Source organism: Anaerotaenia torta (assembly GCF_050433395.1).
Lineage (GTDB): Bacteria > Bacillota > Clostridia > Lachnospirales > Lachnospiraceae > Mobilitalea > Mobilitalea torta.
Map to the genome: position 1 here is coordinate 241,636 of NZ_JBNPXH010000005.1, position 105,285 is coordinate 346,920.

The 105,285-nt window shown below is 46.6% G+C and carries 86 protein-coding genes, 1 other RNA gene and 1 pseudogene (1 of these 88 only partly in view); 21 read left to right on the top strand and 67 right to left on the bottom strand.

The features are described 5' to 3' along the window. Positions 1-75, top strand: partial view of a methyl-accepting chemotaxis protein gene (locus HNQ56_RS10450; protein WP_429145419.1) — the 3' end only. It extends 1,395 nt beyond the left edge of the window; 75 of the gene's 1,470 nt are visible here — the last part of the coding sequence; its start codon lies off the left edge, out of view; its stop codon occupies positions 73-75. 101 nt (positions 76-176) lie between these two features. On the opposite strand, the gene rpsI is transcribed toward HNQ56_RS10450, so the two are convergent. From rpsI to HNQ56_RS10475, 5 genes are all read right to left on the bottom strand, one after another. Further along, positions 177-569, bottom strand: a complete 393-nt coding sequence (gene rpsI, locus HNQ56_RS10455; RefSeq protein WP_429145422.1) for a 30S ribosomal protein S9 — start codon at positions 567-569, stop codon at positions 177-179. Between the two features lie 27 nt (positions 570-596). After that, on the bottom strand, positions 597-1,031 hold the full coding sequence (gene rplM, locus HNQ56_RS10460; RefSeq protein WP_429145425.1) for a 50S ribosomal protein L13: 435 nt from the start codon (positions 1,029-1,031) through the stop codon (positions 597-599). 614 nt (positions 1,032-1,645) lie between these two features. Next, on the bottom strand, positions 1,646-4,369 hold the full coding sequence (locus HNQ56_RS10465) for a hypothetical protein (protein ID WP_429145426.1): 2,724 nt from the start codon (positions 4,367-4,369) through the stop codon (positions 1,646-1,648). 444 nt (positions 4,370-4,813) lie between these two features. Beyond that, positions 4,814-6,319 (bottom strand): threonine synthase, encoded by a 1,506-nt coding sequence (gene thrC / locus HNQ56_RS10470; RefSeq protein ID WP_429145429.1) that lies wholly within the window; start codon positions 6,317-6,319, stop codon positions 4,814-4,816. Between the two features lie 81 nt (positions 6,320-6,400). Further along, positions 6,401-7,438, bottom strand: a complete 1,038-nt coding sequence (locus HNQ56_RS10475) for a cell wall hydrolase (RefSeq protein ID WP_429145432.1) — start codon at positions 7,436-7,438, stop codon at positions 6,401-6,403. 445 nt (positions 7,439-7,883) lie between these two features. On the opposite strand from HNQ56_RS10475, the gene HNQ56_RS10480 reads away from it, so the two are divergent. Continuing rightward, positions 7,884-8,810, top strand: coding sequence for an AP2/ERF family transcription factor (locus tag HNQ56_RS10480; protein WP_429145435.1), 927 nt, complete (start codon positions 7,884-7,886; stop codon positions 8,808-8,810). Here the strand turns inward: HNQ56_RS10480 and HNQ56_RS10485 are convergent. After that, entirely contained in the window at positions 8,805-9,920 is a 1,116-nt protein-coding gene (locus HNQ56_RS10485) for a sensor histidine kinase (RefSeq protein ID WP_429145437.1), read from the bottom strand. The genes HNQ56_RS10480 and HNQ56_RS10485 overlap by 6 nt on opposite strands. After that, on the bottom strand, positions 9,910-10,611 hold the full coding sequence (locus tag HNQ56_RS10490; RefSeq protein ID WP_429145439.1) for a response regulator transcription factor: 702 nt from the start codon (positions 10,609-10,611) through the stop codon (positions 9,910-9,912). Before HNQ56_RS10490 ends, HNQ56_RS10485 begins: the two co-directional genes overlap by 11 nt. 134 nt (positions 10,612-10,745) lie before the next feature. Here HNQ56_RS10490 and rnpB point away from each other — a divergent pair. After that, an RNA gene (gene rnpB / locus HNQ56_RS10495) (RNase P RNA component class A) lies at positions 10,746-11,148 on the top strand. On the opposite strand, the gene HNQ56_RS10500 is transcribed toward rnpB, so the two are convergent. The 21 genes from HNQ56_RS10500 to HNQ56_RS10600 form a co-directional block, all read right to left on the bottom strand. Then, positions 11,142-12,818 (bottom strand): uridine kinase family protein, encoded by a 1,677-nt coding sequence (locus tag HNQ56_RS10500; protein ID WP_429145442.1) that lies wholly within the window; start codon positions 12,816-12,818, stop codon positions 11,142-11,144. The two genes, rnpB and HNQ56_RS10500, sit on opposite strands and share 7 nt — an antisense overlap. Before the next feature lie 92 nt (positions 12,819-12,910). Beyond that, the gene (locus HNQ56_RS10505) at positions 12,911-13,747 is read right to left on the bottom strand and encodes a tRNA (adenine(22)-N(1))-methyltransferase (RefSeq protein WP_429145445.1); all 837 of its coding nucleotides are present in this window, start codon (positions 13,745-13,747) and stop codon (positions 12,911-12,913) included. A gap of 75 nt (positions 13,748-13,822) precedes the next feature. Then, the gene (gene rpoD / locus HNQ56_RS10510; protein ID WP_429145448.1) at positions 13,823-14,917 is read right to left on the bottom strand and encodes an RNA polymerase sigma factor RpoD; all 1,095 of its coding nucleotides are present in this window, start codon (positions 14,915-14,917) and stop codon (positions 13,823-13,825) included. A 168-nt stretch (positions 14,918-15,085) separates the two neighbouring features. Further along, complete coding sequence (gene dnaG, locus HNQ56_RS10515; protein ID WP_429145451.1) at positions 15,086-16,867, bottom strand: DNA primase; 1,782 nt, start codon at positions 16,865-16,867, stop codon at positions 15,086-15,088. Between the two features lie 81 nt (positions 16,868-16,948). Next, positions 16,949-17,989, bottom strand: a complete 1,041-nt coding sequence (locus tag HNQ56_RS10520; protein ID WP_429145454.1) for a deoxyguanosinetriphosphate triphosphohydrolase — start codon at positions 17,987-17,989, stop codon at positions 16,949-16,951. 344 nt (positions 17,990-18,333) lie between these two features. Beyond that, positions 18,334-18,477, bottom strand: a complete 144-nt coding sequence (locus HNQ56_RS10525) for a FeoB-associated Cys-rich membrane protein (protein ID WP_429145456.1) — start codon at positions 18,475-18,477, stop codon at positions 18,334-18,336. A gap of 41 nt (positions 18,478-18,518) precedes the next feature. Next, on the bottom strand, positions 18,519-20,612 hold the full coding sequence (gene feoB / locus HNQ56_RS10530; protein WP_429145459.1) for a ferrous iron transport protein B: 2,094 nt from the start codon (positions 20,610-20,612) through the stop codon (positions 18,519-18,521). Next, entirely contained in the window at positions 20,609-20,836 is a 228-nt protein-coding gene (locus HNQ56_RS10535) for a FeoA family protein (RefSeq protein ID WP_429145462.1), read from the bottom strand. The genes feoB and HNQ56_RS10535 overlap by 4 nt, the downstream gene beginning before the upstream one ends. Positions 20,837-21,430: 594 nt before the next feature. Beyond that, a complete protein-coding gene (locus HNQ56_RS10540) occupies positions 21,431-22,060 on the bottom strand; it encodes an epoxyqueuosine reductase QueH (protein WP_429145465.1) in 630 nt (209 codons plus the stop codon). Beyond that, complete coding sequence (locus HNQ56_RS10545) at positions 22,060-22,452, bottom strand: response regulator (RefSeq protein ID WP_429145468.1); 393 nt, start codon at positions 22,450-22,452, stop codon at positions 22,060-22,062. Before HNQ56_RS10545 ends, HNQ56_RS10540 begins: the two co-directional genes overlap by 1 nt. A 26-nt stretch (positions 22,453-22,478) precedes the next feature. Further along, the gene (gene hisC / locus HNQ56_RS10550) at positions 22,479-23,570 is read right to left on the bottom strand and encodes a histidinol-phosphate transaminase (protein WP_429145648.1); all 1,092 of its coding nucleotides are present in this window, start codon (positions 23,568-23,570) and stop codon (positions 22,479-22,481) included. Beyond that, complete coding sequence (locus HNQ56_RS10555; protein ID WP_429145471.1) at positions 23,570-24,757, bottom strand: pyridoxal phosphate-dependent aminotransferase; 1,188 nt, start codon at positions 24,755-24,757, stop codon at positions 23,570-23,572. The genes hisC and HNQ56_RS10555 overlap by 1 nt, the downstream gene beginning before the upstream one ends. Positions 24,758-24,836: 79 nt before the next feature. After that, positions 24,837-25,457: a cytidylate kinase-like family protein gene (locus tag HNQ56_RS10560; protein WP_429145473.1), complete on the bottom strand. Its 621-nt coding sequence runs from the start codon at positions 25,455-25,457 to the stop codon at positions 24,837-24,839. 95 nt (positions 25,458-25,552) lie between these two features. Continuing rightward, entirely contained in the window at positions 25,553-26,326 is a 774-nt protein-coding gene (locus tag HNQ56_RS10565) for an ABC transporter ATP-binding protein (protein ID WP_429145475.1), read from the bottom strand. A 78-nt stretch (positions 26,327-26,404) separates the two neighbouring features. Further along, positions 26,405-27,163, bottom strand: coding sequence for an ABC transporter ATP-binding protein (locus HNQ56_RS10570; RefSeq protein WP_429145478.1), 759 nt, complete (start codon positions 27,161-27,163; stop codon positions 26,405-26,407). A gap of 33 nt (positions 27,164-27,196) precedes the next feature. After that, positions 27,197-28,225: a branched-chain amino acid ABC transporter permease gene (locus tag HNQ56_RS10575; protein WP_429145481.1), complete on the bottom strand. Its 1,029-nt coding sequence runs from the start codon at positions 28,223-28,225 to the stop codon at positions 27,197-27,199. 45 nt (positions 28,226-28,270) lie between these two features. Beyond that, positions 28,271-29,158: a branched-chain amino acid ABC transporter permease gene (locus HNQ56_RS10580; protein ID WP_429145484.1), complete on the bottom strand. Its 888-nt coding sequence runs from the start codon at positions 29,156-29,158 to the stop codon at positions 28,271-28,273. Between the two features lie 192 nt (positions 29,159-29,350). After that, the gene (locus HNQ56_RS10585) at positions 29,351-30,481 is read right to left on the bottom strand and encodes an ABC transporter substrate-binding protein (RefSeq protein WP_429145487.1); all 1,131 of its coding nucleotides are present in this window, start codon (positions 30,479-30,481) and stop codon (positions 29,351-29,353) included. A gap of 344 nt (positions 30,482-30,825) precedes the next feature. Further along, positions 30,826-31,158, bottom strand: coding sequence for a hypothetical protein (locus HNQ56_RS10590; protein ID WP_429145490.1), 333 nt, complete (start codon positions 31,156-31,158; stop codon positions 30,826-30,828). 62 nt (positions 31,159-31,220) lie between these two features. Then, on the bottom strand, positions 31,221-32,657 hold the full coding sequence (clpX, locus tag HNQ56_RS10595; protein WP_429145492.1) for an ATP-dependent Clp protease ATP-binding subunit ClpX: 1,437 nt from the start codon (positions 32,655-32,657) through the stop codon (positions 31,221-31,223). Between the two features lie 289 nt (positions 32,658-32,946). Further along, positions 32,947-34,761, bottom strand: coding sequence for a S1C family serine protease (locus HNQ56_RS10600; protein WP_429145493.1), 1,815 nt, complete (start codon positions 34,759-34,761; stop codon positions 32,947-32,949). 241 nt (positions 34,762-35,002) lie between these two features. Here HNQ56_RS10600 and HNQ56_RS10605 point away from each other — a divergent pair, with 241 nt between their 5' ends. Further along, positions 35,003-36,433, top strand: a complete 1,431-nt coding sequence (locus tag HNQ56_RS10605; protein ID WP_429145496.1) for an undecaprenyl-phosphate glucose phosphotransferase — start codon at positions 35,003-35,005, stop codon at positions 36,431-36,433. Between the two features lie 42 nt (positions 36,434-36,475). Further along, complete coding sequence (locus tag HNQ56_RS10610; RefSeq protein WP_429145499.1) at positions 36,476-37,501, top strand: LCP family protein; 1,026 nt, start codon at positions 36,476-36,478, stop codon at positions 37,499-37,501. Positions 37,502-37,514: 13 nt separating this feature from the next. Here the strand turns inward: HNQ56_RS10610 and HNQ56_RS10615 are convergent, their stop codons facing one another. The 12 genes from HNQ56_RS10615 to HNQ56_RS10670 all read right to left on the bottom strand — a co-directional run bounded on the left by HNQ56_RS10615 (position 37,515) and on the right by HNQ56_RS10670 (position 50,800). Continuing rightward, entirely contained in the window at positions 37,515-38,657 is a 1,143-nt protein-coding gene (locus tag HNQ56_RS10615) for a CDP-glycerol glycerophosphotransferase family protein (protein WP_429145501.1), read from the bottom strand. A gap of 61 nt (positions 38,658-38,718) precedes the next feature. Then, positions 38,719-39,933: a CDP-glycerol glycerophosphotransferase family protein gene (locus HNQ56_RS10620; RefSeq protein ID WP_429145504.1), complete on the bottom strand. Its 1,215-nt coding sequence runs from the start codon at positions 39,931-39,933 to the stop codon at positions 38,719-38,721. A gap of 66 nt (positions 39,934-39,999) precedes the next feature. Beyond that, entirely contained in the window at positions 40,000-40,398 is a 399-nt protein-coding gene (gene tagD, locus HNQ56_RS10625) for a glycerol-3-phosphate cytidylyltransferase (protein ID WP_429145507.1), read from the bottom strand. Positions 40,399-40,463: 65 nt separating this feature from the next. After that, on the bottom strand, positions 40,464-41,246 hold the full coding sequence (locus HNQ56_RS10630) for an ABC transporter ATP-binding protein (RefSeq protein ID WP_429145509.1): 783 nt from the start codon (positions 41,244-41,246) through the stop codon (positions 40,464-40,466). Between the two features lie 9 nt (positions 41,247-41,255). Then, complete coding sequence (locus HNQ56_RS10635) at positions 41,256-42,032, bottom strand: ABC transporter permease (protein WP_429145512.1); 777 nt, start codon at positions 42,030-42,032, stop codon at positions 41,256-41,258. A 73-nt stretch (positions 42,033-42,105) separates the two neighbouring features. Further along, entirely contained in the window at positions 42,106-44,529 is a 2,424-nt protein-coding gene (locus tag HNQ56_RS10640) for a bifunctional glycosyltransferase/CDP-glycerol:glycerophosphate glycerophosphotransferase (RefSeq protein ID WP_429145515.1), read from the bottom strand. A gap of 307 nt (positions 44,530-44,836) precedes the next feature. Next, complete coding sequence (gene leuA, locus HNQ56_RS10645; protein WP_429145518.1) at positions 44,837-46,504, bottom strand: 2-isopropylmalate synthase; 1,668 nt, start codon at positions 46,502-46,504, stop codon at positions 44,837-44,839. Between the two features lie 355 nt (positions 46,505-46,859). Beyond that, on the bottom strand, positions 46,860-47,135 hold the full coding sequence (locus HNQ56_RS10650) for an HPr family phosphocarrier protein (RefSeq protein WP_429145521.1): 276 nt from the start codon (positions 47,133-47,135) through the stop codon (positions 46,860-46,862). A gap of 51 nt (positions 47,136-47,186) precedes the next feature. Beyond that, positions 47,187-48,416: a CdaR family protein gene (locus HNQ56_RS10655; protein ID WP_429145524.1), complete on the bottom strand. Its 1,230-nt coding sequence runs from the start codon at positions 48,414-48,416 to the stop codon at positions 47,187-47,189. Then, on the bottom strand, positions 48,397-49,263 hold the full coding sequence (cdaA, locus tag HNQ56_RS10660) for a diadenylate cyclase CdaA (protein WP_429145651.1): 867 nt from the start codon (positions 49,261-49,263) through the stop codon (positions 48,397-48,399). The genes HNQ56_RS10655 and cdaA overlap by 20 nt, the downstream gene beginning before the upstream one ends. Before the next feature lie 32 nt (positions 49,264-49,295). Then, positions 49,296-50,363, bottom strand: coding sequence for a hypothetical protein (locus HNQ56_RS10665; RefSeq protein WP_429145526.1), 1,068 nt, complete (start codon positions 50,361-50,363; stop codon positions 49,296-49,298). Between the two features lie 38 nt (positions 50,364-50,401). Then, positions 50,402-50,800 carry a hypothetical protein gene (locus HNQ56_RS10670; protein WP_429145529.1) on the bottom strand — a complete coding sequence of 133 codons (399 nt, stop codon included), beginning with the start codon at positions 50,798-50,800 and terminating at the stop codon, positions 50,402-50,404. 629 nt (positions 50,801-51,429) lie between these two features. Here HNQ56_RS10670 and HNQ56_RS10675 point away from each other — a divergent pair. The 4 genes and pseudogenes from HNQ56_RS10675 to HNQ56_RS10690 all read left to right on the top strand — a co-directional run. Further along, positions 51,430-52,584, top strand: coding sequence for a MarR family transcriptional regulator (locus tag HNQ56_RS10675; RefSeq protein WP_429145531.1), 1,155 nt, complete (start codon positions 51,430-51,432; stop codon positions 52,582-52,584). After that, positions 52,584-53,120 carry a hypothetical protein gene (locus tag HNQ56_RS10680; RefSeq protein ID WP_429145533.1) on the top strand — a complete coding sequence of 179 codons (537 nt, stop codon included), beginning with the start codon at positions 52,584-52,586 and terminating at the stop codon, positions 53,118-53,120. Before HNQ56_RS10675 ends, HNQ56_RS10680 begins: the two co-directional genes overlap by 1 nt. Before the next feature lie 242 nt (positions 53,121-53,362). Beyond that, the gene (locus HNQ56_RS10685) at positions 53,363-54,781 is read left to right on the top strand and encodes a site-specific integrase (RefSeq protein WP_429145536.1); all 1,419 of its coding nucleotides are present in this window, start codon (positions 53,363-53,365) and stop codon (positions 54,779-54,781) included. A 166-nt stretch (positions 54,782-54,947) separates the two neighbouring features. After that, positions 54,948-55,155: pseudogene (locus tag HNQ56_RS10690) on the top strand (transposase); the annotation flags it as partial. Positions 55,156-56,614: 1,459 nt separating this feature from the next. Here HNQ56_RS10690 and HNQ56_RS10695 read toward each other — a convergent pair. The 10 genes from HNQ56_RS10695 to HNQ56_RS10740 form a co-directional block, all read right to left on the bottom strand. Next, complete coding sequence (locus tag HNQ56_RS10695; protein WP_429145539.1) at positions 56,615-57,775, bottom strand: AbiJ-related protein; 1,161 nt, start codon at positions 57,773-57,775, stop codon at positions 56,615-56,617. Between the two features lie 106 nt (positions 57,776-57,881). Further along, entirely contained in the window at positions 57,882-58,433 is a 552-nt protein-coding gene (locus tag HNQ56_RS10700; RefSeq protein WP_429145542.1) for a hypothetical protein, read from the bottom strand. Between the two features lie 25 nt (positions 58,434-58,458). Then, positions 58,459-59,358, bottom strand: a complete 900-nt coding sequence (locus tag HNQ56_RS10705) for a GIY-YIG nuclease family protein (RefSeq protein WP_429145544.1) — start codon at positions 59,356-59,358, stop codon at positions 58,459-58,461. Between the two features lie 13 nt (positions 59,359-59,371). Then, positions 59,372-60,697, bottom strand: coding sequence for a phospholipase D-like domain-containing protein (locus HNQ56_RS10710; RefSeq protein ID WP_429145547.1), 1,326 nt, complete (start codon positions 60,695-60,697; stop codon positions 59,372-59,374). Positions 60,698-60,707: 10 nt separating this feature from the next. Further along, the gene (locus tag HNQ56_RS10715) at positions 60,708-63,455 is read right to left on the bottom strand and encodes an AAA family ATPase (protein WP_429145550.1); all 2,748 of its coding nucleotides are present in this window, start codon (positions 63,453-63,455) and stop codon (positions 60,708-60,710) included. Between the two features lie 17 nt (positions 63,456-63,472). After that, positions 63,473-64,615 (bottom strand): exonuclease SbcCD subunit D, encoded by a 1,143-nt coding sequence (locus HNQ56_RS10720; protein ID WP_429145553.1) that lies wholly within the window; start codon positions 64,613-64,615, stop codon positions 63,473-63,475. 25 nt (positions 64,616-64,640) lie between these two features. Next, a complete protein-coding gene (locus HNQ56_RS10725) occupies positions 64,641-67,388 on the bottom strand; it encodes a DEAD/DEAH box helicase (RefSeq protein ID WP_429145556.1) in 2,748 nt (915 codons plus the stop codon). Continuing rightward, entirely contained in the window at positions 67,381-68,961 is a 1,581-nt protein-coding gene (locus tag HNQ56_RS10730; protein ID WP_429145559.1) for a site-specific DNA-methyltransferase, read from the bottom strand. The genes HNQ56_RS10725 and HNQ56_RS10730 overlap by 8 nt, the downstream gene beginning before the upstream one ends. A 13-nt stretch (positions 68,962-68,974) precedes the next feature. Next, the gene (locus HNQ56_RS10735) at positions 68,975-71,836 is read right to left on the bottom strand and encodes an SNF2-related protein (RefSeq protein ID WP_429145561.1); all 2,862 of its coding nucleotides are present in this window, start codon (positions 71,834-71,836) and stop codon (positions 68,975-68,977) included. Between the two features lie 14 nt (positions 71,837-71,850). After that, a complete protein-coding gene (locus HNQ56_RS10740; protein ID WP_429145564.1) occupies positions 71,851-72,057 on the bottom strand; it encodes a helix-turn-helix domain-containing protein in 207 nt (68 codons plus the stop codon). 272 nt (positions 72,058-72,329) lie between these two features. On the opposite strand from HNQ56_RS10740, the gene HNQ56_RS10745 reads away from it, so the two are divergent. The 5 genes from HNQ56_RS10745 (at position 72,330) to HNQ56_RS10765 (ending at position 74,922) form a co-directional block, all read left to right on the top strand. After that, positions 72,330-72,722 (top strand): helix-turn-helix domain-containing protein, encoded by a 393-nt coding sequence (locus tag HNQ56_RS10745; RefSeq protein ID WP_429145567.1) that lies wholly within the window; start codon positions 72,330-72,332, stop codon positions 72,720-72,722. A gap of 16 nt (positions 72,723-72,738) precedes the next feature. Continuing rightward, positions 72,739-73,449 carry an ImmA/IrrE family metallo-endopeptidase gene (locus tag HNQ56_RS10750; RefSeq protein WP_429145569.1) on the top strand — a complete coding sequence of 237 codons (711 nt, stop codon included), beginning with the start codon at positions 72,739-72,741 and terminating at the stop codon, positions 73,447-73,449. Between the two features lie 344 nt (positions 73,450-73,793). Continuing rightward, positions 73,794-73,952: a hypothetical protein gene (locus HNQ56_RS10755; protein ID WP_429145572.1), complete on the top strand. Its 159-nt coding sequence runs from the start codon at positions 73,794-73,796 to the stop codon at positions 73,950-73,952. A 161-nt stretch (positions 73,953-74,113) separates the two neighbouring features. Beyond that, positions 74,114-74,686: a sigma-70 RNA polymerase sigma factor region 4 domain-containing protein gene (locus HNQ56_RS10760; RefSeq protein WP_429145574.1), complete on the top strand. Its 573-nt coding sequence runs from the start codon at positions 74,114-74,116 to the stop codon at positions 74,684-74,686. A gap of 89 nt (positions 74,687-74,775) precedes the next feature. Beyond that, positions 74,776-74,922 carry a hypothetical protein gene (locus HNQ56_RS10765; protein WP_429145576.1) on the top strand — a complete coding sequence of 49 codons (147 nt, stop codon included), beginning with the start codon at positions 74,776-74,778 and terminating at the stop codon, positions 74,920-74,922. A 715-nt stretch (positions 74,923-75,637) separates the two neighbouring features. Here HNQ56_RS10765 and lysS read toward each other — a convergent pair. From lysS to HNQ56_RS10795, 6 genes are all read right to left on the bottom strand, one after another. Beyond that, positions 75,638-77,125 carry a lysine--tRNA ligase gene (gene lysS / locus HNQ56_RS10770; RefSeq protein WP_429145579.1) on the bottom strand — a complete coding sequence of 496 codons (1,488 nt, stop codon included), beginning with the start codon at positions 77,123-77,125 and terminating at the stop codon, positions 75,638-75,640. Between the two features lie 73 nt (positions 77,126-77,198). Beyond that, entirely contained in the window at positions 77,199-77,681 is a 483-nt protein-coding gene (greA, locus tag HNQ56_RS10775; RefSeq protein WP_429145582.1) for a transcription elongation factor GreA, read from the bottom strand. A 233-nt stretch (positions 77,682-77,914) separates the two neighbouring features. Further along, on the bottom strand, positions 77,915-79,174 hold the full coding sequence (locus HNQ56_RS10780; RefSeq protein ID WP_429145584.1) for a diaminopimelate decarboxylase: 1,260 nt from the start codon (positions 79,172-79,174) through the stop codon (positions 77,915-77,917). A 39-nt stretch (positions 79,175-79,213) separates the two neighbouring features. After that, positions 79,214-79,903, bottom strand: a complete 690-nt coding sequence (locus HNQ56_RS10785) for a PHP-associated domain-containing protein (protein ID WP_429145587.1) — start codon at positions 79,901-79,903, stop codon at positions 79,214-79,216. 243 nt (positions 79,904-80,146) lie between these two features. After that, positions 80,147-81,082 carry a nucleoside hydrolase gene (locus tag HNQ56_RS10790; protein WP_429145589.1) on the bottom strand — a complete coding sequence of 312 codons (936 nt, stop codon included), beginning with the start codon at positions 81,080-81,082 and terminating at the stop codon, positions 80,147-80,149. A 28-nt stretch (positions 81,083-81,110) separates the two neighbouring features. Then, positions 81,111-82,106, bottom strand: a complete 996-nt coding sequence (locus HNQ56_RS10795; RefSeq protein ID WP_429145591.1) for an Rpn family recombination-promoting nuclease/putative transposase — start codon at positions 82,104-82,106, stop codon at positions 81,111-81,113. Positions 82,107-82,738: 632 nt separating this feature from the next. Here HNQ56_RS10795 and HNQ56_RS10800 point away from each other — a divergent pair. From HNQ56_RS10800 to HNQ56_RS10830, 7 genes are all read left to right on the top strand, one after another. Continuing rightward, the gene (locus HNQ56_RS10800) at positions 82,739-84,670 is read left to right on the top strand and encodes a DNA gyrase/topoisomerase IV subunit B (protein ID WP_429145654.1); all 1,932 of its coding nucleotides are present in this window, start codon (positions 82,739-82,741) and stop codon (positions 84,668-84,670) included. An 81-nt stretch (positions 84,671-84,751) separates the two neighbouring features. After that, positions 84,752-87,001 carry a DNA gyrase/topoisomerase IV subunit A gene (locus HNQ56_RS10805; protein ID WP_429145593.1) on the top strand — a complete coding sequence of 750 codons (2,250 nt, stop codon included), beginning with the start codon at positions 84,752-84,754 and terminating at the stop codon, positions 86,999-87,001. A 101-nt stretch (positions 87,002-87,102) separates the two neighbouring features. Continuing rightward, a complete protein-coding gene (locus HNQ56_RS10810) occupies positions 87,103-87,999 on the top strand; it encodes an ABC transporter ATP-binding protein (RefSeq protein ID WP_429145596.1) in 897 nt (298 codons plus the stop codon). Further along, on the top strand, positions 87,989-88,639 hold the full coding sequence (locus HNQ56_RS10815; RefSeq protein WP_429145599.1) for a hypothetical protein: 651 nt from the start codon (positions 87,989-87,991) through the stop codon (positions 88,637-88,639). The genes HNQ56_RS10810 and HNQ56_RS10815 overlap by 11 nt, the downstream gene beginning before the upstream one ends. Beyond that, positions 88,636-89,019, top strand: coding sequence for a GntR family transcriptional regulator (locus tag HNQ56_RS10820; protein ID WP_429145601.1), 384 nt, complete (start codon positions 88,636-88,638; stop codon positions 89,017-89,019). Before HNQ56_RS10815 ends, HNQ56_RS10820 begins: the two co-directional genes overlap by 4 nt. Next, the gene (locus tag HNQ56_RS10825) at positions 89,019-89,906 is read left to right on the top strand and encodes an ABC transporter ATP-binding protein (RefSeq protein WP_429145604.1); all 888 of its coding nucleotides are present in this window, start codon (positions 89,019-89,021) and stop codon (positions 89,904-89,906) included. Before HNQ56_RS10820 ends, HNQ56_RS10825 begins: the two co-directional genes overlap by 1 nt. Beyond that, complete coding sequence (locus HNQ56_RS10830; protein ID WP_429145607.1) at positions 89,903-90,364, top strand: hypothetical protein; 462 nt, start codon at positions 89,903-89,905, stop codon at positions 90,362-90,364. The genes HNQ56_RS10825 and HNQ56_RS10830 overlap by 4 nt, the downstream gene beginning before the upstream one ends. A gap of 43 nt (positions 90,365-90,407) precedes the next feature. Here HNQ56_RS10830 and HNQ56_RS10835 read toward each other — a convergent pair whose 3' ends face one another. From HNQ56_RS10835 to HNQ56_RS10885, 11 genes are all read right to left on the bottom strand, one after another. After that, on the bottom strand, positions 90,408-91,109 hold the full coding sequence (locus HNQ56_RS10835; protein ID WP_429145609.1) for an L-ribulose-5-phosphate 4-epimerase: 702 nt from the start codon (positions 91,107-91,109) through the stop codon (positions 90,408-90,410). Between the two features lie 48 nt (positions 91,110-91,157). Continuing rightward, positions 91,158-92,465 carry a glutamine-hydrolyzing GMP synthase gene (guaA, locus tag HNQ56_RS10840; RefSeq protein WP_429145611.1) on the bottom strand — a complete coding sequence of 436 codons (1,308 nt, stop codon included), beginning with the start codon at positions 92,463-92,465 and terminating at the stop codon, positions 91,158-91,160. A gap of 55 nt (positions 92,466-92,520) precedes the next feature. Further along, positions 92,521-93,711, bottom strand: a complete 1,191-nt coding sequence (locus tag HNQ56_RS10845) for a coenzyme F420-0:L-glutamate ligase (RefSeq protein ID WP_429145613.1) — start codon at positions 93,709-93,711, stop codon at positions 92,521-92,523. A gap of 199 nt (positions 93,712-93,910) precedes the next feature. Then, positions 93,911-96,406, bottom strand: a complete 2,496-nt coding sequence (locus HNQ56_RS10850; protein WP_429145616.1) for an FtsX-like permease family protein — start codon at positions 96,404-96,406, stop codon at positions 93,911-93,913. Continuing rightward, entirely contained in the window at positions 96,403-97,080 is a 678-nt protein-coding gene (locus HNQ56_RS10855; RefSeq protein ID WP_429145619.1) for an ABC transporter ATP-binding protein, read from the bottom strand. Before HNQ56_RS10855 ends, HNQ56_RS10850 begins: the two co-directional genes overlap by 4 nt. A 107-nt stretch (positions 97,081-97,187) precedes the next feature. Beyond that, positions 97,188-98,102: a sensor histidine kinase gene (locus HNQ56_RS10860; protein WP_429145622.1), complete on the bottom strand. Its 915-nt coding sequence runs from the start codon at positions 98,100-98,102 to the stop codon at positions 97,188-97,190. Continuing rightward, positions 98,102-98,779, bottom strand: a complete 678-nt coding sequence (locus HNQ56_RS10865) for a response regulator transcription factor (protein WP_429145656.1) — start codon at positions 98,777-98,779, stop codon at positions 98,102-98,104. The genes HNQ56_RS10860 and HNQ56_RS10865 overlap by 1 nt, the downstream gene beginning before the upstream one ends. 98 nt (positions 98,780-98,877) lie before the next feature. After that, entirely contained in the window at positions 98,878-100,413 is a 1,536-nt protein-coding gene (gene guaA, locus HNQ56_RS10870; protein ID WP_429145625.1) for a glutamine-hydrolyzing GMP synthase, read from the bottom strand. A gap of 128 nt (positions 100,414-100,541) precedes the next feature. Then, positions 100,542-100,703 (bottom strand): hypothetical protein, encoded by a 162-nt coding sequence (locus HNQ56_RS10875; protein ID WP_429145627.1) that lies wholly within the window; start codon positions 100,701-100,703, stop codon positions 100,542-100,544. A 48-nt stretch (positions 100,704-100,751) separates the two neighbouring features. Beyond that, positions 100,752-102,911, bottom strand: a complete 2,160-nt coding sequence (locus HNQ56_RS10880; RefSeq protein WP_429145630.1) for a methyl-accepting chemotaxis protein — start codon at positions 102,909-102,911, stop codon at positions 100,752-100,754. A gap of 516 nt (positions 102,912-103,427) precedes the next feature. Then, positions 103,428-105,152 carry a methyl-accepting chemotaxis protein gene (locus HNQ56_RS10885; RefSeq protein WP_429145633.1) on the bottom strand — a complete coding sequence of 575 codons (1,725 nt, stop codon included), beginning with the start codon at positions 105,150-105,152 and terminating at the stop codon, positions 103,428-103,430. Positions 105,153-105,285 lie beyond the last annotated feature (133 nt).

Genomic DNA, 105,285 nt, shown 5'->3' on the forward strand with positions numbered 1-105,285 from the left:
ATTTTCTCGCTCCTGGAAAAGATCGGGCAAGAGGTGGATCATCAAACAGCCATGGGAGTGCAGCTCTTTCAATGATCTCTTTCCACGCCCGCTTAAACATTACGTCAATGGTTGAAGTCAAAAATAGCGCCTCTGCTCTATGCAAGGCGCTATTTTGTATTTTATATATTCTAATATTATCTCTTGGAGAACTGGGGAGCTCTACGAGCTGCCTTTAAGCCGTACTTCTTTCTTTCCTTCATTCTGGGATCTCTTGTTAAGAAGCCTGCTTTCTTGAGTGCGGGACGGTAATCTGCATCTGCCTGTAATAATGCTCTGGAGATGCCGTGTCTGATTGCACCGGCCTGACCTGTAAAACCGCCTCCTCTAACGTTTACTAAAACATCGAACTTATCTTCTGTCTCAGTAAGTGCAAGAGGCTGACGAACGATTAACTTTAACGTATCTAAACCGAAGTAGTTGTCCATCTCTCTTTTATTAATGATAACCTTGCCTGTTCCAGCTACAAGGTAGACTCTGGCAATGCTGCTCTTTCTTCTTCCGGTTCCATAATATTTTGCTTTAGCCAATGTTATTTCCTCCTTTCAACCTCTTGATTAATACTTAATCTCTATTGCTTCCGGCTTCTGGGCGGCATGGGTATGTTCCGCACCGGAGAATATATGCAATTTTTTAATCATCGCTCTTCCCAGGGGTCCTTTGGGGAGCATACCTTTTACTGCAAGTCTGATTACTTCAGAGGAATCCTTCGCCATCATCTGGTTTAAGGTAGTCTCTCTCATACCACCCGGATAATCGGAGTGGTTATAGTAAATCTTCTGGTCCAGCTTCTTGCCGGTAACCTTAATCTTATCAGCATTTACAACAATTACATAATCACCTGTATCGATATGAGGGGTGAAGGTAGGCTTATTCTTGCCTCTTAGTATTGCCGCGATCTCGGAAGAGAGCCGGCCTAATGTATGTCCAGTAGCATCAACTACATACCATTTTCTTTCAATTGTTGCCGGACTAGCCATAAAACTTTTCATTGGTTTACCTCCTTATGAAAATGTGTTCTCTTATTCTCAAGCTTTTACGATTCACGATCGCAATACTATTACCGGGGCTTTGGCTCAAGTATTCTCACGTCACAATTCATTATTATATTACATGTTACCGGGTGTGTCAAGCATTTTTCCAATATTTATTGCAGGATTTTGGTATTCTATCATACGCGAAGGAGGATCTTACATTCGCAAGATCCCCCTTCCAACATTCCCCCATTACACTGCACATTGCCGTGTTACCATATATGTATAAAGCTGTAAATATGATATGTGTATAAAGCTTCAAATTTATTTTGGTGGTTTCCACCAATCTTTCTTTGATCTCGTCTTTTCATATTCAGTATTTAACCTAAAGTATCCTATACTCCTCATAAAGGGACTCCCGAATCTCTTCGTCATCCGTATTCCATTTTCGCTCCTTTATTCACTTCTTCCTTATATGTAATCAGGATATCTATCATTTAGCAGAAATAGAGCAGGAAACAGAAATCCCACTATTTGCGCAGTGAAAAAAAGGAGCTTTCGCTCCATAGCCTTTCGACTATTTCACAAAAGCTCCTTAATTTATGACATTGGTAATACTATTAATTCACTGATTATTTCATAGAACTCTGAATTACAGTATCTCTCATGTCAATAACATGCTTAACATAAACCCTATCTGCTCCATCCATTCCTACATACTCATAAATAGTCAGAGGCTTAACTTGATAGGTCGAACCATACATATGCTGGAAGTCAGGTGTTGCATGGAAATCAGCATTAGTAATATCAATCTCATTGCCATCAATCTTAAACTTGAAGCAATCCTTTAACGCTGCAAGTCCGATCTCCAGATTAGTAAATCTCTTCTCGATTGACATTGCAACCTTATCCTGTGTGTTCTTAACTGTAAATGTGGTAGTCCGAATTTCCTTACCACCTATCTTCACACCAGACTTAACAACATAAGTGCCATTTTCAAGCGGTTTTACAAACGGTTTTACTACCTTAAGCGTTGTGCCGCTTACAACAGGATAGTCAAAGCTGGTTAATGCTACGCTGGAGCCAGATACTGCTAATGCAACATCAGAACCTCTTCTAACTTCAATATCAGTAGAGGTATTCAACTCGGTAGTAATATCAGGATTAGATACCTTCTTATTAGCAGAATTGTATCCATATAATTGAAGAGTAGCAGTTGCGCCTGCAAAAGGCTTCTCGGAACCATCGCTATTCTTTCCTAACTTAGATTTTACATCGTAGGAATTTGCTGTAGCTTCGATCTTATAATATGCTACATTTTTATCCTTCGGCTTTTCTACTGTTACTGTGAAATAAGTATAGATCTTCGCATCCTTATTAGCATAATCCGTTACTGTTACCTTATAGGAGAATGTACCGCCGCCTCTAACATCAAGACCCTCTGTCAAACTATTATTTGCAGCGAACGGAACATCACTCTCATTCTGATTGGTCCTATATGCGCTACCACCGTTAAGCAATCCTCCAGCAATTTCATCGCTGCTTGCAGGCTCAACCGTAACTTCATGAGCAAGACCGTATTTGTCACCACTCTGATTTCTGACAGTTACCTTAACACTGCCACTGTTCTCGAACCAACCATATAACGGCAGGTTATTCTTATCCAATTCAATTCTTGCAGCTCTTTCCTGTCCTGTAACAGTAACCGCACATGCGCCTACAACCTTACCATCAACGGAAACAACTACCGATACGGCACCTTCTCTTGCAGGCCATAAAGCACCATCATTACCTACATAAAGAATATCATCATTGGATGATTTCATTTCCCAATTGTAACCGGTATCTTCCAGATTGTTGATCTTCTTTTCCTTCTTGTTCTCGTCAGTACCTGTTAACTGTACAAACAGTCTCTTATTTTCAGCACCTTTAAACACATTCTTTACAGGGCTGTCAAACTTAAGATCTGATGCTGACGACGTATTACTATTCAACACGGTATAAGCGCTCACTGTACCAAGCTGTGCTGCAGTAGGATCGACACAAGTAATAACCTGGTCATCAGTCAAAACTCCAGTTTCCCTACCGTCTTTATCATACTCATATGTTGCATGATAGGTAGCCTTAATGGTTGTAGTCTTGTTCAGCTCATACATATAAAGGGACGTTCCGTCAAAGGATACATCATCATTGCTGATCTTCTCAAGATCAACTCTTGCCTTTAAGATATTCGCTCTCTCATCATTACCGGAGGAAAGGATTACACCATTGGCATTCGTAAGGTTATAATTAACAGGGGTCTCTTTAAACTGATCCGCTGTGGTTGTGGTGATCTCAATACCGGTAACATCCTTGTAATCCGTAGTAGCCGATATAAAGGAACCTTTACCCATACCCTCAACATAAACATTGTAAGGAGTCTTCTCAATGAAAGGTGTGTACATCTCTACAGTAACAAGTTTACCTGTATCATCAAGCTTCAGTTCCTTAACAGGGATGTCTGTGTTGATCTCTGTTCCGCCAAGCTCATACCTTATCTTTAAGTTCTTCTCTCTCTTGTCTACACCATCTCTGAAATTGTCCACAACTTCCTGTGCAATTTTGCTGTCAAATTCCAATGTGAACTTATTCAGTGTGGTCTGCTTAACTTCCTTCAAAGAAACACCAACAACAACCTTATGTGTAGCCTCGTTGGAGGTTACATACTCAGCATACTTCTCTTTGTCAGACAGCCAAAGGTTGTACTTAGCCTTGGACTGGAACGCTCTTGCAGTAACTATATACTCGCCAGCTTCTTTTGCTACGAATACACCGCTGTCATGAACGATCGTTGCCTTATCGGTTTCCTTGCCTTCTGCATCAGTTACGGTCCATCTGGTAATAGCCTGGGAACCCTTGGTCAGACCGGCATATGTTACATAGCTTCTGTTAAAGTCAAATGCTTCGCCAACTGCTAACTTCTCAGCCTTGTCAGCATTGCTGATCTTTAACTCTTTGATGTTATCTCTTACAAGAACTTCAGCAGACAGCTTATAAAGCTCTTCGCCCTTCTTATCGGAGATCACAACAGTAACTTTAGTCTTACCAGCGCCCTCGGCTACTACTTCGCCGTTCTTAGGGTTAACGCTTACTACCTTCTCGTTAGCTGAGGTCCAGTTGTACTTCCAACCGGATTTCTTTCCGCTAATGTTGAAGTCATACTCACCCTTGCTGCCCTGATCAAGGAACAATGTCTTTGATGTAGAGTTCAGCTTCGGCTTCGCAGCTGCGAATGCGCCGGCGGCAGGAGCGAGAGCGGTAACGATCATCGCCAATGCCAGGATGAAGGATAACTTCTTAAAGAAATTCTTCTTCATATTCTTACTTCCTCCTTAAAATATATGGTTTGGTATTATATCCTGCGCTTCCCTCTCACTACCTTCACAAAGTTTGTAAACCCCGCAAAATATAGAAAAGGTAACGCCTAATATAATCTTCCAACAACAAGATGATTATAACAATAAAGGAAAAAAAGGTCAAGTCTTTTTATCCAAGTTAATTTGGATTTTTTACCAGCCGTTTCATCCGAAATCGCTGTAATTCCCTGCGCCGGACAGACTATATCTTAGTCAAAATGCTTGCGGGGATATTGCCCGCCTCATAGCATTCACCGCTTCCCTCTCCCCCCTGCGCCGATGTAGAATTAGGATGTGACTTCATCTTCGCCCGGGTTCAATTCTGCGGTTTCGCTACTGTTGCCTTGACTATGTTTATAATATGCACTTAGTTTATGTCAAATCTATGTCACGCCTTTGTCATAATTAGATTATTTTCAAAATTTCTTTCACCATTTCCTGCATTTCTTCCGTATCACATATCTTGGTATGCCGTACCGGGGCCATGCGCAGCTCCTCTACCGCCTTCGGAATCTCCGTCTTCGATACTTCGGCCAGCAGCAGCGCCTGCTCATAATCATCCTTCGGGATCTCCGGGAGGCCAAGGGCTTCCAGAACACTGGAGCCGAATTTGTACGGGCTGGCAGTGGACACAATTACCGTCTTCGTGGTATCCCCTGTTTCTGCCGCATACTTATCGTATACGCCGGCGGCAACCGCGGTATGGGTGTCTATAACATAACCATGCTCTTTATATGCCTTGGCAATTGCTTCCCTGGTCTCTGCCCCGGAAGCCCATCCGCCGAAAAAGCCGGCCAGATTGGCCTTCATCTGCGGCGTAATATCATAAGCGCCCCTTGCAGACAACGCCTTCATCAGCTCCGCTGTTCTGTCTGAATCTCCGTCGGCAATGTGATAAATAAGACGCTCCAGATTGCTGGATACCAGAATGTCCATGGAAGGTGATTCTGTTAATATGAACTCCCGGTTCCTGTCGTAGCAGCCGGTTTTAAAGAAATCATATAACACCTTATTCTCATTGGACGCACAGATCAGCTTGTCAATGGGGAGTCCCATAGACTTCGCATAATACGCAGCAAGGATGTTGCCAAAATTGCCGGTGGGGACGACAAAATTAATCTTCTCTCCCTCAGCCAGCTCTCCTCTCTTATATAAAGAAATATAAGAATAGACATAGTATACAATCTGGGGCACCAGTCTGCCGATATTGATGGAATTGGCGGAGGAGAACTGATATCCTCCGGCCTTCAGACGGGCAGCCAGATCCTTGTCACTGAATATATTCTTAACGCCTGTCTGGGCGTCGTCAAAATTGCCGCGAATTCCGATGACATGGGTATTCTCTCCCTTTTGGGTCACCATCTGCTTCTCCTGGACGGGGCTGACACCATCCTTGGGGTAGAACACGATGATTCTGGTTCCCGCCACATCGGCAAAACCGGACAATGCCGCCTTTCCTGTATCTCCGGAGGTAGCGGTCAATATGACAATCTCCTCCTCTACCTTATTTTTTCTGGCCGCCTTGGTCAGCAGATGAGGCAGGATGGATAAAGCCATATCCTTAAACGCAATCGTAGCTCCGTGAAACAGCTCCAGATACCATACTTTATCAAAGCATGCTTCGCCCGCCTTCCGTAAAGGGGCGATCTCCGGTGTATCGAATTTGGCGTCATAGGCACTGGCGATACAATCCTTCAGCTCCTCTTCGGTATAATCAGTCAAAAACAGTCTCATTACCTCATAAGCCGTCTCACGGTAATCCAACTCGGACAGCTCTTTTACTGTTTTTTGAAAAACCGGGACCGTCTCCGGAACGAATAAGCCTCCGTCCGGGGCCAATCCCTGTAACACAGCCTGGGATGCGGTTACCCTTCTGCTTGAATCTCTTGTGCTCCTGTACATTAGGTTCATATTTGTTTTGATCCCCTTTACTTGAAGTTTCAAGTATTATAACATGGTGTTCCAGCAGACACAATACGCTTTTTCTCTGTTTTACTTTTCCTTGTAGAACTCGTGGCCGCCATGTTTGAACAGCCATACCAGATTCTTGTCAAACCACTTGGAGTTACGCGATGAGGTAATCTTTCTCGCCATGAAATACAGGGCGCCCTCAGAATGATCCTCACCCTTCAGTGCGCGCACTACTGCCTTCTTTGTTTTATCCGACACCTTCACGGACCAGTAGCTCTTATTCTCGATGGGGGAGAACTGATACTCGCCGTCCTTGTTTTGGAATATTACATCCTCCACAGTATCCGGAAAGTTCTTATCGGCAATTCGGTTCATGATTACGTTCACGATCAATATCTTGCCTATGGCATCCTCGCCCCCGGCTTCCGCCTGAACAATCCGCTGCAGCATACCAATTTCTTTTTCGGTTATATCATAGACATATTCACTCTTTGCCTCTTTCGCCGCTGTGTCTTTTTTTGCCTCTTTCCCGGCCTTCCCTGCTTTTTCGTTCGTTTCTGCTTTTTCGTTCGTTTCTGCTTTTTCGTTCGTTCCTGTTTTTCCGGCGGCCTCTGCTGTTTCGGTTATCGCTGCTGTTTCACTTACCGCGGCGCTCCCGGCATCCTCCGCTGTTTCATTTCTCTCTCCTGATAAATCCGCAGATAAGCTGTAGATCTCATTCTGATCGGTCTTTGGCAGTGCAACTATACTGCTGACAGATCCCATGGCGGGGATAAATTCTTCCGGGTATAAATCGCCGGTAAGCTGTTGTTCCTGTCCCATCCTTCCAAGGCCCATTCCAGATAGTTCTGCCATGGCATAAGGATATAATTCCTTTGACTGAAGGACTCTTGCCGTAATCTTTGCAGGTTCCGGAACGGGCTGGTCCTCCTTCTTCTTCGTTGCTGTCTCTTCATCTGTTGTGCTTATCCCTGCCGCTGCCGAATTAATATTGTAAAATACATCGGAGCCTACAAACAGCATCATTACGGATAATGCATATGCAATGAAAACCATTACAAAACCATATTGGCTTTCATGCATTTTTCTCTTTTGAAGAAACAAATTTATTAATGACATAAACTTTTCCTCTTTTCACTGATAATTGTTTCCATTTAATGGAACGTTTGGTAATGATATCAGCATTATAGGCAACTGATGATTTTGTGTCAATAACGCAACTTCAATTTCGTTATAAACCACGATCACAGAACCCCTCTATTTACCAGTATAGGAAAAATGCAACAATATTATTCCATTCCAGCCGCAATATTTTCATTTATTTTGCACAAGCTAAATTTAACATTTTATTAACGATATATTAAATTTTTTTACTGCTTTTTCAAATGTTTATACATATTCTACTGCTTTAGTACGTTTTTGAGGTTCCAAATGGGTCATTCTACACAAATGGACCGTAATAAATTGTTAATATATTTTTTGTCGTTTCAGCACTTATTATTGGAAATAGGATCCTTGCACCAATATTCCATTTCTGCTATATTGGTTAAAAGGCGGTGAGTTTATGTTACCTGGAGTCTATCTGGCCTGCACAAAGGCCGGGAAGGTATATTATCGGGCAAGTATTACTTATCTGGGCAAGCACATCAGTCTGGGGAGCTATGCCACTGAAGCGGAGGCCGGGCGGGCTTACCGGGAGGCACAGGCGGCACTGAATCTGAGAGAGGAGGCTTCCGGAGCACCCTGCTTCAGCGGCACAGACACTGCAGTCCCCGGAACCGGCACGGACAGCCCAATCTGTTTTAGGGATGCAGGCGGTCCGGCAATCGGAGACTATCCTGATGACTGCGCTCTTTCCTTTCATAAATGGGTGGTTTTGATTAATTTCCGGGATAACGGCATTTACTTTAAGAACCCGATTTATCTTAAGAAAAGGTATTTCCTTTATTATCTGGATCAGAATACCTGCCTGCGGTTTGATGCCGAGGATCTTTTTTATTATGCCCATCATAAGATCATGAGACGGGGAGGGCATCTCTTTGTATCGGATTATGGGATGCAGGTGAATATCCTGTCCCGGTACGGCATTAAGAACTATGCCGTTCCCGGAAAGGATTATGTCTTTGCTAACGGAGACAATACGGATTATAGTTATTATAATATAGAAGTAATTAATCCTTATCGCGGAGTAACGCAGATTTCTTTTAAGGGGATGCCCTGCTATCTTGCCAAAATACATATTAACGGAGATTATTTGATTGGGCGGTATCAGAGCGTGGAAGAGGCGGCCATCGCTTATAATAAGGCGGCTCTCTTATTAAGAAATAAGGGAATGAAAAAGAACTTTCCTCAGAATTTTATAGAGGGGATGGATGCTATTACTTATGCCTCTGTTTATCAAAAGCTTCGGATCTCCAAGAAATTGATTCATTATGCGGAGGGGCTGGGTAAAGGACAGCCCCACAGCAAGATCGGTTACGGCGGTTCATAAAGTCACTTGCAATTGGCTGGGCAGGACGACAGTAAATACCGTTCCTTCCATATCACTCTGAGCCTCGATGGTACCTCCATGCATCCCGATTATACTCTGGGCAATGGCAAGACCGAGACCGCTTCCCCCTGTTTCACTGGAGCGCGAGGATTCAATCCGGTAGAAGCGTTGGAAGATGCGCTTCAGATCCTCCGGAGGGATGATGTCTCCAAAATTGGTTACCTTTATTGTTACATCGGTTTCCATCTTTATGAGCTGTATTATGATCTTTCTTCCCTCACGGCCGTACTTAATGGCATTGCTGATCAGGTTGGCAAACGCCCTGGACAGAAGATATCCGTCCGCCATGATTACGGCAGCGCCCGTCATGGTCCGGAATTCGTATTCCAGATTATACTCTGAAAAGCTGGGATAGAATTCATCCACCAGCTGGTTGAGCAGCTTTACCATGTCCACCTCGGTAAATTCCGCTTTAACCTCGCCAAAATTGAACTTTGTATAAGTGAACAAATCCTCGATGAGCTTTTCCAGACGCTTCGACTTGCTGTAGGCGATGCCGATGTATTTCATCTGGGTGTCCTCCGACAGTTCCTTGGAGGATACCAGATCCAGGTATCCGATAATGGAGGTGAGGGGCGTACGAAGATCATGGGCAACACTGGTGATCAGCTCATTCTTGGCATATTCACTCCGCCGCTCATTTTCCATTATCTCTTTGATATTATCAGCCATCTGATTCAGCTTCTCCGCCAGCAGGGCAAATTCGTCCTCATTGTTGATTTCTATCCGGTTTCCGAAATTCCCCCGGGATATCTGATTAATTCCATCTATCATTTCCGTAATATAGTTTATGAATTTCTTTGTAAGCAGCAGAAAATAAAAGATGAACAGCACAATTCCCACTGCCGCTGTTATAATCATTACAAGCGCCGCCGAGGCTCCTGAGAGCTCCTGGATGCTTTTTCGCAGCAGTATATAGGCACCGATATAAAGTATCCCAATGGTCAGCAGCATGTACAGCAGACTCAGAATACTATATAGGACAATCTCAAAACGAAAGCTTTTAAATATGCTGTTATCCAGTCTGATACTTTTGTATTTATTCTTCAATCTTGTACCCTACTCCCCATACCGTCTTAATGATCTGTGCGTCCCTGGAATCCATCTCTATCTTCTCCCGGATTCTGCGGATATGAACCATTACCGTGTTATTTGCTTCATACATCTTCTCGTTCCAAACACGCTCAAAGATATCGTCGGTGGAAAATACCCGGCCCACGTTACTGGCTAACAGGTGTAATATTTCGAATTCAATGGGTGTCAATTTTACATCTTTGCCGTATGCCGTGACCTTATGATTCTCTTTATTTATTGTCAGGTGATCCAGGACAATCTCCTTATCCTGCTTCTCATCATGGGAATTCGGATTAAATTTTGTATACCTTCTGAGCTGGGATTTTACTCTTGCCGTAAGCTCCAGAGGATTAAAGGGCTTGATCACATAGTCATCCGCGCCGGTCCCAAGTCCGATGATCTTATCCAAATCGGCGGAGCGGGCGCTCAGCATGATAATCGGCACCGTGCTGGTCTCACGGATCTTCTTGCACATAGTGAGCCCGTCCATTCCAGGCATCATGATATCCAGGATCACCAGCTTAATATCCTCTGCCTCCAGAAGCTGCAGCCCTGCTCTGGCACTATTGGCCTTATAAACCTGATAGCCCTCACTGACCAGGTGAATTTCCACCAGATCCGCGATATCCTTATCATCATCCACTACTAAAATCCCGATCTGTTCCATTATTAATCTCCTCATTCTCCAATATCTATTTTTTTACAATATTTGCAAACAAACCAGTTTATGCGGTCTCAATAGCAGTCCTTCCAAAGATAAGTACTTTACATGTCCCTCCGCCCATGATAAAATACAACCTGTGAGCAGCACAGGTGATCGCGCCTTATAAGGTGAGGAAAGTCCGGGCTTCGCAGGGCAGAGTGCCGGATAACGTCCGGTGGAGGCGACTCCAAGGCCAGTGCAACAGAAATATACCGCCGGAAAATACGTTGTTAACAACGTATTTTCCGGTAAGGGTGGAAAGGTGGCTTAAGAGACCACCGCCTTACTGGTAACAGTAGGGGGCCATGTAAACCCCACTCGAAGCAAGACCGAACATAAAGCGATACGGTTGCCCGCCGTGCTTTAGGGTAGGTCGCGTAGTATCTGCCTGCGCCTGCGCATACGTGCGCATGCGCAGGCGGTACTGGAGCCGCATGGTAACATGCGGTCAAGATAGATGATCATCCGAGACAGAACCCGGCTTATCGTGCTGCTCATACCTTAAAACAGCTTCCTCCTACAAATTCTTTCAAAATCGAATTCTTCGGCACCGTTTCGCTGGGAGCCCCGATGAAATAGTCCAGAAACTTCAGAAGCCGTTTTGCTTCCACATATTCCTCGCAATTTCTGTCAATTCCAAATAAGATCGGTTCGGCATACTGTTTCAGTATCGATAATTCATATATCAGAGCCGAATTGAACATAACATCCGCATCCTCCTGGAAGGGGAAGATGTTCTCGTCCTCGCCGCGCCTTACGGAGGGCCACATGGAAATTGTCTTCTGAGCGGAAGCCCCTCTGGTTCTGGCATCCCTTACCATTCTCCGCAGCAGCCGCCCGTCCGTGGTAGGAATCCGATTGTGTTCATCAATATTTAACTGCGTCAGAGCGCTGATATAAATCTTAAATTTGCTTTCTCTCGGAAGGGAATAAGATAATGCGTCATTTAAGCCGTGAATTCCCTCAATCACCAGAATATCCTCCGGCCCCAGCTTCAGAAAATTCCCTTTATATTCCCTCCGTCCGGATACGAAGTTAAATTCCGGTATCTGTACCGTCTCGCCCTTCAGCAAGGAGGTCATATCCTGGTTGAACTGCTCCAGGTCAATGGCATACAGGGACTCAAAATTATAATTTCCATCCTCATCCAGGGGAGTCTTCTCCCGGTCAACAAAATAATTATCCACTGCGATAGGATGAGGCTTTAGGCCGTGTGCCTTCAGCTGAATACTGAGACGGTGGGAAAAGGTAGTTTTTCCCGAGGAGGACGGCCCGGCAATCATAATGAATTTCTTTCCTTCGGCACGTTTTATCATTTCCGCAATATCACTGATTTTCTTTTCCTGAAGCGCTTCCTGCACCAGAATCAATTCGTTCAGGCTGCCGCTGGAGATCACGTCATTTAACGCTCCCACATTGCGAATGTCCATCATCTGGCCCCAGATGTTCGATTCCTTTAAGGTCTCATAGAGCTTGGGCTGGGGAATGAACGGGGTTACAACAGCGGGGTTCTTCCTCTCCGGCAGCAGGAGCAGAAAACCTTCATCGTATTGGAGCAGATCAAAGTATTTTAACATGCCGGAGCTTGGCGGCATATAGCCGTAATAATAATCCTCAAAGCCGTCCAGACTATAGATATTAGCCTTGGAAACACGGCGGTAACGAAACAGCTTCTCTTTATCATGCATGCGATAGCAGCGGAATAATTCGATTGCATCATCTGTTCCAATGCTGCGTTTCATAAAGGGGATATCCCTGCGGACCAGCTCCTCCATTCTTCTCTTGACCGCAAGCAGGCGTTCCTGCGTCAGGGGCTCCTTCCCCTTGTAATCACAGTAAAGCCCATTACCAACCATATATTCTACGGATACCTCGTCCACGTTCTCATTTCCGAATTCCGCGTAGAAGGCCTTGAGCATCATCAGAATCATTCCTCTTTGATAGGTCTTCTGCCCCGCGCTCTCGGCGGTGGTTACAAAACGAATGGAGCAGGATGCCGTTACTCTCTTGAAAAGCTCCCGCAGCTTGTGATTGACAAAGGCCAGTATGATCTGATCATTGTAATCCTTCTGAAAATCCCTGCTGATTGCCAGAAGGGAAGTGTTGGCCGGATATTCGTATTCCTTTCCGTTAATCTCAACTCTTATCTTCTCGTCCATCTGAGTACTCATTCGATCTACCTCTTTTCTTTCTAAGAGCAGGTTCAAAGCTTAATAGCACCCGCATCCCGGCTCTTTTTATTTTTATGGTTACAGAAATATAGCTACTCCCGGAAGTATTCCAATCCGCTCTGAATCAGCTCCAGCTTCTCTTCCATTTCCCTGCTTCTGATCAATGCGTTCTCTGTCTCTTCCTTATACAGAAGCTGCAGAATATTCTCGCATAATTCCCTCTCCCAATTCAGATAAGAATACAATACCGGGTGCTTTTCCTCCAGCAGAAGCCTTCCATAATAGAAATGTTCCCTTTTTGTAAGGAAATAAAGCTCCGGCGCATCCGACAACTCCTCCGGGACCGCTTTCATCATCATATAATATTTACCGTCCTCTGTCAGCATATTCTCTTTTATAATAAGAAACCGATGCTCTGCCAGCATCTCCCTCACTTTATTTATTTCAGACTGGGGCTGCAATATGACTTCCCTGGCTTGATGAAAGCATTCCGGCCCCTCCTCCAGGATCTGTTTTGTTAAGGCTCCTCCCATTCCTGCAATCAGAAGAATATCGGCCTCTCCTGGCCTCAGCTTCTCCAGACCGTTGGACCTTCTGGTCTCTATCTTATCTGATAAGCCGTATTTTACGATATTCTCCCCGGCACGCTCGATGGGCCCCCGGTTCACATCCATTGCAATGATGTGCTCCGCTATCCCATGCTCTGCCAGATAGATCGAGGTGTATGCATGATCACAGCCTATATCGGCAACTCTGTAGCCCGGTGTCACAAGACTGGCCACCGCATGCAAACGCTTTGACAGCTGCATAATTGTCTCCATTTCTATGAATTTTTCCGTATCGGCATATTTTATCTTAACATTTTTTACTGCCGATTTCCATACCGATTTTAAATCCCCGCAAAGAAATACCGGCAACCTTCTGCGCAAAAAGGCTGTGAATTTTCCCGGCCTGCACCGCCGCAGAAAATCCACAGCCTTTTCCAACAAATGTTCTGTAACTTTTTATTCTAAATAATCCTTTAACTTACGGCTTCTGCTGGGATGTCTCAGTTTTCGGAGCGCTTTTGCCTCAATCTGGCGAATTCGCTCCCTGGTCACATTGAACTCCTTGCCCACCTCTTCCAGTGTCCGGGCTCGTCCGTCATCCAGACCAAAACGAAGCCGCAGAACCTTCTGCTCCCGTTCGGTCAAGGTGCCCAGCACCTCCACCAATTGCTCCTTCAAAAGAGTAAAGGCGGCCGCATCTGCCGGCACCGGCACATTATCATCCTGAATAAAGTCTCCCAGATGGCTGTCCTCCTCTTCGCCGATGGGAGTCTCCAGAGATACCGGTTCCTGAGAGATTTTCTGTATCTCCCGCACTCTGTCCACCGGCATGTTCATAACCTCGGAGATCTCCTCCGGGGACGGTTCCCTGCCTAATTCCTGAAGCAGCTGGCGCTGTACACGGGTTAATTTATTGATTGTCTCCACCATATGAACCGGAATTCGAATTGTCCTTGCCTGGTCTGCGATTGCTCTTGTGATAGCTTGTCTGATCCACCAGGTAGCATAAGTACTGAACTTGTAACCCTTGCGATAATCAAACTTCTCTACGGCCTTGATCAGTCCCAGATTCCCTTCCTGTATCAGATCCAGGAACAACATTCCCCTGCCGACATAGCGCTTTGCAATGCTGACCACAAGCCGGAGATTCGCCTCGGCGAGACGCTTTTTCGAATAGTCGTCACCATCCTCCATCTTCCTGGCCAGCTCTATCTCTTCATCCGCATTTAGCAGCGGTACCTTGCCGATCTCCTTCAAGTACATCCTTACCGGATCTTCTATGCTGATACCCTCCGGGATGGACAGATCCAGAGGCTCCAGCTCTTCCTCTTCCAGGATAATGTCCTCTTCTTCCTCATCTTCGGATATCCGGAGGACATCGACGTTGTGCTTGTCCAGAAAATCATATATTTTCTCAACCTTTTGAGGATCCAGTTCCATATCCGCAAAGAAATCGTTGACCTCCTGGTACTCCAGGACATTCTTCTTCTTCTCGGCAAAAACCAACAGTTCCTTCAGCCTCTCCGTAAACTTTACAATATTTTCGTCCATAGATAATCCTTCCTTCTTCCGCTCTTTTTATATTTTAACCATCATTTGATGAAATATGCAATTCCTGCATGTCCCCGCCCGGCACAAATCTGACCGGCCATACCGGACTGCCCGCCAGGCTCATTCCATCAAAGCCGACAGCCTTCCTCCCTTTGAAAGGCACTTGCTTTACCAATGAATACTCCGCTTCTTCAGTTCTGCCTTCTCACGAATGATCTTCATCAGCAATTCCGTATCATTCACTTCAATTGCCTTCTGGCTCTGCCGGTCCAGGCTGTTCTCCTTCAGCCGCATTACGGTATCCGCCACTGCCTTCTGCCATCCGTTTTCATCCATCTCACCGCGGATACCTGCGGAAAACAGAGCCGCCACCTCGGACTGCTCTTCCCTGCTCTCGAAAAAGCTGATGATCTTCGCCGGATTGACCGCCCCTTCCTTCCCAAACTGGCCAAAGACAAGCGCCGCCACCTCTTTATAAATTCCTTCTGTAAAATCCTCAGGGGAAAGAACATCTTTTATCTTATCAAAGAGCGTGTTATCCTCAATGAGCCAGGTCAGCATAAGCTTCTGGGATCTGGATATTCCGTCCTCCTGGGGCTTTCCCCGGCGGCCCTCTCCCTTGCTCTCCTTCGGCTCATTGATACCGGTGACCAGCTGGGAGCCGATCCGGTTCACCAGCCTGCGAAGCTGTTCCACGTCGATCTGGTACGCTTTTGCCACCGCTTCAATATAAAAATTACGTTCCAGCTCCTCCCGGAAGACCGTTAACCGTCTGGAGGTTTCATGGAAGAACTTCGTCTTCTGTTCCGGGTCGGACATATCATATTCCTTCTGCAGAACGTCAATCTCAAAAAAGAAACTGTTTTTTGCTTCCTCAATCCGTTTTTGATATTCCCCTGCACCCAGATTCTGAATGAATTCGTCCGGATCCTTATAAGGCCGCATGTCAACGATCTTAATACTGAGACCGGCTTCTTTCAGAATCGGAATGGCACGGAGCGCCGCCTGGGTTCCCGCCTTGTCACTGTCAAAGGTCAGGAGCACCTCGCTTGTGTAGCGCTTCAGCAGACTGGCATGGAAGCTGGTGAATGCCGTTCCCAGCGCGGCTACCGCATTGGTAAAGCCCGCCTGATGCAGGGCAATTACATCCATGTAGCCTTCACAAATGAGAAAATAGGATTTCCGGGAGGCCTTTGCAAAGTTCAGCCCGTATAAATTCCGGCTCTTTTCAAATATTCTTGTTTCCGGCGTATTGAGATACTTGGGTACCTCCGGCCCGGCATTGCCCATAATTCTGCCGCCAAAGCCGATTACCCTGTGGTTGGCATCCATAATGGGAAACATTACCCTGTCCCGGAACTTGTCCCTTCCGCCCAGGCGCTCATCGATGGTTACCAAACCTGTCTGGGATAGGAAATCATCCTCATAACCCTGCTTTTTCAGATAACGGTACAGGTCATCACTGTACCGGTTGGAATAACCCAGTCCAAAATGCCGGATGATATTCTCCTCCAGTCCCCGCTTCACCAGATAGTCATAAGCTGCCTGCCCCTCCGGGTTTTTAAACTGATAATAAAAATACATGGCCGCCAGTTTATTTACTTCCAATAATCTCCCCCTGAGGTCGGACTGTCTCTTCTGCTCCTCCGTCATCTCCTGTTCCGGGAGCGCAATCCCCGCTCTCTCCGCCAGATGACGAAGGGCCTCCAGAAAGGTATAATTTTCATATTCCATAATAAAGGTAAAGACATTGCCGCCGACTCCGCAGCCGAAGCAATGGTACATCTGCTTGGAACCGCTCACGGAAAAGGAAGGGGTCTTCTCATTATGGAACGGGCATAATCCCATGTGATTACTGCCTTTTTTCTGCAACCTTATGTAGGAGCCGATCACACTTACGATATCATTTCTGCTTCTGACTTCTTCCACCAGCTCGTCCGGATAAAACATCGTGCTCCTCCTCTTTCTGTCCATTCTATCTTCTGTCCCGCCAATGCAGTATCAAGCATACTTAATATTCCCATATGATATTTAATATACGCTCCATGCAGACGGGATCATCAATTCTTTGAATTTCGCCACCGCATAACGGTCCGTCATACCGGCAATGTAGTCACATACCACACGATAGGGCGGCTCGTCCAGGTTCTTCATTCTCTGTATGAATTCCTCCGGGAGCTTCTCCAGATGCTCCATATAATACACAAATAAGGTCTCCAGCAGACGCTCCGCCTGTTCTTCCTGGCTCTTGGCCCGTTGATTCATATATACATTCTTAAACATGAATTCCCGCAGACAGCGCATGGCTGCCTCTATGTCAGGAGACATGATAATATCATTCTTATTCTCACTGTTGGTTATAATATCATGCACCAGGGTATCCAGGCGTTTTCCCAGATTATGTCCCAGGATATCCGTATATTCTCCCGGAAGCTCTTCTTCCCGGATAATCCGTCCCCGGATTGCATCATCTATATCATGGTTAATATATGCTATCTTGTCACATAACCGAACAATCTTTCCTTCCAGGGTAGCCGGCTTTCCCTCCGTCTGATGATTGCGGATGCCGTCCCTTACCTCAGCCGTCAGATTCAGCCCCCTTCCGTGATTCTCCAGCACCTCGACCACCCGAATACTTTGCAGATGATGCTCGAAGCCCGTGGGACAAATTCGGTTTAAGGCTCTCTCTCCGGCATGACCAAAGGGAGTATGCCCCAGATCATGGCTCAGGGCGATGGCCTCCGTCAGGTCCTCATTCAGCAGTAAGGCTTTTGCTATGGTACGCGCTATCTGGGACACCTCAAGGGTATGGGTTAATCTGGTTCTGTAATGATCCCCCTCCGGAGCCAGAAAGACCTGAGTCTTATGCTTCAGTCTTCGAAAAGCCTTACAGTGCAGGATGCGATCCCTGTCCCTCTGATAGACCGGACGGATATCACAGGGTTTCTCCTCCGCTTCCCTGCCTCTGGATTGGTCGGAAAATGCTGCATAGGGACTCAGTATCTCATGCTCTCTCAGCTCCAGCCTCTGCCGGATATTGCTGCACTGCCGATAATCTGTGCTCTGTTCCATATCAATTCCTCCCTTCTGCATCCATATTACAAAATAAGGTCCCATGTTACAGTAATATAATGCGTGTTCCTACAATCTCAGGATACCATGTAAATGTGGTTGTCCTTATAGCCTATACTACTAATATTCTACATAGTACTTCTATTTCCTTTTTTATTTTTAGATAAAATTTGATGCAAGGACGGGCGCAAGAATTCGCTTGTTTTATATTAAATCAGATTAAGGAAAGCCCAGGTTACAGGAAATCCCATTTTCCATAACCCGGGCCTTACATAAATTATTCTCATTCGCAGCAAAGCTTTCTTACCGCGGCCCGCCAAAGAATGATTGAATCGTGCCAGTCTTCAGGATTTGCCGCATTTATCCTTTGAGCCACAGGAGGAACAGCCGTCACAACAGGACTTCCCCTCCTTAATATTCCTTGTCTTTCTATAAATTACAAATCCGGTATAGCCGAGAATTAATACAATAAGAATGATTCCAGGCATAAGCAATACTCCTTTCCTTAAAATAAACACACTGACAACCGCTATAGAAACAGGCTTCCAATCTGGTAAATCAGGGTAGATACCAGCATGGCAATCCCAAGCTGGAACAGGATGGTGAATACCGTCCACTTTGCCGAACGCATCTCTCTCTGGATTACGCCGATGGTGGCTGCGCAGGGAATATACAAAAGGCTGAATACCATCAGAGCGTATGCATTCAGTGCGCCAAAGCCGCTGCCCGCAAGAATCTCCGTCAGACTCTGCATTCCCTGAGGAGAGGTGATATTTCCTATTTGAAACAATACACTGAAGCTGGATACCACCACTTCCTTGGCCGCAATGCCGGAGATCAGGGCCACTACAATCTGCCACATTCCCAAGCCTGCCGGCTTTAACACCGGGGCAACCGCTCTTCCGGCGATGGCTCCGAAGCTTTCCGACATATCGCTTACCATTCCCGACGGACCGAAGTTCAGGATAAACCAGATTACAACAGATGCTGCAAATATTGTTGTCCCGGCTTTCGTAAGATATTCCTTTACCTTCTCCCATACATAAATAAAAATGGTCCGCATATTGGGGGATTTGTATTCCGGCAGCTCGATCAGCAGGGTGTTGCTTGCACTCCGGTCTGATTTGTTGGTCAGGGCAAAGGCTACCAGAATCGCCACTGTAATTCCGATGAGATACATGGAGTATGCTGCCAGCATCGCATTTTTCCCAAAGAACATCTGGGAGAACAGCACATAGATGGGAAGCCTGGCGCTGCAGGACATGAAGGGAGTTACCAGTATGGTTTTCCTCCGGTCCCGCATGTTCTCAAGAGAACGGGACGCCATGATTGCAGGCACCGTGCAGCCAAACCCCAGCAGCATCGGGATAAATGCCCTTCCGGACAGACCCAGCTTGCCCATAATTCCATCCATAACATAGGCTACTCTGGCCATATATCCGCTGTCCTCCAGGTATGCCAGAGCCAGGAACAGGATGAATATATTCGGGAGAAAGGTCAGGATGCCCCCTACTCCGGCAATAATTCCGTCCACTATAAGGGAGGTCACAAAATGCCCTGCATTGATTTTCTCAAGGAGGAAGACCGCCCCATCAGAAAACACTTCCAATCCCACCTCAAAGCCTCCCTTGATCCAGTCACCGATCTGGAAGGTGAAGAAGAATACCAGAGCCATAATTCCCAAAAAGATCGGCAGACCGAAAAACCGGTGGGTCAAAATCCGATCAACCTTATCGGTGGATGCAGCTTTTTTATCCTTATTTACCAGTACTTCCTCTATGATTTCTTCTATAAAATCATATTTTTGATTTATAATTTCCTCTTCATAACATAATTCATTATGTTTACTGTGCTTAATGACTCTGGAAAGCTCCAGCGGATACTTTGCCATAACGGCTTCATCCATCTCCAGAAGCTTGATTGCATGCCAGCGGAGGTTGGGAATCTGCCCGTATTGATTCGTGAGCAGCTCGCTGACCTCGTCAATCTTATCCTCAATGTCGTCACTGTAGACAACAGGGTATTCCTTATGATGCTCATGACGGTGCTTCCGGCCATCTTCCAGCTTATGAGCATATTTCCCGCCCCTTCTGTCATGATGATGCTCCAGGTTAGAATCCAGCGTCTTATCCTTGTGATGGGATACGGTATGCATCAGTATATCCAGACCGGTCTTCTTCCTTGCGGATACGGGGATAACGGGAATGCCCAGCATCTCCGGAAGGCGGTGAAGATCAATCTCCATTCCCCGTTCTTCCACAATATCCATCATATTCAATGCAAGAACCACCGGTTTTCCCAGCTCGATCAACTGCAGGGTCAGATACAGATTCCTCTCCAGGCTGGAGGCATCCACAATATTAATTATGACATCCACATTGGAATCCAGGATGTATTCGCGGGTAAGCCGTTCCTCCATGGTGTAGGAGGTGAGACTGTAAATTCCCGGCAGATCCACCAGCCGGAAGCGGTGATCGTGATACCGGAAGGCTCCTTCCTTCTTCTCTACCGTAACTCCGGGCCAGTTCGCCACCTTCAAATTAGCCCCTGTATATGCATTAAACAGCGTCGTCTTTCCGCAGTTGGGATTTCCGACAAAGCCTACCTGTAATTCATTTTTCATCGGGATGCCTCCTTCGTATGTATCGTCTCCGCAATTTTTTCCCCCACGGCCAGTCTGGTGCCCCTGACCATAATGATCACAGCCCCGCTGCGGCTTCGATTCAGCACATTGATACTGGTTCCCCGGGTAAGTCCCAGTGCCTCCAGTCTCCGTCTCGTCGCAATATCCAGATTCAATGAGCTGACCTTATAGGTCGATCCTATTTCAGCATCCAATAGTGTCATAGTACGCTTCCTCTCTCAGTCGATATGTAAAACTTTTGCTGTAATTGATAATAATTATCATTCGCTCCTACATTATAATCTTATACATCCCTTTTGTCAACCGAAGGATATTCCCCTCCATAACGTCCCCTTAGAATGGAGCGGATCAGCCTGGGACAGGGAGGAGAGCCTGATGCTCCCGTAATGCACCGTATGGAAGAGATGTGATTGGATTTGTATGGCAGAGACGAACATATTTGTACGGCTGTGCCATACAAATCCAGTCATATGTCTTCCATCCTGTGTGTGAGGGAGCATCAGGCTCTCCTCCCTGTCCCAGGCTGATCCGCTCCTCTCCCTTTTGTCAATATAATCTTTTTTTCATTTATAATCGACACATTTCTCCATCCGTTGAATATGATATAGTAGGTAGTTGATTTAGGCTGCAAGAGCCGGTCATACTACCCGATAGCAACGAAAATATCGGAGATCCGCCGCTCCGTTCGTTGTATATGAATGCATAAAGCTGCGCACTCAGATGGTTGAAAAAAAGACCTGATTTCCTTCCTTGGAATCAGGTCTTTCCTCCATATGATAAGTTATCGGCCGCGCCGTCTATTTCGTCTCCCGGTTTCCTCTCATGGAATAAACACAGCCGCAATAATCCTGACGATACAGGGAATATTCCCTGGAAAGCTCGATGGATCGTTTGTATCCATTTCGTTTCTTGAAATCCGAAGGCAGATACCGAAGCCCATACTCTGCTGCCAGCCGGTTTCCGATTTCATTTAATTTATCCGCATTCTTATGAGGGCTGATGGACAGGGTGGATACAAAATATTCAAAGCCTTCCTCCTTCGCCATGCGTGCCGCCTCCCGAAACCGGAGTTCATAGCATTCGAAGCAGCGATCCCCTCCCTCCGGCTCACCTTCTTTACCCCGGACCGCTTCATAATACCGCTGCGGCTCATATGTCCCGGCCCGAAAATGAACTTTGCCGGCAAGAGGCATTGTCCCGATCAAATTCTTCTGCTCCTCTTCCCTTCGGGAATATTCTTCCGGGGGATAGATATTGGGATTGTAATAAAAAACCGTGATCTCAAAATAATGGGAAAGATACTCCAGCACATAGCTGCTGCAGGGTGCGCAGCAGCTGTGAATCAACAGCTTCGGTCTGCGGTTCTCCTTCCCAAATCTTTCAATCAATTTATCCAATTCCTTCTGATAATTCGTAGTTTGATGCACTAGATCAGCTCCAGCTTCCTTAATATATTCTCAAATTTATCCTGGTCAATGGGCTTTCCTGCATATGCCGTACAGCCCAGTTCAAATGCTTTGGTCACGTTTCTGCCCTCGTTCAAGGCGGTCGTCATAATGATCTTGGCCGTCTTTTCAAATGGAATTTGATGCTCCTTCTCGATTTCCCGGATTTTCTTCAGGGCCGCATATCCATCCATGCCCGGCATCATAATGTCAAGGCAGACCAGGTCATAGCCTTCCCCGGCCTCCAAGGCCATGGTAAAGGCCTCCACCGCCTCCTGGCCGTCTACCGTAATATCACATTCTCCATATTTTTGTAAAAATCTCATCATAAATTTTCTGCTTACAAAATCATCTTCTGCTAATAACACTCTCATTCCCTTCTTCCTCCCGGTTAAAATAGTTAAGTGTTACGCTGCTCCTGATAAGATTCTCCGTTTTCCTTTAAATAATCCTCTAAAAAAGAAAACAAACGCTCCATTTCCTCATCCGTGCCGATCGTAATCCTCAGATAATTGTCAATTCTGGGGGCGTTAAAATAACGGACATAGATATGATTCCTTCTCAATGCCTCGAAAATTTCCTTTGCCGGAAGTCTCTTGTGGGAGGCAAGGATAAAGTTCGCCCCGGATTCCGGAAAATGAAAGCCCAGCTCCCGAAGTCTCTGCTCCGATCTTGCCCTGGTCTGCAAAATCCCGGATATCCTGTTTTTATAATACACCGCATCCTTCACCGCCTCCACTCCTGCCTGGATGGAGGTCAGATTCATGGTATAAGAATTGATAGAATATTTCACATCGTTCAATGCTTTAATCAGCGCCGGATTCCCCATGGCATAGCCAATTCTCATCCCTGCCATGGAACGGGACTTAGAGAAGGTCTGAACCACCACAAGATTATCATACCGCCCGATCAGCTCCACCGCTGATGCGCCGGAAAAATCAATATATGCTTCATCCACAATCACGATCACATCCTGATTGTGCTTCAGGATATCCTCTATCAGAGATAAATCCTCGTAAATGGAGGTAGGGGCATTCGGATTGGCAATGACAATTCCCCCGTTGTCCTTATAATAATCCTCTCTTCTGATTCGGAAGTTCTCATCCAGCTTCGGCCTCTCGTACGGGATACGATACAGATCGCACCAGACCGGATAAAAGGAATAGGTGATATCGGGGAATAATACGGGCTTCCCGGAGTTAAAAAAGGTCAAAAATGCTGTGGCAAGTACATCATCCGATCCCACTCCCACAAAAACCTGCTCCGGCTTCAATTGATAGTAACGGGCCAGTTCCGAAACCAGGGGCTCCCCCTTCACATCGGGATACCGTCGCAAAAGATCCGCGTCCAGCTTTTCCAGAACAGCCTTTACTCCGGGAGCCGGAGGATACGGATTCTCGTTGGTGTTCAGCTTCACCATATCCCTGCCGTCCGGCTGTTCCCCCGGAATATAGGGAACTACAGAACGAATATTTTTCTCCCAAGGTCTCATCATCTTCCATACTCCTTCGCAAGCTGACGGAATCTGGGCAGGGACCGCTCAATCATACTATAATCCACACAGTAGGCAATTCTGCAATAGCCCGGACATCCGAAGGAAGCTCCCGGCACAACCAGAAGATTATGCTTCTTGGCCGCGGCGGAGAATGCCTTATCATCCTCCTCCAGAGCTTTTACAAAGAGGTAGAAGGCTCCCTGAGGCTTTACGCATTCATAGCCGAAGGAAACCAGATTGTTATACAGCAATTCCCGGTTGCGGTTATAGATTTCCACATCCACTTTAGCCTCCAGGCACCTTGCCACCGCCCGCTGAATCAGGGACGGGGCATTCACATAGCCCAGTATCCGGTTCGCCACATTGACCGCTGCCGCTACCTCTGCAAAATCATCCACCTCCGAAGGAATTACAAGATATCCGATTCTCTCTCCGGGAAGGGAAAGGGATTTGCTGTAGGAATAGCCTACAATGGTATTCTTATAGTATTGGGTAATATATGGCACCTCCGCTCCGTCATAAACCAGCTCCCGGTAAGGCTCGTCTGAGATCAGGTAAATGGAGGTATTATATTCTTTCTGCTTACGATACAGAATCTCTGCCAGCTCCCGTATTGTCTCCTCGGAATATACCACTCCGGTGGGATTATTGGGGGTATTGACAATAACTGCCTTGGTTCTTTCGGAAAGCTTTTGCTCAAATTCCGTCAGATTCGGCTGGAAATCAATCGTGTTGGGAGCGACCACCACCAGCTCTCCGTCAAAATTGCTGACATAATTGCGGTATTCCCCGAAGAAAGGCGCAAATACCATGACTTCATCTCCGGGATTCAATAATGTCTTAAGGATTACATTCAATCCTCCCGCAGCTCCTACGGTCATCACAATATTTTCATAACTAAAATTCGTATCGTATCTGCCGTTAATGGAGCCTGCAATTCTCTCTCTGACATCTTCAAAACCGGAATTGTTCATATATCCGTGAAGTAAATTCGGTGAATCCTCCTGAAGCACCTGAAGAAGGGCTTCCTTAATCTCTGCCGGCGGTTCTACACTGGGATTGCCCAGGCTGAAATCAAATACATTTTCCGCACCGTGGATTGCAGCCAGCCTCTTCCCTTCTTCAAACATCGCTCTGATGACAGAGCTGTTCTTTACTAATCCAATCATTTTTTCTGAAATCATCGTATCCCTCTTTTCCGCCGCAGCCACACAAACACTGACCAACGGCAAGCCGTCTCCTTAGGTTTATTATCAAAAAAGCTTACCGAAACCGGATATCCAGATATGATTTTACAATCTCCACACATTTATCAAAACCAAGCTTGCTGCTGTTTAAGCAAAGGTCATAATGCCTGGCATTCTCCCACTCTCTTCCGGTGTAATATTTGTAATACTCCGCCCGGTGCTTATCAATGGCAAGAATCTGCTTCTCCGCCTCCTTCTCCGATTTCCCGGTGAGTTCCATCATGGTGCTGATACAATCCTGCAAGGGGGCATGAACAAACAGACGAACCAGATTCGGATAATCCTTCAGGATGAAATCGGCACATCTTCCTATAATAATACAGCTCTCTGTATTAGCCAGTTCCTTGATGATTTTGGCCTGATAATTAAATAAATTATCATTGGATACAAAATCATCGCTGTCCGGAGGAATTAACTCGCCTTTATAAATATTGCTGGCTATCTTAAAGAGCAGGCTCTTCTTCAGCTTTTCATCCGCCTTTGCAAAAAGCTGCTCATTAATCCCGCTGTCATCGGAAGCCAGCCGGAGCAGATCCCTGTCATAGTAGGGTATCCCCAGCTCCTCCGAAAGCATCTTGCCGATGGTACGGCCGCCGCTTCCGTATCCGCGCGCTATTGTAATTACATACTTTTCCATATAACCCCTGCCTTTCTTGCTGCAGTTAATCATTCCGCCTGCACCTGTCGGAAGAACACATCAACACTTGGAAGAAAGCCATGACAAACGGTGCGTTATTCACCCAGATATGCCTTCTTCACAGATTCATCGTTCATCAGCTTCGATGCGTCTCCTTCTAACACTATACTTCCGGTTTCCAAAACATATGCACGGTTTGCAATGGAAAGGGCTTTTTTAGCATTCTGCTCTACCAGCAGCACCGTGGTTCCGCTTTGGCTGATCTCTTTAATAATATCAAAAATTTCTTCTACCAGAATCGGAGATAACCCCATGGAGGGTTCGTCCATCAGGATAATGCGCGGATGGGACATCAAGGCTCTTCCCATAGCCAGCATCTGCTGTTCGCCTCCGCTCAAGGTACCGGCAATCTGGGATTTCCTCTCCTTCAGTCTGGGAAAACGCCGATACACCTTCTCCACAGTCTCATCAATTTCTTCTTTGTCCCTTCTGGTATAAGCACCAAGCTTCAGATTCTCCAATACCGTAAGCTCCTGGAAGATTCTCCGCCCCTCAGGGACATGGGCCATTCCCATGGATACAATCCTATGAGCCGGAAGCTTCCCCAGCTCCACTATACCGGAAGAGGAACCGCCTCCTTGGGCTTTGCCGCTCTTTGCATCATGGCTGCCGTCCCCTCCGTCAAACTCCATGGAGCCGGACTTGGCAGGTACCAGACCGGTGATGGTATGCAAAATAGTAGTCTTGCCCGCACCGTTTGCGCCAATCAAAGCAATAACCTCTCCTTCATTTACATGAAAAGAAATACCCTTAATCGCATGGATAACCCCGTAGTATACATTCAAATCTCTGACAGATAATAAGGCCATGCCGCCCCTCCTAATCTTCTAAGCTTTATTTATCACCGCAATGTGCACGGCACAAAATCCGGATGTTCCCTTTTCGTATTATTCGCCAAGATATGCCGTAATCACCGCCGGATTATGAAGCACCACCTCCGGAGTTCCCTTCGCCAGCTCCGTGCCGAAATTCAATACCAGCAGTTCCTCACAAATTCCTGCTACCAGTTTCATATCATGCTCAATCAGTAGAATCGTAATATGAAATCGATCCCTGATCAACCGGATGGTATCCATCAGCTCCGCTGTTTCATTGGGATTCATGCCCGCTGCCGGTTCGTCCAGCAAGAGCAGCCTGGGATTGGTCGCCAGGGCCCTGGCGATTTCCAGCTTTCTCTGTTTCCCATAGGGAAGATTGGAAGCCATGGTATGCTCCGACCGGTCCAAATCAAACACCTCCAGAATCTCTCTGGCCGTCTGATTCATCTTCTCTTCCGCTTTATGATAGGAAGGAAGCCGCAGCAAGCTTGCAAAAAAGGAATACTTCTCCCGGTTGTGGAGGGCGGCTTTTACATTGTCCAGAACAGACATATTCCGAAACAGCCGGATATTCTGAAAGGTTCTCCCGATTCCGGCGATACTGATGTCTGAAGTGGATTTCCCGGCGATACTCATCCCATCCAGCAGAATCACTCCGTCTGTCGGCTGGTATACACCGGTCAGCAGGTTAAAAACCGTAGTTTTTCCCGCACCGTTAGGGCCGATGAGCCCGAAGAGCTGCCCCTCTTCTATCTTTAAATTCACCTCATCTACGGCGCGAAGCCCGCCGAAGGAAATTCCCAGGTTTTTTGTTTCTAATAATGCCATACTTCATCCTCCCAAGATATACCCGCAGGCTTCTTATTTACCAAATCTCAAGATCTTGGAAAGCTTGGAAAACCTGTCACTTTCCTGCATTTTGATCTTTAGATTGGAATGGTTAAACAGCATCATTGCAATTAACAGTACTGCGTACATCAGCATCCGGTAATCCCGGATCGGCCTCAGAAACTCCGGCAATACCGTCAAAATCGTTGCCGCGATAACGGAGCCCTTAATGCTGCCCATACCGCCCAGAACCACATAGACCAAAATATCGATGGAACGGTCATAACCATAGCTGCTGGGTTTTATAATGGATACATTATGTCCGCCGATGGCTCCCGCCGCCCCGGCAAAAAACGCAGCCACAGCAAAAGCCATGATCCGATACCGGCTGGTATGAATTCCGATGGATTCCGCCGCAATAATATTATCCCTTATGGAGGTAATTGCCCTTCCATGCCTGGAGTTAACCAGATTCCTGCATAGAATAATCGTAAGAACTACCGCAATATACACCCAGGTGTAGTTGGCATAGGTTTCAATTCCGGATACCCCCATGGTTCCTTTATTTACAATCAGATTACCCGCTTCATTCCTTCCTGCCGGCAGCTTCAAGGCATTGATAACGGAACGGATGATTTCACCAAAAGCCAAAGTAACAATTGCAAGATAGTCTCCCCTGAGACGCAGTACCGGAATCCCGATTAAGAAGCCTGCAAGGGCGGCAAGAATACCTCCCAGTAAAATCGCGATCAGGAATTCAATGGGACCCGGCAGATTTACATTCAGTGTGAATAATGCCCCGGCAAAGGCTCCCAGGGACATAAATCCTGCATGTCCCAGACTCAGCTCTCCCAAAAAGCCCGTTACCAAATTCAAGGATACCGCAAGAATTATATTAACCCCGATCGGTACCAGAAGAGCCTTGCTCTGCCGGTTTAAAATGTTCAATTCCACAAGAGCGGTGATGATCAGATATACTGCTGCAATGACCGCCAGCTTTATTATAATGTCTCTGGTTCCGGAGCCCGGCTTCCTGATCTCTGATGCTTTTTCAATCTTCATATTCTCCTCCATTCTCACAAAAGCCTGCATACAAATTCATAGGTCCTACACTTTCTCAATACGTTTCTTACCCAGCAGTCCCGTAGGCTTAAGTAAGAGCACCAAGATCAGAACGCCGAATACAATTGCATCGGCAAGCTCTGAGCTGATATATGCCTTGGAGATACTTTCGATCAGACCGAGAATAATGCCTCCCAGCATGGCGCCGGGAATACTTCCGATTCCCCCCAGCACTGCCGCTACAAAGGCTTTGATACCGGGCAGCGCACCCATGGTGGGATTCAGAGACTGGTACTGGCTCAGATACAGGACACCTGCAATTGCTGCCAGGCTGGAGCCAATGGCAAAGGTCAGGGATATGGTCCGGTTCACATTGATTCCCATCAGCTGTGCCGCACCCTTATCCTCCGACACCGCGCGCATGGCACTGCCCGCTTTTGTTTTATGGATAAACAGGGTTAATATAATCATCGTTACCAGAGTTACCAGCAGAGTTACGGCTGTTATTCCGGCAATGGATACCTTCCCGATTGTAATCGTCTTAACATTTACGATAGATGCAAAAGGCTTGGGATTGGCGGTAAAAATCAGCATCGACGCATTCTGAAGAAAGAAGCTGACACCGATTGCCGTAATCAGCACCGCAAGGGGAGGCGCCTTTCTCAGCGGCTTATATGCAATCCGCTCTATCGTAATTCCAAACACCGCACATAATACGATGGTCAGCAGAACCGCCAGCGGTACGGGCAGCTTCAGCAAAACCACAAATACGTAAAGACCATAGGCCCCTACCATAATGACATCACCATGAGCAAAATTGATCATTTTGGCGATGCCGTACACCATGGTATAGCCCAGCGCAATCAATGCATAGATACTTCCTGTTCTCAATCCGTTGATTAATTGCTCAATCAGTTCAATCACGCTATTCATTAAGCCTCACCTCATATTTTCCGGCTGAAAGGGCATTTTTCAGCCTTATCCTTCGAACTTCCCCTTTGAACAGGATTATATAAAACCACAGATAAGAACGAAAAGGAGGCATAGCGTCTCCCCCTCGTTCTTATGTAAATCAACCTATATTGCTGTTCTTCCGGCAATGAATTGCCGGGAGCAACAGAGTATTTATTTCGATATATACTTTCCGCCGCGGATCTCTACAAAGTTAGCCCCCTTGTTGGGTTCGCCGTTGGCATTAAAGGTCATGGAACCTGTTAAACCATCAACCGTGATTTGCGTCATTGCTGCGATTAATTTGTCATTATCCGTGCTTCCGGCCTTCTCCAGCGCTGCCGCGATTACATAGATACTGTCATAGCCGTCTGCTGCAAACTGATCCGGTATTGCCTTATACTCCTCATCATACTTCTTAACAAAATCTGCGGTCTTGGCATCTGTCGCGCCGGCATTGAAGGGTGTTAAGAATACGGCACCCTCTAACACAGCGGGATCAACGGTCTGAGCAATAACACCATCCCAGCCGTCGCCGCCCAGGAAGGGAAGGCTCATTCCCAGCCCGGCTGCCTGAGTAGTAATCAGAGCTGCTTCCTTATAATAGGAAGGAATGAAAATCACTTCCGCATCCGTGCCCTTAATCTTCGTTAACTGGGTATTAAAATCAACATCACCCTCTACAAAGGATTCGTTAGCCACAACAGTAGCCCCGTTTGCGGCAACCTGATCAACAAAGGCCTGCATCATGCCGGTACTGTAGTTATCGGAATTATTATAAATTACTGCAATTTTAGTATATCCATTGTCCTTCGCATAATTCGCCATGGTCACACCCTGCAGAGGATCGGTAAAGCAGAGACGGAAGGCGTTGTCATACTTAGTCAGACCTGCTGCAGAACCGGAGGGTGTCAGCATCAGAATGCCTTCCTCCTTAGTCAGATCGATGATACCCAGTCCGGCATCCGAGGTTACCGTTCCCATCAGCGCATTAATTTTGGCATCCATTAAGGCATTGAATGCAGTTACTGCTTTGTCCGGCTGAGCTTCATCATCCATAAAGTTCAGCTCCAGAGTAAGCTTCTTTCCGCCAACCGTAACTCCTCCTGCCTTATTGATCTCCTCGACGGCAATTTCAGCTCCCTGCTTTACAGAGGTGCCGTAGGAAGCGGCATCACCGGAGATCGGTCCGATACCGCCGATTATAAATTTGTCCCCCGCCGCAGGACCACAGCCTGCAAGGGATGCTGCTGTCAGAGAAAGGATCAGGCCTAACCCCATCATTTTCTTAAAATTCTTTTTCATAAAATCCCTCCTGTTGATTGGACTTCCGAGGAAGCCGTTAATACATGAACTCTCTATTACAGGAAGAAGAATTTCCTTCCTATAATACAATAAGGCGTTCGTGCGTGGCTAGGACAAATGTCTTTGATGTGCGAACGTCTTTATCTTAGGTTATATAATAACCCCGCATAATTGATTTGTCAATATAATCTTTTAATGTGTTAAAGTATGTTGTGACAGATCAGCCTGCGGATACAACCGGACATAATGCCCTATACACAGTACAAGGATTGGTGTCAGGCACCCTTTGAAAGGGTGCCTGACACCAATCCCCACAATCCCCGCATCACCATCACCAATCTAATCTAGGATAGTTCTCCCCCGCATTTATCGCAGAAATCCAGCCCCTCCAGGGTAATTCCTCCGCAATCGGGGCAGATAATTTTGGCCGGCAGTATCTCCCGTTCCACGATCTCGTACTCCATATCGGGATCTTCCTCCGGGTCTTCCGTAACCCGTTGGCTTTCCTCACTGCCATATCCCCAGCCCTCTTCACCGGTCTCCGAATCCTCCGCCGGGTCCTCTTCCACAAAATCTTCTTCCGGTATTTCGTCTTCAGAGATATCCTTTTTGAAGCCGTCCTCCGCTGCTCTCCCTGCGGTTTTGCTTTTGCGAAAAAGTTTTCTTAATAGTGACATGCCCCGTTCCCCCTTCCGCTTCCAGATATTAAAACTACTGATTTTCCGGCATTCCTTTTATACTATTTTCCCGATAGGAGCATCTGTTTGCTCACACCGCGCATCTCAATCACCGGAACGCCCCTGCCTTCAATATAATCCCTGGTAATAATGACTCTTCCGATATTCTCATCCTTCGGTATCTCATACATAATATCCAGCATAAGCTCCTCTAATATGGCGCGCAGTGCCCTCGCACCGGTCTTTTTCTCCAATGCCTTGGCCGCGATTGCTTCCAGCGCCTCCGGTACAAACTGCAGATCCACCTCATCCATAGCCAGCAAGGTCTGGTACTGCTTCAGTATGGCGTTTCTCGGCTCCTGAAGCACCTGAACCAGCATGTCCTTTGTCAGCCCTTCCAAAGAGAAGAGAATCGGAAGCCTGCCCAGGAATTCCGGGATCATGCCATACTCCCTCAGATCATCCAGATTGACTTTTTGCAGCAAATTCGGTTCATCATCGTATTTATCCTTCAAGTCCGCCCTGAAGCCGATGGAGCTCTGCTTGTTCAGACGGGCCTTTATGATCTTGTCCAGATCCGGGAATGCTCCGCCGCAGATGAATAGGATATTCTGTGTGTTTACCGTAGTCATGGGCACCATTGCATTCTTGGAGGATGCGCCCACAGGAACCTCCACACTGCTTCCCTCCAGAAGCTTCAGCAATCCCTGCTGCACGGATTCCCCGCTCACGTCACGGCTGTTGGTATTGCGCTTTTTGGCTATTTTGTCAATCTCATCAATGAACACAATTCCCCGCTCCGCCTTCTCAACATCATTATCCGCGGCCTGGAGCAGCTTGGATATCACACTTTCCACATCATCACCGATGTATCCGGCCTCCGTCAGGGAGGTGGCATCTGTGATTGCCAGGGGAACATTCAGCAGTCTGGCCAGAGTCTTCACCAGATAGGTCTTTCCGCTGCCGGTAGGGCCAATCATCAGCATATTGGATTTATCAATCTCCACCTCCGGCTGCGTATGGTTTCCGATGCGCTTATAATGATTATAAACAGCAACAGAGATAACCTTCTTCGCATGCTCCTGTCCCACAATGAATTCATCCAGGCTCGCCTTGATCACATGGGGTGACGGTATGCTTTTCCTGTCAAAGGGCTGGGGAGCCTTGCCCTCCTCCGGCTTTTTCTTCTTCAGCTTCTGGGCGTTGGGAATATCCCCCGGCATTCCGGACAAATTCATAATATTCATGTTAGGATTAAAGCCCATCATCTGCAGGTATGGATTGTCCGGCTTGTTAATGGTATCAAAGGTTTTCTGCATACAATCCGCACAGATCGTGATCTGATTAGGGATGTGAATCATCTTGCCTGCTTTGCTTTCCGGCCTCCTGCAAAGATAGCAGACCTCCTCATAGTCCTTATGTTCATTCTGGCTCTTATGCTCCTGATCAAAAGAATCCTTGGTGCCGTCTATGTTAATATCGTCAAAATTATTACTCATTATTTCCTCCGTTTCTTCCCTCCATTTGCTGTGGAGAAGCGTCATTTTATCAAATATTATAGCTTATCTGCAGGTATCACACAATAGTCTATTCTTTAAGCTTTCATTAATATTTAATAAAAAACGTAACAGCTCAGACAGCGGCATGGGGGAGGACATGGAGCTTCCGTAATGCACTGTATGGAAGCTCCATGTCCTCCCCCATGCCGCTGTCTGGGCTGTTACCAAAAAACGGGAGCAATGCAGAGAGCTGCAATGCTTCCGTTTTCTGTGTCTGTTTCTTTAAAAATTACTCCGCCGGTCTCTTCCCCAGGCTGATACTTACTTTTCCTTCCTTATACTCGCTGGAGGATTTTCTCATATAGGTCACCTCAACGTAAGTTCCCACACGCTTGCTGGTAACATAATTCCTCAATTGGGTGATGGAGGTTATCTCAATATCATCGACCCGGGTAATGATATCACCTGACAGCAGCCCCGCTTTCTCAGCAGCCCCTCCCTGCGACACTTCTTTCACATATACTCCAATCGGCATGCTGAGGTAAGAAGCGATCTCCTCCGTGACATCATCTCCTGCAATGCCCAGGTATCCCTGCTCCTCCTCTTTCAGAATCTCCCGGCTCATCAGTTCATTGATAATTGGAACCGCACGGGAAATGGGAATGGCATAGCCCATACCTTCCACCTCGTTAGAGGCATATTTTACCGTGTTGATTCCGATTACCTCACCGTCCAGGTTAAGCAGGGCTCCGCCGCTGTTGCCCGGATTGATGGCCGCATCGGTCTGGAGCAGAATCATCTTGTTTGTTTCATAGCCGTCCGTTACCTCTACCTCCCGGTCCCTTGCGCTGACATAGCCCACGGTGACCGACTGGCCGTAGCCCAGGGCATTGCCTATGGCAATTGACATCTGGCCGACCTTGGTATTCTCGGAATCACCCAGTTTGGATACGGAGATGGCATCCAGTGTGGACTGTTCCAAGCTTTCCACATCCACGCATACCACTGCAAGATCCGCTACCGCATCCGTTCCCTTAATGACCGCCATCGCTTCTTTCCCGTCGATAAAAGTTACCTTGATGGCACTGCTTCCCGCCACCACATGATTATTGGTTGCTATCAACAGTTCCTTTTCATTCTTTCCTACAATGAAACCGGAACCGGAGCCTTCCACCTCCTGGTTGTACTGCCTGCCGAACCAATCCACAGCCTGGGTACCTGTGATATTGATGGAAACGATGGAGGGCATGGCCCCCTCCACAATCTTGCTGACAGCCGAGCGTTCCCCCACTGTCACCTTTCCCGGGGAGGTGAAGGCAATCTTATATTTCTCATTCGGGGCGTTTGCCTCAGTAAAAGTTTTGATCATCCGGTCCGGGGAGGAATCCGGATTCATTGCATAATAGATCTGCTGGAATCCGACAAAGCTTATGGCTGCAATCAGCCCGAAGCTCACCGCCTTGGTAACGAATTTCACCGCTTTATTGGCCGGCTTACGCTCCTTTTTTTGTTTCTTCTTCCCACTGCCCGCCTGGTCGGTGCCATACTGCCAGGAATTTGCACCCGAATGATAGCCGCCTTCGTTGCCATAACCTTGATTATAGCCGTTTTGGTTATAGCCGGGCTGGCTGTAATTTGGCTGGGAATAATTCGGATGAGGAGTAATCTGCCGGAAACCATTGGGATGCGAATAATTCCCGCCGGCATTATTGGGAGCTGCATTATGGTTATAGCCGGGATGGGAATAACCTTGTCCCGCATTATTGAAATTGGAATTCGGATACCCGGTGCCGGCACTGCCCGGGTAATAATTCGGACCTCCGGGATTCGGGTTATTATAATTCGGACCATTGGAATTAAAACCTCCGGGATTCGAATTGCCCGGATTGAAACCGCCCTGGTTCATGCCGGATTGATTCAGACCCGCATTACCACCCGCATACGGATTACCGGAATAGCTGCCGGGATTCCCGGGCTGCACTCCATTGGATATATTCTCTGCCCAGAAGCTATATTCGGGAACCCTGCCATTGGGATTCTGAGGGTTGTTTATATTTTTATCATTTTCTTCCGGCCTCACATTGTTGTTATCAAAATCATCCATTGAAACTCCACTCCTTTCGTCTATCGGAATATTTCCAGTATCGGAATATTTCCATGAATTCTTTTTAAGAAGCAGTATACCACCTTTTTGTGTTTAGATTGTGAAAATATCCGTAATATTTATATATTTTTGTCGGCTGTCTTAAAATAAACTTAAGAAAATTTATGTTGTTGAAATCCCTGCGATCATGTATTATATTAGAGGTGATGCAGCTCATTAATACAGCAAAGTAGGTGTTGATATGATTAAAGATAATCAAAAGATGTTTAATCGGCTCCACGTCCTGATGGATGCCTGTACCATAGCTATTGCCTACCTGTTCTCCTATTACCTCCGGTTCCACAGCCCTTTGACAAGCCTGTTCACCATCCTGAAAGCAGAGAGGAATACCTTCTACTCCGTTGATGTATATGCACTGAGGCTGACCTTTATCATTCCGGTGTATTTGTTCGTATATTATTTTGCCCATCTGTATACCCCCAAGCGGGGTAAGCGCAGGCTGGCCGAGGTGTCTAATCTCATTCTGGCTAATACCTTCGGCTTTACCACCTTTCTTTCCTTCCTGTATATGACCAAGGATTTGAATTTCAACATCTCCCGGCTTTTCCTGGGCTTTTTCTTCCTTTTGAACATTGCCCTGGGCATCGCTTCACGAATGATCCTGTCCCAGATTCTGCGGACCGTCAGACGGAAGGGCTATAATTTAAAGCATGTGATCCTGGTTGGATACGGACATGCTGCCGAGGCTTATATTGACCGCATCTTCGCCAACCCCCAATGGGGTTATTATATCCACGGTATCCTGGATGATAACATCGAGGCCGGCACCATGTATAAGAAGATTCCGGTCATTGGGAGCATCACGCATCTGGAATCCTTTCTGGCGAAAATGACCTTGGATGAAATCGCAATTACCTTAAGTGTCAATGAATATGAAAAGCTGGAAAGCATTGTGGCTATCTGTGAAAAATCCGGTGTTCACACCAAATTTGTTCCGGATTACTACAGCTTTATACCTACTACCCCCTATACGGAGGATTTGTACGGTCTGCCCGTCATTAATATCCGCAACGTTCCCTTAAGCAATACCTATAACAAGGTAATCAAGCGGATGATCGACATCCTGGGAGCAGTCGTTGCTTTGATTCTGTTCTCCATTCCCATGTTGCTGGTAGCGGTTCTGATCAAGCTCACCTCTCCAGGACCGGTGATTTTCTCCCAGGTTCGCATCGGAAGGCATAATAAGGAATTTAAAATGTACAAGTTCCGTTCCATGGAGATCCAGGTGGAGAAGGAAGAGAAAAAAGCCTGGACCACCCGCAGCGATCCCCGGGTGACCGGCATCGGTAAGTTTATCCGAAGAACCAGCATCGATGAATTCCCCCAGTTCTTTAATGTATTAAAAGGGGACATGAGTCTGGTGGGACCCCGGCCGGAGCGCCCCTTCTTTGTAGAGAAGTTCAAGGAGGAGATCCCCCGCTATATGATCAAGCATCAGGTTTCTCCCGGCCTTACAGGCTGGGCACAGATCAACGGCTACCGGGGCGATACCTCCATACGCAAGCGTATTGATCATGATCTGTATTATATCGAGAACTGGACTCTGGGCCTTGATTTTAAAATATTATTCTTAACTATTTTTAAAGGATTTATCAATAAAAATGCATACTGACACAGTCTGAACCGGACAGGAAAGGCAGGTACGAGGGCAGCAATGGCACGGGAACGGAAAAGAAAGAAAAAAGGCAAGCTATATCTTGTTCTGTTTTTTGAAGTATTTGCTATTTTATCGATTTTCGCTATATTCTATATTAATGGCAAGATGAGCCGAATTAATTATGTGAATGTAAACGACCATTCCATTCAGAAAAATGAAGTTGAGATTAAGACGGAAGGCTACCGCAGCATCGCCCTGTTTGGTGTGGACTCCCGGAGCAATGCCCTGGAGAAGAATACCCACAGCGATACCATCATGATTGTCAGCATCAATAATAAAACCAAGGATATAAAATTAGCTTCCATTTACCGGGATACCTATGTGAATATCCCGGGAGAGGGCTATGATAAGATCAACGCTGCTTATTTTAAGGGCGGATACTCCCTGGCCCTCAGCACCATCAACCGGAATTTTGACCTGGACATCAGTGAATTCGTCACCGTTAATTTTGCAGCCATCGTCAATGTCATTGATATTCTGGGAGGAATTGAACTGGATATTGCCAAAAACGAATTGAAATATTTAAATGGTTATGTCCGGGAGCTGAACAAAATCAACTCCACTCAGGTATCCGGCCTGAAATCAGCCGGAACACAGCTGGTGAATGGTACCCAGGCCACCGCTTATGCAAGAATTCGCTACACCTCAGGGGATGATTTTAAGCGGACGGAACGCCAGCGCATCGTAATCCAGAAAATATTGGACAAGGTTAAGGATTCCGATCTCTCCACTGTCAATTCCATCGTGGATGAGATGCTGCCCCAGATCTATACCAATCTCACCGCCGCGGAGATCCTGGCTCTGGTTAAGGATGTCTTCTCTTATGATATCGTGGATAACACCGGCTTTCCTTTTGAAAAAGACGCCCATAACTATAAAAAGGTATCCTATGTGTTCCCCATTAACCTGCAGGAGAATGTGGTCAGACTCCATGAATTTCTATACGACAAAACCGGGTATACCCCCAGTTCTACCGTGATGGATTACTCTTCCTACGTGGAGGGAATCCGTACAAGCAAATAGTCCGCCGTTTCTCTTATTTCAACAAAGCCAGCAGACGTTCTGTCGCCCTGGCATCCCTGATTCCATAGAAGCGCTCCGTAAAACGGGAGGCCTTATGTAATTCAAAGGCTTCCCGGCGGATGATCTCTGCCGCCTCATGAACGGTATAGGCCACCGGACCGGGGACAAAGGAGGCATATTCGTAGTAGAAGCCCCTTCCCTGCTCTGAGAATTCCTCATAATCATAAGCGTAGAAGATCATGGGGCGTCCGGTAAGGCAGTATTCAAATATAATGGAGGAATAATCCGTAACCAGAATATCCGATGCCAACAGCACCGTATTAATGTCTTTCTCAAAGGAGAGCTGAAGAATATTCTCTCCCAGCTCTACCTGCCGGAAGGCTCCGGCAATCTGCGGATGCAGCTTCAGTGCCAGGCAATAATCCCTCGGCAGCTCTCTGCCCAGCTCTCTGATGGTTTCGATGAGATGGGGGTTCTGCCGGGGATCGTCCCGGAACGTGGGTGCATACAGAATCAGCTTCTTCTCCCCGGGTATTTTATATTTTGCGTAAATATACTCCTTCTCCCTGCTGCTTCCTGCGGCCTCCGCCTCCTGGATTCTGCGAAGCAGCTCATCCGTTCTGGGAAGGCCGATGGGATAAACCACTTCCTCCTTCACGCCAAAGGCTCCTGCATAGAGCTGCTTTATATCCGGGGAATTCACAATCAGATGGGTAATATTTTTATTGGCTCTTTTCTCCAGCTTTCCCAGACGTCCTGTGTTGACATCCTGCCCAAATTTCTTGATGGTACCGGTGCCATGCCACAGCTGCACCACCTTCGTTCCCTTTCGCCTGCGAAGATAGGCATAGGGAAGGAATACATTATCCAGCAGCACCAGCTCCGCTCTTGCCAGCTCATATGGCTTTTGAAAGAAGAAAGCCAGCAGGGTTCTGATTCCGGACAGACGCCTTACCGCCCCTGTCTCTTTTTTGGTCAGATAGGAAAAGGTATAACCCTCCCGACGGTTCTTCAACGCTGCGGCAGCAATGCTAACATTGCTTCCCGGTCCGTCATCATGGGTCATAATGCAAAATACTCTTTTCTTTTGAACGGGTGCCAGCCGGCACAGATTATAAACCAGTGCAAACAGGCAGTAACCAAAGGTTTTCATCATGAGCGTTACTCCTATCCTCCGTTGTTCTCCGGCCTCTGTATGTAAGATCACGGAACAAAATCTATTGTGTCAGGGTCTGGATCAGCTGAGTCACCCTCTGAGAAGCCTTTCCGTCATCCGTATGGTTGTATTTGAGATAGAAGGCTTCCTCCCGTTCCCTATACTCTGCCCGGTCATAGTTCTTAATTGCCTCGATCAGCTCCCCGGTTGTCATTGTCACCGGTCCGGGAGCCTCTGCAAGGAAATCAAAATAAAAGCCTCTTAAGGTGTCCTTATACTCCTCCAGATCATAACAGAAAAAGAACATGGGTCTTCTCAGCAGGCTGTAGTCAAACATAACCGAGGAATAATCGGTAATGAGCATATCGGAGATCAGGTATAGATTTGAGATATCATAGCTTAAATCACAGGGATAGATGAAGCCCTGGTAAGGACTCCAGTCAATCTGGTCCATCACAAGGTAGTGGTATTTCACAATCAGGATATATTCCTCACCAAGCCTCTTCTGAAGCTCAGCAAAATCCAGGGCAGGATTAAACTTATACTTTCCCTTTCCATAGAACTCATTATCCCTCCAGGTCGGCGCATAGAGCAGGATCTTCTTATCCTGGGGCAACCCCGCTTTCCGTTTCAGCTCCCGGATACTGTCCGGGTTGTTCTTTGCAAACAGAACGTCATTCCTGGGATAGCCGATCTCCAATACCTCCTTGTCAAAGGCAAAGGCCCTCCGGAATATCTCGGTAGAATAATGATTCTGGGAAATCAGATAGTCCCATGTCCTGGTATTGTTATAGAAATTCTTTTTATAATTCTCGATCCCGCCTTCTCCTGCCATAAATACGGCATCCATATCCAGGGCCAGCTTCTTCAGCGGTGTTCCATGCCAGGTCTGGATATAGGTACTGCCCGGTTTCTTGACGATATATTTGGGCAGACGGGTGTCACATACCCAGATTCCCGCTACCGCAAATAAATAAAAATAGAGAAAGCGGCTCCTTTTTACCGGAACAGCCGCTCCCGGAAGCGGAGTTTTCACATCCTCCAGAATGAAATAACAGCGGTATTGCCGGTCCAGTCCCTGGCGCACCATTTCCTCGTAGATTGCCCTGGGGTTCCCCGTATAATTCCGCCCCAGATTGCTCTCAAATAAAATAATCCTTTTATTCAGCGGCAGGCATCTGACACCCAGCCGATATACTCCCAACACCAGAGATTTCAGCCTTTTCTTCACTTTCTGCTTCTGCTTTTTGAATCTGTTCGGCAGTGATAGACTCATATGTTCCTCTTTCCAATATTCATTTTTTATTATTAATTTGTGCGCAGCACTTTTGACGCTTTCCCTTTAATTTTTATTTCCCATATTCAGGTCTTTCTTAATCTTTGTTGTGGAAATCCCATCGGTACGCGGCAGATATACCACTTCACAATACTCTTTCAGGAAATCAAACTGTCCTGCCCAGTCATCGCCCATGACAAACACATCAATCTGGTTGTCAACCACATCCTGTACCTTTTGTTCCCAGGTATACTCCGGTATCACTTCATCCACGTATTTGATAGCTTCCAGTATGATCTTGCGGTCTTCATAGCAATGATAGGCCGTTTTATGCTTCAGCGCATTGAATTCATCAGAGGAGAGCACTACCACCAGATAATCCCCCAGTTCCCTGGCCCTCCTCAGCAGATTGATATGCCCTACATGCAGCAAATCATAGGTCCCGTAAGTAATTACTTTCTTCATCGTCATTGTGCCCCGGTCCGGTATATCCGTGCCGGACGGGAGCTTCCTCCTTTCAGGTCATGGCCTTAAAATTCATTTATCTTTGCTTCATAGATCGCACTGACATCTCCTACCTTGCCCTTGGCAATCAGGCTCCCCTTATCCAGGAGAATTGCCCGGTTGCACAGACGGTTCACCTGCTCCAGGGAATGGGATACAAATAAAACCGTAACTCCGCCGTCGAACATGCTCTTAATCTTCTTCTCGCTTTTCTTGCGGAACTTTGCGTCTCCCACCGCCAGAACCTCATCCAGAATTAGAATCTCCGGCTCCACGATGGTTGCTATAGAAAAACCAAGTCTCGCCTTCATACCGGAGGAATAGTTCTTCACCGGAACATTGATGAAATCTCCCAGCTCGGAAAAATCAACAATTTCGTCATATCTCTGCCGGATAAAATCCCTGGAATATCCCAGCACTGCTCCGTACAGATAGATATTTTCCGCCCCCGTATACTGAGCATCAAAGCCTGCTCCCAGCTCAAGCAGGGGCACAATCTTTCCCCGGATGGAGATGCTGCCCTCCGTAGCCTTCAACACCCCTGCAATAATCTTAAGCAGGGTGCTCTTCCCGGCTCCGTTCAGCCCCAGAATCCCCAGCCTGTCCCCTTTATTGACGGTAAAGGAGACATTATGCAGGGCCCAGAACTCCTGGTAACGCAGCTCGTTCTTCAGCATCTTAATAAAATATTCCTTAATATTATCCACCTTGTTCTCCATCAGGTTAAATTTCATACTGACATTATCAACTACCAATACCTGTTCCTTCACATAATCCTCCTCAATCACAGCTGTCCGGATGCTATCCATCCCACATCCTTATATGTTAAGAATAAATTCATCCTGCTTCCGGTAAAACAACACAAACCCAATCGCCAGCGCACCAAAGCTATAGCACGCAGACAGCAGCAGCATCGTCTGATTCATGGGCGCACCAAAGATGGCATTCCGAAAATTACTGATTACCGTATAGAGCGGATTCAGCCTAAGCACCCATGCCTTATCCCCAAGACGCAGATCTTCTACATGGTAGAAAATTCCGCTGGTGTACATAATAAGCATCAGCACAACCCCCCATAAATACTCCAGATCACGGAAAAACACAGCCATGGTAGCTAATATCATTCCAAAGCCCAGCGCCAGCACCAGCAGTAAAAACAACGGTATGACTGCCTGTATCACATATACCGTGGGCCGCACTTTAAAGATAACAGCCGCGCCGAATAGCACCAACATGGAAATAAGAAATATTACATAATTGGAGAGCACGCCGGACAGGGGATAGATATACTTTGGCACATATACCTTCTTGATCATGCCGCTGTTGCTGCGGATTGATTTCATTGCTGATTTTGTCGCATCGGAAAAGAAGCTGTACAACAGCCGTCCCGTCAGAATATAAACCGGAAACTGAGGGTCCTTTACCTTACGCAGACCGCCGAATACAAAGGCCAGCACTGCCGTGGTCAGAATCGGCTCCAACAGCGTCCAGAGAATCCCCAGATAGGATCTGCGGTACCGCAGCCGGATATCCTTCTTCACCAATTCCCCCAGTAAAAAGCGGTATTTGCTAAAATTCTTCCATAATTGTCTCACATTGATCCTCCGCTTCCTTGCTTGCTACGGTTCCTCCTGGATGACATCGCAGACGGAACCGTAACCTTCGCTTTCATGGTACTCTGAATACTGATTCTACCACTTTTTTAGCTGCATGTCCATCTTCCCATGCACAAAATCTGTTGTAAAACTCATCGTACCGCTGTTGATACTTCGCCGCCACTTCATCGATCCCCCGAACTGCCTCAACTACCTCCTCTGTGGTAAACAACAGGGGTCCCGGTACTTCTTTTTCAATATCAAAATAAAAGCCCCGGAGCACATCCCGGTATTTTTCCAGGTCATAGGTATAAAACAGCATCGGCCGTTTCAAATTGGCATAGTCAAAGAAGACCGAGGAATAATCCGTAATCAGAATATCCGAGATCAGGTACAGCTCCGATATATCATCATACCTGCTTAAATTATAGGCAAAGCCGGAGAAGGCCCTCACATCCAGGGAATCCGCGATAAAATAATGGGTCCGGAGCAAGATTACATACTCCTCCCCTAAATCACGGCGCATTTTCTCCAGATCCAGATTCAATTCGAATTTGTACTGCCCTTTGCCATAGAACTCATCATCCCTCCAGGTCGGCGCATAGAGAATGGTTTTTTTATCCTGAGGAATTCCTATCCTGCCGCGAATCTGCCGGGACAGCTCTTCCCGGTCAGGATCATGTAAAATATCATTTCTGGGATAGCCGGTTTCCAGCATCTGATTCTCGTACATAAAGCATCTGCGGAAGGTTACACTGCAGAAGGCATTGGGTGCAATCAAGTAGTCCCAGGCGCGGGATTGCTTGTATACCTGCTGCTTATATTTGGGAGTTGCCGAGGTAATTTCCTCAATATCGAAGACCAGCTTCTTTAACGGCGTCCCATGCCAGGTCTGCAGAAAGATATTCTCCGGCCTCTTGATTGTCCATTCCGGCTGTCTTCCGTTGAATACATAATATCTGCTGCATGCCAGATAATAGTAATAAGCCAGACTATACCGTCTGATCTTCCTGTGCCGGTACGGTATCCGGGTATTTCTTTTATTAATGACCCAGATAAATTTATATTGATCCGGATAGTGCTTCGCCAAATATTCATAGATATATTTGGGACTGTCCGAATAATTCTTACCAAAAAAGCTTTCAAATAAAATATAATTCTTCATCGGCCGTTTCATAAACACATGAATATAGAAGGCCATATACAGGGCTTTCCTGCTCCGGATCACCCTTTTCAGCTTCCGCCAGGCCAGATGCCGGGTAACAATCCTTTGGGCCGCCTGCACATCCCGGCGCATCAGAGCTTTGACAATACGCCTTTTATAGCCTCTCACTGATCTTATTGCCCTCGGACTGATCCGGTTCATAAGGTCGCTCATACGAATGAAATTCTCCTCACGCCAGGCAGAATTCATGCTTCGCTTCAGCTTTGGGGCATAAACCCCGGTATAATACATAATATATTTTCTGTCAAAGAGATACCGCAATTCGGAATCCGGGGGTATCCTCTTGATTGTTTCATAATAGGTATCTAAAAAATCAAAAAAACGGTTGGGATCCTTTACTTGTGACAGAGAAGGCAGATTAATGGCATCATTGTGCTTTCTCTTTATATACTTTGCGCTCAGCCTCTTACAGAATCGTTCCGTCTTAGACAGGGCTTCTACCAGAAAAGGAGCATCCGACAGATAGATAATATTTTCCGGAAACCGCAAGTGATGCTCTTCAATAAAGCTTCTGCGAAACAATATTCCCAGTACTGATATATTGCGAACTCCCTTCCGCTTTACCACCAAAACTCGGTATGCCTTCCTGATGCGGGCCTCCTTCCGGCGAAGCAATTCCTCCTCGGACATCTCTTCTGTTCCATCTTCGCTGTTGCTATCATCCTCTAGGATTCTTCTGCCTGCATCACAAGCTTTGTCCTTATCCGTATTGTCTGTATCATCATTGTCTGCATCTCCGTTATCTGTATCGTCATTATCTGTATCATCATTGCCTCTGTCTGATCCGCCTCCGTCATTGCCGCCGTTTTCCGCATCCAGCTGAGCCGTATCCGAGGCGCTTCCCTCATTCTCCGTCTCCTCATCCCCGGCATCCTGCTCCAGCTTTCTTGCCAGAAAAACAGCTCTTCCAAACCAGGTCGGGATTTTCTTGCCATAGACAATATCCGCTTCCCAGTCCTGGGCAGCCTGAAGCAATGTCTCAAGGGTGTCACCATACAAATAATCATCACTGTCCAGAAAATACACATACTCACCACATGCTTTCTCCAGACCCAGATTCCGTGCGGCTGCCACACCTGTCTTTCCCTTGAGACGATGTACACGGACGGATAAGCCTTCATAATCCGAAAGCATCTCCAGCTCCTTTTCCTTTACCCTGTCACAGATCAAAAGAACCTCCATATCCCTGACCGCCTGCTCGGACAAACTGTCCAGACAGTCACGCAGATAGCTCTCGCCTTCGTGGTACGGAATAATAATACTTATCTTCATGTTATACCCTCCATATATCCTGAAATCCAACAACTATTCCTTTTCCTTACGGAAAGCGCGACATAGAAATTATAGCATTTCAGGAAAGAATTCGTCAAGCAAGGCCCCTTCCTTTACCATCAAAGGTACTTCCGGAACAATTTATTATATCTATTCTTCCCTTAAAACACCTTTTTTAATTGTCTTTTTCCATATTATTGATAAAAAGAGAGCGGATGGCGGTTTGGAATTCCATAAAAAAAGCAGCCGTGGGAGATGCCCTTACGGGCAGTTCCTATGGCTGCAGATCTTCTTATGATATAATCCTTTATTTTAACTCCAATCGGTTAAGGGCACTGAAGATGGCACGAATCGAAGCCCTTGTTATATTAGAGCTTACGCCGACGCCATAGGTAACTCTTCCGCTCTTCGCGTCCAGCATATGAATGTATGCCGCTGCCTGCGCACCGGCTCCGCCGCTCAACGCATGCTCTGTATAATCCAATACCTTGATCTCGATGCCAAGCTCCTCCATCAGGCCTCTCTGAACCGCATCAATAGGTCCATTACCGATGGCTGTGAAAGTTCTCTCCTCCCCGGCATTGGTGTAAATCACTTCTGCTTTGGTGCTGGCTTCATCCCGATCCGAAATATCTTCAATTCTGCATCTTCTAAAGTGCAGAGGCTCTTTTCTCTCAAGATAGCAAGCCTTGAATTCATTCATGATCTGCTCCGGTGAAACCTCACCCTGGTTCTCGGATATGCGCTGAATAACATCGGCAAATTCCTTATGCATACCCTTCGGCAGCTTAAAGCCAAAGTAGTTCTCCATAACAAAGGCAACACCGCCCTTGCCGGACTGGCTGTTGATACGGACAATGGGCTCATACTGCCTTCCGATATCCGCAGGATCTATGGGGAGATAGGGAACGGCCCAGTAAGCGCTGTTACGCTCCTTCATTGCCTGAACTCCCTTATTAATGGCATCCTGATGGGAACCTGAGAATGCGGTAAATACCAATTTCCCCGCATATGGATGTCTTTCGTGCACCTTCATCTTGCACAGACGCTCATACGCTTCAATAAGTTCGTTAATATTATCAATCTCCAGCTCAGGATTAATCCCTTGGGAAAACATATTGTAAGCTAAAGTTAAGATATCGACATTACCCGTTCTCTCTCCATTGCCAAACAGAGTGCCTTCTACCCTGTCCGCACCGGCAAGCAAGGCCAGCTCGGCAATCGCCACACCCGTACCGCGGTCATTGTGGGGATGAACACTGAGAATAATGGAATCACGGTTTTTAAAATTACGGCTCATCCACTCTATCTGATCCCCATACACATTGGGCGTATTCATCTCAACGGTTGCAGGAAGATTGAAGATAATCTTCTTCTCCGGTGTCGGCTGCCAGATATCCTGCACTGCACTGCAGACCTCCAGAGCAAAATCCACCTCTGTTCCGGTAAAGCTCTCCGGGGAATATTCCAGAATAATCTCACCCGGAAAATCCTTCGCATATTCCTTTACCATCTTTGTCGCATCCAATGCAATCTGCTTAATCTCTTCCCTGGACATGTGGAATACCACATCTCTCTGTAAAGTAGAAGTAGAGTTATAAATATGGACAATGGCCCGCTTTACACCTTCCAGCGATTCAAAGGTTCTTTTCAACAAATGCTCCCTGCATTGTACCAGAACCTGGATTGTGACATCCTCCGGGATCAGTCTCCGGTCGACTAATTGTCTTAAGAAATCATATTCAATCTGCGATGCAGAGGGAAATCCAACCTCAATTTCCTTAAAGCCAAGCTTCACCAAAAGCTGGAAAAACTCGATCTTTTCCTCCACTACCATGGGTTCAATCAGCGCCTGATTCCCATCTCTTAAGTCCACACTGCACCAAATCGGCGCCTTTTCAATCTGCTTTCCCGGCCACTGTCTGTCTGGTAAATCCACAACGGGGTTTCTCTGATATCTCTTAAAATTCAACATAATTATATCCTCCTGGCTATTATAGGTATACGCCAGCGGCAGCACATCGCTGCGCCAGCACATCAAATTCATGCAATTTCCAACGTCCCGGCTGCAAAGCCTGCAGAGACACTTCCCATTCTAGCTACGGAGTCGATAAATTACGCTGTATTTCTTGATAATAAATAACTTGGTCTTATCTACGCGAGTCCCAACAGCATCAAATCCTTTCCCTTATAAATTGGTAATTTTAATCCGAAAAAAGGTCACTGCAATCTGCAGCGCTTTTGCGCCTCGATTGATAGTGACCTCCATTATAGCATCCCGTATTTTCAATTACAACTATTTTTTTATAAATTAATCTCCTAGGGTTTTCCTACTTTGACAGCTCCATTCCCAGTCCGCCTCTTATAATATTGCCAAGCTCTTCCAAAGCCAGAAGTTCATCGGAACCCTCGCATAGCAGCTCTATCTCATCCCCATGCTTCACACAGGCCGATAAAACGCCCAGCACACTCTTGGCATTCACGGACTTCTCTCCGATACGGATCGTAATCGTGGATTTAAATTCAATGGCCCTGTTGCATAATATGCTGATTGGTCTCAGATGCAATCCCGCAGGAATATTCACCACCAGCTTGGTACTAACCATGCCATCCCTCCTATCACAAAGTCAACTACAGACGCTTCCGCCCCGGCTGACTTAATCACTGGAAACCTCAGGAGCAATGTAGACATTTACATCCGGGCTGCTGGCTAACTTGGAGTAGCCCTCCAGATCCGCCTGCACTTTAACAGAATAAGTTCCGGGGGTGTAGTCCTTCAGATCAACATATAGCTTCAGCGAACCTCTGGAAATATCCTCTAACTCATCTGCCGGACCCATCACCTTCAGATTCAGCGATCCGGTTGTCAGAAAGCTGCCGTACAAATCCGGAGGAAGATTACGGATCTCAATATCTCCCGGCCAGAAGGTGATCACTTTCGTATCCGCCCTCTCAATGGTAATATCAATGAACGCCATATGGTCATCCTCTACCAGCTGGAGCCCATCTTCCAGTTCTTCCTGAATATTTATATCTTTCTGGACACTCTTCCCCATTTCGCTGATATCCTCATTGATCACCAGCTCCTCCACGCCCCTAAGAAGATGTTCCGGGCCGGCAATTTCAATGGTCCGCGGTTCATACTCTACCTTGGTCACGGTATAGCCATAGGCCGGTTCTCCGACAGGGTTGATGGTAAGAGCAATCTCCTTGGTCTCATATATCGTTATCTTGACAGAAATATAGCTCTGTCCAAAGGTCAGATTCTTACCCACTACTTCCTCACCATCTTCATCATAGGCCTTCGGCTTCTCATAGGCGGTAAAGGTCTCCGAGGAACCGGATACATTTACCTCGGTCACAATGTCCTTGATTCGTTCTATCATACTCTTAGGTCCCGATACGGTAATCAGATTACTGACCGACTTTCCTCCCACATGGTAGCCATCGGCAGGTTCTCCCTTAGTCACCACCGCAACCTTGAACTTCTTGCTGATCCGCTCTTCCCGATTAATTTTCATCATCTGGTAGCGTCCTTCCGTTACGGTAACATCCGCTTCGTATTTCGGAGATCTGATCTCTATGGCAACCGCATTGACATCGGAGAGCTTGGCAAAATCCGCCGTCACCTCAAAATCAGCTGAAGTAAGGGTCTCTTTAATGGATCGTCTCACCGCCACAGTAAAGTCAATGGCGGCCCCCTCTACGATCTCATACACCATCTCCTGGGAAAGGATAGCATCTTCATTTAATATCTTTACCGGTACATTGGAAAAAGAGGCCGGAACCACCGGATCATCCACGTTTGTTATAATAAGCCACAGAATGGCGGCAAGAATAATAGACAGAACCTTTAAGCCGATGTTTCTAGTCAACTTCTCTTTCATTCTTTATTCTTCCCTTCCATAATTTTAATTTCCTGGGTTCCGCTGATTTCTTCTGTACATCTATCAGCTTCGCCCTCAGATAATCACCGTCGACATTACGGATCAGCTTGCCTTCCCTGGCGATGGACACCCTTCCCGTCTCTTCCGACACAATTATGGTCAAGCTGTCCGATACCTCACTGATACCGATCCCTGCTCTATGTCTTGTCCCCAAATCCTTACTGAGCTGCATATTATCCGAAAGAGGCAAATAGCAGGTTGCCGCCACAATCCGGTTCCCTCTGAGAATTACCGCTCCGTCATGAAGGGGTGTGTTATGTTCAAAAATATTAATCAGAAGCTCACTGCTGATGAGACTGTCGATATAGATACCGGTGTTTTCAAAATCGTTCAGCGGAGTATCCTCCTCCATGACGATCAGAGCTCCCGTCTTCGTCCTGGCCAATTCGAAGGTCGCCCGGACGATCTCATTCAAGGTATGATCGGAGAACTTCTCACTATCCTTGTTGTCGTCAAAGGGGATAATGGATTTCATCAGATTCTTCTGTCCCAACTGCTCCAACGCCTTACGAAATTCCGGCTGGAAGATAATGACAATGGCGATTATACCCACATTGATTGTATTCTTGATAATCCAGGCTATTACATTCAGATCAAATATTACAGTCAACAGCCAGAAGGCCATTATGACCGCCAACCCCTTGACCAGGGCCCAGGCCCTCGTCGTTTTGATCCATTTCACCACATGATAGATCAGGAATGCCAGAGCAATAATCTCAAAGATATCCGTAAGATAAATCTTCCGGATTGACATCCATACCGAGTATTCTCTGATTAATCTTCTGATTGCCTCCATAGTCCCTCTCCTACCGCATCTCTTTATTCATCATCCATGTCATTCTGTCTATAGCTGTAACCCTCGTCTCTGCCGGAATAAACATTATCGTCCTCGTCGTATTCTTCTTCCATATCCTCTGTATCCTGTCTGCGAAGCCCGGTCCTGGCCGGATCTGCTCCTGCGCTCTTCACATTGATATGCTTCACCTTCTTCTGAGGTGCCGTTACCGTGACCTTGGGAACTGCCTTTACATAATAATAATAAACATCATCCTCGAACTGGACATGCTCCACTCCTGAATAATCCAGGGTAAGCTTAAAGAAATGCGCTATATATGCAATAACTCCCGATACCAGTGTGCCCAGAATCATGGCAAGAATCTGTTCCGATTTATCCAGGATAATGTCACTGATGAGAAACCCGAGAATACTGGTCAAAACACCTGCGGCAATGGATATCTCAAATGCATAGTCAAACTTCATCCGCCGGACATAGTACACTACCAGGAGGATTAAAACAAAGATAACAACCGCCATAATCATCTGCTTATTATTCAGCAATGCATCAATTACATCCGTATAGAGCTTCAGCACATCGTCCACAGAGGGATTTACCTGTACATTCACCGCGGTCTTCACCAGCTGGAGGATGTAATATATGATCACACCGCAGCCCGTAGCAACAATGGCCACAGGTGCAGCAACGATCCCCAGCAGGATGGGCATCACATAGGGAATCTTCAAAAAATACAAAATCGGCATTGCCAGCACCACATAACCGTAGCGGGGTGTAAATCTGGCAAATAAAAAGTATAATATCATCAGCAGGATGATTACCAAAATCGATAAAATCGGCGAAGCATAATAGATGTGCATAGCCGCCATCAGTGTCGCAATCAACACCATAATTGCCGAAGGAGTGAATGCACTGACCAGAGACAGCGCTAGCAGTACCGGAATGGACTTCAGCCTGGAATCAAAGCCAATCTCGTTATTGATCACGGTGAATGATATAAAAGCAAAGATAAATTTCATTGCCGGATTAATGTATATATCATGTCTTTGATAGAAATTCTTTACACGTTCTCTGAACACCAGTAATGGCATCATGTTTTTTTCCTCCAAATTTTAAGACTCCGTGTTTACGTTTACTCCGGTGTTTCTTCCCTGTAGATTTTATTCAATCGGTTGAGAAGCTTATAATAGCGGGATAACTTCTTGCGCGACGTATCATATTTGATTGCATAGCCCACCCATGCACCTAAGCCGTAGATCGCGGCTACTACAATATAGATGCATAGAATATAAACTCCTATCGTCTTATAATCCAGGGTTACTGCGTTGCCCGCAATGTATTCTGCTTTATAGATAAAAATCAGAAGCAGAATCAACGCAAAGCCAAAGGTGGCACACAGAACCGATTTGATCACCTGATATCTTACGTAATCTGTTTTATAATATTTACTAAGACGTATATCCTCTTTTCCCTCCTCTGTCTCATAGAGGGCGAGCTTTGTCATAAGTCTGATCTTATTGGTATTTAACATAATTCCTCCAAAATTCGATGAAACAATCTGCTGCAAATTGGAAGCTCAAGAACTTCACCCTTGCGCTCACGTTGCATGAACCAATCTGCCTCTCTTGGACATTATAGCATAGACAGGATTTAATTTCGAGGACTTTTTTCATTTTTGTAAAAAGGTACCGCCTATAGCAGCGCGCAATAGAAGGAATACAAAAAGAGCCGGCCGCAGCTTATGGTTGCCGGGTCAGCCCTTCGTATTGCGTTATCCTGTTTCCTGGAGTCCGCTGCAAAATTATAGTAAAAAATTGTAGCCCTTGTGCTTTTCGGGGCATTGCATTACTTATCTAATGACTTCATCGTCGGGACTTGCGGTTGGAGCATTTTATGCTCTTTCGTCCCGCTTCGTCCTATTCCAAAAGTCCTGATATTACTAAGTTTTTGAAACCTCATATAATCCATAGAGCTTCGTCCTTTTCCGTTGTTTGCTGCGGCAAAAGTTGTAAAAAACTTGTAGTAAGTTGTAATAGCCACCAAGTTCCCAAACAAACTATTTGCAACTTGATATACAAATAAGTATATCATACGTCGGCCAGAGATTCAAGTCAACTATTTTATATGAACGGTTTATACCTTATATATTAAGGAGGCACTATGTCAGAATATCAATTAGAAATCAAGCAAGTCGTAGACTATCCACGCTGCCGGATTTACCGGCAATTTATTCAAAGTCTGATGAACGACCGGAGCATTCGCGTAAGCCGAGGCTCCGGTCTTTTTTATTTTACGGTTCTTTGCAGCTACGCTAATTTTCGCACCTCCTATCGGCGCATTGACGGCATCAGCTACACCGTTTACCCCGGCGAATGGGTCTTTACCTTAAAAGAACTGTCCGAATGGTTCCGTACCCGCTTTCAATGCCAGGCGCTGGGGATTCTGGAGGATCTGCAGAAACAGCACCTAATATCCTTTCTCAGCCTTGGCCGCGGGAAGGTCATCAAGTACAAAATACGGGGCTGGCAAAAGCACAACACGGCTCTGGAGTACAATGCTCCCTGTCAGAAGGACACCGGTTTTTTCTTCCTGCCGGTATCCCTTGCTACGGAACTGATCAGCACAAGCCGCTGCTCAGAAATGGACATCGTATTGGACTTATGGCTGTCTGCCGTTTACAACGACCCCCAGGTGCAGGGTTCGGAGGTTGGCCCGGTTATCTATCTGCGTAACGGCACCGGCAACCCGTTGGTGACTTACAGCGAACTGGGTTCCCGGTGGGGCCTCTCCAAAGCCACCATAGGCCGTGTGCTGAAAAAGCTGTCTGATGCCGGTTATCTTTCCCTTATGACCTTTCCCGGACGACATGGCAGTGTGATTTATCTGCAAAATTATCTTTCTACTATGTTCCAGATTTCCGATGTGATGATCGATAAAGAGGAGGTTGCAATGGTATTAAACATCAAGCTGGAGCTTCCTGAAGATGAAAAAGCAGCAGACCAGGAGCCGACTGCTGAACATAAGGTTTGCGTTTCAGACGCACTCACCAGCGTTTCAAAATTGCATATTCAAATAATACTTAGCAAGATGGCGAAAATCCTTATGGCACAAGGGATTTCGTGCTTTGGATGCCCCAAATCCATATATAAGTTATTTCCTTTATCGGATGCCTGCGGGGAAGAGTATTTGCCCCACGCGCTGAATGCCACAAGCCGTATGGGATTGACCATCCTTTGCGGCGATGACAAGAAGGTCGCAACGTTTGAACTGACACTCTCCCCGAAATGGGAGAATCCAACAAGGAGGGATAAATAATGAAGAAGAAAAATGAAGTGATCGACGTTACCGAAAACCCGCTGTACCATGACACATGGAAGCTATTAAAAAAATACCGTGATGTAGTCTGGAGTCTGGAGCTTTCCGTTCAGCAGGTCCGCAGCAAGTTTGAAATTGAATATGGCAGCTCCATTGAGGAATTTTTAGATTCCATCTACCTCGCCGGTGCCGATCTGGCTGGCGCGGATATTGAGCATCATGCCAAGTGCATTGAGCGTAGCCATCAGATGCTGAAACTGCTGGATACGGCCATTGATTTGCTCCGGAATAAGCATAAAAACGGCGAATCCTATTACTGGCTGCTATACTTCTCTTTCCTCTCTCCCCAACAACTGCGGAATGTGGATGAAGTCATCGAAAAGCTCCGCCCTCATATCCGGGATATCTCTTTTCGCACCTATTACCGGAAACGCCGAGAGGCCATAGATGCATTAAGTTCTGTGCTATGGGGCTATACTTCCAAGGATAGTATAGATGTACTAGAGCAGTTTTTTCCCAAGAACAACACTCAATAATACTTAAGTTTTCTCAGCTCTTCTTCTTTATTTACAACCGTACTTCATAAATTTCAAACTTGAAGTACGATTGTAATTTCATTTGAAACAGCTTTAGAAATCAAAATTGCAAATACTAAGTTTTCATCACTATTTGCAGAAAAAATATATATCCATACTATTTTATTTACAAGCTAATGTACAAATGTATTTCCCATTGACGACACTATATATAATTTATTTACTCTAAGGAGGTCCAAGAAATGGCAAAAATCAGAAAAGACGATAAAGGTCGCAATCTTCATAAAGGTGAGTGTCAACGCAAAGACGGAAGTTATGTCTACTTCTATACGTGTAACGGAAAACGTAAATATCTCTATGATACGGATTTGTTATGTTTAAGAACGAAGGAAAATAGAATTACAAAAGATATTGAGGATGCCATTAAGGAGCGCCCAGTAATCGGAAAAACCAGAAAAGACCGCAAAGGTCGCAATCTTCATAAAGGTGAGTGCCAACGTAAAGATGGTTTTTATGTCTACTTCTATACGTATAACGGAAAACGCAAATATGTCTATGACAAGGATTTGGCGAGCTTGAGAGTTAAAGAAAAACAAATAATAAAAGATTTAGAAGATGGAATTCGAACACAAGAGAGCATGGGCATCACCTTGAATGATATGTTCCATACTTACATGCAAACAAAAACAAGTCTGAAAGAATCAACCCGTACCAACTATATGTATCTATGGAAGCAGTACATCCAACATGTCCCTTTCGCAAATTGTCCGCTTCCATTAATCCGTAAAAGCGATATTATGCTTTTTTATACTAAACTATTAGAAACCGGGTTTGCTATCAACTCGCTTGAAAGCATACACAGCTTAATCCACCCCACCCTTGAATTAGCCGTTGATGATGATTTAATCCGAAAAAATCCAAGCCAAGATGTATACCACAGCTTTAGTAGAAATAATATAACTCCTCCTCGTATTGCACTCACACTTAATCAGGAGCAAAAATTTTTAGAATTTATAAGAGAAAGCCTCACTTATAGACATTGGCTGCCCATTTTTGTTACACTTCTCGGTACCGGCATGAGAGTATCCGAATGTACAGGCCTTACCTGGAGTGATGTAGATTTTGAAGCAAACACGCTATCCGTCAACCACAGTTTGATTTATCGAGTCATTGATGGACATGCAGGCTTTCATATTTCTACTCCCAAAACTAAAAACAGCACTCGTATTATCCCTTTAATTCCTAAAGTTGCAGAGGCTCTTCATTCATTACATGAAGAAAACAGCCGCGTATCCACTGATTCCGAACTTTCTTTAGCGGGGTTCCATGGGTTTGTTTTCCGAAACCGTTCCGGCTCTTTCCTTGGAGCACATGCAATCAATCGGGCAATTAACCGAATCTGCAAGGAAATTAATTTATTGGAAACTGATCAAGCAAAAATAGAGAATCGGAATCCTAAATTGCTTCCGCATTTTACTGTGCATAATCTCCGGCATACTTTCTGCACAAGGCTATGTGAGACTACCACGGATATAGCTGTTATTCAACAAATCATGGGGCATGCGGATATTACAACAACATTTGAACGTTATAACCATGTTTCTCAAGAACGTATGAAAGCTCACATGGGAAAACTAAGTGGCTCCTTATCCCTAATGTAAAATTTGTTCCCTATAACGCAACAGTCAGTCAAAGCAGCTACTATATATTTTCTTTTCCTATTCCAATCTGCGGAAAGCTGTGCTTACTAAGCGAGGTTAACGTCTGAAACTGTTTTACCGCAAGCTTATGTAAAATCATAATACGTTTTGACTGGCCTTTGCTTTGCGTATCCGCACCAACAACGTCATTTAACGGCCCAACCGTGAGATCCGCAGACGCACCCGTGTGGTGGGATGATTTCCTGACAGCAATTCCGCGCTGATGCTGGTCTGTGCCAGGCTACGGTGCGTTGTGCCGACACTCAGTGGGGCAGAAATACATGAATATGAAGCACTTAGAAACGGTCCTTGATGATGCTTCTATTGCCGGTTAACTTCATCCTTACAGAGCTTGCAATCCTTTTCTCACATAAATTGTGGACCTGTTGACAAAGCCCTCCATGAAACGAGTTTCATGGTATAATAGAGCCCATAGGAGTGTGATGAAAAATAATGGGTCGCACAGACGAACAACTTCAGATGATTGTGTATCGTCACGGGTGTGGATGTTTTTCCGGCCAATTAAAAAAGAAAGCCTGATTCTATTAAGACATCTTGAAACGCAGCAAAAGCTTCTGAACCTATCCATGGAAAAACTTGCTCTCGACAGGTGCGGTTCATCGCGGTCTGAAACCGTTGAACATTACTGGCTATATTCCGGCGATAGACTTTCCAAACTCTCCTGCAAAATATGGGGTTCGATACGATGCACAGAAAGATACTTTTCTTTGCCCGATGGGGCAACCGCTTATTTATCACAGACTAAATTGCAACAAATCTACCGGGAAATATCTGCGATGCTATCAAATACAAGATGATAGCTGCGTCCATTATTCAAGAAAGCAGGAATGATTTGATAAGACGGAAATTCGGTGAAGAATTTTGGGTAGTAGTTGCTACCCTGCATTTCATCGTGGCCATATGTGCGTTGGTTCTCCGGACTATTGGTTCATGATGGAAAAAAGAAAAATATAGGCGAAAGCTGCTTTTCCGCCTTGAAAAGAGAACATTGCCAGCCATCCACAAATGAGGCCTTCTTGCTGCCGCAGAGAAGTGCCTCTTATTTGCTTTGGCTTTGAATCTAAAGAGAATGGTGAAAGCCTTTCTTTTTATTCAAAGGTTCTCAATCCTCTCCATTTATATAAGATTTTGAGAGATTTTTGCTCTTTGCCAACTGATCCAATTCTTGACACTACCTCCGTAAGGTCGAGGAATCAATCCCCTTCCCCTCCACCACAAAGGTACTCAGTGGATAATACAAATCCACTGAGTACCTTTTTATTTTGCCTATCAGAAAAACCAGTAATACAAAGGAAAAGCGAGACGAGGGGGGGAAAAAGCCCGTCCTGTCTCGTTTTTTTATTATTAGCTTTGGATTTCCTTGGAAAAAACTCCAGCAAAAAATTTCACCCCCTTGAGTTCACTCAGAGTCAAAATCAAAAAGTATAGGCAAAATTATAAGGTTTTACTTTGACTTATTTCCTCTAGCCACCTGGAACGATAGCATCAGATTAATGTCGGGTATGTGTTTTGCTGATTTTCCGTGCAGGGGAATAAGGCAAAGGCGGTTTTGGGGGGCATTTCCGTTCGTGGGAATATGTCAACAATGTTTTGTGGTTTCATCTGTTATCGGAAACGAGTCAATGGTAGGATTTAATTCCATTGCCTCCGTTGGCAAAGGCTGAAAATTTTGATACAGGGTGCATTTACACAGATGTTCTTAAAAAATTGTATTCTCATATTTATATGTGTCAAAAGCGGAGCTCTATTGTCATACAAATGGCCGCTTGAAACCTATAATGCTGTGACAACACCGTATTTCCGAAATAAATTTACAAAAAACCGTTTTAAATCATTAAGTACTTTTTGCTTGAGTTCGCCACTATCATTTGCCCCCAGAAACTCATATCCTCCAAACCGGTAGACATCATATCCAAACAGACTCATCTCACGATGTGCCTTAACCATTTCACTATAAAGTTTGGGCGATGCCCTATCGCCATCAGCATAATGCTGTTTTCCATCGATTTCTATAACCACTCGATCACGATGTGAAAAAATCATAAGAAAATCCATTTTTTGATGTTCAAACAATTTATAACCACGCTCTTTTTGCGTTTGGGGATCATAGTATAGATAAACCTGCGGTATTAAGGCTGGTACATCAACACTTAATTCATTTTTTAATTCATAATAAGCCTGTAGCATCCACGTTTCGGGACCCGACTTTTCGCCGCTGGCTTTAAAACTTGTATCTAAACAATCGCACAGCCTTCGGATAAACATATTTTCTTGATTGTCTTCTATTACGTTTTCCTCTGCATACCATTCTACCAACTCACCCCACATTAGCCCATTCTGTGGAATTGGTCTGTCATATATTAAACATTGATTAGCATTCTTGGTAATTCTTATATCATTGTTTAAAGCATCATCGAATACTATTTCTGGCTTGTATTTAGCTGCAAAAATAATGTTTTTCACAGAACCTCGTACACCTGCTTTTGTTGACACGCATTGATAAAATTGCTTGTCTCCTATGGTGTCTTTTACCACCAGTTTATAACCATCATGCTCAAGATACCGATTGATTACATCTACAAATCCCGAATTACAAACATCCTCTCGTCGTTCTTCTTGAGCATTCCAGTGCCAGTGGTGTATGTTGGGGTTTGTATATTGTTCTAGGAAAAACATAAACTCTTCATCTGAAAGATTCATATAATCAATAATGGTATCCAAAAGATAGCTTTCAGGCCAATCGTCAAAACGATCCATATGCCTAGCAATTTCAGATATCATGTCTTCGGTAAGCGAAGGACAAACTACTTTTGCAAATTCATGATACTGTTTATCCCCTGTCAAGCTTCCCATTGCTAGTATGGCGTCAACAATAGAACGACGTGTTTCGTCAATAATAAAATGATTTTCTTTGCTGTCCTTAAAGTTGGCCATATAGTTACCTCCAGTGTTTCTGTTCTGAACATCAAGTATTAATGGTAACGCTGCAATAGATGTGTTGTTTTTTCAGATCGTCGCTACAAAATTGCAGGTTTTGCCGTTAATGAATCTTATTTCTCAGCATATCTTGCAAGAAAGGTTTTATTGAATTCAGAATAATTGCTGTAGCTCTTTTGCCCTGCCTCTCGCTTCGATTTCTTTTATTGAACATATCCAGCATAAACTGATAATCGTTATACGGATCATATTCATTGTACGGCGAGGGCTTAAAAGCACCAAGGTCATATAGGTAACGTAATAGTTTTCTGGAAAAGAAATCGGATGACAATACAAGAAATTGTCTATCCTCAATGGCATGGAGGAGCTTGAAAAGCTGCTCTTTTACGGCGACCTCCTCATCCAAATCAGAACGTTCGAATTTCTTTATACACGAACTGCCGATTGGATAAAGCGTGTGTCCGTTGACAGTATTTCTTATCGTGAAAAGGTAACGGAGGTTCTCTTTCCCGCAAATGCATGATTCTGATAGGGTTTCATCCTCTTCGACATCGTAAATGCACCATTCTAAGACTGCAGATTTCCAATCGGTGGCATCAGAAAAACGCAGAACAGTATCAATCAGGTTTCTGTAATATAAGCTTGAGGTATTCATAATAGATGCCTCCTTTGAACACTTATTACTCCGTTGTGAGTTCGTGATCTTTTAGTGTGACACCGTCCGCGGTTTTCCACTCGGTAAGCCCATTGGCATGGCCACCTACGACAAATGCAACGGCATATGAAGGGCTGCGAAATAAAACATCTTCCTGCAGAACCCCTTCGTTGCTTATTTTTGCGTTTTCACGCGCCTTTTTTATTCCAATCGGTATGCTTTGTGAGTCAATTCGCTCTATCTGGCTTCCGGCTAAAACCACAAATCCTTCGCTGGTTTGCTTGCAGGTTGCCTCGATGGTTTTTCCACTTTTATGGCTTTTTCGCTTCAAATACAGCAGTAGATCTGGGATGGTGGACTTGCTGTCATCTTTCGCAATAATAGTCGGTGTGGTTAATGGCTCAAAAACTTTATGTCCGAGCGTTCCCATCACAATGCGGGCGTTGTCGACAAATTCTTCGAGCTCGCTTTCTTTTTCCTCCGTAATGTTACCATGTGTCGGGTCGTTCCCGTTTTTGACTTCATAACGGTTTGCCGCAAGAGCCAAGCCACAGAAGCGATTTTCGAGGTAGCTTATCTCTGTCGGTCCAAAAGAATTGTTTGAAGTGGTAAAAACAATAGCCTCTGTCCAATAATCTTTATCTGGATTGCGCTTGTGTTCCTGCAAGCGGTAAAGCAGCCCTTCGCCATTCTTACGTGCACCCGCTTGACCGACATACACAACAGTGTTGCCGGTCTGGTCGGATGTACCGAATAAAAAGTAAATGCCGCTTTGCTTCAAGTCGTCGCGTTCTTTGCAGAGGTCTAAAGCCGTGCGTGGAATTTTATACGCAACACCCGTCCAGTTGGCAAGGGTGCATTTAATGCGACCGGTTGGTTCACCATCCATCAAAAACAGATTAATACTTTTCCCGCGTGTTGACATTGGTTCTATCCTCCTACGACTTTTTCAGCGGTCGCCATACCATAGTGTCATAAAGTGGTTGGAGCATCGTCATGACACGAACAACCTCAGCGGCAATGCTTTCTTTGCTTCTTAATATCGGGTCGCTTGGCTTGTAATATTTCATCAAATATGATTCGTATCCATCCGAGTCATTGACCTTAAACCAGTCACAGAAATTTTCGACTGGGTCGATATCAACTCGAAAGGGTTCGGCCCCATTTTCTATTCGCCATTCAAAGCCGTGTCCCACGAGTTTTCTCATTTCATTTTCAATCTGCGAGCGCTTTTCAAACAGCATCTTAAATTGATGCTCACTGAGTTTCATGCGGTCTATCGCATCATTTCGAACTGCCAAAAACAGATTTATATCAAAACCGCCACTGTTGATACTGAATTGTAAGCAACCATGCTTTTGGAAACCATAAGCATCATCATCGCTTTCGCGTCCGGCGTTAAGCCAGTCAATCTCGTGCGGCAATTTTCCGTACCGAACGCCAATCCAGCCAACAGAATGATGGTTGTAAATGTTTGGCTCGACAGTTGAAGTGATGTTTTTCTCTCTCTTATGATGTGCAATACCAAGCCTTCTAATATTAGGGTATATCATTTGGTGGACAGCAAGCATTTTTTGTTGAACGCTCAATCTGCGGTGGCGGATTTGGACGTCGTTACTTCGAGCGTTGCGTGAAAAAAATGTTTCGTAGTCCTCAAAAGAAAAGTAGCTGTTTGACAAATCATAATCATCTTCACCAAATGGATCATCTCTTTTGGAAAAACTAGTAAGCCTGTTTTTTAGATATTGCTGTGTTTGATTTAACTCATCAAGGGCAGGTTGCAGTTCCTTATAGTAAGTTATTACTTCATCACTGACCGCAGTTGAAAGCCTTTCGCAATATCTAAAAAATTCACGGACTTTCTCCAATTCTTCTTTGGAGGGTGTTCCGATATAATCAAATTCCATGTTTCGGGTAAAACCGCCCGCCGTTAAATTCGACGAACCATAAATGAGTTTATTTTCTACTCCGGACAGCAAGAACACCTTGGCGTGAAAGCTCTGGTCAAGCAAAACCTTTACAGTGCTAATTTCAAATAACTGTTCAAGCAAATCTCCCGGTTTGTTGGATGAGAATTGCTCGGATAAATAGAGCAATATATGTTCCTTGGAAAGTTGATATTTCTTCAGGAGTTGACGCACAATTGCAACACCTTCGACGGATATAAAAGCTGTAGCTATTTGAATTGATTTAATTGATCCACATGAATACAGTTCTTCAGTCAATGTCAGATCGTTTTCGGTCTTGCCTTTCCAGTAAAACATAGATATCTCCTTATCCTACCAGTATTTCAGCTCTGCTACCACCCGTACGGTCTTTGGTCACGACGATTTTGCGACCAATTTTTTCGTCAAGCCCGGTAACGTGTGATATTATCCCAACAAGGCGATTGGTCTGCGATATGCTCATCAACGCCTGTATTGCTTGTGACAGCTTCGTATCATCTAATGAATCGAAGCCCTCATCAACAAACATCGAATCAAGACGTATGCCTCCAGCATTGTTCTGTATTTCATCCGAAAGGCCAAGTGCAAGCGACAGAGAGGCGATGAACGACTCACCACCTGAGAGCGTTTTTGCATCGCGTTCCGTACCATTGTAATGGTCGATAACATTCAAGTCTAAGCCACTTTGTCCCTGCTTTCCGCTTACATCCCGACGCTTTAACTCGAACTGGCTGTTTGACATCTGCAGCAGTCGAATATTCGCCCGTGCGATTATCCTATCGAAGTATGCAGCTTGAATATAGGTTTCCAGTTTAATTTTTTCCTTGCCGCTAATATCTCCGTTTGCAGTGTCGGAGATTTCTTTCAACCACTTGTAACGAACTTCGAGCTCCGTGATGGTTTTAGCCGTTTTGCTAATGGCGTTCAATGCAGTCTGGTTGGCTGACTTTCGTGTGCCGACAACACGGCTGCTTTCGCTCAATCCACGTTGTGTACTTTCGGCAACGCCTTTTTCTTGTTTTAGCGCATCCAAATCCAAAGGTTGCGAATCACCAAGATGTGCTTGTAATGTCTGTATCTCTGTCGCCGTGCCATCCGTTTTATTTTTTTCTGTATCAAATGCGGTCTGGGCGGTTTGAAGGGCATCTTCGTAGCCTTTCTTTTTGGTGCTGAGAGCGGAGATTTCCGATTTTGCTTCTGCCTCATTCTTAAATTTGAGTTCCGCCGCCTGCTTATCCCTTGTTTTGCTGCCGGCATCAATCTGCGTGGTCAGTGCAGCGACTTGTTCTTTTGACTTACCAAGAGCTTCGCCGACTTTAATAAGGTTACTCTCAGAAGTAGGTATAGCTTCGTCAAGTACCTTTTTTCGAGCTATTCTTTGCTCTTGCTCGGCGAGTTGCTTACTGATTCCCGCAAGTCCTGTTTTGACCTCAGTCAACGCACTCTCCAAAACCGACGGGATATTATCGAACAAGGTGTCTCCCAATAGCGTCAATGCAGCGGTATTGATTTCGTCTTGCCTAGTACCACTTTGCCCGTTTAAGTTGCTCGCCACTCCACTAGCGGTAGTCATTTCTGATTCTGCAGCCTCGGCGGCTTTTTTTGCCTTATCAAGTTCCGCCTTTGTAGGCGCCTTAACAGATAAAACCGCAGGAACAGGATGCTCGGTAGAACCGCAGACCGGGCAGGGCTGTCCATCTTTCAGTTCAACTGCCAATATCCCCGCTTGCTCATCTAGATACGCCTTGTTCAGAGTTTCATATCCATATCGCTTAGTCTTTGCAATTGTAGACTTTTCGCTGTAATCGTCTTGTGCCACTTTGAGTTCAGAAAGCAGTCTGCTATAACCTTCGAGCAAAGCGGTTAACGAACCAAGACTGCTTTGCCTTGTGGTCAGCTTTCCTTGTTGACTACGTAATGTTTCGGCTTTGACTTCGGCATCCGCTAAAGACTTGAGCTCCTCTTTTGCGGTCTCAAGCGCAGCTGTATCGGAGGATTGTTTCTTTTGTAAGTCTTCAGCTCTTTGCTTTTCGACAGATAACTTCTCCTCGTTTAACTTTATCGAATCGATAAGAGTTTGCAGTTCCTGATATTTAGTCAACGACCGCTCTATTTCAGAAATTTGAGTTTTTAGGGACTCGTATTCAGTCTGTTTACCTTTTTCTGCATTCAAAGTAGATTCCGCTTCATTCAGAGCCACCATTTCAGATGGGAGACGGTCTTCCGCTACTTTTAAAGCGTCACGCGCTTTCTTATCCTGCTCAGCTTGTCCGACCCTCTGGTTTATTTCAGCCAATTTGACGCCGACTGCATCCAACAATTTCTCATTTGCAGAGAATGATTCATCGTCGGCAGAAATAATCTGTGTAAGCCATTCGATGACGTCACCCGCCAATAATATCCCCGACTTGGCATCGGAGAGTTTTTGCGTATCTTCGTTATCGTTTGCATCTACTTGGATGTTTCCGAGGCTATAATCATAGCCGCGTCGTTGTTCTTTGATTTCGGAAACCAGTCCATTCGCATCTTTTTTAACTCGGTCTTGAAAGGTTTTGTAGGCGTCCGTATAAAAAATCTTACGGAATATCTCAATTCGGTCTTCGGTGCTGGCGTTAAGGACTTTTAGAAATTCACCCTGTGCTATCATCGCAATCTGGACAAACTGCTCACGGTTGATACCGAGTATTTCCTCGACCTTGGTGTTGACCTCTCTAAGCTTCGTCACAATACGGTCGTCCGGCAGGTGCAGTTCGGCGTCAGCTTTTTCCTCTGTTGTGCCTTCACCACGTTGCTTTGCCCTTACATAGGTCGGATTTCGTTTGATTAAGTAGACCTTGTCATGGTATTGAAACGAAAACTCAACGTAAGTTTCCGCATTCTCTTGAGCGTACTTGCTGCGTAGCATCTCTGCTTTCCTGTTATCTCCACTCGTTTCTCCATAAAGAGCGAAGGTGATGGCGTCGAATATCGTCGTTTTCCCCGCACCAGTATCACCGGTGATGAGGTATAGCCCTTCATTACCAAGCGTTTCAAAATCAACAGTCTGTTTGCCTGCATAACAACCAAAGGCAGACATCGTTAGTTTGAGAGGTCTCATGTGTTGGCTACCTTCTCCCAAATTTCGTTGAACAAGTTTGTTACATATTTTGATTGCTCTTCGCTCATCGGCTGCCCGTTCTGCATTTCGAACAGTTCTCCGAATAGCTGAGATGGTGCTTTCTTTTCAGCGGACACTACGGTTTCAAGAGAACTCGCTGCCTGCGTGCGTCTGTTGTCGTACTCCAAGCGCATCAAATTAGGATAGACGTTTCGTAGTTTTGCCATTGCATCCGGCTCGTCATGCTCATCTGTCAATACAATATGAATATAGTCCTCTGTGTTTGTACCCCGGTAGCTGTTGCGGTTCATAATTTCGTTGTATGTGCCACGAACTTCACGCATATCACGGAGCGGTACAAGTGGCAATTCAGCGATTATTATTTCACCCTTGCCATCCATATCAACGACTGTCACAGATTTTGTATGGCTTGCTTCCGAAAACGAATACTTAAGCGGGGTACCGCTGTAACGAAGGGTTTCTCGGCCAATCTGCTGTGGACGGTGGATATGCCCCAAGGCAACGTAATCAAACTCATCAAAAACCGATCCGTCTACATTTTCCGAACCGCCGACAGAGATATCCTCGGATTCACATGTGATTGCCCCGGTAACAAACTGGTGGGCAATCAGCACATTTCGTGTTGAGGCATCAAGATTCGCATTGCTCAAAGCTGCGGATATGGCATCCGAGTATGTAATTACGTCCCTATCAGGAAAGTGCCTGCGGACAAGGGATGGTTTTAGGTACGGAAGCATCCAGATATTAATGTCACCGTACTCATCGGAAAGAGTTACAGGAGCTATTTTTCCATTATACGACTGTACGATATGAACGCTGCTGTTTTTCAGCAGTTCCGCGCCGAACGCTACGCGCTCCGCATTGTCATGGTTGCCAGAAACAATAAATACTGCAATCCCAAGTTCGTTGAGCCACACAAGAAATCTGTCCAGTAGCTGAACAGCCTCCACGATGGGCATGGATTTGTCGTAGACATCACCCGCTATAAGGACGACGTCCGGTTTATGCTCTTTGGCAAGCACAACAATTTTCTGCAGGATGTCCCACTGGTCTTCCAGCATGGAAAACTCATTGACACGCTTACCGAGGTGCAGGTCGGATAAGTGGAAAAATTTCATGTGGCAGCTCCCTCCTTAGAAGCGTTTATTCTATCGTTAACTGTTCGTGCAAAGCTTGTTTTGCGAGATAAGTAAAACTTGACTGCGGTCGGATTTCCTCATGAGAAACAAGAACATACTTCCATGGTTTACCGCCGTTTTCGGCGTTAAATTCGCTTGCAGCACGGCAATATTCTTCTGCCGCTTCCTGCTTTTCGAGAACGTCCGCGTCTCGCATCTTGTTGCTTGCTTTCGGCTCACACATATAAATTGTGTCGGCGGTCTCGACGATAAAATCTGGCTCATAGCGGTTTGCACCGCCTTGTCCCCAGTAAATATTGAACTGGCGCGGTGCGGGACGCAGCCACCGTAATACGGCCTTGTCATTTTCGAGTACCACGGCAAAGGTACGCTCCGTGTCACTGTCAAACTTGTACAGTGTATGCCCGGCCTTTCTGAATCCGCTAAATATCTTGGACTTTACATCTGAAGCCACCATCGGCGCTCGCAGGTCGTATATCTCATCCGTCTTGAATTTCCCACCGAAACTTGGCTCAATACGCGTGAACGGGCGCATATTTGCCGCCTTATAACTAACTTCCTCTTTATAAAAATGCTCATTCATCTGCACATAGATAATTTCTGCAATGGTACGCTGGCGGTCACGCATGACTTTTTCCGTTTCGCCATCATTCAAGTACGACAAAAAGTGCCGCTTGGCGTCCGCGATAAGCGAATAAATAAGATCAGAGCAAGTTGCGTAGTCGACGTTATCGTGGACAATGATATGCCGGACAATCTCATTTTCTACTGTGTCGACTTTTGAAAAGGCAACCGTCCCCGTTTCCAACGTAAAGGTTTCGCCGCCGTCCTGCAACTCCGTACCGAGGAGCGTGTCGTCTGACGGATGCCAGTTCATATTGCGAGTATCAAGCGTAAAGTCATAAAATCCACGCTTGACCTCGGTGTGGGGCTGAATAACTGACTGCGGAATAGGAATGACGTTTTCTGTGAGTGCTTGAGCGCATGTTTCGATAGCGACCTCAACAACTGCCGCCAAATCTTCCTTTTTTAAGCCGAGTTCAGGAAGTTGTTGCATGGCTTGCGAGACAATACTGCTGTGAACCAGTTTGCGCATATGTTCGTCGTTAATTGCGTTGATATTGTGAACCTGTCTGTTAATCTCGACTACTGTTCTGGCCGCTATGCCTTGGACGACACTTGCGATGAGCATTGTCTGATCGGGTGTTTTATTGGCTTTGTATTCAGCGGTTGCCGTTTCGCGCAGTGTGAACGCCAACTGCTGTGTAAAACTCTCACCGGAAGTCAATGCGTCATAGACTGTCGGTAGAGGCACTGTTTCGCGCCCTTCGTCGTTTTCGGGAATTTCCTGTTCCTCAATGTAGTAAACTTTTCGTACAAGAGAGTTAGGGTCACGGGCTAAGTCTACAATCGCCTGATAGCGGTCATGGCTAACGATTGAAAGCCTGTCGACCTCATCTACGCCAGCCCTCTGACCATATGGCAGCCGCAAGCCGCGTCCAATGGTCTGTTCAGTAAGTGTTTCAGATGCCGAAGCGCGTAGTGGGATGATGGTATAAAGGTTCGTTACATCCCATCCCTCTTTAAGCATATTGACATGAATGACGATCTCAATTACATTAGTGGTCAGTTCCAGCGACAGCAATAATTCTATGTTTTCGTCTTTTTCCGCACCACGCTGTGCCGAGTTGATTTCCAACACCTTATCTTTGTAATAGCCTCGAAAGAAAGCATCTGATGTGAGATATTCACGTATCTCACGAGAGTGATTCGTGTCTTTGGCAACCACAAGCACAAAAGGTTTGACGATGGGCTTTCCATGGGCGCGTGCGTACACATCCAGTCTACTTTTGGTTTCCTCGTGCAGACGTATGCCGTCGTTGAGTTTCTCACGATCAAGTTGCTGTGGGGTGTACTCCTCGGGGTGAAAGTCCCGCCGGGTAAATACTGCGGGTACTTTGACATATAAGCCGTCGTTCAGCGCGTGAGCAAGGGAATACTCATATACCACATTTTTGAAATCGATCTTCCGTGCACCCTTTTGAATTTGGGGCGTGGCCGTAAGTTCCACACCAAGAACGGGCTGGAGCTCGTTAATAGTGTCAAACCCTCTGTCGGCGTGGTAGTGGTGGCTTTCGTCCATAAAGATGCAGAGATCCGGCAATGATTGTAAGTACGAGAAATAGGACTGCCCAAGAACCTCCTGCAAGCGGCGCATACGGCCGCTTTCGGAGTTCAGCTTGCTGATATTAAAAACGTTGATGGTAACACCGCTATCAAACATCGATGTCTGACGGAACTCCTCGTAATTGTCACCGTCAATGATGCGCGGCGCATTTACGAATTTATCCAATCCACGAAACACATACTTTTCATTGTTTGGGTTGCCAAGGTCGTTTTTGAGCTTTTTATAAATCGTGAGGTTGGGTGCCATTACGAAGAAATTGTTAATACCTTTCTCATAGTGCAGATAGGCAATCATCGCGCCCATCAGTCGAGTTTTGCCTATGCCCGTGGCAAGAGCAAAACACACAGACGGAAAATCCCGCTCAAAACTTGTGAGAGTCGGGAACAGTTCACGAATTTTAACAAGTTCCTCATCTAGGTTTGGTGTTTTCGAGAGGGAGAGTATATCCACAATCCGTGCAAACCGCTCCAAGCTCTCCTTTTGAGGGAGCCGGAGGGCAAGGCGGTTGTCAATGTATTTTGAGTTATAAGAGTACGATTTTGCCGAATAAGGTTCTCTAAGCATCTTCTCCGTCCTCCCATTCGGCCTCGTCCAGTTCGGGCGGATTTATTATATTCAAGTTGTAGTTGTCTGCACCATACTCACACTTATCCAGAACCGATTGCGGAATTTTACGGACGTTGATATTCTCATAGCGTTTGCCAAGGCCAATATCAAAAGCCGGGGCACACACGAGTAACCGTTCATACTCCGGCAGATCGCGGGAGATGTTGTCAAGCTGCGCCGCAGTGAGGTATTCGGTGGTGACATATATGTAACTGCCATCCTGACCCTTACCTTGTTTCCAGAACACGTCGGCGTCAGGTTCATAATCGTAGCCGTTTAGTTTTGCAATTGCAGCGACGAGCATTTGTGCATTATATTTATTGTTTATAACAGGTTGCCCATACTTGTCAGCTACAATCAGCGTAGGTGCAAGCTCATAAAATTTGAAACCGCCACCACCTTGCCAGTTTTGTGCTTTGGATATACCGCCCTGTTCACCATCCACTACCGCTTTCAGGCGCGGTAGACAATGGGTATAACAATGCTCGCCCAACTCAATACCGATATAACGTCGTCCCATTTTGTGGGCAACAGCGGCTGTTGTGCCAGAGCCAAGGAAACTATCAAGGGTTAGGTCACCAGGATTTGATGCAATTGTCAGAATACGTTGAATTAGGCGCTCTGGTTTTGGAGTATCGAAAACATTTGCCGCCCCAAACAATGCCAATATTTCTTTTTTTGCTTCTTGGTTATGTCCCACTTCCTTGTTACTCCACCAAGTCCAAGGCACAACTCCCTCATGTTCGCTCAAATATGTCTTTCTACGTGGCATTGCCTTTCCATCAGCGCCAAACCAGAACCGCCCTTGTGCCAATTGTTCTAGGTAGACAGACTCGATGTTTTTCCAGCACTTTCCTTCAGGAGGGCTAAATACTGATCCCCCAGGAGTTGTAATTGAATACATCTGATTCGGTCTATAGCCTTGTGCAGTAAAATCCGCAGATGTCCATGCCCCGCGCGGATCGTTGTCTGGATTATTATAATTACTCGCTTGCTCCTCGCTCAATGGCAGTTTATTGCGCGATTTTTTAAAGGCATCCGGATTCTTTGCATATACGAGAATATAATCATGCCCATCGCTAATTGTGCCTCTCATATCTGGAGAAGTTCGTTTTTGCCAGACAATCGCAGTAACATAGGATGATCGTGAAAAAACTTCGTCACACAGCACCTTGAGGTATGCCTGTTCGTCATCATCAATACTGAGCCATATGCTACCATCCTCGCTGAGTAAATTCCAAAGTATTCTTAAACGAGGTGTCATAAGCGACAGCCAAGTCGAGTGTTCAAGGTTGTCGTCGTAGTGTTCAAATGCACTACCCGTGTTATATGGTGGGTCGATATAAATACACTTCACACGCCCGGCAAATTCCTGTTCCAAAGCTTTCAGTGCAAGCAAGTTATCCCCGTGGATGAGCATATTATCGGCGGTGGGGTCACCGTAATCCTTAGAGGCATTGTGAAGCAGTATACGTGGTTCGACGGCGGGTTCATCACCTTTGCCAATCCAAGTAAGTTCAAGTTTCTGCATATGTAAAGTCCTCCTACACTATCTCGAACGAGAATGTCATGATCGTTTCCGATTCGATTTCACCGTTTAATCGAGCACGGATATTTTCCTGTAGTGCTTCGTTTTCAGCGGTAATCCGATCTTCTTCAAGGTATATCTCTCGCTCCATTTTTCTGCGCTTATCTTCTAAGGCAGTAATAACCGACCATTTTTCTAACATTTCGTCAAGGGGGCAGATATCCTTTGAGGTTCGATAATCTTTACGTTTTTCGGCGATTTCCTTTTTCAAAACTTTCAATTGCTTTTGTAGACCCTCTTTCAGGTCTTCACTGTAGGCATCCAATTTTTCGACCTGTTCCAAGAAGTATTGTTTATTTCGCTCAGCAATGTCGTCTTTTTGCTGTTGAATACCTTCCTGTCGCCGCCTTTTCAAAGCTTCGGTTTCCGGTGAACATTCACCGACAATGGTTGATTCTAGCTCCATAATACGCTCGACCATTTTATCATCAACCGGCGTGCCGTCATTTGTGATTATCGAGATAATCAGATGCTCCTCGTTGTTAATGCCTTTATGTGTTAGCTTATCAATGGAGATGACGCCGCTTTTTAGGTCGGGATGGCTGTCCAAAAAGCTGATGTGGTCTGCAGCCGGAAGTGTGGAATGCGTGAACTGTATAGCTACTGACGGGGTTTCGGCGGCCATTGCTTGTAATATCCAATCGCCGCACAATTCGCCATCACGGCGAAGAAATTCGTCATGAAGCTCCTCCGCGTCGTGCCAACGCAGGTTATAGGTCTTACGTTCGCCGTTCTCTATATACGCAAAGCGCCACTGGTTAAGAGGTTCAACCCGTTCTGCGCCTTGCATGACAAAAAAGTTACAGAGCCAACGCGAAAACTTATCAAGTTCGGTTTTTGTCCCCTCGTGACAGTGTTTCAAATGTACAGATACGTCCTCGTCAAAATTTTCAAGGATTGATTGCCGCGCTTTCGTCATGTTTTCGCTTATCTGTTCAGATAGTTCTTCCTGCAAACGGTCAAACGCAGCTTTTATGTCATCGGGATGACGGCAAGTCTGGTAAATATCTAGGATACGCTTTTCAAAATCCACGCCATCTTCAATAGCCCCAAGGACTTCATCAGACGAGCCGAATACGCCCTCAAAGAGTCTGAACTTTTGAGATAGCAATTCAAATACTCTCTCATCAGCTGCATTAGCACGATTAAGAAAGTTTATTACTATGACGTCATTTTTTTGTCCATAGCGGTGACAACGGCCAATCCGCTGCTCTATGCGCTGGGGATTCCACGGCAAGTCGTAGTTGACTACAATGTTGCAAAACTGCAGGTTAATTCCCTCGGCAGCAGCCTCTGTCCCAATGAGAATTGAAGCGCGGTCACGGAACTCCTCAACAATCGCCGACTTTTTATCTGCCGCCGTTGAACCCGAAATTTTACCATCGTCTTTGTGCCGATCCCGCCATTCCTTAAAGACGCGAGTGGATACAGGGTCATTGTTCGATCCGTCCAGAAATACAATCTGTCCATCATAGCCATTTTGGGAAAGCAGGTTCATAAGGTATTGTTGCGTCCGCTTTGATTCGGTGAATATTACTGCCTTTCGTGCACCACCAAGTTGTTGGTTCTTTTCGAATCCGCGATTTAGTGCAGTCAGAAGGTTGTCGCCTTTAGCGTTGGTTGTAATTCTTTCGGCAAGAGCGGCAAATTGTTTCAATTCTTCAATTTCAGCTCGTATGCCCTCATAGTCTGCTGCCATTTCGTCCACCGCACCGTTATCGTCGCCATTCGATTCCTCGTCAATGAGCTCATCGATGCCATCGTAATCATCAAGATCTGATAGATTCAACTGAGCTTGATAATCACTTAATTTCAGGTTCAGGCGGTCGATTATGGTGGACAGAGTGCCGTGAATCGCCATTGACGACGATGCAAGCAATTTTCTTGCCACCAACATCAGAAGTTGGCGTTGCCCTTGTGGGAAAGCGTGAAGCCGTTCTCGCTGCAAATAATTAGACACGTCTGTGTATAATTGCTCCTCGTCCTGGCTTGGTGTATATTCTTGCGTTATAGTCGTTCGATTTGTATACGGCACGTACTCAGCCACTTGCCTGCGTAGAGTTCGCTTACAAAAATTCTGTAAGCGGCCTTTCAAGTTCCTGTTACGGTTCTCTACATTAGATACGTTGACATACACCTCACGAAATACTTCAGGGTCACCGAAAACTTGCTCGTCAATAATACTGACAAGACCGTAGAGCTCCATCAGGTTGTTTTGTAGCGGGGTTGCCGTGAGAAGTAGTTTTTTACGCCCACGGAGAGCGGTTTTTAAATTATTGCCCATCACGTTGTTTCGCTTATAGACGTTGCGGAGTTTGTGCGCTTCGTCCATAATTACCAAATCCCAGTCAATTAACAAAATATCACGCATCTTTGCCGATGCGAAGTTATATGAACAAATCACCACTGCGTCTTGCGCAAGAAAAGGGTTGCAAGACGGGTTCTCTTTCTTCGCCTTGTTATAATTCTTTGATTCCAGTATTTCAGAACGGATAAAAAATTTCTCATCCAGTTCGGTTCTCCATTGTGTGCGAAGGGTGGCTGTAACAATCAAGAGGATTTTCCGTTTACGCTCCGACCAGCACTGGGCAAGCACAAGACCGGCCTCTATCGTTTTACCGAGTCCGACTTCATCAGCAAGCAAGGCTCCATTTGATAACGGTGACTGCAGCGCAAATAAAGCTGCGTCCACTTGATGGGGGTTCAAGTCTACTTTAACCCCAGACATGGCAGAAGCAAGCCCGTCAATAGAGTGCTGCGGACGTTTCAGCATAAGCTGTTCGGCAAAAAACTTAATTTGATGTGCTGTATACGGCATAACAAGTAGCTCCTTTATTTGTCTTCTGACATCTCCATAATGTCGGAAATGTCACAATCTAATGCTCGGCATATCTTTTCGAGAATTTCAGTGTTTACATTTTCGTTTTTTCCTAATTTTGTAACCGATGCAGAACTAATACCCGCCAAAGACGGCAGGTCTTTCTTTTTAAGGTCACGATCAATTAGAAGCTTCCATAACTTTTTATAACTTATAGCCATTTGGTTTTGGTTCCCTCGCCTTCAGGTTTCTTGGAATGTACAAGCATATTTCATTATTATAGCTCAATCGACAATTTATTACAAGAGTAAATGCTGAGAAGTCTTGAATTTATATTGTCATCTCTTGATTAAAAACTTAAGATTCTCTGGTTCTCTGGTGCACAAGCAAAAACAGCTTGACATAAATATAAACGCATGTTAAAATACGCACATCAGCGAATTTGCTGATATGCTGTTTGGCAATATTGCCGTCAGCGGAGAGGAGAACAGTTATGGCTGGAGAATTTGGCACCTATATCGATAATAAAAGAAAAGGTCGTGGTATCGGCGGCGAAGACATCAAACTGAAAGACATTGCCGATGCTATGGGAATGACGGCGTCGTATCTCTCGGATATCGTCAAAGGTAGGCGAAATCCGCCAGAGATGCAGATTCTCGAAAAAATCGCAATTGTATTACAACTTACCCCTGATGAAAAAGAGGAGATGCTTGATCTCGCAGGACGGGAAAGGGATACCGCGGCTCCTGATTTGCCCGAATATTTGATGTCCACACAATTGCCCCATGTCAGAAAAGCTCTGCGCCGTGCAAATGAGAAAAATCTTGGTGACGACTTTTGGAAAAAGGTGCTGGACGACATCAGTAAACAAGATAAACAACCATAAGACCGGGAGGAATTATATGTCTGTGCTGCTATCGTCAAATGCTCCACACATCTGTCGGGATGAGTTTGATAAAGAAGCTTTGGGGTTCCTGGACAAATATTATCCAGAGGCTTTGCAACGCCCTGTGGCGGTGCCGATTCTGTATGTTGCCCGCCACCGCATGGGTCTGCGTGTTGTTGAAAAACGACTAACCGAGGATTTCAGTGTTCTCGGCCAAATGTGTTTCACTAGCGGACTGACCGAGATTTACGACAAGGAAGATGGATCATACAAAATGGTAAAAGCCCGGTACGGCACAATGATTATCGATCCTGATACCATCGCCAAACGCAATGAAGGCTGTAGGAACAACACAATCGCGCACGAAGCTTTCCATTGGCATAAACATCGTGACTATCATATATCCATTTCTGTTGTCGACCCTAAAAAGTCGGCAAGAATTCGTAGTGTATATAATGAATATGATGAATCTAATAAAGCGAACTGGTCTGATGAGGACTGGATGGAGTGGCAGGCAAGAGGCATCGCGCCACGTATTCTTATGCCACCTGAACAGTTTGATGAAACGGCTAATCGGTTTTTTGAAGAAAAATCGCGTAAAGTCAGTTCTCACGGGAACTGGTATATTCACACTGCGGTAGTTAACAGCTTGGCAGACTTTTTTCAGGTGTCCAAGCAGTCCGTTGAAATTCGTCTCAGCGAGCGAGGCTATTATTTGCGTGAATAGCTGCCATTTGAAGCGTGTATTTTTTTAACAAAAAACTTCGCAAATTAGTTTATTTGCTATGTTGCGTGAAAGGAGGATTAATATGCACGAGACAGTCAAATGCCCTAACTGTAATAAACGAATTTTTGATCTCGAATGGCAAGGGCGCACAGCTATTAAAATCAAATGTATCCACTGTCGCAATGTTGTGTCTATCGAGCGAAATCCAGATTCCACACAAAAAAAGAAAGCAGTTTAACCATACCGAGCAACGGCACCGAAAGCGAGTGACCAAATGGCCGGATGTGTTACGAGATAATCGTGATGCATCCAGCTTTTTTGTTTTTAGAAAGGAGGATTACCACATGAACGAAGTAAAGAACCTTGATCAAAAGCGAGTTTGTGACGTTAGCACCGATGCGCGTGTAATCGAGATACGCAGAAAAGAATGCATAACTCAAATCACCGCGAATCCAGACGGCACGTTAAACATCACTCACGAGCGCGTAAAACCTGCGATTTAACCGCAAAGCCACAGAAAATCAATAACCGAAATCCGCCAGAACGCAAGACGGCAGTGCGGAATCCCTAACCAAGGGGTTCACCTGCCGTCTTGTTTCGTTTATGCGGATTCAACGGCTCCGGCGGATTTCAGAAATCTCTGAAATTCAAAGGAGCCAATTTTATGAGTAAAAAATCTTTCAAACCCACCCCCATCCCGCATCGCTCCAAGTTCGGCGAGCCGATGCAATACTACATCCTCTCCGAGGACGGGGGGCAGCAGACCAAGGTAACGCGCGCCGAGTTATCGGACAACCCCTATCCGCAGCGGTGGTTCGTGGATGAAGAGTCCGGGCTTGTGGTCCGGCTTTCCCGCACGGCCAAGGGCGACGAACTCGCCCGCGTAAATATGCGTTCCGTCTGGCGCGAATCTAAGTATCAGGAACGCTGGGCGGGACGGACGGTCGAGCCCAGCGTTGACGGCGATGGCGACGAGGTCATGTTCGAACCAGTCGACAGCTTCGACATGGAGGATTTCATGGAAGAGCAGGCCAAATTTGAAATACTGTCCGCCGCCCTCGCCGACCTGACCCAAGAGGATAGCGACCTGATCAAAGCCATCTTCTGGGGCGGCAAGACCGAAAGGCAGTTGGCGCCGGAACTGGGGCTTAAAGAGCCCAAAAGCGTCAACAAGCGAAAACACCGCATCCTTGAAATTTTACGGGATAACGAAGCTCTACATAGTTTTTTCGAATAGCCACCACCCGCCGGTACGCAAACCGCCCCCACCTGTCTGTTGATGGTGTAGGGGCGGCGAAGCCCCCCCCCGGAAACGGAGGTAAACGTATGGAAATTAAACAGCAAACTCAGAAACCGCCTGACGACGACACCGCCGAGGAAATCATCGGTATCCTTACGGCGATATCGGTTGTCAGCAAGCGGCTCGCAAAGAAACTGCGCCTGTTGGAACAGGAAACGGGCGAAGAGACCTAATTCACCCAGACAATCTACGGCAGCAAATCCTGACACAACCTCCTTACAGGCAGATGCTCTTCCGATGCTTTTTCTACTCGCTCATAGGAGACTTCTCACCGTATTTTGCACAGCAGGATTCGCCTCCACATCAGGAGCAGCTGGTCTTTTCTGTGTGCTCACCGGTTGCCGGAATGGCATTGTCATAGCGTTCACCATTTCATATTCGATTCTCTGGCATATGCAAATTGTTTGCCATACTTTTCTCATCATGCATGAACCATGAAACTCCTGGTCTTCCTACAAGTTTTTCAGAATCGCCAGTTTATCTGCAATCCTGCCCTTCATCCCGCGATGTACCGCTATAGCCTGCAAGGGTTCGGCAAATATGCCCGCTTTGCACAGCTTGAAAGGCATAGCATGGGAAACACCTCCACATTCCGCTATTTTTATTTCGATGATACCACCGTTTTCTCAAGCAAATCGCACAAGCGTCTGCATATTATCCATCACTAGGCTGTTTCCTTCATCAACCAGAGCAAGCTGACAGATTGTCGGTTCTATTTGAAGACTATATACAACCGACAAAATAGATATTGCAAACAAATTCGAGCCACTGGTACACCAGTGGCTCGAATCGTTTCATCCGATATTTCTCATTTGTTGCAAAAAAGTTGTAGTATACCTTTTCCCAATTTCAGCAAACCCAGTCACCATGCGGGTTTGCGGGCATTTCTTAATCCCTCGTTTTCATAGTGGGGAATAACAGCACATCCCGGATTGCCAGGGAATCCGTCAGAAGCATTACAAACCGGTCTATTCCGATTCCGATTCCGCCTGTCGGAGGCATACCGTATTCCAGCGCCGTCAGGAAATCCTCATCCAGCTGGTTGGCTTCCTCGTCTCCGGCCGCCCTTAAAGCCTCCTGCGCCTCAAAACGCCCTCTCTGGTCCAAAGGATCATTCAGCTCGGAGAAAGCATTGGCCATCTCACGCTTTGTAATGAATAATTCAAATCGCTCGGTATAATCCGGGTTGTCCGGCTTTCTGCTGGCCAGCGGAGAGATCTCCACCGGGTGATCCATAATAAAGGTAGGCTGCACCAGGTGCTCCTCCACATATTCCTCAAAGAAGAAATTAATGATATCACCCCTCTTATGGCGATCCTCAAATTCGATGTGACGTTCTTTTGCAAGAACCTTCGCGGCCGCCTCATCGGGAATCTGCTCAAAATCCACACCCGCGTATTTCTTAATCGCTTCTATCATGGTCAATCTCTCAAAGGGCTTGGACAGATCAATCTCCACTCCGTCATAAGAAATAGCCGTAGTACCCAGCACCTTCTGTGCTACGGTACGGAACAGTTCCTCCACCAGATCCATCATTCCGTAATAGTCCGTATATGCCTGATAAAGCTCCAGCAGGGTGAATTCAGGATTGTGTCTCACTGACAGTCCCTCATTACGAAATACTCTGCCGATCTCATATACCCTCTCCAGGCCGCCTACAATGAGTCGCTTCAAATACAACTCCAAAGAAATGCGAAGATGCAGGTCCTCGTCCAATGCATTGTGATGCGTATTAAAAGGCTTGGCAGCCGCTCCGCCGGCATTGGGTACCAGCACCGGCGTCTCCACCTCGATAAAATCCTTGCCGTCCAGATAATTGCGGATCTCCCGGATAATGTTGGACCTCTTGATAAAGGTGTCCCGCACTTCAGGATTTACAATCAGATCCACGTATCTCTGACGATATCTGGTATCCGTGTCCTTCAGGCCATGGAACTTCTCCGGCAGAATCTGCAGACTCTTGGTCAGAAGAACAATTTTCTGCACCTTGATGGATACCTCTCCTGTATGAGTCTTAAATACCTCACCCTCAATTCCGACAATATCACCAATATCGTATTTTTTAAATTCCTTATAAGGCTCTTCGCCGATGTCATCCCTTTTTACATAAGCCTGAATATCACCCTGAATATCCCGGATATTGCAGAAGGATGCCTTGCCCATAACACGCTTGGACATCATACGCCCTGCGATGGATACACATTTTCCTTCAAAACCTTCAAAATCACAGATAATCTCCCCGGAGTGGTTCGTCACCTCATACTTCATAATTTGAAAAGGATCCCTGCCGTTCTCCTGAAGCTCTGCCAGCTTTGCTCTCTTTACCTTCAGCAGCTCATTAATATCCTGCTCCGCCTGGTTTCTTTCCTCTGCCATGAATCTCACCTCTTATCCCGGCAAACGTACTCCAATCTTTTATCTTCCGGTACGGCCTGCCTGTTCCATCTGATTAATTTGACCTGTCAATCTTCAAAATCTTATACTGCATGATTCCGGCATGGGCCTCAACGCTTACAACATCGCCGACCTTGGCGCCGATCAGGGCTTTTCCCAAGGGAGATTCATTGGAAATCTTGCCTCTTAAGCTATTGGCCTCTGTTGAGCCTACCAGCTTATATTCCAACTCCTCGTCATACTCCATGTCCAGGATTTTAACTTTACAGCCTATATTAATTACGTTGACATCCACTTCATCTTCTACGACAACCTCAGCATTCTTGAGAATCTTGTCAATCTCCTCAATTCTTGCTTCAATGTCCCTCTGTTCATCCTTGGCCGCATCATACTCCGCATTCTCAGAAAGATCCCCCTGCTCTCTGGCTTCCTTGATTTTCTGAGCTACCAGCTTTCTCTGGTTTACCTTTAAGTCGTGAAGCTCTTCTTCCAATTGTCGTAATCCCTCATAAGTCAATATGTTCTTCTTTTCTACCATAAACACCCTTCCTCCATATTGCTTGTATACTACCATACATTCAACGTATTATATCCCATCACCGGTACGTTGTCAACCGTGTAACTTTTACCGCTTTTCTCACTTCTTTTATTGGTGTGAACGCTCTTCTCACCGTGTGAATGCTCTTCTCACCGTGTGAACGCTCTTCTCACACTGCTTACCTACGCTTTCCTTATATCATATCTTCACTATAGCGAAAATATTCTTTTGATTTACGAATAATTAAATAGGTCACAAAAATCGAAAGTTGCGAAATAATCTTTCGGCGTCTCGGCTCTGCGAATCAATTGAACCGATTTATCCTCCCTTAACAGAAGCTCCGCCGATCTCAATTTTCCGTTATAGTTGTAGCCCATTGCAAAGCCATGGGCACCCGTATCATGGATTACAATATAATCCCCGAGCTCAATCCGGGGGAGCATACGGTCAACAGCAAATTTATCGTTATTCTCACAGAGGGAGCCGGTCACATCATATTTATGATCATGAGGCGCATCCTCCTTCCCTGCCACGGTGATGTGGTGGTACGCACCGTACATTGCCGGGCGCATGAGATTGACCGCACAGGCATCAAGGCCGATGTATTCCTTATAAATATGCTTCTCATGAATCGCCGTTGCCACCAGATGCCCATAGGGCGCCAGCATATAACGGCCCAGCTCGGTGTAGATTGCCACATCCCCCATTCCCGCGGGAACCAGAATTTCCTCAAATACCTTACGGACACCTTCGCCGATCTCCATAATATCATTGGCTTTGGCATCGGGCTGATACGGGATCCCAATTCCGCCGGAAAGATTGATAAATTTGACATCCGCGCCGGTAAGCTCCTTCAGCTCCACTGCCAGCTGAAATAAGATACCCGCCAGGGTCGGATAATATTCACTTGTCGCCGTATTGCTGGCAAGAAAAGAATGAATTCCGAAATTCTTCACGCCCTTCTCCTTCAGTCTGCGAAAACCGTCAATCAACTGTTCTTTAGTAAAGCCGTATTTGGCTTCTTCGGGATTATCCATAATTCCGTTGGCGGTGACAAACACACCTCCGGGATTATATCTGCAGCAGATCGTTTCCGGTATCCCAACCGTTTTCTCCAGAAAATCAATATGCGTATAATCATCCAGATTGATGACTGCCTTCAACTGCGCCGCTTTCACAAACTCCTCCGCCGGTGTGGCATTGGAGGAAAACATAATCTCATCTCCCGCAAAATCAAGAGCCTCGGCTATCATCAGCTCCGTAAGGGAGGAACAGTCCACGCCGCAGCCCTCTTCTTTTAATATCTTGATAATATAGGGATTGGGTGTGGCTTTTACGGCGAAATACTCCTTAAACCCCTTATTCCAGGCAAATGCCTGATAAAGCCTTCTGGCATTCTCCCGAATTCCCTCTTCATCATAAATATGAAAGGGGGTTGGATATGTTTTGGTAATTTCCTTCAACTGTTCTAAACTCACAAAGGGTCTCTTCATAAAAACCTCCTATTCCTGTCCTCATGGACTATTTGTTTCTTACACACCTGGGGTATGAGGTTGAATCAACTCATGTTTACCAGCCTTAATCATATCAATAAAATCCCTGATACTCTCCGCCTTCCTCCGAAAAGCAATCCCGCTGCGGAGAGTCTCCATCCCATGGGCATCTGTTCCTGCCGTAACCGGAAGCTTATGTTTCCCGGCATAGTCAGTGGCCTTCCGGTCAAACCCATCATTGCGGTTCCCCACATTGATTCCTTCCACCGCGTCCACACAATCCGGATACAGACGTATTTCCCTGATATAATCCCTCTGGCGGAAGGGATGGGCATGAACAATATATCCGCCTGCTTCATGTACCTGCTTATATTGCTGCTCTACCGACCAGGACAGTATATCCGGATGGCTGATCAGCCACTCCCTGTCCAGTCCATAGACAAGAAATTCTGTCCCATCGAAATTAGCTTCCCAACCTAAGAATACGGATAAGCCAATCCGGTCTCCAACCTTTTTCGCCTCCTCATATCCCCGGCAGAGCCGGTCCACCCGCTCTTCCCAAGGCAGCCCCCGGGGTATACAACTGTTGCCGTTAAAAAAATGGTCTGTCACAACAATCCCGCTGTAACCGGCCTTCTTATAATACTCTGCCTGCTGTGCACCGCTAAAAACAGCGCAGGCACTGGCCTCAGAGGTGTGCAGATGCGTTTCATATAAAAACAGGCTCATAGACATCCTCGGCTTTCTAAAGATAAATGCATATTTATACCGCTGTATTAATATGTGATATTTTTACTATTTCAATCAAGTCTCGACTATCGAAGAAATTCCCCCCGTCACATAACTTCGACGGGGGGTAATGTCATATAATAATTATTCCTATTATACATCATTCTACGTTTTTTTCAATCATTTTTTTTTATTCGGCAATCTTTCCTGCCGTTTTATTCAGATCAGGCTTTAGAAATATACCTATATCACCAATGGAGCCCCGGGGTGTTTTTTATGAAATAAGGCTAATTTGCTATAAAAATCCTCCATAATTAATCTCGGATCAATACTGTTATATACCCGGATCGGCCTGTTTAATCCGGTATGAATATACTCCGAGCTGTTTCCAATCAACGGTGCTTCCACCCAGTCAAAGCAAAACCTGTGCTCATACAGCAATAATCCTACCGCCGGATTGTCTCCAAGTACCCAGACCTCTCCCGTGCGAAATGCACTCTTCCTCGGAATTGGCTCCAGACTATGTTCCGCCAGCTGTTCAAAAAGATATTTGCCGATCTCTCCACAGGGTTCCACCCGGTACTCCAGCTCCGCCATGCTCACGGGAATCATCTCATATACATTTTTAGGAACCTGCCATACCGGAATGGGGGAGGAAAACACCACATTGGCGGCATGAATATCGTTGCCCAGGTTGAACTCCGGCCCGCCTGCAGGATACCGGCCCCCTCCGATCCAGATCACAGTCAGTCTTCCTGCAATCTCGGGCCTCATTAAATAGGCGCTGGCCATATCGGTCAGCGGCCCCAGAAAAATCACATACAGCGGTCTGTCATCCTCCTTCATGGCCTCCTCAATAATCAGGCGGGCACCTTCGGAAACAACCGGAGTATTCCTGTCTTCCATGGGTACCGAAGCTCCCTTATAAACCGGCACCTGATCCTTCATTCCCATCTTCCCCAGAATAAGCTGTATTTCCTGGTAGCTTTTCTCCATGCTGTCCTCATCTCTTCCGATACCGTAATGGGCGGCAATCATCCCCACATGGTCAAACTTTGGAGAAAGCAGGGCATGTACTATGGCAAATTGATCATCCCCTTCATTCTTCGCATCAGTATTGGTGATCAGGCGAATCATCTTTTCTTCTGGTACTGTAAACTTATAATCCTGATAAATCATATCTTTCCTCCTAATAAATCCTGCCCTGCTATGATATCCCGTACTCTCTGTATAACTGCTCACGAAGCTCCTCATCTTCCGTAATCCGTTCCAGTTCTTCCATTCTGCTATCTGCCAGAAGATATTTGACTAATTGTGCAAACTTAGCTGCTTCTATTTTAGCTCCTATCGTTATGCCTTTCGTTTCTCCTCTCTGCTCTCCAATTGCCTCAAAATAGTTCTGCGCGCTTATCCTGTTTCTCCTGGCATCTTCCATGGCTTCATACAAGCGCATCTCCTTCTCGCTCGCCGCGACCTGCCGGCTCTTCTCTTCTGCCAGCCTGATTGCTCCATCCATTTGAATCAACTCCTTCAATTGATCATTCCTAAGGTTTCGGTTAAAAAACATCAACCAACGATGCAGCGGATTGTTGATGTCATAGTCTGCATTCTGGTAAAATTTCTTAAGTTCCAAGAAATGAAGTTCCTGGTCATTGCTGAGAATCTTCTCCGGGTGCTGGTCCAGCCGGAAGCGGGAACTGGTATGGAATTCGGGGCAATCCAGGTAATTGAAGTTCATAATATTAATGGATATCACCCTGCCCAGCTTACTATAATCCTCACCTTTCGTTATCCCGGATACATACAGCCTTCCGTTATAATACTGGCTTCGCTTGACCATATTGTGTTCATCTAACAGCTGAACTTCAATATTGATCTGTGTTCCGTCCGGCAGCTTCGCCCTTATATCCAGCCTGGAGAACTTTCCGTCCGGGTTTTCTTTGGGCAGCTCCAGATTTTCTATTATCTCTGCGTCCTCAATCTCTTCTTTCAGCACGGCCCGCAGGAACGAAAGCAGGCAGATCTTGCACCCTTCTGTACCCATGTATTGCTTAAAGAGATAATCATTAAGGGGATTCAGACGATACCCCCTGCTTTCTTCCCTCAGCATGTTTCCATTCATCCGGATGCTATAATTATAATGCATCAGAGCGCTGTCATTTCGGATTATACAACTGTCAATTACTGCTTCTTCATACTTCATAATACCTGTCCCCTTTGTAATAGAAGGATTCTGCGGTAGTACAGCCATTGCTTCACTGTTACACTTCTGAAATAAAGTATAGCAAATACCGGAAACGGATGCAATACGGACAAAAGATCATTCTGCTGTATTTTATTAGATTTTTTGAATAGACGGATTGTTCTGCCATGAAATGATTAGCAGGAAAGAATTTTAAAATAGAAAAGATGTATCTTGTTTTTATTTTAGCACAGAGGGATCCATAATTCCAGAAACTTCTCATAGACATAATCACGAAATATCCCCTGCTTTATGGGTGATTATAACAAAGCTTAATACCACGCCGCCTGTTTCTGCCCCTTATATCTCCTACCCGGGTTCGTCTGGGACCTTTTTAGTATTTGAAGCATTTATATGCTCTTCTTGCGCTATAACTGCCTTCCGTCAGCCGCACAACAGTATGCCGGGAACCAGGTATGAATGGCCAGGCTTCTAAAAATTCTGGAAAATTCAATTTAACTGTGATACAATGTCCACGGGAAGCAGAGCATGCCGGAAAGGCGAAGCATGCCGGAAGAACGAAGCATGCCGGAGAGCAAGGCGCACAAAAGCTCTGCTGTATCAAAAACAAAATAAGAAGGGGTATTTTAACCATGGAACAATATAGCGGCAGTCAAATCGTTGTTTTGGAAGGGCTGGAAGCAGTCCGCAAGCGGCCGGGTATGTATATCGGAAGCACCGGCTCCAGAGGTTTGCATCATTTAATCTGGGAGATTATAGATAATGGTATTGATGAGAGTCTGGCCGGCTTTTGTACCAAAATCAGCGTTACCTTATTAAAAGACGGCGGGATTGAGATATGTGACAACGGGCGGGGGATTCCGGTGGATATCCATCCGACGAAGCATATCCCCACGGTCCGGGTAGTCTATACGATTCTTCATGCCGGCGGCAAGTTCGGCAGCTCCGTCTATAAGGTCTCCGGCGGTCTTCACGGCGTGGGAGCCTCCGTAGTCAATGCCCTCTCCAAAAGGATGATCATCGAAGTCCGGCGGGATGGCAAGATCTACCGGGATGAATATGGGAACGGCGGCCACCCTGTGACGGAGCTGGAGAACGGCCTTCTTCCTGTAATCGGCAAATGCAATAAGTCGGATACCGGTACAAAGGTTACCTTCTATCCCGACGATACCATATTTGAATCTGTAGAATTCAAGGCGGATATTATCCAGAAGAAGCTGAAGGAAATCGCCTATTTGAATAAAAATCTGATCATACAGTTCACAGACCAGATCAACGGTGTGACTAAGACCTATCAGGAGGAGTTCGGTATTAAAAGCTTTGTCTCCTATCTTACCAGGGAAATGACTCCCCTCCATGAGGAGCCCATTTACCTGGAGGGAAGGAGCGGGGATATTGAGGTGGAGATTGCCCTCCAGTATACGGACAGCTTCTCGGAACAGATCAACGCCTATTGCAACCGCATCAATGTTGTTGACGGGGGCACACTGGTCACCGGCTTTAAGAGCGGCCTGACACGGGTTATGAATCAATACGCAAGAGAGTTGAACATCTTGAAGGAAAAGGATGAGAACTTTGACGGCAAGGATATCCGCAACGGCTTGGTAGCAATTGTCTCCATCAAGCACCCGGACCCCCAGTTTGAGGGGCAGACCAAGACAAAGCTGGGCAACACGGATGCAAAAGCCGCGGTGGAGGATGTCTTCTCCTCCGAAGCGCAGCGCTGGTTTGACAAGCATGTGGAGGTGCTTCGCAGCATTCTGGAGAACTCTTTGAAATCCTTCAATGCAAGGCGGGCCAGTGACAAGGCGAGAGTTGCCGTCTTAAAGCAGTTAAACGATGTGGATACCCGGAGCAAGCTGGCCTCCTGTTCCTCTAAAAAGCCGGAGGAATGCGAGCTATATATTGTGGAGGGTGATTCTGCCGGCGGTACGGTGAAGACCGCCAGGAACCGCAGGACCCAGGCTGTCCTCCCTCTGCGGGGAAAGATCCTGAATGTGGAAAAAGCCACCCTTGAGAAAATATTAGTAAACAATGAGATCAAATCCATGATTGCCACCTTCGGCTGCGGAATTGGAGACGAATTCGATCTCTCCAAGCTTCGCTATGACAAGATCATCATTCTGACCGATGCCGATGTGGATGGTTCCCACATCAGTACTCTTTTGCTGACCTTTTTCTATCGCTTTATGCCGGAGCTTATCCTGGAAGGAAAGGTTTATCGGGGTCTCCCGCCGCTCTATAAGGTGGACTATGAGACCACGGTAAGAGGAAAGAAAACCAAACGCTCCGAGTATCTGTTCAACGATTTTGAACTGGAGAAATTCCGTAAGCAGGGGGGGCATAAAATTGCCGGCCTTCAACGATATAAAGGTCTGGGAGAAATGGACGCCCACCAGCTGTGGGAGACCACTCTGAACCCGGAGACCCGGACTCTGGCCCAGATCTCCATCAGCGATACAGTAGAAGCGGATGAGATCACCACCCTGCTCATGAGCAGCAATGTGCCGCCGCGCCGAACCTTTATTATGGAAGAGGCAAAGTATGCCAAGCTGGATGTTTAAAGAAGGTAGTGTGAAAACTTTCACACGGCAAATTTGTGCTGCCGCCCAAATTCGCAGATTGCGGCAGAATGGAGGTTTTTTATGAAGAATACAATGGATCAAATTATACAGATGGATTTTTCCGAGGAAATGAAAAACAGCTTCCGTGATTATGCCATGAGCGTTATTATTGCCCGGGCTCTGCCGGACGTACGCGACGGTCTGAAGCCGGTGCAAAGACGCATTCTCTATTCTATGATAGAACTGGGCCTGGATCCTTCCAAGCCCCACAGAAAGAGCGCCCGTATCGTCGGTGATACCATGGGTAAATACCACCCCCATGGGGACAGCTCCATTTATGATGCCCTGGTACATATGTCCGAGGACTTTTCTATGATGCTTCCCCTGGTAGATGGGCACGGGAACTTCGGTTCCATCGACGGAGACGGTGCCGCCGCCATGCGTTATACCGAGGCCAGACTGTCCCCCGGCTCCATGGCCCTGCTGGATCACCTGGAAAAGGGGTTGATCGACTTCATTCCTAATTTTGACGACAGCGAGAAAGAACCCACGGTTCTCCCTGCCATGGTTCCAAATCTTCTGATCAACGGAACCACAGGTATTGCCGTCGGTATGGCTACCAACATTCCTCCCCATAACCCGGATGAAGTCATTGACGGCGTTATATCCTATATGGACAATCCGAACATTACGGTACAGAAGCTGATGGATCATATCCCGGCCCCCGACTTTCCTACCGGCGGCATCATTACCAACCAGAATGATCTCCTTGCCCTTTATGAGACCGGCGAAGGCAGAATCCGTATCCGTTCCAAGGTAGAGATTGAAAATGGGGAGAACGGACGCAAAAATATTATTATTACGGAGATTCCCTACACCATTACAGGAAACAAAACTAAGCTGGTGGAGGAGCTGGCCTCCTTAATCAAGGACAAGATATTTGAAGAAATCTATGATGTACGGGACGAATCCTCCAAAGAGGGAATCCGGATCGTCATCGAGGTGAAGAAGGATCGGGATCTTAATAATCTTCTGAACGGCCTTTATAAAAAAACCTCCATGGAGGGTACCTATTCCGTCAATCTTCTTGCGATAAAGGACCAGCAGCCCATCGTATTCAACCTGAAAAGCCTGATTGCCGAATTTGTAGATTTTCAGGTCTCCCTGTATACCAAGGAATATGAATACCTCCTGGACAAGGCCTTAAAGCGCCTTGAGATCGTGGGTGGTCTGATTAAGGCTACGGATATTATTGATCTGATCATAGAGATTTTAAGAGGGAGCTCTTCCATTAAACAGGCCAGAACCTGTCTCATGGAGGGAAACACCGAGGGCATCAAATTCAAAACCGATGACTCCCGGAAAGAGGCCTCCCGACTTGATTTCACAGAGCGCCAGGCAGATGCCATCCTCTCCATGCAGCTCAGTAAATTAATCGGACTGGAGATTCTGAAGCTTCATGAGGAAAACGATTCTCTCGGCAGTTCCATTGAGGAGTACCGCAAGATACTGGCGGATACCAGAGAGCTGTATAAAGTGATTAAGAATCGTCTGAAAGAGTATAAGAAGCTGTTCCACCGGCCCCGGAAAACCATGCTTGCCAATGCCGCCCTCGCCGACTATGTGGAGGAGGTTAAGATCGAGGATATCTATGTGTTAATTGACCGCTTCGGCTATTGCAAATCCATTGACACGGCCAGCTATTCCAGAGCGGCGGAGGATAGTCTGAAGGAATTCCCCCATATTATTATGATGAAGAACACGGACCGCCTCTGTGTATTCACAGCAGAGGGGAATATGTACCAGGTGAAGGCAGAGGCCATTCCAAGGTGCAAGCTGAAGGATAAGGGTGTTCTAATTCATACCCTGTGTAAGCTGAACAAAGAAAATGTCATCCTATATGCCTCCTTTGAGCAGCTGTTCGAATCCCAGCTTTTGTTTATCACCCGGTCCGGATATATCAAGCAGGTATCCGGTGTGGAATTTGAAACCAACCGTTCGCAGATCGCTTCTACCAAGCTGGAGGAGCAGGATGAGGTTGTAGCCGTCAGCCTCTTATCCGCCCATGAAATTCTGGAAGGCAGTCAGAAGGTAATCCTTCTCACAGACAAAGGGCTTTCCCTGGGCTTCCCCCTCTCCGAGGTCAGCGAATTAAAGAAAGCCAGCCGGGGCGTTAAAGCCATCTCCCTTGAGAAAAATGATTTTGTATGTTATGCTACCGCTCTGAACCAGAACGCAGAAAGCTTCCAGTATAACGATAAAGTTCTGAGCGCAAAGAAGGTCCGGATGAGAAAACGCGGAGACAAGGGACAAAAAGCCGTATTAAATTAAACTTAAAAGAAAAGTCTTGACAAGACTGTATATATACTGTATATATTAATATGAACAGTATATATACAGTCTTTTTTTGCGGACCAGATGGGAGGAACCTTATGATCAACTGCATTTGCGTAGAACACATGACAAAGTCTTTTGACTCCTTTCAATTAGAGGATATCCACTTCTCCATGAAGCCGGGTTATGTGCTGGGGCTGATTGGAAGAAACGGAGCGGGCAAGACTACGTTACTCAATACAATTATAGGATTATGGGCACCGGAGAAAGGGCGGATTCTGATCGGTGACTATGACAGAGCCGAAGAGCCGGTTCCCTCAAAGGAAATCATTGCATTTGTCACAGATGAATGCATCCTCCCCAAAGGAATGACTCCCAATACCGCCGGGAAGCTATTCCGAAGCATGTACACCGGATTTCACTATGAGCATTATAAGAGGCTATGCCGGCGGTTCTCCCTTCCCATGCATAAAACAGTCAAAAGAATGTCAAAGGGAATGGTAATTAAGCTTCAGATCGCCTTAGCCTTCAGCCGGGAAGCAAAGCTGTATGTCTTTGACGAACCCTCCGCCGGGCTGGACCCTGTATTTCGTAAAGAATTTATCGACATTATCTTCGACCTGATCCAGGATCAAACCAAGTCTGTCATTTTCTCCACCCACTTAACCGATGAGCTGGACCGGATTGCAGATAATATTCTTTTTCTGGAGGGCGGAAAGCAATTGCTTTTTGAACAAAAAGAAGAGCTTATCAGCCGTTACCGACTGCTTCGCGGGCCGCGAGACCGCATCGAGGAATTCCATGAATATATTCTGGGAAGGCGCTTCACTGAAAACAGCTGTGAAGCCTTGGTCACAACCACAGGCTGCAGCTCCGCCGTGGAAGGCAATCCCCTCCCCGGAACATCGCAAGGAGAGCTGCAGATATCAATCCCCACAATCGAAGATATCATGTATTACCTGCTAAAGGGAAAGAGGGATAAGTATGCGGTGTAAAATATTGCATTTATTAATAGCAGATGCCCGGGTAGGCTTTCGGGAAGGATGGCTTTTCCTGTACCTGATTGTACCGGCTTTTCTCTCAAGCCTGGTATTTCTTTCCGACAACCCGTATACCTACCTGTATCTCATCATAATTCTCCTCTCCCTGTTAATACCCCAGCTTCCGAAATTGCTCTATGTGCTGCCGCTGGACAATAAGACCCTCCGCCGCTACCTTCATCTGCGCTGTCTTCTTACCGCATTGCTGATGCTGAGCACCGGAGGAATCTTTACCCTCATATCCCGTCTGGATTCGATTCCCCGCCTGGAGCAGGGCTGGCAAATGATCAGCCTCTTCGCCCAGCTTTGCCTGATGATGGGCTTGTACCATACAAAAACAAAAAAAAGACACAGGGCATTGATCTATTCCCTTTGCTGCATATTAATTCTTGGAAATATAGTGAACTTCCTGCTTGTGCCCGGCTTTTCATTGCAGATGGTCATCAGCACCGGGTTCCTTCTGGCATCCGAACTGCTTCTCTTCTTCTGTCTGAGAAGCTTCCGCCTGGGTAATTATACCGAACCCTTTTATGGATATATAAGCCTCAGTAAAAACCCCCGCCCCAAAAAACAGGAAGGGGGCGGACAGTCATGAACCTGATGATTTCAAACACCAGCCATCTGGCTATCTATGAGCAGATTATGGAACAGATCAAGGACGCAATTATTAAGCAGGAGCTCCGGGCGGATGAAGCGCTTCCTTCTATCCGCAGCCTTGCGCGGGATCTGCAGATCAGTGTCATTACCACCAGCCGGGCCTATGAGGAACTGCAGGCAGAGGGACTGATCTACTCCCTTCCCGGTAAAGGCTTCTATGTCAGCCCCTTCAAGACGGAGCTGCTGAAGGAAAAGAAAATACAGGCGCTGGAGGATCAGATGCTGGAGCTGATACGGCAGTGTAAAAGCGCCAATCTGGCCAGGGAAGACATGATTACTATGATCCGTCTTTTATATGATAATGAACAGGAGGCATGATGATGCGGGAAATACCGGCTTTGGAGATTAAGGGTCTTACGAAGAAATGGGATCATTTTTCCCTGGAGGACATTGAGCTGTCCCTTCCGGAGGGCTATATTATGGGGTTGATCGGGAAAAACGGCGCCGGTAAGACCACCTTGATACACTGTATCCTGAACGCTGTCCGTAAAAGCAGGGGACGCATACGGATTAACGGCATGGATTGCCGCAGCCTGGAGGCGAAGGAATCCCTTGGCTTTGTTCTGGATTCCGGTCCCTTTTTTGATTATAAATCATTGGCGGACAACGCCAGGCTCTTCGGTAAATTCTATCCCAAATGGAAGGAATCCGTGTTTGTCCGATACCTTCATGATTTTGAGCTGAACGGAGCCGCCCTTTATAAGGATCTCAGCAAGGGAATGAAGATCCGCTTTCAATTCGCCTTCGCCCTGAGCCATGAACCGCGGCTGCTGATCATGGATGAGCCCACCGGCGGTATGGACCCAATATTCCGCAGGGATTTCTACGGTATACTCCAGGACTTCATCAGTGAAACCAACGCATCCGTATTGATTTCCACTCATATCACGGGAGATTTGGACCGGGTAGCAGACTTTATTATGATGCTGGATAACGGCAAACTGGTTTTTAATATGACTCGCGAGGAACTCATTGACCGTTATCCTCTTCTCAGGGGAAGGAAAGAGGATTTACCCCTGATCCGGAAAGGCAGTCCCATGCGGATTCGCAAGACGGCAGCCGGCTTTGAGACCATACTGAAGGATACCTCCTTTTTAGGCTCTAATGCTGAACTGAGGGACAGATTATCCCTTTCCCGTCCTAATCTTGAAGAAATCATGTATTATTTTTCAGAGCCCATGCTCTATGATGGAGGAAACCTATGAAGAGAAACACCGTTATGCAATTTGAGTTTGATAAGGAAATTTACACAGCAAACGATACGGTACTGGTTGGCTTTGCTCTTCCGAATATCCTGTATTTCATAGCCATGCTCTTTGGCTGCATCATGCCTCTGGGAGTAACCATAGGCTTGTGCACCGGCATATCCATCTGGGTAGCCATCCTCCAATTATCAAAAATCGCCTTTATAATGCAGGCCTCCGGTTGGAAAAGTGTCGCCGCCCTGCTGAAATTCTATCCGACAAAAAAGCATACGGTGCGCGTCAGCAGGTATACCCTGCTTTTTCGCAGTATGCTTTTAGAGTTGATATTAACAGGTCTTCCCATGATCCTGTTTTTTTACTGGTTCAATATCATAAGGTTCACCATTGCATTATTCACTGTGGCCGTCACCATGACCGTCATCTACATCCTGGGCGTGGAGCTGTCCCTGTCCCGTTGAAGAAAAATCGCATAGGGATAGGCTGGTTCGTCCGTGAAAGGCTTTAGTGGTCTTCGGATCCCTGACCGTAATAGGCATTGGCTCCATGTTTTCTGAAATAATGCTTGTCCAGCAGGTACTGGGACACCCTGGGAACTCTGGGGTTTAGGGTCATGGTCTTGTAGGCCATCTCTGCCACCTTATCCATAACCACCGTATTATATACAGATCCGGCAGGTGTCTTTCCCCAGGCAAAGGGACCGTGGTTCTTCACCAGGATACCCGGAATGGCCATAGGATCATTATCACCTATGGTCTCAATAATTACCTTGCCCGTGTTCAGCTCATAGGCTTCTTCTATCTCCTCCTGCGTCAGTTCGCGGGTACAGGGGATATCCCCATAGAAATAGTCCGCATGTGTCGTGCCAAAGGCCGGGATCGCCATTCCGGCCTGGGCAAAGGTAACCGTCCAGGTAGAATGAGTATGCACCACACCGCCGATTGCCGGATACTTCTTGTATAATTCCAGGTGGGTGGCGGTATCGGAGGAGGGCTTGTAATGTCCTTCTGCCACATTCCCCTCCAGGTCCACAACCACCATATCCTCCGGCTTCATTTCGTCATATTCCACTCCGCTGGGCTTGATCACTACCAGCTGCTTCTCCCGGTCAATACCGCTTACATTTCCCCAGGTATAGATTACCATGCCCCTCTGCTGTAATTCCATATTAGCATCATATACTTCTTTTTTTAATTGTTCTAACAATTCTTCTGCCTCCGTTCTTTTCCATATAAATGAAATCCAGTGCCTATCCTACTCCCATTCAATCGTAGCAGGGGGCTTGGGTGACAGATCATAGCAGACCCTGTTGACTCCGGGCACTTCCTTGAGAATCCGGTTAGTGATCCGAAGAAGCACCGGCCAATCGATCTGTTCCACATCGGCAGTCATGGCATCAATGGTGTTGACCGCTCTCAGAATGACCGGATATTCAAAGCTGCGGGCGTTATCCCGCACTCCGACGGACTTAAAATCCGGCACGACGGTGAAGTACTGCCATACCTTCTTGTCCAGCCCTGCCTTGGCAAATTCCTCACGCAGAATGGCATCGGACTCTCTAACGCATTCCAGGCGATCCGGAGTAATAGCTCCGAGACAGCGCACACCCAGACCGGGACCCGGAAACGGCTGGCGGTACACCATCTGATCCGGCAGACCCAGTTCCACACCGCAGGCGCGCACCTCATCCTTGAACAGCTGCCGCAGCGGCTCTACCAATCGGAATTTCATATCGTCGGGAAGACCGCCCACATTATGATGGGATTTGACCATCTTCGCTGTCTTGGTGCCGCTCTCCACGATATCCGGGTATATGGTACCCTGTGCCAGATAATCAATTCCCTCCAGCTTGCGGGCCTCTTCTTCAAACACACGGATAAATTCCGCTCCGATGATCTTGCGCTTCTCTTCGGGATCGAAGATGCCCTTCAGCTTATTCAAAAACCGTTCGCTTGCATCCACATAAACCAGATTGGCATTCAGCTGCTTTCCGAAGACCTCCACCACCTGCTCCGGTTCTCCCTTGCGCAGCAAACCATGATTGACATGAACGCAGGTAAGCTGACTGCCAATAGCCTTCAGCAGCAGTGCCGCAACCACCGAGGAGTCCACTCCCCCGGAAAGGGCAAGCAGAACCTTACTGTCGCCTACCTGGCGGCGTACCAGCTCAATCTGGTCAGCAATAAAGTTGGTCATATTCCAGTTAGCCTCAGCCTTACAGCTTCCAAAAACAAAGGAATGCAAAACCCCGGCCATGTCCTTCTCCTCCTCCGGCCAGGATGGGAGCTTCTCGCCGCCGGGAGCCCGATCATGGGCAACCGCCAGCACTGGGATACCGCACTCGTAGATCTCAGAAGAAACAGAGATTTTCTCTCCGTCAATCACGTCATTAGGACCCCCGTTGACGATGATTCCTTTCACATTGGGCAGAGCGGCAAGCTCCGCTGATGAGATATCATGGGGATAGATCTCGCTGTATACACCCAGAGAACGCACCGTGCGGGCAACTCCGGTGTTATCTGTGCTGCCCAGATCAAGTATAACAATCATATCCTGTTTCATTTTTATTTTCCTTTCCTCAGCAGTCAAAGCACCATGTTGACTGCTGCCGTAATCATCAGTTAGTGAAGTTATCAAAATAACCCTGAATGTGTATGATGGGCGTTCCCTTGTCTCCGGAACCGCTGGTCAGATCGCTGAGCGAACCGATAAGATCGGTCAGCCGGCGGGGCGTTGTCCCCTGGGAGGCCATATCTCCCACCAGGTTCTCCTTCTTTTCCTTAATACGGCCCTCAATGGCTTTTTGCAATGCTTCACCGGAAAGGTCGGCAAAATCATTATCCGCCAGATACTTTAGCTTAATTTCATTGGGTGTGCCATCCAGGCCCGGCGTATTGGCCACCGAAACACAGGGATCGGCCAGCTCCCATATCTTTCCTACCGGATCTTTAAATGCGCCGTCACCGTAGACCATGACTTCAATATGTCTTCCCGTTACATCCAGCAGTTTTTTCTGGATTTCCTTTACCAGGGGATCACAATCCCGGGGGAACAGCTTAACCTTGTCCTCTGTTGACTTGTTCGAGCCCAGCAGGCCGAAACGCTCGTTGAAGCCGCTGCCGTCCACAGAAGAGCTGAGAATGTCATCCATTCCATAGATACGTTCCCCTCCGGCTGCCCCGAGGATACGCTTTGTGCGTGCACGGGTATGGATATCGCAGCACAGCACATTCTTAGTGTAGGTTAAGATCACCCGCGGATCGTTGGCAAAAATGATCTCGCATTCGGCGCCCGCTTCACGGATCAGGTCACCATAATATTGCACATAATCCACTCCCGTGAAAGCATGCTTGTTCTCCCCGAACAATTCCCGGTATTTTTCCAGGGTAAGTACATCACTGTAAGGGTTTATGCCGCAGGCATCAATCTGATCCAGGGAAACCAGCTCATTGCCTACCTCGTCACTGGGATAGCTCAGCATGAGCACTATCTTCTTCGCACCCCTGGCTATCCCCCGAAGACAAACTGAAAACCGGTTGCGGGAAAGAATGGGGAAGATAACACCCATGGTCTCACCGCCAAATTTACTCTTTACATCTGCCGCAATCGCATCGATGGAGGCATAATTTCCCTGGGCTCTGGCCGCCACCGACTCGGTCACCGAAACAATGTCACGGTCACGCAGGGAAAAGCCTTCCTGCTTTGCTGCTTCCAGCAGACTGTCTACCACGATTTGAGACAGATCATCGCCCTCCCGGATAATGGGGCAGCGGATTCCTCTGACTACAGTACCTATTTTACGTTCCATTGCATTATCTCCAGACTTTAATAAAATTTTTACATAGCTATTATAATACAAACCCTACCCATAGGGGAAGCAAAATCGAAAAATAGAGATCACTGATTATAGTTATAATACGAATCAGCGTATGACGCAAGGTATGAATTTTTTTCACCGCTTAATAAATTCCCATTACCGGTCTTGACAACAGCTTTACCTGGTAGGATCATCCTGCAATTCTCAAGCGCTCCACAATGCTCTGCTTATCCATTGCACGGTACATAATATAGGGAATCAGCGCGCCCAGCACAAACAGCAGGGGCAGAATGACAACCAGCGGCCAGAAGACAAAGTGATAGCTCAGAAACCAGATCTGTCCGCTCATGGGGCGTACAATGAGCAGTGAACTGCCCAGGCTCATCAGAACGGAGCTCACCGCCGTCAAAGCCGCATAATATCCTCCTTCCCAGCAGAGCATGCTCACAAGCTGTCTGCGGGTCATGCCGATGCTCTGCAGCATGGCAAATTCCTTCTGACGGGTCAGGATGCCGGTCAGAATAGCATTGATGAAGTTTAGTATACCAATGAGCCCGATGATAAGGGCCAGTGACCCTCCGATCAAAACAGCCGTATCCTGTATGCTCTCAAGACTCGCAAAAACAGTGAATTTGGACTCATAGCTCATGGTGGGCTCGGCACTGTCAGTATACTGCTTCAAAAAACGCTCCACATCAGCCTCTTTATCAGCCGCGGCATTAAAGGCATAGCTCATGGCATAAGCATTGCCGGTCAGCTCTTTAAAAACATCCCCGGGCAGAAAGAAGACGGAGCCCATCCAACTGCCGTCGGTGTTCGTATTCGGGTTGGCGATCACATGCCCCAGCACGGTCATTTCCCGCACACTTTTACTGCAGTCAAGCTTTATCTTATCCCCGATATTGTGGTTAAACCTACCTGGTTTCACATTTCCGTAATCATCCGGCTGCACACCCTCCAGAATATAATTTCCTGCGGCAAGCTTTTCGGCATCCAGTTCACCGTCCACAAGCTTCAGCCGGGAAAACGGAAAGTGATCCAGACCGTATATAGCTGTACTGAACGAACCGTCCGGCCATTGATTCATTGTCTGTCCGGAGGTCCTGCTGGTATAGCTGCCCCAAAATCCGTAGAGGCGGCCTCCTGCCTCAAACCCCTCCTGTCCTTCTGCAGCTGCAATAAATCTCTCACTGAGTGCGCTCTCCTCTCCGTTATACCTGTTATTGAACAGGTCGGCATGCCCGAGAAGGAAGTCGGAATCGCTAAACTTTTCAAGGGCCTTGTCCATGTCCACACTCTGGGAAAGGGTGAACACCGTATTGGTCAGCACAATGCTCAGGGTGAGGCTTAGAATCACCAGTACGGTACGTTTTTTGTTGCGGCCCAGATTTGCCAGAGCCATTTTCTCCGGCCTGCCGCCGTCTTTGGATTTCTTGAGCTTCTTTCCATAACCCGCGTCGTTATCAGTATATCGAACCGCCTCTATGGGGGATACCCTGGCTGCCATCGTTCCGGGCTTCCTGGTGCTGATAAATACGGTGACCAGTGAGAAAACGGCAGCTCCCCCAAAGACCAGAGGCTTTGGTGATACGGTTACCGCACTGCCCGCATAGCTCGATTGCGCCATCAGAGCCGGTACAAGCGCCTTTCCTGCAAAAAAGCCTGCCAGCAGGCCAAGGGGAATTCCAACTGCCGAAAGCTGGAGTGTCTGACGCCGAATGATGGAGCGAAGCTGCCGGCCGGTGGCTCCGATGGTTTTCAGAAGACCGTAAAAACGGATATCCCTTAGCACCGAGATCTGAAAGATATTGTAGATGATCAGATAACCGGTGAATACAAACAGCAGTATGGCACAGACCAGTGCGATAACCGTTCCGGCATCCATGCTGAAACCGGTTGACATATAAGCCCAGTTGACGCCTGTTGCCATATAATTTGGCGCATTTTCATCCAATGAAAATCCTTTTTCGGTCAGGACGGTTCTCAGGTTTCTGTCAATATTCAGCGTGCCGGCAAATTTGATATACCCGGTGATAGCCCCCGTCGGGGAAGCATCCTCCTTATAGGAGTTATACAACTCATCCATATGGGCATCCACATAAGCACGGGAGGCGGCTATCTGCCCGATATTGAAACCCGGGTCACTTTCCCACCAGCCGGCCAGTATGAAATCCCGCACCACCTTTTTGCCGTGGATACTGAGCTCCAGGGTAAGCGGCGCCCCCACCTCCAACGGAACACCCAGCAGCTCCAGCGTCTTGGTATCGGCGATGACTTCGTTTTTTCCCTGCGGCTTATGCCCCGACTCCGGCTCGGTAAAGGAAAATTTCAGACCGAGGTCGTCGTAATACCAGAACTCCGTATAACGTTTGATGAGGGCCGCATTATCCACACTGTCGCAGAGCATCCGGCAATAGGCCATTTCTTTGACGAGCGGATGGGTGCTTACCGCTTCATACTGTTCATCCGTTACATATTTAATACTGGCATGACCATCACCGCCGGACATAATCATGGAGGCGCGCTGCGTGCTCTCCACCGCACCTGACCCCATAGTAAATAAACTTGTAAATAAAAGCGCCGTTAGGGCAATGGCAATTACAGCAATGATGTTGCGTGTTCTGGCTGCACGAAAGCTGCTGTCGGCCAGCCTGCGGATAACCTTCTTGTTTTTTACTCTGATCATATCCGTTCACCGCCTATGATTTTTCCGTCTTCAATGCGGACAATCCGGTCTGCCATCTGGGCCAGCTCCTCATTATGGGTGATCATAACTATGGTCTGCCTGAATTTTTCTCCTGTCACCTTCAATAACCCGATAACATCCTGGCTGGTTTTGCTGTCCAGGTTCCCGGTAGGCTCATCGGCAAGGATAATGGCAGGCTTTGCTGCCAGCGCCCTGGCAATAGCGACCCGCTGCTGCTGCCCGCCGGAGAGCTGGTTCGGCAGATTTTGCAGCTTTGTCTCCAGGCCTAATGTCTGAACGATTTGCGTCACGTAACCTTCATCCGGCTCGTTTCCGTCCAGTTGAATGGGCAGAACGATGTTCTCATAGACATTCAGTACCGGAACAAGGTTGAAGCTCTGGAATACAAAACCGATTTTACGGCGGCGGAATATCGTCAGCTCCTCGTCCTTCAGGGAAAAGATTTCTTTTCCATCCACAGATACGGAGCCGTCGGTCGGACGGTCAAGGCCGCCCAACATATGGAGCAAAGTGGATTTCCCGCTGCCGGAGGTGCCTACGATGGCCACAAATTCTCCGTTCTCCACCGACAGATTCACGCCATCCAGCGCACGGACCGTCGTTTCACTGCCCCCATAATACTTCTTCAACTCTGTTGTTTTTAATATACTCATGTATGATTTCCTCCAAAAAAAGTCTGTACCACAACTTCCTGTGATACAGACAAGATAGCAAAACAATCTTTCCACATTCTTTCGAAAATCTAACAGTTTTGAAAGATTTATCTTTTTTCTGCCGGAAGAAAAATAGAGAAGACAGAACCCTGTCCCGGCTTCGAGGATATCTTGATATAGCCTCCCCCATTTGAGAGAATCTCCCTGGCCAGAAACAAACCGATTCCCGCGCCCTCCTGCAGACTGGCTGCAGGGGATCGGTAAAAACGGGAGAATATCCTGCTCTGCTCCTCCTCTTCGATACCCATACCTTCATCGGCAACATCAATACGATGGAACAGTTCGTAAGGAACCGCTTTGATTTTGATGATACTTTGGCGCGGGGAGTATTTTACGGCATTGTCAAGAATATTATATACTGCCTCCGCCGTCCATCTGGGATCGTAATAGGCTATGCCCTCTTCCGCCTCTACTTCAATGCTGATCTCCTTCGCCTCCGCTTTGGGACTGATCTGGCCGATGACCGCGTTCAGCAAGGTCCGCACAGAACCTCTTTGGGACTTCACCTCTATAATCCCGCTTTCCAGGCGGGAAGCCTTCACTAACGCTCCGATAAGAAAATCCAGCTTTTCCGCCTGTGCGGAAAGGGCCCTTACACACAGGGCACAGTCCTCCGGCAGCTCATATTCGCCAAGAAGTTGGGAATATAGCAGAATATTGGAGACAGGCGTTTTGGTCTGATGGGAGATATCCGAAATAAGACTCTTAATTTTCTCCTTCTCCGTCGACAGGTTTTTAGAGGATACTGTACAGGAGGACAAAAAACGTGCCATTTTCCCCTCTACTGCCGATAGGAGTGACTCGTCAAAGGAGCTCTCGGCAAAATCGCCGTCTACGGCACTATCCAGCATAGTACTTAATGAAATCATAAGCCGCCGCATCCTTTTGCGGTATAGAACCGCGGTAACTGCAGCGGCGATTGCAGCAGCTGCAATTCCTGTTATCAGAATCCACCTGCCCATCATGTCACCGCCCATGTGTACCCAATGCCGTACACCGTCTTAATATACCCGGGGGAGGACGGAGCATCCTCCAGCTTGTCACGCAGACGCTTGACAGTAACCGAGAGGGCATTCTCATCCACATATTCGGCACCATCCGTCCAGACAGCATCGACCAGTTGTGCTCTCGTCAAGGTATGTCCCCTGTTTTCCAGCAATATACGAAGCAGTTTTTGCTCTGTTTTGCTCAGCTCGACCGGAATATTATTTTTTGTAAACTCCATTTTTGTGAAGGAGAACCGGAAGCCGTCTATCTGCACCGTATCAGCAAGGGAGGCAGAGCCGCTTCGCAGCCGGGCCTGTACCCTTGCCCGCAGAATCATCAGGCTGAAAGGCTTGGTAATATAATCGTCTGCTCCCAGCTCAAGGCCGGTGACCACATCCGTTTCCAGATCATTGGCTGTGAGGATGATTACCGGTATTGCAGATATTTTTCGTAACTCCTTCAGAAAATCCAGCCCGTTTCCGTCCGGTAAATTGATGTCCAGAATGATCAGATCAAAGGCTGCGTTCTCCGTCTCCTGCCGCGCGGAGCGCAGGTCCCTTACCTGGATGAAGGTAAGTTCGCTGTCTTTTAAGGCAAGGGCTATTCCATTACTTAAAGGCAGATCATCTTCAATAATCAGTATCTTTTTTATATCAAACACCTCCTCCCAGGATCTGAAACCCGGCTTTTACCGGAGGCCGCACCATTGCAGCATGGATCCGGTTATCGGTTCAATCCATACCTCTGACTCTACTCCCACTCAATGGTAGCCGGCGGCTTGCCCGTAACATCATAGCAGATTCGGTTTACATGCTTCACTTCGTTGACAATCCGGCTGGATATCCGGCCCAGCACCTCCCAGGGCAGCTCGGCAAATTCCGCCGTCATGAAATCCGTTGTGGTAACAGCTCGGAGTGCCACGGTATAATCATAGGTTCTCTCATCGCCCATAACTCCCACACTCTTTAAATTGGTCAGCACCGCAAAATATTGTCCGATGCTCCTGTCAAGGCCGGCCTTCTCTATCTCCTCCCGGTAGATATAATCCGCGTCCTGAAGGATGGCAATCTTCTCCGGTGTAATATCTCCGATGATACGGACAGCAAGCCCGGGGCCGGGGAAGGGCTGCCTGTAAACCAGCTTCTCCGGGATTCCTAGCTCCAGACCGGCTTTTCTCACCTCATCCTTGAACAGGCTGCGCAGGGGTTCAATAATTTCCTTGAAATTCACATGATCCGGGAGACCGCCCACATTGTGATGACTCTTAATAACTGCAGACTGGCCCAGGCCGCTTTCGATTACGTCCGGATAGATGGTTCCCTGAACCAGGAAATCAACAGTACCGATCTTCCCTGCCTCCTCCTCAAAAACCCGGATGAACTCTTCGCCGATGATCTTCCTCTTCTGCTCCGGCTCGGATATGCCCGCCAGTTTATCATAAAAGCGCTGCTGCGCATTGACACGGATAAAATTCAAATCAAACTGGGTGGTAAATATCTGCTCTACCTCATCCCCTTCATTTTTACGCAGTAAACCATGATCCACAAAGATGCAGGTGAGCTGCTTGCCCACTGCCTTACTGATCATAACCGCAGCAACGGAGGAATCCACACCGCCGGAAAGGGCACAAAGGACTTTCTTATCACCTATTTTGTTCTTCAGGGATTGTACCATCTCTTCTGTAAAAGAGGACATGACCCAGTCCCCGGCGCAGCGGCAGACCTGATACAGGAAATTATGCAGCATCCGGGTTCCCTCCTGGGTATGAACCACTTCGGGATGGAATTGCACCCCGTACAGATTTTCCGCCCTGTTTTCCATCGCGGCCACCGGACAGGAAGAGGAGCAGGCGGCAACCCGGAAGCCCGGAGCCAGCTCTTCAATATAATCAGTATGGCTCATCCAGCAGACAGTATCCCCAGATACCTCCTGAAACAATGGAGATTCGGTCTCTACATGAACCTCTGTCTTGCCATATTCACGAACCGGTGCCTTGGATACCCTGCCCCCGAGAAGATGGGTCATCAGCTGGCAGCCATAGCAAATCCCAAGGACAGGTATTCCCAGGTCGAATATTCCCTTGTCACAGGCCGGAGCCCCTGCCTCATAGACGCTGGCCGGTCCGCCGGTAAATATAATCCCCTTCGGGGCAATTTCCTTAATCCGTTCCAGGCTGACGGTATAGGGAAGGACTTCACAATACACATTGCATTCCCTCACCCTTCGTGCAATTAACTGATTATACTGACCGCCAAAGTCAAGCACAATAACCATTTCTTTTTTCACTGATTTTCCTCCTACTAATCCATTCCAAACGCTGCCTTGGTTCTATTTTCTCAATTACCGGGTATCTGCCTTTCCTTCCGGTAATCAGACCTGTAAAAAAATGCAGTTTTATAATACAACATTTTTTATCAATATGCCAGCAAAATTTTAACCTTATTGCTTCTTCTGTTTATCTGCGCTTGCAATGATCCGGTTAAAAGTCTTGCCATCTGCGGATCCAATTGTTTTCCCCTATTCCTTTTGATCTCCAGAAGGGCCTCTTCGACGGTCGCGGCGTCAAAGGCATCCACACCTGAATCCCTCCTCGGCATCTGACCATTCTGCGAGCCTATTCGGGTTTAATATTTCCCAAAGCTGCGGGATGCTTCCGGCAGGGACATTCGCGGAGCGGCCTGCTCCTTCAATAGGGGAACCGCTTTAATGATATCCTGATCTTTATCCGTATCCAGCTTGAACTTTCCAACCTCATGGCGCAGTGTTTCGGCCTGGGCCGACATCTCTTGGCTGGTAGCCGAATTCTCTTCCGCGGTAGCGGCATTCGTCTGCACGATAGCGGCAACCTGGGCAATTCCTTCCTTGATCTGCAAGGTTGCGTTGGTCTGTTCCGCGGATGCCCGTTGGATCTGATCAAAGCTTTCCGCTGCTCTGGAGGCTTTTACCTTTACATCCTGAAGAATCTGTGCTGTCCGGGCGGTCATTTCCGTGCCCTTTGCCACAGTAGCAACGGATATCTGGATCAGCTCACCTGTCTGCTTGGCGGCTTCCGCCGATTTGGCCGCAAGGCTGCGGACTTCATCCGCCACAACCGCAAATCCCTTTCCGGCGCTGCCGGCGCGTGCTGCTTCGATGGCGGCATTCAATGCCAGAATGTTGGTCTGGAATGCGATATCTTCAATAATCTTCGTAATATTGGCTATTTGATTGGAAGCAGAATTAATATCCACCATTGCATCGGCGAGCTGCTTCATATGTTCATTTCCCGCAGCAACACCTGCACTGGCCTGCTCGATGTCTCTGGCAGCGGAAATCACATTGGACGAATTCTCAGCCGCCTGATTCGCCACTCTTTCAATGGAAGCACTCAGCTCTTCCACCGTGGCAGCTTGTTCTGTGGATCCCGATGCAAGAGCCTGAGCTCCGCCTGCAACCTGGGCAGACCCCTCGCTGACCTGTTCCGCGGCCGTATCAATGGTGAGAAGCGTATGATTTAAGGATGCGGACAGTTCTGTAAAAGCAGACCGGACCGATGCAAAATTTCCGACATAGTCTTCCCTGAGGTGAATGCGCATATCCCCCCGTGCCATGTTTTCAAGGGTAAGGGTAATCTCTCCTATGTATGCAAGATACCTGCGCAGTTGAGCAACTGTGCGGTTGATGGCATCCGCCATCTGTCCGGTTTCGTCCCTGGAAGTCACCTCCGCTGACACATCCAGATTCCCTTCCGCAATCAGATTGGCCGTTTTTGTCAACCTCTTGACAGGGGAAACGATGCCTCTTGATAAAATCATAAGGATAATCACGATAATAACGATGGCAACCGCAAAAGTAGCCAGCATCACAGTCCGAACAGCAAAGAAATCCTCTTTGAACTCAGCATTCGGCAATCCGGTGGCAACCATCCAATCCGTGTTTCCCACCCTGGAAACATAGCCGTGATTGTGGAGACCATGGGAGGTATACTCCAGGCTGCCTTCTGATTTCGAGAGAAGAGCCTCCTTAATGCTGTCCGACATATCCGTGTCAGCAATATTCCGGTTGATATTCTCAGCGACAGGATGATAGATGATCTGACCTGCTCCTGTTGTCAGAATGTAAAACCCGGTATTCCCCAAGGTATATGCCTTAATGGTCTCTCCAAGGGATTCCAGTGAAATATCCAATCCGACTGCTCCTATGATTTCCTCTGTTCCCAGCTTGAAAACAGGTGCCGCAACGGTGACGACCTGCAGCTTGGTAGCGGTATCTTCATAGGGCTCTGTTAAAACTGCGGCGTTTGCGTTTTTCATGGTTATGAACCAGGGGCGTTTCAGTATGTCCCAGCCTTCTTTTGCCAGGAAGCCGTCCGCCTGCGCAAGCTGACTGGAATCCACATCCGAAACCCAGATATTTAAAACCGTACCATTGGCGCTCTGGATATTTCCCAGAGTGCGTTTAATTGCAGGAAAACCTTCGTATTCTGTAACCCACATGCCGGGGCCGACAGAAGTGAACAGCTCTTCCACTTCGGTACTGCTGGCCAGTGCCTTGGCAATTTCCAGATGCCTCTCAAAATAGTTATTGATATCATAGGAGGCAGCCTGGGACTTTGCACTTAATTCATTGGTTGTAAGACCGGTCACGGTAGCGCTGACAAGGGTCAGAAGGACAAAGCTGACTGCTAAAAACGCAAGAATAACAGGCCCTCCGACAAACATGAGAATTTTGGACGAAAGTGATTTAAATCCCTTTCCAGACAGATTTGCTTTTTCTTCTTGAACGATTTCTTTTTCTTTTAACACATCAATATACTCCTTTCCTTATATTTTATATCTTCGATCCATTAAAACAAGATCGATAAACTCCGATGCGGTTATTTTGGCAGACATGTTACCGGACTTTTTAAAAACCAGATGATTTCTATCCGTCCGTACGCGCTATCGAACAGCTCTTAATCCAGCGCTCCCAAGTATAAATGAGAATAAAAATAATCTGCTGTATTTTTTGAATAGCAGATTATCTTTATTCCTGTATTGCCAGCCGCAGCTTAACCCTCACCTGCCGCGTAATGAATATGCAGATTTGGATTGCCATGCATCACAAACGCACTTATTAGTTCCTACGGAATATCGCGGTTTTTTTCAAAACCGGATGGAGCCTCCACAACAGCAAGGGGATAATGCGGTATCCCGGCAAGCTGCTTTTCAGCAAGATTAGCTCAGTATATCTGCCCTCATGGTTTATTTTACCACTAATTGTGATATATTTCAACAAATACCGACAAAAGGTCATGCCGTATACACAGCATGACCTTTTGATTAATTGGTGCGGAACTTCTTAATCAGTTCATTTAATCCCTGAACCATATCATATAATTGGGTTATACTATCTGTAATCTCAATCAAAGTTACCGACTGCTCTTCCGCCGAAGCCGAAATTTCCTGCGCAGAGGCGGAATTTTCTTCTGCTGATGCAGCTACATTCTGCAGCATGCCCTGGATTTCATCCTTTTTCGCATTGATCTCCTTATTCCGGCGGGCAATCTCCTGAATTCCCTGGATCTGAAGCATCAGACCTTCCTCAATCCGGCCGATCACATCCTCTGTCCTCAGAACACTGGAATTAATCCGTTCCACACCGGCCCGATTGATGCTGATGAAGCGTACCGCTTCTTCTGACTGCATCTGCATCTGTTCAATTCTTTCCCGGATATTCTCCGTTGCCGCGCCTGTTTCACTTGCCAATTTGCGGATCTCTTCCGCCACTACCGAGAAACCGCTTCCGTGCTCTCCTGCTCTTGATGCTTCAATGCTCGCATTGAGAGCCAGCAGGTTGGTCTGCTTGGCTACCCTGGTAATGATCTCTGTTATCATGCCAATGTCCTGGGAAGCATCATTAATTTTATGTATGATTGTCTCAATCTCTGATGAATTCGTCTGATTTTCCTCATTTGCTTCCTTCAGGTGATGAACGGATGCCGCTCCTTCTTCTTTCCACTCCAAGCTTCTCTGAGCTGCCTCCTCTATGCGCATCCCTTCCTGAGCAGTGTATTCGATATCCTCACCCAGCTGCGTAATTCTCTGGACCGTATCCAGCGTTTCCCGGTACTGATCCTCTGTTAAGGATGCCATATGGGCAATGGCCTTTGCCACTTCCACCGTCGCCTCACTTACCACTCCCGAAGACTGGGTCAGATTCATTGCAAATTGATGCAGCCCGCCGCTGGAAATGGTCATGGTCTTTACAATATCATTGAAGCTGTCCAGCAGCCGGTTCACCGAATCCGCCAGCAGCCGGGTCTCATCTCTGGTCTTTACCTCAATCTTGCTCTGGGTCAGATTCCCCTGGGACACCTCCCGCAGCGTTTCGGATATCTTCTTAATGGGCCCTGTAATCCGGTTGGAGATCAGCATCGCAAGAGCGAGGGAGATTACCAGCATTATCCCTACGCTGATCATATTGCTCAGCAGGATCATATTGGCGCCCTGATAGAAATCAATATCATAGATTACCGCACATACCACCCAGTCCCAGTGAGGAAAATACATGCTATAAACTGTTTTGCTGTCCCGAATGACACTGACATCTCCCTCCAGGGCATAATTCAGAATCCCGCCGCCCTTCTTTGCCAGTTCAACGATGTCCTGAACAATCCACCGTCCATCCTTCGCCTTAAGCTCATAAATATTATCTTCCAGAAACGGATGGGAAATAATATCTCCCTGTGAATTAATAATAAAGAAATATCCCGACTCCCCCAGATTGAGGGTGTGATTGGAAAACTCCGAATTAGCTGTGGCTGAGGAAGCCGCATCCGCAGCTTCTGTTGTGGCAGTGGATACGGTATCCGCCTGATTCTTCTGCAGCCTTTTGACGGCATTGATAGAAGCCTCCTTGGCCTCTTCCTCCGACATGCTTCCCTCCCCTGCATGGGCATAAGAATAGTTACTGTTGATATCGGACATGACTGTTTCGATGGCATTCTCAAGAATAATCCGATTTGATTTGGCGATCTCATTACGTGATATGATATAATTGAACACGGATATGCTCAGCAGGGCACCTACTATGATTAAAGATATAAATAACTCAAACTTCGCACATAAATTTTAGCTATGCACCTTGAAAATTCAATACCTGGCAGTTATTCAGTTGTCAATGTTCAGACTTTATGCA

Bases quoted from the DNA above. Each gene is read 5' to 3' on its own strand.
- HNQ56_RS10610 (WP_429145499.1), top strand. From the start codon at position 36,476: ATGGCACGGGAACGGAAAAGAAAGAAAAAAGGCAAGCTATATCTTGTT.
- HNQ56_RS10670 (WP_429145529.1), bottom strand. From the start codon at position 50,800: ATGTTAAATACCAATAAGATCAGACTTATGACAAAGCTCGCCCTCTAT.
- lysS (WP_429145579.1), bottom strand. From the start codon at position 77,125: ATGGCAGAGGAAAGAAACCAGGCGGAGCAGGATATTAATGAGCTGCTG.
- HNQ56_RS10780 (WP_429145584.1), bottom strand. From the start codon at position 79,174: ATGAAGAGACCCTTTGTGAGTTTAGAACAGTTGAAGGAAATTACCAAA.
- HNQ56_RS10830 (WP_429145607.1), top strand. From the start codon at position 89,903: ATGAAGAGAAACACCGTTATGCAATTTGAGTTTGATAAGGAAATTTAC.
- HNQ56_RS10580 (WP_429145484.1), bottom strand. From the start codon at position 29,158: ATGAATAGCGTGATTGAACTGATTGAGCAATTAATCAACGGATTGAGA.
- HNQ56_RS10810 (WP_429145596.1), top strand. From the start codon at position 87,103: ATGATCAACTGCATTTGCGTAGAACACATGACAAAGTCTTTTGACTCC.
- HNQ56_RS10705 (WP_429145544.1), bottom strand. From the start codon at position 59,358: ATGTCAACACGCGGGAAAAGTATTAATCTGTTTTTGATGGATGGTGAA.
- HNQ56_RS10520 (WP_429145454.1), bottom strand. From the start codon at position 17,989: ATGGAACAGAGCACAGATTATCGGCAGTGCAGCAATATCCGGCAGAGG.
- HNQ56_RS10825 (WP_429145604.1), top strand. From the start codon at position 89,019: ATGATGCGGGAAATACCGGCTTTGGAGATTAAGGGTCTTACGAAGAAA.
- HNQ56_RS10615 (WP_429145501.1), bottom strand. From the start codon at position 38,657: ATGATGAAAACCTTTGGTTACTGCCTGTTTGCACTGGTTTATAATCTG.
- HNQ56_RS10730 (WP_429145559.1), bottom strand. From the start codon at position 68,961: ATGCAGAAACTTGAACTTACTTGGATTGGCAAAGGTGATGAACCCGCC.
- HNQ56_RS10555 (WP_429145471.1), bottom strand. From the start codon at position 24,757: ATGATTTCAGAAAAAATGATTGGATTAGTAAAGAACAGCTCTGTCATC.
- thrC (WP_429145429.1), bottom strand. From the start codon at position 6,319: ATGAACCTAATGTACAGGAGCACAAGAGATTCAAGCAGAAGGGTAACC.
- HNQ56_RS10475 (WP_429145432.1), bottom strand. From the start codon at position 7,438: ATGTCATTAATAAATTTGTTTCTTCAAAAGAGAAAAATGCATGAAAGC.
- guaA (WP_429145611.1), bottom strand. From the start codon at position 92,465: ATGAAACAGGATATGATTGTTATACTTGATCTGGGCAGCACAGATAAC.
- HNQ56_RS10790 (WP_429145589.1), bottom strand. From the start codon at position 81,082: ATGATTTATCAGGATTATAAGTTTACAGTACCAGAAGAAAAGATGATT.
- HNQ56_RS10815 (WP_429145599.1), top strand. From the start codon at position 87,989: ATGCGGTGTAAAATATTGCATTTATTAATAGCAGATGCCCGGGTAGGC.
- HNQ56_RS10560 (WP_429145473.1), bottom strand. From the start codon at position 25,457: ATGGAAAAGTATGTAATTACAATAGCGCGCGGATACGGAAGCGGCGGC.
- HNQ56_RS10490 (WP_429145439.1), bottom strand. From the start codon at position 10,611: ATGGAACAGATCGGGATTTTAGTAGTGGATGATGATAAGGATATCGCG.
- HNQ56_RS10600 (WP_429145493.1), bottom strand. From the start codon at position 34,761: ATGGATGATTTTGATAACAACAATGTGAGGCCGGAAGAAAATGATAAA.
- HNQ56_RS10525 (WP_429145456.1), bottom strand. From the start codon at position 18,477: ATGCCTGGAATCATTCTTATTGTATTAATTCTCGGCTATACCGGATTT.
- HNQ56_RS10785 (WP_429145587.1), bottom strand. From the start codon at position 79,903: ATGAGCCTGTTTTTATATGAAACGCATCTGCACACCTCTGAGGCCAGT.
- HNQ56_RS10590 (WP_429145490.1), bottom strand. From the start codon at position 31,158: ATGTCACTATTAAGAAAACTTTTTCGCAAAAGCAAAACCGCAGGGAGA.
- HNQ56_RS10720 (WP_429145553.1), bottom strand. From the start codon at position 64,615: ATGAAATTTTTCCACTTATCCGACCTGCACCTCGGTAAGCGTGTCAAT.
- HNQ56_RS10675 (WP_429145531.1), top strand. From the start codon at position 51,430: ATGTCAGAATATCAATTAGAAATCAAGCAAGTCGTAGACTATCCACGC.
- rpoD (WP_429145448.1), bottom strand. From the start codon at position 14,917: ATGGACGAAAATATTGTAAAGTTTACGGAGAGGCTGAAGGAACTGTTG.
- HNQ56_RS10740 (WP_429145564.1), bottom strand. From the start codon at position 72,057: ATGGCTATAAGTTATAAAAAGTTATGGAAGCTTCTAATTGATCGTGAC.
- dnaG (WP_429145451.1), bottom strand. From the start codon at position 16,867: ATGTTTTATCCGGACGAGCTGGTGGAAGAAGTCAGAAGCAGAAATGAT.
- HNQ56_RS10465 (WP_429145426.1), bottom strand. From the start codon at position 4,369: ATGAAGAAGAATTTCTTTAAGAAGTTATCCTTCATCCTGGCATTGGCG.
- HNQ56_RS10755 (WP_429145572.1), top strand. From the start codon at position 73,794: ATGAACGAAGTAAAGAACCTTGATCAAAAGCGAGTTTGTGACGTTAGC.
- HNQ56_RS10710 (WP_429145547.1), bottom strand. From the start codon at position 60,697: ATGTTTTACTGGAAAGGCAAGACCGAAAACGATCTGACATTGACTGAA.
- HNQ56_RS10845 (WP_429145613.1), bottom strand. From the start codon at position 93,711: ATGGAACGTAAAATAGGTACTGTAGTCAGAGGAATCCGCTGCCCCATT.
- HNQ56_RS10800 (WP_429145654.1), top strand. From the start codon at position 82,739: ATGGAACAATATAGCGGCAGTCAAATCGTTGTTTTGGAAGGGCTGGAA.
- hisC (WP_429145648.1), bottom strand. From the start codon at position 23,570: ATGAGACCTTGGGAGAAAAATATTCGTTCTGTAGTTCCCTATATTCCG.
- HNQ56_RS10640 (WP_429145515.1), bottom strand. From the start codon at position 44,529: ATGAAGATAAGTATTATTATTCCGTACCACGAAGGCGAGAGCTATCTG.
- greA (WP_429145582.1), bottom strand. From the start codon at position 77,681: ATGGTAGAAAAGAAGAACATATTGACTTATGAGGGATTACGACAATTG.
- HNQ56_RS10745 (WP_429145567.1), top strand. From the start codon at position 72,330: ATGGCTGGAGAATTTGGCACCTATATCGATAATAAAAGAAAAGGTCGT.
- HNQ56_RS10850 (WP_429145616.1), bottom strand. From the start codon at position 96,406: ATGATCAGAGTAAAAAACAAGAAGGTTATCCGCAGGCTGGCCGACAGC.
- rplM (WP_429145425.1), bottom strand. From the start codon at position 1,031: ATGAAAAGTTTTATGGCTAGTCCGGCAACAATTGAAAGAAAATGGTAT.
- HNQ56_RS10735 (WP_429145561.1), bottom strand. From the start codon at position 71,836: ATGCCGTATACAGCACATCAAATTAAGTTTTTTGCCGAACAGCTTATG.
- HNQ56_RS10545 (WP_429145468.1), bottom strand. From the start codon at position 22,452: ATGAGAGTGTTATTAGCAGAAGATGATTTTGTAAGCAGAAAATTTATG.
- HNQ56_RS10500 (WP_429145442.1), bottom strand. From the start codon at position 12,818: ATGAGTACTCAGATGGACGAGAAGATAAGAGTTGAGATTAACGGAAAG.
- HNQ56_RS10760 (WP_429145574.1), top strand. From the start codon at position 74,114: ATGAGTAAAAAATCTTTCAAACCCACCCCCATCCCGCATCGCTCCAAG.
- HNQ56_RS10765 (WP_429145576.1), top strand. From the start codon at position 74,776: ATGGAAATTAAACAGCAAACTCAGAAACCGCCTGACGACGACACCGCC.
- HNQ56_RS10565 (WP_429145475.1), bottom strand. From the start codon at position 26,326: ATGGCCTTATTATCTGTCAGAGATTTGAATGTATACTACGGGGTTATC.
- HNQ56_RS10570 (WP_429145478.1), bottom strand. From the start codon at position 27,163: ATGGCATTATTAGAAACAAAAAACCTGGGAATTTCCTTCGGCGGGCTT.
- clpX (WP_429145492.1), bottom strand. From the start codon at position 32,657: ATGAGTAATAATTTTGACGATATTAACATAGACGGCACCAAGGATTCT.
- tagD (WP_429145507.1), bottom strand. From the start codon at position 40,398: ATGAAGAAAGTAATTACTTACGGGACCTATGATTTGCTGCATGTAGGG.
- HNQ56_RS10650 (WP_429145521.1), bottom strand. From the start codon at position 47,135: ATGGTTAGTACCAAGCTGGTGGTGAATATTCCTGCGGGATTGCATCTG.
- HNQ56_RS10605 (WP_429145496.1), top strand. From the start codon at position 35,003: ATGATTAAAGATAATCAAAAGATGTTTAATCGGCTCCACGTCCTGATG.
- HNQ56_RS10665 (WP_429145526.1), bottom strand. From the start codon at position 50,363: ATGATGCCATTACTGGTGTTCAGAGAACGTGTAAAGAATTTCTATCAA.
- HNQ56_RS10805 (WP_429145593.1), top strand. From the start codon at position 84,752: ATGAAGAATACAATGGATCAAATTATACAGATGGATTTTTCCGAGGAA.
- HNQ56_RS10480 (WP_429145435.1), top strand. From the start codon at position 7,884: ATGTTACCTGGAGTCTATCTGGCCTGCACAAAGGCCGGGAAGGTATAT.
- HNQ56_RS10695 (WP_429145539.1), bottom strand. From the start codon at position 57,775: ATGGCCAACTTTAAGGACAGCAAAGAAAATCATTTTATTATTGACGAA.
- HNQ56_RS10535 (WP_429145462.1), bottom strand. From the start codon at position 20,836: ATGACACTATTGGATGCTGAAATAGGATCGACCTATAAGGTCAGCTCA.
- HNQ56_RS10585 (WP_429145487.1), bottom strand. From the start codon at position 30,481: ATGAAAAAGAATTTTAAGAAAATGATGGGGTTAGGCCTGATCCTTTCT.
- HNQ56_RS10715 (WP_429145550.1), bottom strand. From the start codon at position 63,455: ATGTCTGCCTTTGGTTGTTATGCAGGCAAACAGACTGTTGATTTTGAA.
- HNQ56_RS10685 (WP_429145536.1), top strand. From the start codon at position 53,363: ATGGCAAAAATCAGAAAAGACGATAAAGGTCGCAATCTTCATAAAGGT.
- HNQ56_RS10855 (WP_429145619.1), bottom strand. From the start codon at position 97,080: ATGAGTATATTAAAAACAACAGAGTTGAAGAAGTATTATGGGGGCAGT.
- HNQ56_RS10575 (WP_429145481.1), bottom strand. From the start codon at position 28,225: ATGAAGATTGAAAAAGCATCAGAGATCAGGAAGCCGGGCTCCGGAACC.
- HNQ56_RS10680 (WP_429145533.1), top strand. From the start codon at position 52,584: ATGAAGAAGAAAAATGAAGTGATCGACGTTACCGAAAACCCGCTGTAC.
- leuA (WP_429145518.1), bottom strand. From the start codon at position 46,504: ATGTTGAATTTTAAGAGATATCAGAGAAACCCCGTTGTGGATTTACCA.
- HNQ56_RS10860 (WP_429145622.1), bottom strand. From the start codon at position 98,102: ATGGGCAGGTGGATTCTGATAACAGGAATTGCAGCTGCTGCAATCGCC.
- feoB (WP_429145459.1), bottom strand. From the start codon at position 20,612: ATGAAAAATGAATTACAGGTAGGCTTTGTCGGAAATCCCAACTGCGGA.
- HNQ56_RS10630 (WP_429145509.1), bottom strand. From the start codon at position 41,246: ATGGATAGCATCCGGACAGCTGTGATTGAGGAGGATTATGTGAAGGAA.
- HNQ56_RS10655 (WP_429145524.1), bottom strand. From the start codon at position 48,416: ATGAAAGAGAAGTTGACTAGAAACATCGGCTTAAAGGTTCTGTCTATT.
- HNQ56_RS10725 (WP_429145556.1), bottom strand. From the start codon at position 67,388: ATGCTTAGAGAACCTTATTCGGCAAAATCGTACTCTTATAACTCAAAA.
- HNQ56_RS10620 (WP_429145504.1), bottom strand. From the start codon at position 39,933: ATGAGTCTATCACTGCCGAACAGATTCAAAAAGCAGAAGCAGAAAGTG.
- HNQ56_RS10750 (WP_429145569.1), top strand. From the start codon at position 72,739: ATGTCTGTGCTGCTATCGTCAAATGCTCCACACATCTGTCGGGATGAG.
- HNQ56_RS10795 (WP_429145591.1), bottom strand. From the start codon at position 82,106: ATGAAGTATGAAGAAGCAGTAATTGACAGTTGTATAATCCGAAATGAC.
- HNQ56_RS10700 (WP_429145542.1), bottom strand. From the start codon at position 58,433: ATGAATACCTCAAGCTTATATTACAGAAACCTGATTGATACTGTTCTG.
- HNQ56_RS10820 (WP_429145601.1), top strand. From the start codon at position 88,636: ATGAACCTGATGATTTCAAACACCAGCCATCTGGCTATCTATGAGCAG.